General features: G+C 63.2%; 115 protein-coding genes and 3 tRNA genes (2 of these 118 only partly in view). 51 read left to right on the top strand and 67 right to left on the bottom strand.

The window, feature by feature from the left end; genetic code table 11:
* The 7 genes from BBD46_RS01145 to rpl7ae all read right to left on the bottom strand — a co-directional run.
* Positions 1–2,155, bottom strand: the 5' portion of a protein-coding gene (locus BBD46_RS01145) for an FAD-binding and (Fe-S)-binding domain-containing protein (protein ID WP_071399922.1). Its footprint begins 890 nt before the window's first position; the window shows 2,155 of its 3,045 coding nt (coding positions 1–2,155); its start codon is at positions 2,153–2,155; its stop codon lies off the left edge, out of view.
* A gap of 174 nt (positions 2,156–2,329) precedes the next feature.
* The gene (sod, locus tag BBD46_RS01140) at positions 2,330–2,932 is read right to left on the bottom strand and encodes a superoxide dismutase (protein WP_071399921.1); all 603 of its coding nucleotides are present in this window, start codon (positions 2,930–2,932) and stop codon (positions 2,330–2,332) included.
* Positions 2,933–3,263: 331 nt separating this feature from the next.
* Positions 3,264–3,716 carry a DUF7344 domain-containing protein gene (locus BBD46_RS01135; protein ID WP_071399920.1) on the bottom strand — a complete coding sequence of 151 codons (453 nt, stop codon included), beginning with the start codon at positions 3,714–3,716 and terminating at the stop codon, positions 3,264–3,266.
* Between the two features lie 285 nt (positions 3,717–4,001).
* On the bottom strand, positions 4,002–4,466 hold the full coding sequence (ndk, locus tag BBD46_RS01130) for a nucleoside-diphosphate kinase (protein ID WP_006651668.1): 465 nt from the start codon (positions 4,464–4,466) through the stop codon (positions 4,002–4,004).
* Entirely contained in the window at positions 4,466–4,879 is a 414-nt protein-coding gene (locus BBD46_RS01125; protein ID WP_071399919.1) for a 50S ribosomal protein L24e, read from the bottom strand. The genes ndk and BBD46_RS01125 overlap by 1 nt, the downstream gene beginning before the upstream one ends.
* Before the next feature lie 3 nt (positions 4,880–4,882).
* A complete protein-coding gene (locus tag BBD46_RS01120) occupies positions 4,883–5,107 on the bottom strand; it encodes a 30S ribosomal protein S28e (RefSeq protein ID WP_004214009.1) in 225 nt (74 codons plus the stop codon).
* Positions 5,108–5,118: 11 nt separating this feature from the next.
* Positions 5,119–5,481, bottom strand: a complete 363-nt coding sequence (gene rpl7ae / locus BBD46_RS01115) for a 50S ribosomal protein L7Ae (RefSeq protein WP_004213999.1) — start codon at positions 5,479–5,481, stop codon at positions 5,119–5,121.
* Between the two features lie 342 nt (positions 5,482–5,823).
* Here rpl7ae and tmcA point away from each other — a divergent pair, with 342 nt between their 5' ends.
* Complete coding sequence (tmcA, locus tag BBD46_RS01110) at positions 5,824–8,178, top strand: tRNA(Met) cytidine acetyltransferase TmcA (protein WP_071399918.1); 2,355 nt, start codon at positions 5,824–5,826, stop codon at positions 8,176–8,178.
* Positions 8,179–8,263: 85 nt separating this feature from the next.
* On the top strand, positions 8,264–8,419 hold the full coding sequence (locus tag BBD46_RS22465; RefSeq protein WP_171908129.1) for a hypothetical protein: 156 nt from the start codon (positions 8,264–8,266) through the stop codon (positions 8,417–8,419).
* Between the two features lie 10 nt (positions 8,420–8,429).
* On the opposite strand, the gene BBD46_RS01105 is transcribed toward BBD46_RS22465, so the two are convergent.
* Positions 8,430–9,203: an SDR family NAD(P)-dependent oxidoreductase gene (locus BBD46_RS01105; protein ID WP_071399917.1), complete on the bottom strand. Its 774-nt coding sequence runs from the start codon at positions 9,201–9,203 to the stop codon at positions 8,430–8,432.
* A 121-nt stretch (positions 9,204–9,324) separates the two neighbouring features.
* Here BBD46_RS01105 and BBD46_RS01100 point away from each other — a divergent pair, with 121 nt between their 5' ends.
* The 3 genes from BBD46_RS01100 to BBD46_RS01095 all read left to right on the top strand — a co-directional run bounded on the left by BBD46_RS01100 (position 9,325) and on the right by BBD46_RS01095 (position 10,841).
* Positions 9,325–9,810 (top strand): DUF456 domain-containing protein, encoded by a 486-nt coding sequence (locus BBD46_RS01100; RefSeq protein WP_071399916.1) that lies wholly within the window; start codon positions 9,325–9,327, stop codon positions 9,808–9,810.
* 70 nt (positions 9,811–9,880) lie between these two features.
* Complete coding sequence (locus tag BBD46_RS22460; RefSeq protein ID WP_171908128.1) at positions 9,881–10,045, top strand: hypothetical protein; 165 nt, start codon at positions 9,881–9,883, stop codon at positions 10,043–10,045.
* Positions 10,046–10,172: 127 nt separating this feature from the next.
* Positions 10,173–10,841 (top strand): twin-arginine translocation signal domain-containing protein, encoded by a 669-nt coding sequence (locus BBD46_RS01095; RefSeq protein ID WP_071399915.1) that lies wholly within the window; start codon positions 10,173–10,175, stop codon positions 10,839–10,841.
* Between the two features lie 129 nt (positions 10,842–10,970).
* Here BBD46_RS01095 and BBD46_RS01090 read toward each other — a convergent pair whose 3' ends face one another.
* Complete coding sequence (locus BBD46_RS01090) at positions 10,971–12,689, bottom strand: glutamate--tRNA ligase (protein WP_071399914.1); 1,719 nt, start codon at positions 12,687–12,689, stop codon at positions 10,971–10,973.
* 203 nt (positions 12,690–12,892) lie between these two features.
* On the opposite strand from BBD46_RS01090, the gene BBD46_RS01085 reads away from it, so the two are divergent.
* The gene (locus BBD46_RS01085) at positions 12,893–14,125 is read left to right on the top strand and encodes a mechanosensitive ion channel family protein (protein WP_071399913.1); all 1,233 of its coding nucleotides are present in this window, start codon (positions 12,893–12,895) and stop codon (positions 14,123–14,125) included.
* Between the two features lie 58 nt (positions 14,126–14,183).
* Here BBD46_RS01085 and idsA3 read toward each other — a convergent pair whose 3' ends face one another.
* Both idsA3 and BBD46_RS01075 read right to left on the bottom strand, forming a co-directional pair.
* The gene (idsA3, locus tag BBD46_RS01080; protein ID WP_071399912.1) at positions 14,184–15,233 is read right to left on the bottom strand and encodes a geranylfarnesyl diphosphate synthase; all 1,050 of its coding nucleotides are present in this window, start codon (positions 15,231–15,233) and stop codon (positions 14,184–14,186) included.
* A gap of 1 nt (position 15,234) precedes the next feature.
* Positions 15,235–16,587: a ribonuclease J gene (locus BBD46_RS01075; RefSeq protein WP_071399911.1), complete on the bottom strand. Its 1,353-nt coding sequence runs from the start codon at positions 16,585–16,587 to the stop codon at positions 15,235–15,237.
* Between the two features lie 406 nt (positions 16,588–16,993).
* Between BBD46_RS01075 and BBD46_RS01070 the strand changes: the two genes are divergently transcribed.
* A complete protein-coding gene (locus BBD46_RS01070; RefSeq protein WP_071399910.1) occupies positions 16,994–19,216 on the top strand; it encodes an amino acid permease in 2,223 nt (740 codons plus the stop codon).
* 18 nt (positions 19,217–19,234) lie between these two features.
* On the opposite strand, the gene BBD46_RS01065 is transcribed toward BBD46_RS01070, so the two are convergent.
* Both BBD46_RS01065 and mvk read right to left on the bottom strand, forming a co-directional pair.
* Positions 19,235–19,999 carry an isopentenyl phosphate kinase gene (locus BBD46_RS01065; protein WP_071399909.1) on the bottom strand — a complete coding sequence of 255 codons (765 nt, stop codon included), beginning with the start codon at positions 19,997–19,999 and terminating at the stop codon, positions 19,235–19,237.
* Positions 19,996–20,982, bottom strand: coding sequence for a mevalonate kinase (gene mvk, locus BBD46_RS01060; RefSeq protein ID WP_071399908.1), 987 nt, complete (start codon positions 20,980–20,982; stop codon positions 19,996–19,998). The genes BBD46_RS01065 and mvk overlap by 4 nt, the downstream gene beginning before the upstream one ends.
* Before the next feature lie 135 nt (positions 20,983–21,117).
* Between mvk and BBD46_RS01055 the strand changes: the two genes are divergently transcribed.
* The 7 genes from BBD46_RS01055 (at position 21,118) to BBD46_RS01025 (ending at position 28,765) form a co-directional block, all read left to right on the top strand.
* On the top strand, positions 21,118–22,065 hold the full coding sequence (locus BBD46_RS01055) for a phosphate/phosphite/phosphonate ABC transporter substrate-binding protein (protein ID WP_071399907.1): 948 nt from the start codon (positions 21,118–21,120) through the stop codon (positions 22,063–22,065).
* 134 nt (positions 22,066–22,199) lie between these two features.
* A complete protein-coding gene (locus BBD46_RS01050) occupies positions 22,200–22,901 on the top strand; it encodes a phosphonate ABC transporter ATP-binding protein (RefSeq protein WP_071399906.1) in 702 nt (233 codons plus the stop codon).
* Positions 22,894–23,841: a phosphonate ABC transporter, permease protein PhnE gene (gene phnE, locus BBD46_RS01045; protein ID WP_084777631.1), complete on the top strand. Its 948-nt coding sequence runs from the start codon at positions 22,894–22,896 to the stop codon at positions 23,839–23,841. Before BBD46_RS01050 ends, phnE begins: the two co-directional genes overlap by 8 nt.
* A gap of 84 nt (positions 23,842–23,925) precedes the next feature.
* Entirely contained in the window at positions 23,926–25,155 is a 1,230-nt protein-coding gene (locus BBD46_RS01040; protein WP_071399905.1) for a sensor histidine kinase, read from the top strand.
* 98 nt (positions 25,156–25,253) lie between these two features.
* The gene (locus BBD46_RS01035) at positions 25,254–26,183 is read left to right on the top strand and encodes a thiamine-phosphate synthase family protein (protein ID WP_071399998.1); all 930 of its coding nucleotides are present in this window, start codon (positions 25,254–25,256) and stop codon (positions 26,181–26,183) included.
* Positions 26,184–26,353: 170 nt separating this feature from the next.
* Positions 26,354–27,559, top strand: coding sequence for a DUF354 domain-containing protein (locus tag BBD46_RS01030; protein ID WP_071399904.1), 1,206 nt, complete (start codon positions 26,354–26,356; stop codon positions 27,557–27,559).
* 141 nt (positions 27,560–27,700) lie between these two features.
* The gene (locus BBD46_RS01025; protein WP_071399903.1) at positions 27,701–28,765 is read left to right on the top strand and encodes a glycosyltransferase family 4 protein; all 1,065 of its coding nucleotides are present in this window, start codon (positions 27,701–27,703) and stop codon (positions 28,763–28,765) included.
* Positions 28,766–28,794: 29 nt separating this feature from the next.
* Here the strand turns inward: BBD46_RS01025 and BBD46_RS23330 are convergent, their stop codons facing one another.
* From BBD46_RS23330 to BBD46_RS00960, 14 genes are all read right to left on the bottom strand, one after another.
* Positions 28,795–28,923, bottom strand: a complete 129-nt coding sequence (locus BBD46_RS23330) for a hypothetical protein (RefSeq protein ID WP_006651650.1) — start codon at positions 28,921–28,923, stop codon at positions 28,795–28,797.
* 199 nt (positions 28,924–29,122) lie between these two features.
* The gene (gene rpsB / locus BBD46_RS01020) at positions 29,123–29,914 is read right to left on the bottom strand and encodes a 30S ribosomal protein S2 (RefSeq protein WP_071399902.1); all 792 of its coding nucleotides are present in this window, start codon (positions 29,912–29,914) and stop codon (positions 29,123–29,125) included.
* Positions 29,911–31,122: a phosphopyruvate hydratase gene (eno, locus tag BBD46_RS01015; protein WP_071399901.1), complete on the bottom strand. Its 1,212-nt coding sequence runs from the start codon at positions 31,120–31,122 to the stop codon at positions 29,911–29,913. Before eno ends, rpsB begins: the two co-directional genes overlap by 4 nt.
* A gap of 3 nt (positions 31,123–31,125) precedes the next feature.
* Positions 31,126–31,302, bottom strand: a complete 177-nt coding sequence (locus BBD46_RS01010; RefSeq protein WP_004213963.1) for a DNA-directed RNA polymerase subunit K — start codon at positions 31,300–31,302, stop codon at positions 31,126–31,128.
* A gap of 20 nt (positions 31,303–31,322) precedes the next feature.
* Positions 31,323–31,517, bottom strand: a complete 195-nt coding sequence (locus BBD46_RS01005) for a DNA-directed RNA polymerase subunit N (protein ID WP_006167943.1) — start codon at positions 31,515–31,517, stop codon at positions 31,323–31,325.
* A 12-nt stretch (positions 31,518–31,529) separates the two neighbouring features.
* A complete protein-coding gene (locus BBD46_RS01000) occupies positions 31,530–31,928 on the bottom strand; it encodes a 30S ribosomal protein S9 (protein ID WP_006651648.1) in 399 nt (132 codons plus the stop codon).
* Entirely contained in the window at positions 31,922–32,377 is a 456-nt protein-coding gene (locus BBD46_RS00995) for a 50S ribosomal protein L13 (RefSeq protein ID WP_006651647.1), read from the bottom strand. Before BBD46_RS00995 ends, BBD46_RS01000 begins: the two co-directional genes overlap by 7 nt.
* A complete protein-coding gene (locus tag BBD46_RS00990) occupies positions 32,374–32,727 on the bottom strand; it encodes a 50S ribosomal protein L18e (RefSeq protein ID WP_004213957.1) in 354 nt (117 codons plus the stop codon). The genes BBD46_RS00995 and BBD46_RS00990 overlap by 4 nt, the downstream gene beginning before the upstream one ends.
* Before the next feature lie 113 nt (positions 32,728–32,840).
* Positions 32,841–32,925, bottom strand: a tRNA-Leu gene (locus BBD46_RS00985).
* Positions 32,926–33,082: 157 nt separating this feature from the next.
* The gene (locus tag BBD46_RS00980) at positions 33,083–33,832 is read right to left on the bottom strand and encodes a DNA-directed RNA polymerase subunit D (RefSeq protein ID WP_071399900.1); all 750 of its coding nucleotides are present in this window, start codon (positions 33,830–33,832) and stop codon (positions 33,083–33,085) included.
* Positions 33,833–33,835: 3 nt separating this feature from the next.
* The gene (locus BBD46_RS00975) at positions 33,836–34,225 is read right to left on the bottom strand and encodes a 30S ribosomal protein S11 (protein WP_004213955.1); all 390 of its coding nucleotides are present in this window, start codon (positions 34,223–34,225) and stop codon (positions 33,836–33,838) included.
* 1 nt (position 34,226) lies between these two features.
* Entirely contained in the window at positions 34,227–34,748 is a 522-nt protein-coding gene (locus tag BBD46_RS00970) for a 30S ribosomal protein S4 (RefSeq protein WP_006651646.1), read from the bottom strand.
* Positions 34,748–35,263, bottom strand: a complete 516-nt coding sequence (locus tag BBD46_RS00965) for a 30S ribosomal protein S13 (RefSeq protein ID WP_071399899.1) — start codon at positions 35,261–35,263, stop codon at positions 34,748–34,750. The genes BBD46_RS00970 and BBD46_RS00965 overlap by 1 nt, the downstream gene beginning before the upstream one ends.
* Before the next feature lie 73 nt (positions 35,264–35,336).
* A tRNA-Ser gene (locus tag BBD46_RS00960) sits at positions 35,337–35,419 on the bottom strand.
* Between the two features lie 189 nt (positions 35,420–35,608).
* Here BBD46_RS00960 and BBD46_RS00955 point away from each other — a divergent pair.
* Genes BBD46_RS00955 through BBD46_RS00945 form a run of 3 tightly spaced genes read left to right on the top strand, consistent with a single transcriptional unit; the run spans position 35,609 to position 39,434 of the window.
* Positions 35,609–36,595 carry a DUF4129 domain-containing protein gene (locus BBD46_RS00955; protein WP_071399898.1) on the top strand — a complete coding sequence of 329 codons (987 nt, stop codon included), beginning with the start codon at positions 35,609–35,611 and terminating at the stop codon, positions 36,593–36,595.
* A complete protein-coding gene (locus BBD46_RS00950) occupies positions 36,592–38,706 on the top strand; it encodes a DUF58 domain-containing protein (protein ID WP_071399897.1) in 2,115 nt (704 codons plus the stop codon). Before BBD46_RS00955 ends, BBD46_RS00950 begins: the two co-directional genes overlap by 4 nt.
* Positions 38,703–39,434, top strand: a complete 732-nt coding sequence (locus BBD46_RS00945) for a DUF7519 family protein (RefSeq protein WP_071399896.1) — start codon at positions 38,703–38,705, stop codon at positions 39,432–39,434. The genes BBD46_RS00950 and BBD46_RS00945 overlap by 4 nt, the downstream gene beginning before the upstream one ends.
* Positions 39,435–39,471: 37 nt before the next feature.
* Here BBD46_RS00945 and moaA read toward each other — a convergent pair whose 3' ends face one another.
* Positions 39,472–40,512: a GTP 3',8-cyclase MoaA gene (gene moaA, locus BBD46_RS00940; RefSeq protein WP_071399895.1), complete on the bottom strand. Its 1,041-nt coding sequence runs from the start codon at positions 40,510–40,512 to the stop codon at positions 39,472–39,474.
* A 167-nt stretch (positions 40,513–40,679) separates the two neighbouring features.
* Here moaA and BBD46_RS00935 point away from each other — a divergent pair, with 167 nt between their 5' ends.
* A complete protein-coding gene (locus BBD46_RS00935) occupies positions 40,680–40,910 on the top strand; it encodes a hypothetical protein (RefSeq protein WP_071399894.1) in 231 nt (76 codons plus the stop codon).
* A gap of 106 nt (positions 40,911–41,016) precedes the next feature.
* Here the strand turns inward: BBD46_RS00935 and BBD46_RS00930 are convergent, their stop codons facing one another.
* The 3 genes from BBD46_RS00930 to BBD46_RS00920 form a co-directional block, all read right to left on the bottom strand.
* Positions 41,017–42,483 carry an RtcB family protein gene (locus BBD46_RS00930; protein WP_071399893.1) on the bottom strand — a complete coding sequence of 489 codons (1,467 nt, stop codon included), beginning with the start codon at positions 42,481–42,483 and terminating at the stop codon, positions 41,017–41,019.
* Positions 42,484–42,587: 104 nt separating this feature from the next.
* Positions 42,588–43,706, bottom strand: coding sequence for a DoxX family protein (locus BBD46_RS00925; protein WP_071399997.1), 1,119 nt, complete (start codon positions 43,704–43,706; stop codon positions 42,588–42,590).
* A gap of 83 nt (positions 43,707–43,789) precedes the next feature.
* Positions 43,790–44,251: an archease gene (locus tag BBD46_RS00920; RefSeq protein WP_071399892.1), complete on the bottom strand. Its 462-nt coding sequence runs from the start codon at positions 44,249–44,251 to the stop codon at positions 43,790–43,792.
* A gap of 159 nt (positions 44,252–44,410) precedes the next feature.
* On the opposite strand from BBD46_RS00920, the gene BBD46_RS00915 reads away from it, so the two are divergent.
* From BBD46_RS00915 to BBD46_RS00890, 6 genes are all read left to right on the top strand, one after another.
* On the top strand, positions 44,411–44,887 hold the full coding sequence (locus BBD46_RS00915; RefSeq protein WP_071399891.1) for a GNAT family N-acetyltransferase: 477 nt from the start codon (positions 44,411–44,413) through the stop codon (positions 44,885–44,887).
* Positions 44,888–45,020: 133 nt separating this feature from the next.
* Positions 45,021–46,196 carry a DNA primase small subunit PriS gene (gene priS / locus BBD46_RS00910; protein ID WP_071399890.1) on the top strand — a complete coding sequence of 392 codons (1,176 nt, stop codon included), beginning with the start codon at positions 45,021–45,023 and terminating at the stop codon, positions 46,194–46,196.
* A complete protein-coding gene (locus BBD46_RS00905) occupies positions 46,193–47,242 on the top strand; it encodes a hypothetical protein (RefSeq protein WP_071399889.1) in 1,050 nt (349 codons plus the stop codon). Before priS ends, BBD46_RS00905 begins: the two co-directional genes overlap by 4 nt.
* A gap of 131 nt (positions 47,243–47,373) precedes the next feature.
* The gene (gene bcp / locus BBD46_RS00900) at positions 47,374–47,844 is read left to right on the top strand and encodes a thioredoxin-dependent thiol peroxidase (RefSeq protein WP_071399888.1); all 471 of its coding nucleotides are present in this window, start codon (positions 47,374–47,376) and stop codon (positions 47,842–47,844) included.
* Positions 47,845–47,923: 79 nt separating this feature from the next.
* Positions 47,924–48,610: a bacterio-opsin activator domain-containing protein gene (locus tag BBD46_RS00895; RefSeq protein WP_071399887.1), complete on the top strand. Its 687-nt coding sequence runs from the start codon at positions 47,924–47,926 to the stop codon at positions 48,608–48,610.
* A 58-nt stretch (positions 48,611–48,668) separates the two neighbouring features.
* Positions 48,669–49,016 carry a DUF7344 domain-containing protein gene (locus BBD46_RS00890; protein WP_071399886.1) on the top strand — a complete coding sequence of 116 codons (348 nt, stop codon included), beginning with the start codon at positions 48,669–48,671 and terminating at the stop codon, positions 49,014–49,016.
* A gap of 156 nt (positions 49,017–49,172) precedes the next feature.
* Here BBD46_RS00890 and BBD46_RS00885 read toward each other — a convergent pair whose 3' ends face one another.
* Positions 49,173–51,437: a CDC48 family AAA ATPase gene (locus BBD46_RS00885; RefSeq protein WP_071399885.1), complete on the bottom strand. Its 2,265-nt coding sequence runs from the start codon at positions 51,435–51,437 to the stop codon at positions 49,173–49,175.
* Positions 51,434–51,682, bottom strand: coding sequence for a DUF7127 family protein (locus BBD46_RS00880; RefSeq protein ID WP_071399884.1), 249 nt, complete (start codon positions 51,680–51,682; stop codon positions 51,434–51,436). Before BBD46_RS00880 ends, BBD46_RS00885 begins: the two co-directional genes overlap by 4 nt.
* 199 nt (positions 51,683–51,881) lie before the next feature.
* Here BBD46_RS00880 and BBD46_RS00875 point away from each other — a divergent pair, with 199 nt between their 5' ends.
* The 8 genes from BBD46_RS00875 to gcvPB all read left to right on the top strand — a co-directional run bounded on the left by BBD46_RS00875 (position 51,882) and on the right by gcvPB (position 63,287).
* Positions 51,882–52,754, top strand: coding sequence for a TatD family hydrolase (locus BBD46_RS00875; protein WP_071399883.1), 873 nt, complete (start codon positions 51,882–51,884; stop codon positions 52,752–52,754).
* Between the two features lie 73 nt (positions 52,755–52,827).
* Complete coding sequence (locus BBD46_RS00870) at positions 52,828–53,406, top strand: DUF2150 family protein (protein WP_071399882.1); 579 nt, start codon at positions 52,828–52,830, stop codon at positions 53,404–53,406.
* A 207-nt stretch (positions 53,407–53,613) separates the two neighbouring features.
* Positions 53,614–54,951 carry a hydroxymethylglutaryl-CoA synthase gene (gene hmgB, locus BBD46_RS00865; RefSeq protein WP_071399881.1) on the top strand — a complete coding sequence of 446 codons (1,338 nt, stop codon included), beginning with the start codon at positions 53,614–53,616 and terminating at the stop codon, positions 54,949–54,951.
* 274 nt (positions 54,952–55,225) lie between these two features.
* The gene (locus BBD46_RS00860) at positions 55,226–56,107 is read left to right on the top strand and encodes a sulfite exporter TauE/SafE family protein (RefSeq protein WP_071399880.1); all 882 of its coding nucleotides are present in this window, start codon (positions 55,226–55,228) and stop codon (positions 56,105–56,107) included.
* Positions 56,108–56,144: 37 nt separating this feature from the next.
* On the top strand, positions 56,145–58,760 hold the full coding sequence (locus tag BBD46_RS00855; protein ID WP_071399879.1) for a heavy metal translocating P-type ATPase: 2,616 nt from the start codon (positions 56,145–56,147) through the stop codon (positions 58,758–58,760).
* Positions 58,761–58,870: 110 nt separating this feature from the next.
* Positions 58,871–60,184 (top strand): AI-2E family transporter, encoded by a 1,314-nt coding sequence (locus BBD46_RS00850; RefSeq protein WP_071399878.1) that lies wholly within the window; start codon positions 58,871–58,873, stop codon positions 60,182–60,184.
* A gap of 242 nt (positions 60,185–60,426) precedes the next feature.
* Positions 60,427–61,770, top strand: a complete 1,344-nt coding sequence (gcvPA, locus tag BBD46_RS00845; protein WP_071399877.1) for an aminomethyl-transferring glycine dehydrogenase subunit GcvPA — start codon at positions 60,427–60,429, stop codon at positions 61,768–61,770.
* Entirely contained in the window at positions 61,767–63,287 is a 1,521-nt protein-coding gene (gene gcvPB / locus BBD46_RS00840) for an aminomethyl-transferring glycine dehydrogenase subunit GcvPB (protein WP_071399876.1), read from the top strand. Before gcvPA ends, gcvPB begins: the two co-directional genes overlap by 4 nt.
* Before the next feature lie 207 nt (positions 63,288–63,494).
* On the opposite strand, the gene BBD46_RS00835 is transcribed toward gcvPB, so the two are convergent.
* The 6 genes from BBD46_RS00835 to BBD46_RS00810 all read right to left on the bottom strand — a co-directional run bounded on the left by BBD46_RS00835 (position 63,495) and on the right by BBD46_RS00810 (position 69,546).
* Positions 63,495–64,718, bottom strand: coding sequence for a hypothetical protein (locus BBD46_RS00835; RefSeq protein ID WP_071399875.1), 1,224 nt, complete (start codon positions 64,716–64,718; stop codon positions 63,495–63,497).
* Positions 64,719–65,062: 344 nt separating this feature from the next.
* Positions 65,063–65,377 (bottom strand): hypothetical protein, encoded by a 315-nt coding sequence (locus BBD46_RS00830; RefSeq protein ID WP_139173451.1) that lies wholly within the window; start codon positions 65,375–65,377, stop codon positions 65,063–65,065.
* Positions 65,378–65,805: 428 nt separating this feature from the next.
* Positions 65,806–66,591 carry a helix-turn-helix transcriptional regulator gene (locus tag BBD46_RS00825; protein ID WP_071399873.1) on the bottom strand — a complete coding sequence of 262 codons (786 nt, stop codon included), beginning with the start codon at positions 66,589–66,591 and terminating at the stop codon, positions 65,806–65,808.
* 127 nt (positions 66,592–66,718) lie between these two features.
* Positions 66,719–67,315 carry a GNAT family N-acetyltransferase gene (locus BBD46_RS00820; RefSeq protein WP_071399872.1) on the bottom strand — a complete coding sequence of 199 codons (597 nt, stop codon included), beginning with the start codon at positions 67,313–67,315 and terminating at the stop codon, positions 66,719–66,721.
* Positions 67,316–67,482: 167 nt separating this feature from the next.
* Positions 67,483–69,276 carry an NAD(+)/NADH kinase gene (locus BBD46_RS00815; RefSeq protein ID WP_071399871.1) on the bottom strand — a complete coding sequence of 598 codons (1,794 nt, stop codon included), beginning with the start codon at positions 69,274–69,276 and terminating at the stop codon, positions 67,483–67,485.
* A gap of 90 nt (positions 69,277–69,366) precedes the next feature.
* The gene (locus BBD46_RS00810; RefSeq protein ID WP_071399870.1) at positions 69,367–69,546 is read right to left on the bottom strand and encodes a hypothetical protein; all 180 of its coding nucleotides are present in this window, start codon (positions 69,544–69,546) and stop codon (positions 69,367–69,369) included.
* A 123-nt stretch (positions 69,547–69,669) separates the two neighbouring features.
* On the opposite strand from BBD46_RS00810, the gene BBD46_RS00805 reads away from it, so the two are divergent.
* The 3 genes from BBD46_RS00805 to BBD46_RS00795 all read left to right on the top strand — a co-directional run bounded on the left by BBD46_RS00805 (position 69,670) and on the right by BBD46_RS00795 (position 71,112).
* The gene (locus BBD46_RS00805) at positions 69,670–70,203 is read left to right on the top strand and encodes a cob(I)yrinic acid a,c-diamide adenosyltransferase (RefSeq protein ID WP_071399869.1); all 534 of its coding nucleotides are present in this window, start codon (positions 69,670–69,672) and stop codon (positions 70,201–70,203) included.
* Between the two features lie 220 nt (positions 70,204–70,423).
* Positions 70,424–70,498: transfer RNA gene (locus BBD46_RS00800), tRNA-Val, on the top strand.
* 320 nt (positions 70,499–70,818) lie between these two features.
* Positions 70,819–71,112 carry a GYD domain-containing protein gene (locus BBD46_RS00795; RefSeq protein WP_071399868.1) on the top strand — a complete coding sequence of 98 codons (294 nt, stop codon included), beginning with the start codon at positions 70,819–70,821 and terminating at the stop codon, positions 71,110–71,112.
* 303 nt (positions 71,113–71,415) lie between these two features.
* Here the strand turns inward: BBD46_RS00795 and BBD46_RS00790 are convergent, their stop codons facing one another.
* On the bottom strand, positions 71,416–71,853 hold the full coding sequence (locus BBD46_RS00790) for an ester cyclase (RefSeq protein ID WP_071399867.1): 438 nt from the start codon (positions 71,851–71,853) through the stop codon (positions 71,416–71,418).
* 266 nt (positions 71,854–72,119) lie between these two features.
* Here BBD46_RS00790 and BBD46_RS22455 point away from each other — a divergent pair, with 266 nt between their 5' ends.
* The 3 genes from BBD46_RS22455 to BBD46_RS00780 all read left to right on the top strand — a co-directional run bounded on the left by BBD46_RS22455 (position 72,120) and on the right by BBD46_RS00780 (position 73,801).
* Positions 72,120–72,260 carry a hypothetical protein gene (locus tag BBD46_RS22455; RefSeq protein ID WP_171908127.1) on the top strand — a complete coding sequence of 47 codons (141 nt, stop codon included), beginning with the start codon at positions 72,120–72,122 and terminating at the stop codon, positions 72,258–72,260.
* Between the two features lie 94 nt (positions 72,261–72,354).
* A complete protein-coding gene (locus BBD46_RS00785) occupies positions 72,355–73,254 on the top strand; it encodes a polysaccharide deacetylase family protein (protein ID WP_071399866.1) in 900 nt (299 codons plus the stop codon).
* Positions 73,255–73,342: 88 nt separating this feature from the next.
* A complete protein-coding gene (locus BBD46_RS00780) occupies positions 73,343–73,801 on the top strand; it encodes a MaoC family dehydratase (protein ID WP_071399865.1) in 459 nt (152 codons plus the stop codon).
* A 48-nt stretch (positions 73,802–73,849) separates the two neighbouring features.
* Here BBD46_RS00780 and BBD46_RS00775 read toward each other — a convergent pair whose 3' ends face one another.
* From BBD46_RS00775 to msrA, 3 genes are all read right to left on the bottom strand, one after another.
* Positions 73,850–74,251 carry a hypothetical protein gene (locus BBD46_RS00775; protein WP_071399864.1) on the bottom strand — a complete coding sequence of 134 codons (402 nt, stop codon included), beginning with the start codon at positions 74,249–74,251 and terminating at the stop codon, positions 73,850–73,852.
* Positions 74,252–74,255: 4 nt separating this feature from the next.
* Entirely contained in the window at positions 74,256–74,423 is a 168-nt protein-coding gene (locus BBD46_RS22450) for a hypothetical protein (RefSeq protein ID WP_171908117.1), read from the bottom strand.
* 70 nt (positions 74,424–74,493) lie between these two features.
* Complete coding sequence (msrA, locus tag BBD46_RS00770) at positions 74,494–75,105, bottom strand: peptide-methionine (S)-S-oxide reductase MsrA (RefSeq protein ID WP_071399996.1); 612 nt, start codon at positions 75,103–75,105, stop codon at positions 74,494–74,496.
* Between the two features lie 152 nt (positions 75,106–75,257).
* Between msrA and BBD46_RS00765 the strand changes: the two genes are divergently transcribed.
* From BBD46_RS00765 to BBD46_RS00755, 3 genes are all read left to right on the top strand, one after another.
* Positions 75,258–76,319 carry a zinc-dependent alcohol dehydrogenase family protein gene (locus BBD46_RS00765; RefSeq protein WP_071399863.1) on the top strand — a complete coding sequence of 354 codons (1,062 nt, stop codon included), beginning with the start codon at positions 75,258–75,260 and terminating at the stop codon, positions 76,317–76,319.
* Between the two features lie 686 nt (positions 76,320–77,005).
* Positions 77,006–78,130, top strand: coding sequence for a Gfo/Idh/MocA family protein (locus BBD46_RS00760; RefSeq protein WP_071399862.1), 1,125 nt, complete (start codon positions 77,006–77,008; stop codon positions 78,128–78,130).
* A gap of 300 nt (positions 78,131–78,430) precedes the next feature.
* Complete coding sequence (locus tag BBD46_RS00755; protein WP_071399861.1) at positions 78,431–78,646, top strand: hypothetical protein; 216 nt, start codon at positions 78,431–78,433, stop codon at positions 78,644–78,646.
* A gap of 52 nt (positions 78,647–78,698) precedes the next feature.
* Here BBD46_RS00755 and gvpM read toward each other — a convergent pair whose 3' ends face one another.
* The 8 genes from gvpM to BBD46_RS00715 form a co-directional block, all read right to left on the bottom strand.
* Positions 78,699–79,079 (bottom strand): gas vesicle protein GvpM, encoded by a 381-nt coding sequence (gene gvpM, locus BBD46_RS00750; RefSeq protein ID WP_071399860.1) that lies wholly within the window; start codon positions 79,077–79,079, stop codon positions 78,699–78,701.
* 6 nt (positions 79,080–79,085) lie between these two features.
* Positions 79,086–80,093 carry a gas vesicle protein GvpL gene (gene gvpL, locus BBD46_RS00745; RefSeq protein WP_071399859.1) on the bottom strand — a complete coding sequence of 336 codons (1,008 nt, stop codon included), beginning with the start codon at positions 80,091–80,093 and terminating at the stop codon, positions 79,086–79,088.
* On the bottom strand, positions 80,090–80,434 hold the full coding sequence (locus BBD46_RS00740) for a gas vesicle protein K (RefSeq protein WP_071399858.1): 345 nt from the start codon (positions 80,432–80,434) through the stop codon (positions 80,090–80,092). Before BBD46_RS00740 ends, gvpL begins: the two co-directional genes overlap by 4 nt.
* Entirely contained in the window at positions 80,431–80,907 is a 477-nt protein-coding gene (gvpJ, locus tag BBD46_RS00735) for a gas vesicle protein GvpJ (protein ID WP_071399857.1), read from the bottom strand. Before gvpJ ends, BBD46_RS00740 begins: the two co-directional genes overlap by 4 nt.
* Positions 80,908–81,147: 240 nt before the next feature.
* Positions 81,148–82,179 carry a hypothetical protein gene (locus BBD46_RS00730; RefSeq protein WP_071399856.1) on the bottom strand — a complete coding sequence of 344 codons (1,032 nt, stop codon included), beginning with the start codon at positions 82,177–82,179 and terminating at the stop codon, positions 81,148–81,150.
* Complete coding sequence (locus BBD46_RS00725) at positions 82,176–83,162, bottom strand: hypothetical protein (RefSeq protein WP_253184455.1); 987 nt, start codon at positions 83,160–83,162, stop codon at positions 82,176–82,178. The genes BBD46_RS00730 and BBD46_RS00725 overlap by 4 nt, the downstream gene beginning before the upstream one ends.
* A complete protein-coding gene (gene gvpF / locus BBD46_RS00720) occupies positions 83,159–83,413 on the bottom strand; it encodes a gas vesicle protein GvpF (RefSeq protein WP_006168084.1) in 255 nt (84 codons plus the stop codon). Before gvpF ends, BBD46_RS00725 begins: the two co-directional genes overlap by 4 nt.
* Positions 83,414–83,418: 5 nt before the next feature.
* Positions 83,419–84,054: a GvpL/GvpF family gas vesicle protein gene (locus BBD46_RS00715; RefSeq protein WP_071399854.1), complete on the bottom strand. Its 636-nt coding sequence runs from the start codon at positions 84,052–84,054 to the stop codon at positions 83,419–83,421.
* Between the two features lie 478 nt (positions 84,055–84,532).
* Here BBD46_RS00715 and gvpA point away from each other — a divergent pair, with 478 nt between their 5' ends.
* The 5 genes from gvpA (at position 84,533) to mutS (ending at position 89,931) form a co-directional block, all read left to right on the top strand.
* The gene (gene gvpA, locus BBD46_RS00710; protein ID WP_006168082.1) at positions 84,533–84,820 is read left to right on the top strand and encodes a gas vesicle protein GvpA; all 288 of its coding nucleotides are present in this window, start codon (positions 84,533–84,535) and stop codon (positions 84,818–84,820) included.
* Between the two features lie 6 nt (positions 84,821–84,826).
* Positions 84,827–85,948, top strand: coding sequence for a gas vesicle protein GvpN (gene gvpN / locus BBD46_RS00705; RefSeq protein WP_071399853.1), 1,122 nt, complete (start codon positions 84,827–84,829; stop codon positions 85,946–85,948).
* A gap of 4 nt (positions 85,949–85,952) precedes the next feature.
* Positions 85,953–86,576 carry a gas vesicle protein GvpO, halophile-type gene (gvpO, locus tag BBD46_RS00700; RefSeq protein WP_071399852.1) on the top strand — a complete coding sequence of 208 codons (624 nt, stop codon included), beginning with the start codon at positions 85,953–85,955 and terminating at the stop codon, positions 86,574–86,576.
* Between the two features lie 92 nt (positions 86,577–86,668).
* A complete protein-coding gene (locus tag BBD46_RS00695; protein WP_071399851.1) occupies positions 86,669–87,001 on the top strand; it encodes a CHY zinc finger protein in 333 nt (110 codons plus the stop codon).
* Between the two features lie 197 nt (positions 87,002–87,198).
* Positions 87,199–89,931 (top strand): DNA mismatch repair protein MutS, encoded by a 2,733-nt coding sequence (gene mutS / locus BBD46_RS00690; protein WP_071399850.1) that lies wholly within the window; start codon positions 87,199–87,201, stop codon positions 89,929–89,931.
* A 19-nt stretch (positions 89,932–89,950) separates the two neighbouring features.
* On the opposite strand, the gene BBD46_RS00685 is transcribed toward mutS, so the two are convergent.
* Together BBD46_RS00685 and nucS are read right to left on the bottom strand one after the other, a co-directional pair.
* Positions 89,951–90,433: a DoxX family membrane protein gene (locus BBD46_RS00685; RefSeq protein ID WP_071399849.1), complete on the bottom strand. Its 483-nt coding sequence runs from the start codon at positions 90,431–90,433 to the stop codon at positions 89,951–89,953.
* Between the two features lie 94 nt (positions 90,434–90,527).
* Positions 90,528–91,409: an endonuclease NucS gene (gene nucS / locus BBD46_RS00680; protein WP_171908126.1), complete on the bottom strand. Its 882-nt coding sequence runs from the start codon at positions 91,407–91,409 to the stop codon at positions 90,528–90,530.
* A 200-nt stretch (positions 91,410–91,609) separates the two neighbouring features.
* On the opposite strand from nucS, the gene BBD46_RS00675 reads away from it, so the two are divergent.
* Positions 91,610–92,308 (top strand): hypothetical protein, encoded by a 699-nt coding sequence (locus BBD46_RS00675; RefSeq protein ID WP_071399848.1) that lies wholly within the window; start codon positions 91,610–91,612, stop codon positions 92,306–92,308.
* 58 nt (positions 92,309–92,366) lie between these two features.
* Here the strand turns inward: BBD46_RS00675 and BBD46_RS00670 are convergent, their stop codons facing one another.
* Entirely contained in the window at positions 92,367–93,671 is a 1,305-nt protein-coding gene (locus BBD46_RS00670; RefSeq protein ID WP_071399847.1) for an RNA-guided endonuclease TnpB family protein, read from the bottom strand.
* Positions 93,672–93,715: 44 nt separating this feature from the next.
* Between BBD46_RS00670 and tnpA the strand changes: the two genes are divergently transcribed.
* Complete coding sequence (tnpA, locus tag BBD46_RS00665) at positions 93,716–94,123, top strand: IS200/IS605 family transposase (RefSeq protein ID WP_071399846.1); 408 nt, start codon at positions 93,716–93,718, stop codon at positions 94,121–94,123.
* Between the two features lie 129 nt (positions 94,124–94,252).
* On the opposite strand, the gene BBD46_RS00660 is transcribed toward tnpA, so the two are convergent.
* The 3 genes from BBD46_RS00660 to BBD46_RS00650 form a co-directional block, all read right to left on the bottom strand.
* Positions 94,253–95,596 carry an MFS transporter gene (locus BBD46_RS00660; RefSeq protein ID WP_071399845.1) on the bottom strand — a complete coding sequence of 448 codons (1,344 nt, stop codon included), beginning with the start codon at positions 95,594–95,596 and terminating at the stop codon, positions 94,253–94,255.
* 138 nt (positions 95,597–95,734) lie between these two features.
* Positions 95,735–96,625, bottom strand: a complete 891-nt coding sequence (locus BBD46_RS00655) for a DUF7351 domain-containing protein (RefSeq protein WP_071399844.1) — start codon at positions 96,623–96,625, stop codon at positions 95,735–95,737.
* Between the two features lie 108 nt (positions 96,626–96,733).
* Positions 96,734–97,237, bottom strand: coding sequence for a hypothetical protein (locus BBD46_RS00650; protein WP_071399843.1), 504 nt, complete (start codon positions 97,235–97,237; stop codon positions 96,734–96,736).
* 396 nt (positions 97,238–97,633) lie between these two features.
* Here BBD46_RS00650 and BBD46_RS00645 point away from each other — a divergent pair, with 396 nt between their 5' ends.
* From BBD46_RS00645 to BBD46_RS00635, 3 genes are all read left to right on the top strand, one after another.
* The gene (locus BBD46_RS00645) at positions 97,634–99,568 is read left to right on the top strand and encodes a beta-CASP ribonuclease aCPSF1 (protein WP_071399842.1); all 1,935 of its coding nucleotides are present in this window, start codon (positions 97,634–97,636) and stop codon (positions 99,566–99,568) included.
* 299 nt (positions 99,569–99,867) lie between these two features.
* Positions 99,868–100,854, top strand: coding sequence for an EamA family transporter (locus BBD46_RS00640; protein WP_071399841.1), 987 nt, complete (start codon positions 99,868–99,870; stop codon positions 100,852–100,854).
* Between the two features lie 98 nt (positions 100,855–100,952).
* Positions 100,953–103,373: a PAS domain-containing sensor histidine kinase gene (locus tag BBD46_RS00635; RefSeq protein WP_171908125.1), complete on the top strand. Its 2,421-nt coding sequence runs from the start codon at positions 100,953–100,955 to the stop codon at positions 103,371–103,373.
* A gap of 160 nt (positions 103,374–103,533) precedes the next feature.
* Here BBD46_RS00635 and BBD46_RS00630 read toward each other — a convergent pair whose 3' ends face one another.
* The 10 genes from BBD46_RS00630 to BBD46_RS00585 form a co-directional block, all read right to left on the bottom strand.
* Entirely contained in the window at positions 103,534–104,340 is an 807-nt protein-coding gene (locus BBD46_RS00630; protein ID WP_071399994.1) for an ABC transporter permease, read from the bottom strand.
* Positions 104,333–105,268: an ABC transporter permease gene (locus tag BBD46_RS00625; RefSeq protein WP_071399839.1), complete on the bottom strand. Its 936-nt coding sequence runs from the start codon at positions 105,266–105,268 to the stop codon at positions 104,333–104,335. Before BBD46_RS00625 ends, BBD46_RS00630 begins: the two co-directional genes overlap by 8 nt.
* A 2-nt stretch (positions 105,269–105,270) precedes the next feature.
* The gene (locus BBD46_RS00620) at positions 105,271–106,419 is read right to left on the bottom strand and encodes an ABC transporter ATP-binding protein (RefSeq protein ID WP_071399838.1); all 1,149 of its coding nucleotides are present in this window, start codon (positions 106,417–106,419) and stop codon (positions 105,271–105,273) included.
* 70 nt (positions 106,420–106,489) lie between these two features.
* Positions 106,490–107,632, bottom strand: coding sequence for an ABC transporter substrate-binding protein (locus BBD46_RS00615; RefSeq protein WP_071399837.1), 1,143 nt, complete (start codon positions 107,630–107,632; stop codon positions 106,490–106,492).
* Between the two features lie 235 nt (positions 107,633–107,867).
* The gene (locus tag BBD46_RS00610) at positions 107,868–108,374 is read right to left on the bottom strand and encodes a methyltransferase family protein (protein ID WP_071399836.1); all 507 of its coding nucleotides are present in this window, start codon (positions 108,372–108,374) and stop codon (positions 107,868–107,870) included.
* A gap of 135 nt (positions 108,375–108,509) precedes the next feature.
* Positions 108,510–109,334 carry an endonuclease III domain-containing protein gene (locus BBD46_RS00605; protein ID WP_071399835.1) on the bottom strand — a complete coding sequence of 275 codons (825 nt, stop codon included), beginning with the start codon at positions 109,332–109,334 and terminating at the stop codon, positions 108,510–108,512.
* A gap of 62 nt (positions 109,335–109,396) precedes the next feature.
* A complete protein-coding gene (locus BBD46_RS23010) occupies positions 109,397–109,576 on the bottom strand; it encodes a hypothetical protein (RefSeq protein ID WP_071399834.1) in 180 nt (59 codons plus the stop codon).
* A 72-nt stretch (positions 109,577–109,648) separates the two neighbouring features.
* Positions 109,649–110,062 (bottom strand): DUF371 domain-containing protein, encoded by a 414-nt coding sequence (locus BBD46_RS00595; RefSeq protein ID WP_071399833.1) that lies wholly within the window; start codon positions 110,060–110,062, stop codon positions 109,649–109,651.
* Positions 110,063–110,124: 62 nt separating this feature from the next.
* Positions 110,125–110,820, bottom strand: coding sequence for a DUF6498-containing protein (locus BBD46_RS00590; protein WP_256374947.1), 696 nt, complete (start codon positions 110,818–110,820; stop codon positions 110,125–110,127).
* 216 nt (positions 110,821–111,036) lie between these two features.
* Positions 111,037–111,991, bottom strand: the 3' portion of a protein-coding gene (locus BBD46_RS00585) for an alkaline phosphatase family protein (RefSeq protein ID WP_071399831.1). The gene runs 389 nt beyond the window's last position; 955 of the gene's 1,344 nt are visible here — the last part of the coding sequence; its start codon lies off the right edge, out of view; its stop codon occupies positions 111,037–111,039.

Raw genomic sequence — 111,991 nt, 5'->3', positions numbered from 1 at the left:
CGCTTCCGAGCGCGGCGAGGCGGTCGATGTTCGCGAACAGGCGCTCGCGCAGGCCGACGCCCTCGCGGTCGTGATACTGGTGTTTCACCTCGGCTTTGAGCTTCGCCAGGTCGACGCCGGTCGGGCAGTCGCTCTGACAGCCCTTGCAGCCGATGCAGAGATCCAGCACCTCGGACTGGAACCGGTCGTCGTAGAGTTCCTCGGGGTCGAGTTCGCCGCTAATCGCCGCCCGGAGCAGATTAGCCCGGCCGCGTGTCGTCGCGATTTCCTCGCCGGTCGCCCGGTAGGTCGGACACATCACGTCGCCGTCGGTCTGACGACAGGTCCCACAGCCGTTACAGAGTTCGACCAGGTGGGAGAAGCCGCCTTCGGGTTCGAACTCGAGTGCAGTTTGGGGCTCGAGCGTTGCATAATCGGCTCCGTAGCGAAGATTGTCGCGGATGTCGGTCGGCTCCTCATCGCGGTAGACGACCTTCCCCGGATTCATGCGCCAGTCGGGATCGAACGCGGACTTGACCTCCTTGAACGCGTCCCAGAGATCAGGACCGTACAGTTTTGGGTTGAATTCGGTCCGGGCGAGGCCGTCGCCGTGCTCCCCGGAGAACGAGCCGCCGTGTTCGAGTGCGAGCGAGGTCACGTCCTCGGCGATCGAGCGCATGGTCTCGACGCCGTCCTCCGCTTTGAGGTTCAGCACGGGGCGGATGTGCAGCGTCCCCGCGCCCGCGTGGGCGAAGTACGACGCCCGCGTCCCGTGCTCGTCGAGGATGTCCTCGAAACCGGCGACGTACTCGGCGAGTTCCGCAGGCGGAACCGAGGCGTCCTCGACGAACGGGTACGGCTTCGGATCCCCTTCCATGCTCATCAACAGCGGAATCGCAGCCTTTCGGAGCTTCCAGAGACGATCCTGCTCGTCGGCGTCGAACGCCCGGAGTGAGTCGACTGCAGCCCCCGATCCGACGAGTTCCGCACGGGCGCGTTCGACCGCGCCCGGCAAGTCGTCGACCACCTCCGAGTCGAACTCCAACATGAGCGCTGCCACAGTCCCGTCCGGAATCGGTTCAGCGAACTCGGCGTACTCCGACGATTCTGCGGCGAGTCGAAACACGTCCTCGTCCATGAGTTCGACCGCGCTGGCGTTGGACTCGAGTGCCCGGGGCACAGCGGCGAGCGACTCGATGAGATTGTCGTAACAGCAGACGAGGAGCGCGGTCTCCTCGGGGCGGGTGACGAGCGAGAGGTCGGCTTCGACGACGACGCCGAGGGTTCCTTCCGCGCCGACGATGAGCTTCGAGAGGTTGATCACCCGTTCGCCCTGTTCTGTGGTCCTGATTACCTTCTGGAGGTTGTAGCCGCTGACGCTGCGCTTGAGGTTTGGATAGCGCGTCTCGATCTCGGCGGCATTGTTCTCGACGACGGCCCGAATGGTTTGATAAATTGCGGCCTCGCGATCATCTTTCGAGACGATCTGGTCCCACTCAGGGCTGTCCAACACGATGTCCCGCGTCCGGATCTGCGAGCCATCCGCGAGAACGACCTCGCACGCCTCGACGTAGGCGTCCGTGATCCCGTACCGAACAGAGTGTGCGCCCGTCGAGTTGTTCCCGATGCCGCCACCGATCGTCGCACGGTTCGAGGAGGCTGGATCCGGCGCGAACTTGAGCCCGTGCGGTTCAAGCGCGGCGTCGAGATCATCCTGCACGACGCCGGGCTGGACAGTAGCGCGTCGCCGCTCCGGATCGATGGCTCGAATCTCGTCCATGTGCCGCGACAGATCGAGGACGACGCAGCCGGGGCCGACTGCCTGTCCAGCGAGCGACGAACCCGCACCGCGTGGCAGGACCGACACGTCGTGTTCGGCTGCGACGCGAACTGCCGCCTGTACGTCGGCCGCGTCTCGCGGCACGACGACACCCGCCGGCTGTGCCTGATAGATGCTGCCGTCGGTGGCGTAGAGGATGCGGGTGTACTCGTCAAAGCGCACGTCGCCACGACAGGCGGACTCGAGTGCACGCTCGAGTAACCTCGTCTGTGAGGTTCCTGTATCCGTGGGTGGCTCGGTGGATGTAGGTGGTACAGCGTCGGGGTCGGGGACGACCGTAGACTTGGAATTGGGTTCGGATTCGGACGGAGACTCGGGTCGCTCCTCGGCGGCCATATACGGACCGCGTCATCGTCCGGCAAGATAAACTGTGGTGCTTGTTCACAACTTGCTTGATTTAGTGAGGGGTGGCGAGCAGTGTCGATAGCAGTCGCTCACACGTTGGTGATGCAAAAAACACGAGATTGGACCGCACAGCCCGCTGGCTTCAGCTACTCGTCTCGGTGCGACTTACTCGAAGTGGTCGAGGCACTTCTGGTACTCGTCCTCGACCGAGTCCCAGTTGATCACGTCGAAGAAGCCCTCGATGAAGCTGCCGCGGTCTGGACCGTAGTCGTAGTAGTAGGAGTGCTCCCAGACGTCGAGTGCGAGGATCGGGTGGGAGCCCCAGAGTGCGCCCTGGTCGTGCTTGTCGACCGCGACGTTGCGAAGCTGCTTCGCAACTGGGTCGTATACCAGCAGCGCCCAGCCGCCGGCGGCGCCGGCAGCGGCCTCGAATTCGCCCTTCCAGCCCTCGTAGGAGCCGAAGTCCTCCTCGATACGGTCTGCGATGTCGCCCTCCGGCTCGCCGCCACCGTTTGGCGACATGTTCTCCCAGAACAGCGTGTGGAGGTAGTGTCCACTGCCGTTGTGGGTGACGTTCGAGAGCGCACCGGGCGTCGAGTCGAACTCGCCGCTCTCGCGGTTTTCGGCGAGGGTTTCCTCAGCCGAGTTCAGCCCGTTGACGTAGCCCTGATGGTGCGTGTCGTGGTGCCAGGTGACGACCTGTTCGGAGATCGACGGTTCCAGTGCGTCGTAATCGTATGGAAGTGGTGGAAGTTCGTGGTCAGTCATGGGTAAACACCTAGTGAGTGGTTAGGTTTCTCTCCTGTTAAGTGTTCAGGAGTGAAATGATACCATACCACACTATCGCGTTCGGGAACCGGTTGTCCCCGACTCCACCTGAGTGGTCAGCAGGCGACGTGTTAAACCTTTCAGCGGTGGCTCGTCACACAGTGTCACAGAGTGACCGGGTGGAGCACCCGACCTATCGCTCACCACACAGTCGTCGGTCTCCCCAGAACCCATGAGCCGGCGTCGGCACCACCCTATTCGCCCGACTCCTGACCAACCGTACCGTACTCTTGTCCTTCCGTCCACCCACCTTCCCGTCCTCGCCGGCCAGTTAGTGATCGGTTCGTGCGCGTCGTTCCTTGTGGTGGGCGTGTTCGAGCCACTCCTCAAGCGACGGTTGGGACCAGTACCGAACCGTCTGACTGCGACGGTCGTGTTCGATCACACCCACCTCTTCCAGTTTCGGTAGGTGAACGTGTTGGAGTTCGGTCTCGACGATCTGGTGTTGGTCTTCGCCAGCGACTTGGCTATCGGCGTGGCTCGAGTGCTGGCGGTGTATCGCCGTCGACGGCGACTCTGCGCTCGATGCTGACTCGGCGTATCGCCGTTCGAACGAGACGATCGAGTCGGTCAACTCCTCGACCGTCGCAACACCGTCTGATTGCTCGTAGAGCGTATACAACGCGTATCGCCGTCGTTGATTCGACAGGAGTTCGAAGATGAGATCGAGTGACGGCGTCGCCTCGACCGCATGTTGTGTTGACTCCCGTCCTGTTTTACACATCCACAGACCACCTACCATATATTACCATTCGAAACCACCACGGCTCTCTACAGCAGCCGTCACATTAGATGTTACGTCTACCTGTCTCACTATCTGGCGTAAATTTCTGTCAGGTGGTAATGAAACGAGGGTGGTTGTATAACAGAACCGGTCGTGGCAAGATGTGCGGCACAACGTTGGAGCGCCACAGCGAACCAACGTGCAACGTGCAGCGCAACAGCTCACGGTCAGTGAAGCAGGAGAACAGTCAGTGACTGTTATGTCTGCAGTGAGAGCTGTCGAGCGTTACTCGTAGAGCCACTCGCCGTCGTGTTGCTCGTAGTCCGTCAGCTCGTCTTCGTCGAAGTGGATTGCGATTTCGCGCTCGTTTGCGCCCTCGTCCTCGTGGTCTGCCGCGTGAACGACGTTCCGACCGAGGTCGAGTGCGTAATCGCCGCGGATCGTGCCTGGTTCGGCCTCGAGTGGGTCCGTCTCGCCGATCATCTGGCGGACCTGACGCGTTGCGTCCTGTCCTTCCCAGACCATCGGGACGACGGGGCCGGAGGTGATGAAGTCAACGAGGTCGTCGTAGAACGGCTTGTCCTCGTGTTCACCGTAGTGTTCCTCGGCACGTTCGCGAGGCATCGTTTCGACCTTGATGCCGACGAGCTTGAGTCCGCGCTCTTCGAGTCGGGAGATGACCTCGCCCACGAGCCCACGCGCGAAGGCGTCGGGCTTGACCATCACGAAGGTGCGTTCGTGCTCGCTCATTAGGCCTCACTCTCCTCGTCGGCTGCCTCGGCGTCGGCGTCTGCTTCTGCGTCGGCCTCAGCGTCGGCATCCGATTCCGATTCGGTCTCGTCGACCGTCTCGTCCCCGGCAGGAACGTCGTCCTCGTCGTCGGCGACGTCTTCTTCGGTTGCGAGGTCCTCATCTTCGTCTGCGTCGACGACCTCGTCCTGGTCGGCTTCCTCGTCGGCGGTCGTGTCGGCCTGGGCTGGGCCCTTGCCGGCACGTCCTTCCTCGGTCCACTCGAGATCGCGCGGTTCGCGACCGAGCTTGTAGTTCTTCTCCGCTTTCGAGTCGACGAAGTGAAGCACGGTACCGTCGTTGCGGACGTACATGATGCCCGTGCCGGGTTCGATCTCTTCGCCCGTGTAGTCGCAGGTGCGTTTCTCGACCATTGGTTACTGTCCTCCGATGGAGTCCGCCTCGCGGGCGGTCTCACGAAGCTGGAGTACGTCCCCTTCGCGGACCGGTCCGAGGCAGTTACGGGTGATGATTCGTCCCTGATTCTCGCCCTCTTGAATCCGGCACTTGACCTGCATGGCCTCTCCGTGCATGCCGGTTTTGCCGACGATCTCGATGACCTCGGCGGGCGTGGAGCCGCTTTCTTCCTCTTCAGCACTCATCTCTGATCACCTCAGTCGAGGTCCTCGACCTTGCCGGCGATGTCTTCGACGTCGCCTTCGGCCTCTCCGGTGTCGACGATAGCTGCGGCGGCCGAGCCGACCTCGAGGCCCGCAGCGTGGCCGACGTCGTCCTGGGTCTCGATAAAGACGACAGGAATACCCTTCTCGTCGGCGAGTTCTGGGAGGTGCATGACGATCTCCTCAGGGGAGACGTCTTCAGCGACGAAAACGAGCTCGGCGTTGCCGCGCTCGATCGCCTTCGTGGTTTCGTTCGTTCCTTTCTTTACTCGGCCGGTGTCTCGTGCGACCTCGAGCGCCTCAAGGGCGTCATCTGCGAGATCGGCTGGGATGTCGGTTGTGACGTAGACTGACATTGGTTGTTCACCTCTCCTACACGTGGGCTCGCGCTCCCCTGCCCTCGAGGGTTCGGCCTGTGTTCCGTTCCCAGAATCGAATTCGGTGTGAATTCGGCATCGACTCCGGCTCCGGAAACCGAACCCCAGGCCGGGCTGTGCCCGGCGGCGGTCCTGTAAGGCTAGGAGCATCATCAACCCCGCGTAGGGTGTACTACGTCAGTAGCGTTGCCCCCCTTAAAAGCGTGTTCAAAACGCTGGACGAGTGTGACCTGGACGCACAGTCCTCGATGGCTAGCAGTTGATCGGTGACAGCGGACCGATGATCACACAGTATTACGGCCCCGCGTCCGAACACCGACTATGAACGTTGGCTCCCTCGCGACCGACCTCTACCGCGAGGCCCAGGACACCACCGAACGGCGCGCCCTCGTCCTCAGCGGCGACCGCGAACGCGGCTACGCCTGTCTCGAGTCCATCCTCTCGACACTGCCGGTCGCTATCACCGACACGACGCTCGTCGGCCCCGACGACCGCCTTCGCTGCGAACAGCTCTCACAGGTACACACGGCAGAATTGCTCGGCACCACCCGCCAGCTACTCGTTCTCGACGCACACGCAGACCTCCAGCCGAACGCGCTCGGCCGCATCGTCGGCACCATCGACGGCGGCGGCCTCCTGATCGTACTCGCACCCGAACTCGAGTACTGGCCCGATCAGATCACGACGTTCGACGAGTCGCTCGCGGTGCCGCCGTTTGCGACGGCGGACGTGACGGGCCGCTTCAGGTCCCGACTGATCGAAACGCTTCGTGAACACCGTGGGATTGGGATCGTCGAGTTCGACGGAACGGATTCGACCGGTGCTCCGGACGACCCGACCGAACTCGTTGCGCACGAAATTACCGACACGGGACTCACGCATCCGGCACCGGTCTGGCAGCCAGCCGACGACGGCGGTCGCAGTAACAATAGCGGTACCGACAACGGTAACAGAAGCACCACTCCGTCGGACGCAGCGTTCCCCCACGCCGCCTACGACGCCTGTCTTACCGGAGATCAACGCGAGGCGCTCACTACGTTCGAAGCGCTCTCGGACTCCGAGCAGGCTGTCGTCTTAGAGGCAGACCGCGGCCGGGGGAAGTCGAGCGCCGCGGGACTGGCTGCTGGGGGGTTCGCGCTCGACGGCAACTCGGTTCTCGTCACTGCACCGGCGTTCCGGAACACGACGGAACTGTTCGCCCGCGCCGGCGAACTCGTCACCAGCTGTGATTCCGATGCTGACGTTCGGACAGATCAACAGGGAACCCCTCGCGAGATCACGACGAGCGCGGGCGGTCGCGTCTGGTTTCGTGACCCAGACGAGGCGGTCTCGGAACTCGGCTCCGCCGACATCGTGATCGTTGACGAAGCCGCCGCGCTCCCGGTGTCGCGACTCGAGTCGTTCCTCGCCGCCGACCGGGTCGCGTTCACGACGACGGTCCACGGCTACGAAGGAGCCGGCCGCGGATTCTCGGTCCGGTTTCGGGATCGACTCACGGACAGCGCCCACGAGGTCAGCGACTACACACTCTCTGAGCCGATCCGGTACGCAGCAGGCGACCCGCTCGAGGTGTGGGCCTTTCGTGCGCTCTTGCTCGACGCACGGCCGCCAGTCACCTCGCTCGTTGCCGACGCCACACCCGAGAGTGTCGACTATCGCGCGCTCGAACCCGACGACCTGCTCGCGGACGACCAACTCCTTCGCGAAGCCTTTGGCCTGCTCGTGCTCGCCCACTACCGGACCGAGCCGAACGACCTCGCCCGGTTGCTCGACGCGCCGAACCTCGAGGCACGCGCGCTGGTCCAAGACGGCCACGTCGTCAGCGTTGCCCTGCTCGCTCGCGAGGGGAATCTGGACGCCGACACACGGGCGATGATGTACGACGGCGGCCGCGTCCGCGGGAACATGCTCCCCGACGTGCTCACGAGCCAGCTCCGCGACGAATCCGCGAGTAAGCCGGCCGGGATCCGCATCGTTCGCATCGCGACCCACCACGAGGTTCGGGCGCGGGGGCTTGGCTCGCGGCTACTCGAGTCCATCCGTGACGAGTTCGCCCCGACGGTGGACTGGCTCGGTACCGGCTTCGGCGCGACGCCGGGGCTACTCGAGTTCTGGCGGGCGAACGGCTTCCGAGCAGTGCACGTTTCGACGACGCGTAACAACGCGAGCGGGGAGTACTCGGCGCTCATGCTGGCCCCGACGAGCGAGGCTGGGCAGGAGTTACACGAGCGCCACGCAGCGTGGTTCGCCCGCCGCTTCGCGGCGCTGTGTTCGGACGCACTCGCGGATCTGGATCCCGACGTTGCCCGGGCAATCCTGCGGGCGACCGCGAGCGAGGCCGCACCGCCGTTGACGCTCGGCGAGCACGACTGGCGCGTCGTTGCCGGCGCGGCCTACGGCCCCGGCCTATTCGACGTAGATCCAGGCCCGTTCCGCGAGCTGGTGATTCGGTACTTCCTTGAGGAACCGGCAAGCGTGGCCCTCTCCGCACGCGAGGAACGGCTCCTCGTCTTGCGTGCGTTGCAAGGTCGGGAGTGGTCCGCTGTGGCGGACCGACTCGAGTACCCCTCGGCCGGACAGTGTATGCGCGCGCTCGGGGAGGCGTTCCAGCCGCTGGTCGACGAGTACGGCGACGAGGTGGCGATGGACGTCCGGGACCGGTTTGCCGACGGGTGAAGAGAAGGGGTAGATGCGGTAGAAGATGTGTGTCGAGTATCACGAAATAGTAACAATCATCTCTGGTACGGACCGATCAACGAGTATGTTAGGTGTGAGGCTCGGGCTGCTTGGCATTACATTCGTGTTGCTCGCAATATTTCTCGGAGAAGGTGCCTGGAGAGTGGCGTATCTCGGAGTCTTTGTCTCCATAGCCGGCGTGTTCGTCGGCTCCGGCACCGCGTCCTCTGCGGCAGACTAATCGACAGCGGTCAGGCGAACAGCCGTCGAACCGCCGACTCGGGAAGTGCCTTCAACACCCACGCGACCAGCCGCCAGCGGCGGGTGACGTAGGCGTGGTCACGCTCCTCGCGGATCGCGTCGGCGATCTGGCTCGCAGCGGTCTCGGGTGAGCACTCCCAGAACGACCCGTACGAGAGATCGGTGTCGACGAACCCCGGTTCGATGGTCGTGATCGTCACGTTCGCGTCGTTGCCGGCCTGCCGACTCCGTAGCCCCTCGAGATAGCGCGAGACGTACGCCTTCGAGGCGTTGTAGGCCTGCGTGCCGCCGTTGCCGAAGTGGGCTGCGACCGAGGACAGTCCGACGAGATGTCCGTGTGGATCCGAACTGTCGTCCGTTCGAGACTCGAAATACTCCATCGCCGCCGTCGCAATCGCCGTAAAGCCGCGCACGTTGACGTCGACCGTCTGGCGCTCGGACTCCCACTCGAGTGCGTAGTTCGCGTCGCCGACACCGGCGCTGATGACGACGAGGTCGACGGACGGCATTGCGTCGGCGAGTTCGAAGAAGTGCTCGCGAGCGGTGTCGGTGTCGGTGACGTCCATGGTGGCGACGTAGGCTTTCGTCGGGAGTTCGCCGCCGACGGCTTTCAGTTGCTCCGTTCGACGGGCTGTGAGGCCGACCTCGTAGCCGTCTGCGGCGAGTTCGTGGGCGAGTGCCGCGCCGATGCCCGACGAGGCACCGACGATGATGGCGCCTCGCGGCTGTTCCGAGTGGTCCGTGGCTGCTGGCGCTGTTGTCATGTCACCTGCTGGTCACCCAGTGTACGTAACTGTACTGGAGGAAAACGGATGGTGGCACCCAGCGGCGCTGTTGGCGTTGGGAGGCGGTACGGCTTTCACGCGGGCGGGTGTCGAGTGGTGTATGGTGGACGTGGTCTTGCTGGTCGCGGTTGCGCTGCTCGCCGCCGGCGTCCTCGGAACGGTCGTCCCACTCGTTCCCGGCGGCTTACTCTCGCTATCCGGCCTGTACTTCTACTGGTGGCAGTCCGGCTTCGCAGAGCCGGGAACGGGGACGATGATCGTGTTGACGATACTCGGCCTCGTGACGCTGTTCGTCGAGTTCTTCGCGGGGTCGATCGCAGCGCGAGCGGGCGGTGCCTCCTGGACTACAACCGGTCTCGCCGCCGTCGTCGGCATCCTGTTGATGCTCGTCACCGGCCCGCTCGGTCTGCTCGTCGGCCTGTTCGGAACCGTCTTCGTCGTCGAGTTCGTCCGGGTTGGCGATGTCAACCGGAGCACCCGGTCGGCGATCTACGCGACGCTCGGTATTCTGGCCTCGACGGCAGTGCAGGCGCTCCTGACAGTGTCGATCCTGTTCGGGTTCCTCATCGGCGTCTTCGTCTTTTAATCCCGTTTTGTTCAATTCCAATCCGCGAAAGCCGCGAAAAGACTGAGTCACTCGCCGTCGTGTCTCCGCTATGGAATGTGCCGAATCGGACTGTGAGCGGGCCGCCACGGTCGAGTTACACATCCCCTGGGCCGACAACCGCCTCGTCTGTGCTGCACACGCCCGGGTGCTCGGTCGACAAGACGGTGTGGTCGCCGACCCCAGTCCAGACAGCGCGGACGAGTTACTCGAGTAGCCCTCGAGGACAGTCGTCGTATACTGAACGTATGTTGTAAAAGTAAACCAGAAATGGACTCAAAAACTGAGAATATCATCAGTTTGCCGGATTTGATTTAACATCTCTCGGCGACGTAGAGGCAGGTATGGCAGAAAACAATTCCAAGACTCGGCGAACAATCCTCAAGGTGGCGGGTGCTGTCGGTGCAACAGCGTTCCTCGCAGGCTGTGCAGACGATAACGGGAACGGCGAGGAGAACGGCAACGGCGACGAGCCAGCGCCGGATGAGAACGGCGACGAGAACGGCAACGACGAGCCGGATGACGAGAACGGAGAGGCGATTGAGCCTGACACCGTCATCGAACTCGACGCGCAGACGGCAGGCTGGGTCGGTATCGAACCAGAAGAGATCGCAGACGAGGAGAACCCGACACTCACGCTTGAGGATGGTGCACAGTACGAAATTGGATGGGAAGAAGGCGACGGGAGTACCCACAACATCGAACTCGTCGACGAAGACGACGAGGTCGTCGATGACTACGAGACCGACGAAGCAGACGAAGGTGGCGACGATCAGTTCATCGAGTTCGAAGCGACCGACGATATCGCGGAGTACGTCTGCCGACCGCACGAGGGGACGATGCGCGGCACGATCGAAATCGTAGAGGCAGAGAACGGCGAAGCGGACGAGGACGCTGAAGACGAAGAAAACGGTGAGGAAGAAAATGGCGAGGAGGATAACGGAAACGGTGACGAAGAGAACGGCAACGGCAACGACAACGGTGATGAGGAGAACGGCAACGACGACAACTAACGCCACACCCGCGACCAGGTAGCCCACAGCAACGCCGACACACCACCGCTCGCTACCTGCTTTGTGCCGCCACCGTCTCAATTTTCACTGCCGAAATACACAGCACATCGCGCTCACGCAGGTGAGCGTCTAGCTGTGCGTATAGTATGCGACCGTCTCGTCGTCCTCGTGGCGGTCGATCCGAGCGAAGCCAACACGCTCGAACTGCACCAGCTCGTCCGACTCGAGTGCACCCACCTCGGGTTCTGCCTGTCCGGAGACGTCACCCGTCATCGTCCGCAGCCGGACGGGGACGCTCTCGGCTGCCGGCACCCAGTGGATAACGTCGACGTCACCCTCGCGAACCACGTCGATATCCTCGCCGGTGTACTGGAGCGTATCGCGGGTGTACTGGAAGCAGCCAAGCCCCTTGAGCCAGATGCGCTCCTCGCGGGCCGGCAGGTCGTCGGACTCGAGTAGCACGGCGTCGCCGACGGGAATCTCCCGGACGCCGCGTTCCTCGTGGTTGGGGTGTAGCGGCGGGTTGGCCTCTGCTGGCGGACTGCCGCCGAGCGGGAGTTCGACGCCGTCGCGGACGAGGAACCGTCGGTCGGTCTCGTCGTCGATCAGGTCGCGGTTGTTCGCGTAGACGGAACTCATCGCGAGGTCGACGTCGCTGGTCGAGGTGCCGAGTTCCACCATCGCGTCGACGATTGCCTGACCGCGGATGCCGCGCCGGCGGAGGCTCTTGAGCGTCGGTGCGCGTGGGTCGTCCCAGCCGTCGAGTTCGCCCTCTTCAATGAGTGCCGAAATCGTGGAGGTGCTCACCTTCACGTCGTAGGCGTCGACCTGGACGTGACCCCAGTGGACGACTTCGGGGTACTCCCAGCCGAAGTAGTCGTAGACGAACTGCTGGCGCTTGGCGGAGTCCTGCAGGTCGATGCCGCGAATGATGTGGGTGATGCCGATGAGGTGATCGTCGACGCCGGACTGGAAGTCGAGCATCGGCCAGCAGCGGTACTCGCTTGCCTCCTCGCGCGGGTGGGGCGTGTCGATCATCCGGAAGGCGACCCAGTCACGCAGCGCGGGGTTCTTGTGCTCGATGTCGGTCTTCACACGGAGGACCATCTCGCCGCTCTCGTACTCGCCGGCGACCATGTCCTCGAACTCCTCGCGAACCGTCTCAACGTCTTTGTCGCGGTGGGGACACGGCTCGCCCGAGTTCTTCAGTTCCGAGAACTCCTCGCCCGAGCAAGAGCAGGTGTAGGCCCCGCCCAGATCGATCAGTTCGCGGGCGTGCTCGTAGTACGTCTCGAGTCGATCGCTCGCGCGGAAGATCTCGTCCGGCTCGAAGCCGAGGTAGTCGAGATCCTCGAGGATCGCGTCGTAGGCCTCGAGATCAGGCCGTTTCGTCTCGGGGTCGGTGTCGTCGAAGCGCACGCAGAACCAGCCGTCGTAGCGCTCGCGGTAGGTGCCGATGACGGCGGGCATGCGGGCGTGGCCGACGTGCCACGGGCCGTTCGGGTTCGGCGCACATCGCATGCGGATCTCGTCGTACTCCGCAGCATTGGGGAGCGACGGCAGGTCGTGTTCGTCTTCCTCGTCTTCGGCTTCGATTTCGGCGAGTTCCTCGGGTGCGAGGTCCTCGAGTCGCTCGCGCTTTTCGTCGTAAGAAAGGTCGTTGACTCGGCCGATGACGCCGCCGATGACGCCCGGAATCTCGTCGCCGTGCTCGCGGAAATCGGGGTTCTCGCCCATCAGCGGCCCCATGATGGCACCGACGTTGGCGTCGCTTTCGTGTTTGACGGCGTTCAACAGCGCGTGTTTCTCGGCTTCGCGCTCGATCCGTTCGCGGAGATCGTCGTTCATTACTGGGGGGTATTCATGCACGGACCAAAACCTCCGCGGTGTCGGGTCGCGTGACTCGGGTTGGGTTCAGTTCGTTCGGGTTGGTTCGGGTCTGTTCAGGACGGATCGTGCAGGGAGAGGCCGCCGCACACTGGCTCTAACACAGTACCGTCGCACGCAAGTAACACCCTTAGAACGGCAGGGCAACGAGCGCCATATCCGAAATGACGTTCTCCCTCTACCGCGACTGGATACAGGATGTACTCTACGGCTCTCCGCCACTACAACTGCTGACCAGCATCGCCGTTATCGTCGCACTCGTCGCCCTGTTCGCACTGATTCGAAGCCTCCGGAGTCTGCTCGGTGACCGCTATACACGAAACGCCGCCGAGGCGATCGAAATGGCCGTCCTCGCTGGCAGCGTGGTCGTCGCAGCCTACGTCCTCGCCGATATCTGGGCGCTCTCGTTCGTCTTCGGCGAGGTCCTCGACGCCGTGTTCGTCGACCGCTTCACCGGCATCCGTGGCGCGGTGTCGATCGCGATTCTCGTCGCCAGTTACCTCCTCGTTCGGATGGTCAACCGCTCGTTCGACCGACTCTACCGGGAGGAACTCATCACGAACCACCAGAAAGAGGTCGCCTACCACACCGCCGACGCCGGCATCTTCGCCGTTGCAGGCCTCGTGATCATGTCGATCTGGGGACTCGAACTGACGAATCTCATCCTCAGCGCGGGCGTCGTCAGCGCCATCTTCGGACTGGCCGCCCAGAAGACCGTCGCCGCGTTCGTCGCCGGCTTCCTCCTCCTCTTTACGCGCCCCTTCCGGGCCGGCGACTGGATCGAGGTCGCAAACCAGAACGAACGCAAAACCGCCGGCATCGTCCAGGACATCACCATCTCACACACGAAGATCCGGACGTTCAACGACGAACACGTCCTCGTCCCGAACGACGAACTCACCTCGAACGAACTTATCAACTACTCGCGAAGCAACCGCCTCCGCGTCGACATCGAACTCGGCGTCGACTACGACACCGACCTGCACCGCGCCCGAACCGTCATTCGCGACGCCGTCAGCGACATCGACATCATCAGCCCGCTCAAAGAGCCCCAGGTCGTCTCCAAACGCTTCGGCGACTCCGCGGTCGTACTCGAGTTACAGTTCTGGATCGAGGACCCGAAGCGCCGACGCGTCTGGCAGGCCCAGACGACCGTCATCGACGCGATCAAGGACGCGTTCGAGCGGGAAGCGATTACGATTCCGTACCCCCAGCGAACGCATCAGGCGCGCGGGGATCGTGGGTTTCGGGTGGCGTCGACGGCGTCGATGGAGTCGATGCAGTCGATGGACGGAGACGATGAACTCGAGTCCGACGTGAGAGAGTCGCAGACGGAGCGGACGGAGAGGGGGAAGCGGACGGAGTCAGAGACAGACCAGGAGGTCACGAACAGGTAGCACACAGCAGAACCGAAAGCGGTGGTGTGGTTGTGGCTGGCCGATGCGAGCCGGCGAATCAGTAGCCGCGTTCGATCAGGTAATCCGCGATCTCACACAGCAACTCGCGCGCTTCGTTGTCCGGTAGGACGCTGAGGCGGTTTTTCCCCTGTTCGACCAGGTCGCGAGCCGTCTCGTTGGCGTAGCTGATCGAACCAGCGTTCTCGAGTTCGGCGAGCGCGTCGTCGATTTCGGCCTCGGTGACGGCGTCGACGTCTTCGGTATCGACGAGCCCCTCGATGTCGACACCCTGTTCGCGGGCGTGAACGGTGATGAGGGTCTGTTTCTCCTCGACGAGGTCGCTGCCGCGCTGTTTACCGAGTTTGTCGCTCGGAACGGTCAGATCGAGCACGTCGTCCTGAATCTGGAACGCGCGGCCGATGTCGAGGCCGTAGCCGTACAGCGCGTCGATCGTCTCCTGGTCGGCACCCTGCAAGATTGTGGGGAGGCAAGCCGACGCCGCATAGAGGACGGCGGTCTTCTGTTCGACCATTTCGAGGTACTCCTCGGGCGCGACGTTGTCGCGCTTCTCGAAGGTAACGTCGAGTGCCTGGCCCTCACAGATCTTCGTACAGGTCGTCGCGAGCACGCCGAGTGCGTCGACCGTTCGGGACGGTTCCGCGCCCGTCTCGAGCATGATCTCGAACGCCTTCGAGTAGAGCGTGTCGCCGGCCAGGATGGCCGTTTCGAGGTCGTACTCGCGGTGAACAGCGGGAACGCCGCGTCGGAGGTCGTCGTCGTCCATGATGTCGTCGTGGATCAGCGTGAACGACTGGATGACCTCGACGCTGACCGCGGCGTCCATCATATCGATTTGCTCGCCGTTCAGTGTCGGGAACGACCGGTACTCAGTCGACAGTGGCTCGACGTCTGCGAGTGCTTCCGCCGCCGCAAGCAGGACGGCCGGACGCAGTCGTTTGCCGCCCGCATCGAGCAGGTACCGCGAGGCTTCATAGAGCCGTTCGGGCTCCTGGATCGGTAGCTCGTCGGGAATCGCCTCGTTGACGAGTTCCCGTCGCGCTCGGACCGCCTCGAGTACCGTCTCTTCTCGTGCCTTGGAAGTCGTCATATCACTCGACAAGCTGAATGAGGTTGCCGTTGCGCGAGACGTGGATGTCCCGTCCCATCTGGTACCCCTCGCTCTCACAGAGCTTGACGTAGCCCGACAGTCCCTTCAGGTCCTGGTGGGCCGGAATGATGTTCTGGGGCTGCAGTGCGTCGAGCATCTCGTAGTGGCCTTCCTGGTTGAGGTGGCCGGAAACGTGGATGTCGTCGTAGACGCGAGCGCCCTGCATGCCGAGCAGCTTTTCGGCCTGGTAGCGCTGGCCCTCGTTCGTCGGCTCCGGGATCACGCGAGCGGAGAAGACGACCTTGTCGCCGTCGTCCAGTTCGTACGGCGTCTCGCCGCGGGCCATACGGGTGAGCATCGCGCGTGGCTCGCCCTGGTGGCCCGTCACGACGGGCAGGTAGTTCTCCTTGCCCTCGTTCATGATCCGCTTGAACGTGCGGTCGACGGACTTGCGGTGGCCGAACATGCCGAGGTCGTCCGGGAAGTCGACGAAGTCGAGTCGTTCTGCGGTACCGGAATACTTCTCCATCGAGCGCCCGAGGAGGACCGGCTGTCGGCCGATGTCCTTCGCGAACTCGACGAGGCTCGTAACACGCGAGATGTGACTCGAGAACGTCGTGGCGACGATGCCGCCGTCGTAGTCCTCCATGCTGTAGAGGACGTCCTTGAGGTGTTCGCGGGCGACGCTCTCGGAGGGTGTCCGGCCCTTCTTGTTCGCGTTGGTACAGTCCTCGATGTAACAGAGGACGCCTTCACCTTCGCGACCGATCTCCCGGAAGCGCTCCATGTCGATCGGGTCGCCGAGCACCGGCGAGTGGTCCATGCGCTTGTCCAGTCCGTAGACGACCGCACCCTCTGGGGTGTGCAGGACTGGGTTGATTGCGTCGATAATCGAGTGGGTGACGTTAACGAATTCGAGGTCGACCTTACCGGAGTCGCCGATCGACATCGTTTCGCCGGCGTCCATCTTGACGAGGTCGTTCTCGACGCCGAACTTCTGTTCGCCCTCGATCTGTTGCTTGACCAGTTCGATCGTAAAGGGCGTCGCGACGATGGGTGCGTCGTAGCGGTGGGCCAGCTTGGAGATGGCACCGATGTGGTCCAGGTGGCCGTGTGTCGGCACGATGGCCTGCACGTCACCTTCGAGGTCGCTCATGATCCGGTCGTCCGGAATTGCGCCCATGTCGATCAGGTCGAGACTGTGCATCCGCTCGGTTTCGACGTTGTCGTGGATGAGAACCTGCGAGAGGTTCAGCCCCATGTCGAAGATAACGACGTCGTCACCGGCGCGGACAGCAGTCATCTGCCGTCCAACTTCTTCGTAGCCGCCGATTGTTGCGATTTCGATTTCCATAGTTCGTAGCACTGAAAGCCGCGTATTGACTCTCACCGAAACAGTCCGCGGACTCCTGCTCGTACGGCCCCGGCGTCTTACAGCGCGTCGGCCATCCCGCTATGCGTTCGGCATAGTGGCGGTGTGACGACGCCGTTCGTCGCCAGTACCGCCCCGAGACGCACTTGCCCGCGGGTTTCGCTACTGCCATCTACACGCCCGGGTGTTAAAAACGCAGTGGGTTGGAACCCCACCCGTACTCGGCACGATGCCAGTAGTTGCTCCCCGGGAGGGAACTGCACTGAAACTGAACGGCTGTCACGCGAGTGGCTATTTTCACGGCAATATTTCCGTTCTCGTTCGGAATATCGCCCACTCGGTTCCGAGATGCGAAGGTTTCTAACCTTCCGTTCAGAATACGTGAGTAATGGCGAAGGATCTCGAACGTGATCTCGGTCTGTTCTCCGTTATCGCAATCAGTATGGGCGCGATGATCGGTAGCGGCATCTTCATCCTGCCTGGCATTGCGATGGCCGAGGCCGGGCCGGCGGTTATCCTCTCGTTCGTGATCGCTGCGATTCTCGTCGTGCCGGCCGCACTGAGCATCGCCGAACTCGGAACGGCGATGCCCGAGGCCGGCGGCGACTACGTTTTCATTGAACGCGGGATGGGGCCTGCTGTGGGAACTATCGCCGGCCTCGGCACCTGGCTCATGTTGATGCTAAAGGGCGCACTCGCACTCGTCGGCGGCATGTTCTACCTCGAAGCCGTGATCGCCCTCCCGAGTATCGAGGCAGTCGCGGTGACGTTCGCGCTCATTTTGATCGCGGTCAACCTGATCGGCGTCAAACAGACCGGCGGCCTGCAGCTGATTATGGTCATCGTCATGCTTCTCATCCTCTCTGTCTTCGTTGCCGGTTCGATCATCCGCGTCGACGGTACGAACTACGATCCGTTCTTTACCGAGGGACTGGGCGGCGTCTTCACCGCGACTGCAACTGTGCTCGTCTCCTACGCCGGTGTCACGAAGGTCGCCGCCGTTGCTGAGGAGATCGAGAACCCCGGCCGTAACCTCCCGCTCGGGCTGCTCGCCTCACTCGTCGCGACCTCGATCCTCTACGCGCTGCTCGTCTTCGTCCTCGTCGGCGTCATCGAGGGCGAAACCCTCGCCGGTGAGGAAGCACCGATGGCCGAAGCTGTGGACGTCCTCTTCGGTGAGCTGTTCCTGTTCGCGATCGTCCTCGCCGCACTGCTCGCACTCGTCAGTACCGCGAACGCCGGTATTCTGACCGCCTCACGCTACCCGCTCGCCCTGAGCCGCGACAACCTCTTCCTCGACGTTTTCGAGTACATCCACCCGCGCTTTGCGACGCCGATCGTCGCCATCGTCACCACGGGCGCGTTCATGATCTTCGCGATTCTCACGCTCGACGTCGAACAGATCGCGAAGTCCGCCGGCGCGTTCCAGATTCTCGTCTACATCCTCGTCTGTGGCGCACTGATCGCGTTCCGCGAGCGCGATCTCGAGTGGTACGACCCCGACTTCTACACGCCGGGCTATCCGTGGGTCCAGCTCTTCGGTATCGTCTCCGGGGTGTTCATCATCGGCTGGATGGATCTGCTGCCGATCGCGGGCTCGATCGGGATCGTCATCTTCGGCTACGTCTGGTACAAATGGTACGCCGAATCACGCGTCGAACGCGAGGGCGTTGCCAAGGGCCTCGCACGCCGACAGGCCGGCCGACAGTTCGTCCGGGACACCGAAGAACAGCTCGCGGACGACGACCGGTACGAGGTCCTCATTCCGATTCGCCGTGACGTGACCAGAGAGCAAGAAGACGCGCTGATCCAGCTCGCCGCACCGATCGTCCGCCAACAGGGCGGCCGAATCCGCGTGATCCGCTTCGACGAAGTCCCCGACCAGGTTCCCCTCGACACCGCCGCCGAGGAGCTCACCCCCGAGGACGCCGAGTTCGAAGAGCGAACCGACGACCTCGTGCGCTACCTCGAGGTCCCCGTCGAAGTCGGCGAAATCGTCAGCCACGACACCCGCCACGCGGTCGTCAACTTCGCCGACCGCACCGGTGCCGACCTCGTGCTCGCCCGGCAAAAACCGACGAGTCGACTCGACACGCTCTTCGGCCGCGATACCGACTGGATCATGGAACACGCCCCCTGTGACGTGGTCTTCGTCCAGCACGAACAGCCAATCGAACTAGAGGAGATCGCAATCGTCACCGATCGCAGTCCGTTCAACGACCCCCTCAAAGTCGAACTCGCCAACGCGATGGCCGATGTCCTCGACGCCCGCATCCGGTTCGTCTTTACCGTCTCCGAGGACGCCCCCGAGGAACTCGAGGAGACGATCGAAGAGTACCACGCCGAACTCGACGACCTCTGCACCGTCCCCGTCGCGTCGTCGATCCTCAGAACGAACAATTCGATCGGCGATCTGACGACTGAACTCGAGTCGGCCCAGCTCGTCATGCTGAGTACGATGACCCACCGGCGGCTCCCCGACCTCCTCGTCGAGCAACGTTCGGACCGGATCGCAGCCTCAGTTGAAGGGCCGGTGTTGCTGGTTCACTCGAAGAAAACGCGCCGTGGGTCGTTCCTGCGGCCGATTCTGGATCGGGTGCTGTTCGACTGAGGTCGAACTTCTCAGTCCTCACCGAACTGTCGTTCCAGGCTCGTCGCCCGCCAGGAACGGCTCGATGTCGGTGAGGCCGAAAATAGACGCCTCCGACTCGAGTGCGAGCAGCGCCTGTACCTTCGCGGCCATCCCGCCCGTTACGTCGGTCGCCTCGCTCTCACCGAGAAGATCTGCAACGGCATCGAACGACGTGATTTCGGGCACCACCGCCTCGGCATCGTCGAGAACGCCGGGAACCGTCGAACACAGGCCGATACGGTCCGCGTCGAGGCTCCGCGCGAGGTCGACGACCAGTTCGTCGCCGCTGACAACGGTAACGCCCTCGCCGGCGTGTGCGACGAGATCACCGTGAAGGACGGGGACGAATCCCTCCTCGACCAGCGTGGCAACCTGCTGGCTCGGCAGTGTGAGATTACCGTCTGCATCGCGGTGTGCGGTGGAAAAGGGGTGGACCGGCACTGCCGGGACATCGTACTCGAGTAGGCGGCTCAGGACGAACTCGTTGAGCGTCGTCATCGCGCCGTGGATGTCGTGGACGGCTGCGGGGTCGTGGCTTCCAACGGTTGTCGTCACGCCGTGTTCGCTTGCGTTGTGGTGGCCGAAGCTGCCGCCGCCGTGGACGATGACGAGGTCCTCGATAGCGTCGCCGTCGCTGTCCCCCTGTCCATGTCCGAACGCACTCGAAACGGCCGCCGCTGCCGTCGCAAGCGACTTCCCATCGAGGGTTTCCGGGCGGTCTTTCTCCGTGATCGCACTCCCGCCGAGTTTCAGGACGATCATTCGATTCGTCGCACCCCCTCTTCGGCGAGTTCGGCACGGAACGCGTCCTCACAGCCCGGCGTGAACGAGAGGGCCGTCTCGGCTTCATCTGTCGGGTCCAGCGCGACGATACAGCCGCCGCCACCGGCTCCCGTAAGTTTCGCGCCGTAGGCTCCGGCGTCGCGGGCCGCCCACACCATCGTATCGAGCGAGCGCGAGGAGACGCCGAGCGCCGAAAGCAGGCCGTGGTTGAAGTTCATGAGGCGGCCGAGCTCTTCGATGTCGCCGGCAGCGAGCGCTTGCTCGCCGTTTCTAACGACGTCTCCAACCGCTCCAACGGTGTCCGCGGCGAATTCGTACTCGTCGCGCAAGTCGCGTACGCCCGCGACGAGTTCGCCGGTTTCACCCGCGCCGCCATCGAAGCCGATCACGATCGGCAGGTCAGGTGCGTCGAGCGAGCGACAGTCGTCGCCCTCGACGCGGACCGCCCCGCCCGTCGCGGAGCAGAAGGTGTCCGCACGCGAGGCCTGGCCGTCCTGTACGTCGTGTTCTGTCCGATAGGCTCGTTCGGCGAGTTCTGCGGGTTCCAGCGTGGTTCCGAGTGCACGAGTGCCGGCGTCAATCGCGGCGACGACTACCGCTGCGGAGGAACCGAGCCCGGCCCCCAGTGGAATATCGCTCTCGATCGTGACGTCGAAGCCGACGTCCTCCTCGCCGGTCACGTCGCGGACCTGTTCGATCGCGCTGTCGACGTACTGCGTCGCGGCGACGAGCAGCGACTCGGAGACGTCGATATCGGGACGTCCACCGGCGTCGCCGCCGTACTCGACCGTGAAGCCGTCCAAACTGAGGTCGTCCGCGTGGACGCGAAGTTTGCTGTCGTCGCGTCGTTCGACGCCGACGCGTGCCCGTACCTCGATCGCACACGGGACGGCCGGTTCGCCGTAGACCACCGCGTGCTCCCCGAAGAGATAGACTTTGCCGGGGGCGCTCGAGACTGTCATAGCCGGCCGTTCGTCCGACGATGATTAATACCTATTCACTCGTTTCGATCGAAACTGTTCGTCTCCTCGTTCGATTCTATTGACACGCACAGCACTATTCGTGACTGTTATCCCTGGGTGGTCCCGAGCGACGGTATGAAACGGAGAACCTATCTCGGCGCAGTCGCGGGCGGACTCGCAGCGACCAGTGCGGGCTGTCTCGACGACTTCGGCGACTCGGATATCGACGACGCAGAACACCCTGTCGGCGCGTGGGCAGACGGCTCGATCGAGTTCGGACTGCCACCGTTCCAGGACGCAGAAGAACTGCGGACGCAGTACGGCGGCACCTTCGAGTGGCTCGCGGACGGGTTCGACGGCGTCGATTCCGTCGAGGGAACGCCGACGACGGACTACAACAGCGTCGTCGAGAGCGTCGTCTACGGCCACACGGAACTGGCGAACCTCTCGCCAATCATCTTCGTCCTCGCGCAGGAAGATGGCATCAACCCACTCGGTATCAACTGGTCTCACGGCTCCGACTCCTACCACACGTACATTGCAACCAGAGCCGAGACTGACATCGACTCGATCCACGACCTGGAGGGCAAAACGATCGCGATGGTCGACCCGATGTCCGCGAGCGGCGGCATGTTCCCACGATACACGCTCAGCGAAGCCGGTCTCCACGCAGGCGACCTCGAAACCGAGCCCGAAGACTTCGATATCGAGTGGTCGTTCGGCCACGACGCCGCACTCACCGCACTCGAGAACGGACACGTCGACGCCGCGGCGTACGGTGACTTCCAGCACCCTGAGAGCGACGAGATCGTCAAGATTGCAGAGAGCGACCCGATTCCGTTCGACGTCGTCGTCGCCAAACCCGAGACGCCGGAGGATGTGCGCGACGAGCTCGCAGCGCGACTGGTCGCGACGCCGGAGGAGGCACTCGAGGACCACCGGGTCGACGAGTACGGTGAGTTCGATCCCGACCTGTACGACGGGGTTCGCGACGTTGCCGAAGAGATGGGTGTAGATATCGAGACGCTGGATGCGGCGGAGACGGAAGAAGGAGACGAGGACGAGGACGAAGACGAATCGTAGACAGACGAAACGGAAACGAACTGTAGCGCTACCAGACGAGGACCAGAATCACTGGCCTACAGCGCGCTTCCGACCACAACCACCACAGCCATCACAGCTACCACGGTCACCCAATCACCACACCACCAACCACCATGCTCACCGTCATCGGTCTCGAAAAACGCTACGACAGCGCCACGGCACTCGAGAACGTCTCCTTCGAGCTGTCGCCTGGTGAGCTCGCCATCCTCGTCGGACGGTCAGGTGCCGGCAAGACGACCTTGTTGCGATGTCTGAACGGGCTCGAACGCCCCAGCACAGGCACGATTCGGCTCGGGGACGAGCCGCCGGAGCCGACCGATATCGCGCTCGTCTTTCAGGAAGGTGCGCTCCTCGACAGCAAGTCCGCCCTCGAGAACGTCCTCGATGGCGGACTCGGGCGGGAATCGGTCTGGCGAGAGGTGTTCGGATGGCACGCGCCGGCGGAGAAGCGAGCTGCAGTCGAGCGACTTCATGCGGTCGGATTGGCTGGTGACGCGGATCGACGCGTCGGCGACCTCTCGGGCGGTGAGCGCCAGCGCGTCGGTATCGCTCGTGCAGTCCATCAGGAACCGCAGGTGATTCTGGCAGACGAACCGGTCGCATCGCTCGATCCAGCGACAGCTCGCAACGTGCTCGACCAGCTAGCGGCGCTCGTTCGCCGGGAACAGGTCGTCGGACTCGTCAGTCTCCATCAGCCACGGCTCGCCCAGGAGGTCGCGGATCGCTACCTCGCACTCGAGTCCGGTCGGCTCACGCTCGATGCGCCAGCGGCCGAGGTTGATCCGGAACAAATCGCAGAGGTGTACGATGGGTGAGTCCGGTTCAGACGGTCGTTCGGAGTCCGCTGTCGACCCGGTCGACCGGAAACCAGGTTCAGGGCTGCGGTCAGATGCGGACGCCGCCCGCGAGGAGGCAATCACCGTTGACGGCGAGTTCGACCGAATTCAGCGTCGCTGGCGGCGGCGACTGCTCGGCCGGGTCGCAGTGGTCGTCTCGCTTCTCGCCGTCGTTCTCGCGACCGCGCGGTGGATGGGATTCGATCTCGCCTATCTTTACGCCCATCGCGACAATCTGCGCGATGTCCTCGTCGAAGAGATGCTCGCGCCGGCACAGCTCTGGGCGCAACTTCAGGGTGATGCCCCGACGCTCGTCCCGGCGACACTCGAGACGCTCGCAATTGCGGGCGTCGGCACGGCGATCGGGTTGCCGTTTGCCGTCTGTTTCGGACTGCTCGCAGCGAGTAACGTGACGCCGCGGGTGGTACACGCACCGGTACGACTGTTCCTGGGCGGGGTTCGTGCGGTGCCGAGCATGGTGTATGCACTCCTGTTCGTGATTCTGGCCGGGCTCGGACCAGTTGCCGGGGCACTGGCGATCGCGATGGGAACGATCGGCGATTTGGGGCGGCTGTTCGCCGACGAGATGGAAGAGATCGATGCGACGCCGGTCGAGGCAGTCGCCTCAAGCGGTGGCGGGTTGGTTGCGACGACAGCCGCGGCTCGAGTGCCACAGGTAGCAACCGCGTACGTCGCCTGGGTGTTGTTCTACCTCGAGATCAACGCGCGAAAGAGCGCCGTGCTTGGGATCGTCGGCGCTGGCGGGATCGGGTATCCGCTGATCATGGCGTTCAACGCACGAAACTACACGCGAGTGATGGCAGCGATCGTCGCGATTCTCGTTCTCGTCGTGAGCGTCGAACTCGTCGCGAACCGCGTTAGAGACGCCCTCGACGCGGACCGGCGGTCGACGCAGTAGCCCGGACGGGATACGGTAGTCCGTGCGGTCACGAGATCACACTGACCGCGCGCCTCAAATACAATCGTCGCCTACTCGAACGGCATGATCCGCCAGTCCCGGTACATCTACCTGTTGGGTGTTCTCTTCCTTCTTATCGCGGCTGGGCAGTCACTCCTCAAAGTCGTCAGCGGTGGTGCACCCCTCGAAGCAGCGATTGATTTCGCCCTGATCGGATTCGCGGGCGTGTTGTTTCTCTCACTCGGCAGGTGGCTCTCGCGGTCGGAGTTCGATCCGGAAGACTATCCGCGAATCGTCGGCTGGTGTCTCGCCGGCATCGCCATCATGTTCGTCTTTCTCGTTCTCCGGGCAGTGCATCCTGGTGTCGCTGGCTCGTTCACATTCGGCGAGCGGGCGCTCGCGCTCGCACTTGGCTCGATTGCCGGCCTCGGAATCGGCATCCACGATGCGCAGGCACGCACCCGTCAGCGCGAGGTACAACGGCGCAACGACGAACTCCACACGATACAGCAGGAACTCAAAGAGCGAAACGAAGCGCTGGTCGAAACCCGTGAAGAACTTCGCCGAACCGTCCGCCAACTCGAGACGTCGAACGAGCAACTTGACCACTTCGCGTCGACCGTCTCGCACGACCTGCAGGAACCGCTTCGGATGATCTCGCGCTATCTCCAGTTGCTCGACGAGCGGTACGCCGACGAGCTCGACGAGGACGCCACCGAATTCATCGACTTCGCCGTCGACGGTGCAGACCGAATGCAGGCGATGGTTACCGGGTTACTCGAGTACTCGAAGATCGACACGCAGGCGAACGGCGGACAGTTCGAGCGGATCGATGTCGAGCAGACGGTGCGGGACGTGCGGACGGATCTGCAGGTTCGGATCGACGAGAGCGATGCGGAGATTACGACGGGATCGTTGCCAGAGGTCTACGGCGATGCGAGCCAGCTCCGCCAACTGTTCCAGAACCTGCTCAGTAACGCGATCGAGTACAGCGGTGACGAGCCGCCACGTATTCACGTGTCTGCGACGCCGCACGATGCAGGTTCCGAGTGGGAGGTGACGGTTCGCGACGAGGGGATCGGGATCGAGCCGGCGGCACAGGGCCGGATTTTCGAACTATTTCAGCGACTACATGCACTCGACGACCACAGTGGCTCGGGGATCGGCCTCGCACTTTGTCAGCGTATCGTCGAATACCACGGCGGCGAGCTCTGGGTGGAGTCCGAACCTGGTGTCGGCTCTGCGTTTTCGTTTACGCTGCCGGCATACCAGCCGGCAGCTGAGCACACACAGCGCGACCGCCTTCCGGAGTAGGGAGTAAGCAAGAGTAAGGACTTGGAACCGGGGACCGGAGTTCGGGCACCGGAAACCGTGGAGGCGAATTTAAGCCAGTGACGTTCGAACCCGGTGGTATGACTCTCGTCTTGCCGAGCGAACTCGTCGTCGACCGGTTTCTGCCGACGGTTCGTGCGATGCTCGCGACCCAACTCGCCGAACGCGGGATGACCCAGCAGGAAATCGCCGCCAATCTCGGCGTCACCCAGGCGGCAGTGAGTAAATACATCAGCGGCGAGAACGGCGGCGACGACCGCTTTCGTGACGATCCCGAGACGATCGCAACGGTCGATCGAATCGCCGACGGCCTCGCGAGCGGCGAGATGGACGGCTACGACGCACTCGCCGAACTGCTCTCGCTCGTGCGCACACTCGAGGACCGCGGCCCGATCTGTGAACTTCACGAGGAGGTGATGCCCGAACTCCAGGGGCTTGGCTGTGACCTCTGCGTTCGCGGGCTCGACCCCGACGTACGAACCGAACGGGACGTACTCGCTACCGTCCGCACGGCCGCCCGAACGCTCGCCGCGACGCCCGGTATGGCAGCGCTCGTCCCGAACGTCGGCACGAACATCGGCATGGCGCTTCCCGAAGCACGCGACGAAACCGACGTCGCCGCCATTCCCGGCCGTATCTACGCGATGAGCGGGCGCATCGAAATTCCCGCAAATCCAGAGTTCGGTGCATCGAAACACGTCGCAACAGCAGTTCTCGCTGCACAGGATACCGACCCCGACGTTCGCGGCGCGCTCAACATTGCGACGGACGACGACCTGCTCGCCGCTGCCGAGGCGCGTGGCTACGAGCCACTCGAGTTCGACGCGGAGTACGAAGACCGTGGCACACACCTCCGGGAGCGGTTCGCGGAGCGAGGCTCGGTTCCACGGGTGGCCTACCACTGCGGCGCGTTCGGAATCGAGCCGACGACGTTCGTGTTCGGCAACACGGCCGAGGATGCAGTCGCGTTGCTCGGTGAGTTGGTCGACGAAGCGGCGAACGGACAGTAGTGGCGTCGAGTCACGGCGACGGTGAGGTGGTACCCACACCGCAGTTCACCTCGTTTTGACACTGTTTCACGACTGTTTCACACTCCTGACAACCGTTTCAGTAGACGCGACTGTTCTATCGAGTGGCTAGTAATAGCCTCCGAGCGAGACGGCTGAACTGAGAACACACGATGGACATCGTGATCACGATACAGCACGCGGCGAACGTGCACTTCTTCAAGCACGTCGTGGGGGAACTCGAGTCGGCGGGCCACGACGTGTTCGTGTTCGCCCGCGAGAAGGGCGTGGTGGGGGAGCTACTCGACGCCTACGAGATCGACCACGAACTGCTCTGTGGGGAACCACGGGGATGGCTCGGTCTCGGGCTGACACAGCTCTGTTACGAGGCTCGTCTCCTCCGCCGAACGCGAGCGATCGACCCGGACTACATCCTGACCAGCCACGGTATCGCCGCAACCCACGTGGGGACACTGGTCGGTGCGGAGAGTCACGTCTACATCGACACCGAGACGGCAATCAACGGCGGGAATCGACTCACGATTCCGTTTACGGACGTGCTCTACACGCCCGATAGCTTCCGCGAGACGTACGACGCCGAGCACGTCAGGTATCCCGGCTACCACGAACTGGCGTACCTCCACCCCGACCGGTTCGACCCCGATCCGGATCGGCTACGCGCCCACGGCGTCGACCCCGACGAACGGTACGCCGTCCTCCGCCTTGGTGCGTGGAACGGCAACCACGATATCGGGAAACAAGGAATCTCGGCCGCCGGCCGACACGAAATCGTCGACGAACTTGCCACCGACGGCCGCGTCTTCGTCGCCGACGAGGGAGACGGCCCGCTACCGACCGGTGCGGAACCGCTCCCCGTCCCGCCGGCTGACTTCCATCACCTGCTCGCGTTCGCCGACCTCGTCGTCGGCGAGGTCGCGACGACGACACTCGAGGCCGGCCTCCTCGGCACGCCGACCGTTCGGATCAGCCCCTTCGCCGGCTCCTCGGAGATGGGGAAGTTCCGCGAACTCGCGGAGTACGGCCTCGTCCGCTCGTTCCATACGGATCACGAGACGACGGCGATCCGCGAACTGACGCGACTCTACCGCGATCCGAGCGCCGCGTCGAACTGGGCAGACAGACGCGAGGCGCTGCTCGCGACGAAAATCGACGTCACGCAGTATATTCTCAGCCAGATTCTCGCGGACGTACCTGAGCCGACGCCCGAGGACCGAGATTCAGGACCGACGCTGGCAGCGTCCGGTTCTGGACCCGACTCGGGAACCGATGCTGGTTCGGTGTCGGCACACCACCCTGGATCACACCCTGGCAAAGACGCTCCGCCGCGGCCCGACCGTCCGTCCGTGAACCGGCGGTAAACCTGCACTGCACTTCCCCCTGTCCCTGCACCCACCGACACTACTCACATATCACACGTATACCACTCACATACCACCTACACACCGCCCACACACCACCAACACATCACTCGCACACTACACACACGCCACTCCTACACCATGATACGCATCCTGAGCCTCACCACAACCGCCTGGCGAAGTTTCTATCAGTCACAGCTCACTGCACTCGAGTCCGCCGGCGTCTCGGTCACGACTCTCCCCGTCCCGGGCGAGCACCGCGCGGTCGACGACGAGGTCCGCCAGCGGACGGTGGCCGACTACGCCCGATACCTGCCGCAAGTGCTCCAGGAGGCTCGCGGCGAGTACGACCTGATTCACGCGAATTACGGGCTGACGATTCCCTTTGCGCTGGCCGCGTCGAGATGTGCGAGTATCGGTCGGACGGGACGAGCGAACGGACGACTCCCCGTCGTCTGCACACTCTGGGGTGGCGAGTACCGCTCGAATCCCTACGAGCCCCTGATCAGACGCGCCGTTGCGCACGCCGACCGCGTGATCGTTCCCTCGAACGCGATGGCCGAGCGTGTCGATCGTCCCTGTGACGTGGTCCCGTTCCCGGTCGACACCGAGATGTTCCGGCCAATTCCGAACGCCGAGGCTCGCGAGCGCGTCGGCTGGGACCAGGACACGCAAATCGTCCTCTTTCCCTACGCACCCTCGCGAGACGAGAAGAACTTCCCACTCGCCAGACGGGTGGTCGATGGCGTAGCGGGGGTACTCGAGTCCGAGTCCGACTCCGACGCCGACATCGCCCTCAAAACCGTCGCCAACCAGCCCTACGAGGAGATGCCATACTACCTGAACGCCGCGGACGCAGTCATCCTCACCTCGCGCTTCGAAAGCGGTCCGATGACCGTCAAGGAAGCCGCCGCGTGCAACACACCAGTTGTCGCGCGTGACGTCGGCTTTGCGCGGGACGTGCTTGGGGACGTGTCGAACTCACCAGTCACACTCGGCGAGGATAATCTGGTGCGTGACTTGGCGAAGGTACTCGAGTCCGGCGAGCCCTCGGACGGCCGGGAGAAACTAGCTTCGTATACGGCGGAGACGATGGGAGAGCGACTTCGGACGGTGTACGAACAGTGTCTTGCGGGTGAGGGCGGACGGTGGAACAGTCAGTCACCACAGCAGGCGGAAGTGTCCCCGTTTTCGGACGGAGACTGATCCGTACGATACTGGCCCGTGGCGGCACACTAGAACAGCGCGAACGCCACACCGCGGTAGAGCAGACCGAGCACGAAGACGGCGATCAGCGCACCGGTCGCGAGGATGACTGCGGGCGGAAGTCGTTCCTTCTCGAAGGAGAACAGCAGGTCGTACATCTGATATGCGTATTCGGTGTGGACCCTACCTAATTCCTTCGCTCGTCAGTTGCGACCGAACGCCGTTAGTCGCTGGTGGCTTGCGCTGTGTGGATACGACATCACAGCGGCTACGCGGCGCACAACCGCCAGCACACGGACTGGAACGGCGAAGAAAACGGCCAGCAACACGCTGGAACGAGAAACTCTCGAAACTACGTTAGACGCCGCTCTCGAAGTCCTCGAGCGAGTAGGACGGCTCTGCGCCGCGGCGGTCGAGGACCTCGTTTGCGAGTAGCCAGTAGACGACCGAGAGGGCCTTGCGACCCTTGTTGTTCGTCGGGACGACGAGGTCGACGTTACTGACCTGGTTGTTCGAGTCACACATCGCGATAACTGGGATTCCGACCGTGATCGCCTCTTTGACTGCCTGGGCGTCACCGATCGGGTCGGTGACGACGACGACATCGGGTTCGATGTAGCCGTCGTACTTGGGGTTGGTCAGCGTTCCGGGGATGAAGCGGCCGGTGCGGGCGCGAGCGCCCACAGCCTCGGCGAACTTCTCTGCCGGGAAGCGACCGTACTGGCGCGAAGACGTGACCAGAATCTGTTCTGGATCGTAGTTCGAGAGGAAGTCCGCGGCCGTGCGGATACGGCCGTCGGTCTTCGAAACGTCGAGGACGTAGAGACCGTCAGTGCGGACGCGGTGAATGAACCGCTCCATGTCGTTGGTCTTCTGCTGGGTACCGATGTGAACACCGGCACCGAGGTAGTCCTCGACGGGGATGAGCAGGTCGGCCTCCTCGTCGGACATTACGTCGTCGTCGAGGGTTGGACCGGCGTCTTCCTCCGTAGCTGGTTCTGCCTCGGCGTCAGCCTCAGCGGACTGTTCGTCAACTGGCTCGACGTCTTCCTCGGGATCGGCGGCGGGGCCAGCACCTTCTGCTGGCTCCTCGTCGATCTCCTCTTCGGCAGCGTCGAGCCCTTCCTGGGTTGCGTTGTCGTCTGTCATGTCGCGTCGTCTGCGATTCTGATGAGCTCGTTGAGCTTGGCAGTTCGCTCGCCGCCGACGGCACCCGTCTTGATGAACGGTGCGTCGGTCGCGACGGCGAGGTGTGCGATCGTCGTATCCTCCGTTTCGCCCGAGCGGTGTGAGACAACCGAGTCGTACCCGTTCTCGGTCGCGAGTTCAATCGCGTCGAAGGCGTCGGTCAGCGTGCCGATCTGGTTCGGCTTGATCAGAATGCTGTTTGCCGCACCCTGGTCGATGCCGTCGGCGAGTCGGTCCGTGTTCGTCACGAACAGGTCGTCACCGCAGATCAGCGTCCGGTCACCAACGGTGTCGGTGAGCTCGGCAAACGCCTCGTAGTCGTTCTCGTCGAGCGGATCCTCGACGTAGACCAGATCGTACTCGTCGACGAGGTCGGCGATGTACTCGATCTGCTCGTCCGTGTCGCGGCTGATGCCTGCCGCCTCGTACTCGTACGTTTCCGAGTCGGCGTCGTACATCTCGGCCGCAGCAACGTCGAGTCCGAATCGGATCTCGAAACCAACGTCGTCTTCGACCTGTGAAACCGCCTCGTCGACGATTTCGAAGGCCGCCTCGTCGTCGATCGACGGTGCCCACGCACCCTCGTCGCCCTTGCCCGACGGAACGTCACGCTCCTCGAGTAGGTCTGCGACAGCGCCGTGGACGGCGGCGTTCGCGAAGACGGCGTCAGCGACACTTGGTGCGCCGACGGGTGCTGCGAGGAACTCCTGAATGTCCGTCGCGTCTGCGGCGTGTTCGCCGCCGCCGATGACGTTGCCGAGTGGAATCGGGAAGTTCTCGCCGCGGAAGGCACCACCCAAGTGCTGGAACAGCGGTGCACCGAGCACGTCGGCACCGGCCTTCGCGGCGGCCATCGAGATGGCGACGGCGCTGTTTGCACCGATTTTCGAGAAGTCGTCCGTGCCGTCTGCGGCGTGGAGAATCGAGTCGACCTCGCGCTGGTTGCCAGCGTAGGCCTCACCGACGAGTCGCGGAACGGCGTGTTCGCGGGCCGCGGCGATCGCCTCGGACGGCGGCCGCTCGACGGCTTCGTACTCGCCGGTGCTGGCACCGCTCGGTGCCGCGGCGCGGCCAAAGCCACCGCTCTCGGTGAGCACGTCGGCTTCGACCGTCGGGTTCCCACGCGAGTCGAGTACACGTCGGAGTCGAACGTCGGTGATGAGCGTCATCGCTTACTCGCCTCGCTTGACCGTAAACGGCAACACGCCGGCGTCGTACTCCTCGGCGGCGATCAGGATCGGCTCGGTCTGATCGGACTCGGTTAGCACCGGTGCGCCGTAGGAGACCTGCAGCGCTCGTGCGCCGAGGATACGGGCTTTCTCGTAGCGGTTGTGGCGTTGTTGTTGCATTGTTACAGTTGCTGTTGCTGTTACTGGTACGGGGAGACGACATCGACCAGGTCAGTGTGACTGACGAGCATGCGTCGACAGCAGTAGCGGTCGACACCGAGTTCGTCGAGGACCTCCTGTGGGTCCTCGTCGCCCTCGTTCGCTCGCTCGTCGAACTCTTCCCAGTGTTCGCCGACGACCGTGCCACAGGTGAAACACCGAACCGGTACCATCATTGTTGAATCACCTTAGCGGTAGGACTTCTGGTAGCGGGCCCGAGCGCCGGGACCGCCCCACTTCTTTGGTTCGGACTGGCGAACGTCGTTGACCAGCAGCGAACGGTCGAACTCCATGAACGCGTCGCGGAGTTCGGCGTCGTTCGAGTGCTGGACGATGCCGCGTGCGATAGCGGTGCGGACGGCGTCTGCCTGACCGCTGATACCGCCACCTTCGACGCGGACGTCGATGTCCACACCGTCGCGCAGCTCGTCGCCTGCGATGCGGAACGGCTCGAGCATCTTGAGCCGGGACATCTCGGGTTCGACCAGTTCGACTGGCTTCGAGTTGATACGGACACGACCCTCGCCCTCGCTTACGGTTGCGCGGGCAACGGCCGTCTTCTTCTTGCCACTCGTGTTGGTTACCATGTAACGTTAGCACCGAGTTGGTCGGAGACTTCGCCCAGGTGGACGAAGCGGATGTTCGAAAGTCGGTCCAGCGACGTATCGTCGAGGATCTCGGCCTCGCGGTCGTCGTCGTCCTCGTACGGGTTGCCGACGTAGACACGAACGTTGTCGAGCGCTTCGCGACCGCGTGGCTTCTTGTACGGCAGCATGCCACGGACGGAGCGCTTGAAGATCGTGTCCGGTCGCTTCGGGTAGTACGGACCTCTGTCGGACCCCAGTTGGAGTCGCTTGCGGTAGGTGCCGAAGATGTCTTCCTTGTCGCCGGTGATGACGGCGTCTTCAGCGTTGACGATTGCGACGCGCTCGCCATCCAGGGCGCGCTGGGCGACCTGGCTGGCGACGCGACCGAGAATACAGTCGCCGGCGTCGACGACGATGTCTGCGTCGAACTCTGCGATGCTTGCGCTCATCGAATCACCCGTACGTTTGCCCCATCTGGGTTCTCTTCGAGCACGTGCTCGAGCGGTACTGTTTCGCCGACCTGGTCGATCTTCGTCTCTGCGGACGAGGAGAAATCGACGGCGGCGACGGTAACGTTCTTCTGTAGTGCGCCGGAGCCCAGCACCTTGCCGGGAACGACGACAGTCTCTTCCTCGCGTGCGTATCGTTCGATACGGCCCAGGTTTACCTCAGCGTGGGTGCGCCGGGGCTTTTCGAGACGATCCGCAATATCCTGCCAGACGTCGGCGTCCGTTTCGCGGGACGTCGACTTCAGCTCGGCGATAAGATCGTTGAGCCTCGGATTGGTCTTGCTACTCATTGGTTTCCTCCAAATCTGCGTGATCGACACGAGAGTCGTGTCGAGTGGAATCGATGATCGCTACTCGACGGTGTGTCGAACGCGATGACCGATACGCTGCTGACGAGAAGTGATGCAGGGAGCAGGATTTGAACCTGCGGACTCCTACGAGACAGCGCCCTGAACGCTGCGCCGTTGGCCTGACTTGGCTATCCCTGCTCGCACTCCCGTCTACCCGTCGCCCCTTCAAACCCCTTTCGATTCCAGCTTCTCCGCGTCCGCGAGTGCCAGCAGCGGCCTCGTCGCTCACGGCACCACCGCTGAACGCAAACTCGCGGTCGTATCGGTTGGATCGGGGGCGTGGGTTCATCTGTCGTTACAGCTGTACTGCGTTTTCGAGTTCAGTCGCGCGCGATTCGATCGTGTCGGCGGCGCGTGTGACCAGCTCCTCGACCGAGAACGAGCCGTCCGTCTCCACGTGGAAGACGAACGAGTTCGGCACGTCCTCGAGTGTTACTTCCTTTCCGGGATACCGGTTCGAGAGGTCGTGGTCGAACTCGCTCGTCGGAACGAGTTCGCCGTCCTCTTCGATGACGCCACGAACGATGCGGCGGTCAGGCTCCTCGAATTCAGGAAGGTCCTCGACGGCGGCGACACGCTGTAGGTGGCGGTAGCCGACTGCGACACCGCCCTGGTGTTTCGCGTGATCCTTGCCGCGGTCGAGTACGGCGTCCGCCTCGGCCTCGAGACGCTGTCCGTCTTTGAGGTCGATGATCGGGACGTTCTCGTCTGCGGGCTGCACGAGGTCGTCGCTCGAGACGAGGTCGCCCGAGTAGGCGGTTGCTGGCCCTTCGACGTCGATCGAGAGCGTCACGGTGTCGTCCTCGACGAACTCGCCTACAGGCGGGGTCGTCAGCGGAACGAGCCCGAGTCGAAGCGCGAGCTGCTCGTCGAACATGACCGACGAGTTCTCGACGAATCGAACGGTGTCGATCGCCATCGTCGGCACGTCTGCAAGCATCGCGCGTCGAATCCCGTTGGCGAACGCGGGCGTGATGCCCTGGACGAGGAATCGTGCGTCACGATCCTCGCGTTCGACGAACTCGACGTCGTACTCTGCACTCATGGTCTAGTAGCCGCCCTTTCCTTTGGGTGCGCGCGATCCGTCGTGTGGGATCGGCGTGACGTCCTCGATGCGGCCGATCTCGATGCCCGAGCGGGCGAGTGCGCGGATCGTTGCCTGCGCGCCTGGACCGGGGGACTTCTGAAGGTTACCGCCGGGGCCACGCACGCGAACGTGCAGACCCGTGATGCCGGCAGCCTTGACCTCTTCGGCGACGGACTCCGCCATCTGCATTGCAGCGTATGGCGACGCCTCGTCGCGGTTCTGCTTGACGGCAGTTCCGCCGGAGGACTTCGTGATCGTCTCCGAGCCCGTGAGGTCCGTCACGGTCATGATGGTGTTGTTAAACGATGCGTGCACGTGGGCTACGCCCCACTTTTCGTCGTCCTGACTCATGTTACTGACCCTCCGCTCGCTCTGGGTGGAGGTCGTCCGCGAGTGGGCTGGTCTCGTCGAACGCGACGAGGTCTTCCTCGTCGACGTCGACGACGTACGATGGAACACGGTGGCGCTGCTCACCAACGACCACGTGGCCGTGGATGATGAACTGACGCGCCTGCTGTGGCGTGTTCGCGAGGCCCTTGCGGTAGACGACCGTCTGGAGGCGGCGTTCGAGGACGTCCTCGACTTCGAGCGACAGAATGTCGCCGAGTTCGTCCGCCTCATCGAGGATGCCGACGCGCTTTAGGCGTCCGAGGAACTCCTCGGAGCGGCGCTGGACTACCTCGTCATCCTGTGGCTGGCCGAGCAGGTCACGTGCCTCGCGCCGGTAGGAGCGAAGCTGGGACTGTGCTCGCCAGAGCTCTTCTTTGTTCGACAGGCCGTAGCGGTCGAGCAGGGAGTGCTCGGTCGAGATCCGTTCACCCTGGTATGGGTGGTTCGGCGTCTCGTACTGCTTGGTATCGGTTCCAAGCGGCATTATTCGTCACCCTCCTCTTCGCCGGCCTCAGCCTGCTCTTCGCGGATTTCTTCGACGTTGACTCCGATAGTCCCTTCCGTACGACCGGTGGACTTGGTACGCTGTCCGCGGACCTTCTGGCCGCGCTTGTGGCGAGTACCTTTGTAGGAGTCGATCATCTTCATCCGGTTGATGTCGTGCTGACGGCTCAGCTGGAGATCGTTGCCGATCTCGTGGGTTGTTTCGCCGCTGTAGAAGTCGTTCTGGCGGTTGTTGAGCCAGTCCGGAACTTCCTCGGCGTAGTTCTCTACGAGTGTAACGACCTCGTCGATGACGTCCTCGTCGAGTCGGCCGAACGTTGCCGTTCGGTCGACACCCGCTTTCTCGGCGATGAGTCGGGCGGTCCGGCGACCGATCCCGTTCATCTCCGACAGCGAGCGCTCGACGGACTTCGTCCCGTCAAGGTCGGTTTGACCGATGCGGACGAAGTACTGCAGGTCTTCGTCCTCTTGCTCTTGGGGTTCTTCCGCGCTCATATGTCGTGTATCAGTGTCTGGTCTGCGGCGGTGCAATCGACTGGCAAAGGTCGCCAGTCTCGGGTATATCCGACGTCGTGGCGGGGATTCGAACCCCGGAGGCTTGACGCCACATGGTTAGCAACCATGCGCCTTGGGCCGCTTGGCTACCACGACACCGTGTCTCTATCATCGCCCTCTCGGACTCGGGGACTGCGTCCCCTACACGTATCGCACTCGTTGGTACCCCCGTCGGGTACTTAAGCGCAACGAAAGGTGGCGACGAACCGCTTCCCTCGCGGGATATTCCCATACACGGGCCATGAACTCACTTATTACCGAGGCGACACAAGAACCGCACAATCGGTGTCTAGAAACAACCTCCTCGTCCGAGTGCTCGCCGCCATCGGCGGCATCGTCGCAGTCGCCCTCGTCGCTGCGACGATCGATTCGCCGTTCGAAACCGGCGGCTCGGGCGGCTCCGCACCCGGCAGTGGCAACGGCGACGGCGGCGGTGATCCCATCGAGCAGCCGCCACCTCCAGACGACCCCGCAACCGCCCCTGAAATCCCGGCGTTCCTCGAGTACCTCATCTATGCAATCGTCATCATCGGCGTGATTGCAGCGGTCTGGTACCTGCTCGCGAACCGCCGCGAAGCGGTGAAGCTGATCGCTATCGGGCTCGTGATGGCGCTCATCGGAATGGCACTCGTCTACCTGTTCCTCGGAGCCGGTGATCCATCCCTCCCCGATGAGATGATCCCAGGCGACCAGAATGGCGAACCCGCAGCTCCCGGCAGCGGCGACGGCGAGCGAACCGATCTCGTCCCGCCGAACGCACTGGTCGCCGTCCTCGCGATTATCACAGCCATCTTCGTCGCCGGTGTATTTCTCACGCGCGGCACGGGCGAGGATCGCGACCCAGGCGAGGAACCACCAGTTGCCGAGGACAGCCAGCAACAGACCGCAGACGCCCTCGCCGTCGGCTCCGCCGCCGGCCGGGCCGCAGACCGGATCGGCGACACGGACGATGTCGACAACGAAATCTACCGCGCCTGGCGCGAGATGACCCAACCGCTCGATGTCGACCGACCCGAGTCGAGTACCCCCGGTGAGTTCGCCACCGCCGCCACCGACGCCGGACTCAACCGACAGCACGTCGACGAGCTCACGCGCCTGTTCGAGGACGTTCGCTACGGGACCACCGAAACGACGCCCGAACTCGAGAGCCGGGCCGTCTCGATCCTCCGCGAAATCGAATCCGCCTACGGCGACGACAGCCCCAGTTCGGCGGCTGCCGGCCACCAGACGGGGACGACCGGCCCACGCTCCGACGGAGGGACCGACGAATGAACAGGCGTCGAACGGTACTCCTGCTCGGCCTCCTCGCACTTGCGGTCGGGATTGCAGTCTCAGTCGGGGTACTCGAGTTCTCCCTCACGGAGACCGCGATTATGGGCGTGGGGTTGCTTGCAGTGCTGATCGGGCTCCGGGCGCTCGGATTGCGCCGGGGACTCGAGCGCTCGCCTGGCTCTGCGAGGGCCGAGCCTGAACGGCGGGCGGCAGTTCTGGCGCCGGGCGAGTCGTTTTCTCAGTCGCTCGCTGCCTTCCAGCGGGTGACGGACGGCTACGCGGTCCAGGGTCGACGGACGGTCGACGGCCTCCGGGCTGCGGTCGTCGCAGTCTGTACGCGGTTTCGCGGTGATTCGGTGGCGGAGGCGACCGACCGAATCGAGCGCGGGAACTGGACGGACGACCGGATTGCCGCTGCCTTCCTCTCGGACTCGGTCGAGGTACCGTCGCGGTCGATACTGGATCGGGTCCGAACGGCCGTCGATCGGGAACCGAGCTTTCAGCGCAGTGTTCGACACACCGTCGCCGCGATTGCGGCGGTCGGATACGATGGAACGAGCGCCGCCGCTTCTGCCAGTGCCGAGAGCGGACGCGGAGACGAAGGCGACGCCGAGCGTACTCGTGGTGCCGACAGCAGTTCCGATTCGAGCGCCAATACCGCAGCGAACACCGACGGGAACACTCCAGAACGATCGCTGCCGGCGTACGTCTATCAGCCCCGTTCGGCCACCAGCACCGACAGCGACGGCCCGCCACGCCGAACCACAGACAACACCATCGACGGCATCTCGACGCTCCGGACCCGACAGACGGGCTACTGGACCGGCATCGGTGCCGTCGCCCTGCTTGCCGTCGGAATCGGGACGCTCGCGGAAGCACCCGGCGTCATCCTCGCCGGCGTCGTCGGCATCGGCTACGCCGGCTTCGCTCGCGCCTTCGAGCCACCCGAACCCGACCTCGCCATCGAACGCACTCTGAGCAACGAGGAACCCGACCCCGGCGACGAGGTCGAAGTCCGCGTCACGATCACGAACACGAGTTCACGCTTCGTCCCCGACCTCCGCTTCGTCGACGGCGTCCCGCCTGGCCTCGCCGTCACCGACGGCTCGAGTCGCCTCGGCACCGCGCTTCGGCCCGGCGAGTCGGTTGGACTCGAGTACACCGTCACTGTCCAGCGGGGGAAACACGAGTTCGATCCCGCGCTCGCGCTCGTGCGAGACCTCTCGCGGTCGACAGAGCACGAGTACGTCGTTGGGTCGGAGACAACGGTCGTCTGTGAGCCGGAACTCCGGCCGGTTGCCGCGCCGGTGCCGCTCCGGACGACGGCAGCCTCGTTCGCGGGTCGGTTGACGACCACCGAGGGCGGGACCGGGACGACGTTCCACTCCGTGCGGGAGTATCGGCCGAACGACCCGCTCTCGCGTATCGACTGGAATCGGCGAGCGAAGTCCGGCGAGCTTGCAACGCTCTCGTTCCACGAGGAGCGGGCGGCTCGCGTCGTCGTTCTCGTCGACGCACGGGAGCGGTCGTTTCTCGCGCCCGAACCCGACGCAGCCCACGCCGTCGATCGCTCGGTTGCCGCAGCCGGCCGCATCGCCGCTTCGCTGCTTGCCGAGGGCGACACCGTCGGGCTGGCGGGAATTGGCCCTGTCGGCCGCGACGGAACTACGTCGGCTGCCTCGATGTCGGAGCCGTGCTGGCTCGCTCCGGCATCGGGTCGAGACCACGAGATTCGGTTTCAGGAGTTGCTCGCGACACACCCGCAGTTCGAGACGATGCCCCCCGCGGCGGAGAGCCGGTGGCTCTCGCAGTTGCGGACGATTCGCCGCCGGCTCTCGGCGGAGACCCAGATCGTGTTTCTCTCGCCGCTCTGTGACTCGATGGCGCCGACGATCGCCCGCCGACTCGACGCACGCGGTCACGCCGTGACGGTTGTGAGTCCGGATCCGACGACCGATCGGACGATCGGCCACCAGCTCGCAGCGACCGCTCGCCGCGTTCGCCGGTTCGACCTCCAACAGGCGGGAATTCCGGTCATCGACTGGCAATCGACGGACTCGATCGACGAAGTGTTCGCTCGCCACGCGGCGGGGCGTGGTGGTCGCCGATGACGTCGACGCCACAGACGGAGACGGAGACGCACACGGGAGACCAGTCCGCACCCGCGACAGCGACTGATGACGGCGAGACATCGTCCGGTGAGAACCCACCAGCGGACGACCGGACGGGAACTGGGTCTGGAGCCGGCACCGATGACGACGCCGGCCCCGTCTCACTCACCCGCAAACCGACGGTCTTCTCGAGTGGCTGTGCGTTCGGGGCTGCGTTCGTCGCCGCTGCAACGACGCTCTTCGTTCCGGGGACTGATGCGGCGGTGTTCGGCGTCGCCGTCCTCGGTACACTCACGCTCGGCGTGGGCCTCCTGCGAGGACGACCGCAGGTTATCGATATCGGCGCGCTAGTGATCTTCGCGACGCTCATCCTCGCTGGCATCGAAACGCCCACGGTTGAGCCGCTGATCGCCGGCACCGTCGCGACGGTCCTCGCCTGGGACCTCGGCCACAGCGGCCTCGATCTCGGTGCCCAACTCGGTCGGGAGGCGCAAACGATCCGACTCGAGATCGTCCAACTCGGCTCGAGTCTGCTGGTCGGCCTCCTTGCGGGAACGATCGGCTACGGCGTCTACGTCTTCGGAGCGAGCGGCCAGCCGACCGCTGCGGTCGCGTTGCTGTTGCTCGCGGCTGCGCTCATCACGGTTGGACTGGGCGCAAATCGATCGCGCAGTTCGGGTCGGCGAGGACGTGGTGGGCGCGCCGGGACACGAAATCGGCGGCCGTAGTGTAAATCGGGCTGTGTGGAAATGACGCCCAGCGAACTCAGCTCTGGGCGTAGCCTTCGATATACTCGTCGTTGACTTCCCACTCACCGTCGCCGTTGCGGATCATGTACTCACCGTAGTACGGAACGCGGTTCGCGACGACCTCGCGGAACGCCTCACGGATCTCGGGTTTGGTCATCTCACCCATCGGTTTGAGGTCGTCGTTCCGGTTGAGACAGCCCTTCAGGTAGCCCTCGTGGGTGACCCGAACCCGGTGGCAGTTCGCACAGAACGTCGGGTTCTCGACGGGGTCGACGATTTCGACCATGCCGCGGCCACTGCTGTTCTCGTCACCGTCTTCCTCCTCGGCGTCGTCGCCGGTGGCGTCGACGCCATCGTTGCTCTCGATCCAGTACCGTTTCCGGTCGTGCATCTCGCGGTGCTCGACCTCGGCGGCCTGCTCGGCCAGCCAATCGTGCACGCGCTGGATATCGATGTTCCACTCCGGCCGACCCGTCAGCTCGGGCATGTACTCGATTAACTGGAGCTGGAGGCCATCGTTCTCGGCGACGTGGTCGACCATCTCCGGCACGTAGCCCGCCGTGTGCTCGAAGACGACCATGTTGAGCTTGACCGGATCCAGTCCCGCCTCGAGGGCGGCGTCGACGCCCTCCAGCACCTTCTCGTACGCGCCGCTTTTCGTGACGGCGGCGAAGTCCTCGGGGTCGAGTGCGTCCTGGGAGACGTTGACACGGTCGAGGCCGGCGCTGACCAGTTCCTCGGCACGGCCAGGGAGAAACGTGCCGTTCGTCGTCAGCGAGACTTCCATCTGGTCGGGGGTGCGCTCGATGATTTCCGTCAGGTCCTGGCGGAGCATCGGCTCGCCGCCGGTGAACTTGACGGCGTCGACGTCGAACTCGGCAGCGACCTCGAGAAATCGGACGACATCGTCGGTTTCCATCTCGTCGTCCTGTGGATCCATCGGTCCGCGAGTGTCGCCGAGGCCCTCGTTGTGGCAGTAGACGCAGTCAAAGTTACACCGATCGGTGAGCGAGACGCGAACCCCGGTCACCTCGCGCCCGAACTCGTCGGTGAGCATACCACCCCGTTTCGGTCGAAACCGCTTAAGCGCGCCGGGTATTCCCACTCGTCGTAACTCATTTCGGTTACGTATTTCTCGGCCGGTAGACAAAATCGACAGCAAAACCGATCGAGGGCCGACATTGCCGACAGAAGAACTACACCGAAGATCCGCGTACGTCGCCTATGGACGATGCGATGCTCTCCGACCAGCGCGAACTCGTCGAACGAATCGAAGCCGCCGGCTGGGACGTGACTGACCTCGAACTCTCGGCCTACGACAGCCCGTGGTCCGACGAGGATGCCCCCGAGGCCACGGTGACGATCACCGCCCGCAAACCCTACGAGAGCGACGGAGCAGACAGCGACGATGAAAGCGAAGATGAAACGGACAACAATCCGTTCCGCCTCAAGTGAAACTGAAAGTGACGCAGTTGTAGTCGGGAATCTGACGGTGTACAATCGCGGGTCTGACAGTATACAGTCAGGGATCTGACGGCGCTAGAACGCCAGCCAGCGACCGTTATCCCTTGATGTTACAGACCGGGAACGTCCGCGCAACCTTGTCGCCGATACCCAACTCGTCTGAGACACGAACGACCTCGTCGACATCCTTGTAGACGCCCGGCGCTTCCTCGGCCACCGTCGCACCCGACTGTGCCTTCACGTAGATCTGCTCCTGCTCCTCGAGTTCGTCCTGGACGTCGCCGCCCCAGAACTCGTTTTTCGCCTGGGTGCGGCTCATTAGCCGCCCCGCACCGTGGGCGGTGGAGCCGAACGTGAGGTCCATGGAGTTCTCGCCGCCGCGGAGGACGTAGCTGCCCGTCCCCATGCTACCGGGGATGATGACCGGCTGGCCGACGTCGCGGTACGCTTTCGGGACTTCGGGGTGACCGGCGGGGAACGCGCGCGTTGCACCCTTGCGGTGGACGTAGAGTTCGCGTTCCTCGCCCTCGACCGTGTGCATCTCTTTCTTCGCGATGTTGTGCGCCACGTCGTACAGCAGGTGCATGTCCATCGACTCCCACGAGCGGTCGAACACGCGCTCGAACACCTGCCGCGTGCGGTGCATGATCAGCTGGCGGTTGACCCACGCGAAGTTGATTGCGGCGTTCATCGCGCCGTAGTAGTCCTCGGCGAGCTGTGAGCCCGCGGGCGCTGCAGCCAGTTCCTTGTCCGGCAACTGGTCCAGTAGACCCTGATGCTGTTGCTCGATCTTGCGCAGGTAGTCGTTACACGTCTGGTGGCCCAGCCCGCGCGAGCCGCAGTGAATCAGGACGACGATCTGGTCCTCCTCGAGTCCGAACGCCTCGCCGACCTCGTCGTCGAAGACGTCCGTCACGCGCTGGACCTCGAGGAAGTGGTTTCCGGAGCCAAGCGAACCGATCTGGTTCTTCCCGCGATCCTTGGCCTTCTGGCTCACTTTCTCCGGATCTGCACCCTCGCGCATCCCCTCGTCCTCACAGTGCAGCAGATCCTCTTCGACTGCGTGGCCGTTCTCGAGTGCCCAGTCGACGCCGCGGGCCAGAATCTCGTCGACGGTGTCGACGCCAACTTCGACGACACCGCCGCCGCCGAGCCCCGACGGGATGTTGGCGAAGAGGGCGTCGACGAGTTCCGCTTCTTGGCCCTTCAGTTCGTCGTACGTCAGATTCGTCCGCATCATGCGGACGCCGCAATTGATGTCGTAGCCGACCGCTCCCGGCGAAAGACAGCCGTGCTCGGCGTCGAGTGCGCCGACCCCGCCAACCGGGAAGCCGTAGCCCTGGTGACCGTCGGGCATACAGATCGCGTTGGTGGTGATCCCCGGCAGGTGGGTCGTGTTTGTGATCTGTTCGAGTGTCTTGTCCTCCTTGATTTCCTCCAGTAGGGCCTCACTGGCGAGCACTCGTGCGGGGACGCGCATGTCGCCTTCCTGCGGAATCTCCCAGACGTACTCACGCACCTGCTCGAGCGTGATGCCGTCGGCGTCGAACGTGACGTTGCTCATACCCGAATTCCGGTCCCGACGATCAAAGATGTTCGTCTCTTTGGTCGCCCTCGATTGTCCCTCGTGCGGTCGCACGGTCGACGCGATCGCGGCTTCGATCAGACCTAGGACTGCGTCGCCTCTGTCGGCGTTGCATCCGCAACCTCGGTTTCAGCATCGGCTTCGAGCCGTTCGAGTCGACTGTCGAGCGCGTACGGCCCGCCGCCGGTGATGAGCAGCACAGAGGCCATCCCGAACAGGGCGACGTGGGCGAGCACCGGATCATCCGGGAGCGCAAACAGCGTCAGCGAGAACATCGCGAGCGCAGCAGCAGCACTCGCGCGTGTAAAAAGGCCCAGAATAATCGCGATACCGAGCCCCGCTTCCGCTAGTCCGGCCCCCATCACCCACAGTTCCGGACTCGCCGGAATAACTGCCGTGAGATCGTACCGATCGACAACCGCGAGCGCGAGTCCCGGCTGGAGGAGTTTCTGGGTCACACCCAGATAGATGAACGTCGCTCCAAGCCCGGCCCGAACGACCGTCGGCAGGTAGCGCTCGTAGGGATCGATCCGCGCCTGAAACGACCGTGCGCGTTCGTGTACCGGATCGAATCGTCTGTAGACCGTCCCCGGTGAGCCAGCAACCCGCTGGAGAACGTGATCCGCGCTCGGCCGTCCGCTTCCGAGCAACGCAATGGCCGCCAGTCCGCCAACGAACTCGAGTTGCAGTAGCAGCGTCGGCCAGATCACCACGCCGACGAGGTAGGTCGCGAGGCCGACGAGGGCGACGACGCGGGTCGCGAGACCGAAGAGGAGGAAAAAGCCCAGGGCAATCTGGAGGAGACGGAGGTCGACCTCGAGTGCGGGGCTGATGAAGTAGCCACTGAAGCCGGCACCGATCAGGGGGATACCGAGCGAGATGCGCAAGAGCCAGGGGACGTACTCGACGTACTCTCGCATGGCGTACCGAAACGCTGCGAGGTCTCGCTGGAACGGACGAACGAGGAGGTAGCTACCGACGAGGAGTGCGACGACGAGCGCGCCGGCGACCAGCGGCCCGACCACGAACGGGTCGGAGAGTGACTCTGAGAAGAACTCACCGAGAGCGATGTCTTCCTCGTCGTCGACGACGTACTCCTCGTGTGCGCCGACGCGGCCGGTTGTCAGAATGAGGAGGGCGAAGACGCTTGCGAGGCGTATCCAGCGACGGTGACGGCGGCGATGGCGGTGGCGATGCTCCATTTCCATTGGCAGTACGTACGCCATCCACGTCCACGGTGAAATACACAGGGCCGCAATGAGCCAGTGAACCGGGAGGTGCAGCGCTAGACGTCGAAGACGACGTACGCTTCCCACTGCTCGTCGACGTACTCGAGTTGCATCTCGGAGTAGGTAACTGCCTTCACTTCGCGAGCGTCGATTTCGGTGAGCGGGATGCCGCGGGCAGTTGCGGTGAGCGACCACTGTTCTGTGGCGGGGTTTGCCGAGACGTCGGTGGCGGCGTCGGCGTCAGCGTCGACTCCGTCAATCGTCTCGACGTGGTGGTCGACCGGCAGTTCAGCGCGCACATCCCGAAGGTAGATCAGTTCGTCGAGGTAGTCGAACAGCAGTGCCTCACGATTCTCGGCGGTGACCGACAGCGAGAAGCGTTCACCGGTATCTGCCGGAATATCTTCACAGGAAGCCGCCGCGAGGCCGTCCGCGAGCGACGCGAATACGTCCGCGAGCGACTCGCCCGTCGCCTCGACCGCGATGTCGGCGGTGTGGTCCCGAAGTTCGAATCCCATAGTCGTCTCTTGGCTCCCGTACGATGACCGCCGTCGTATGCCCGTCGCTTTCGCTCGATGCGTGCATGGTCGTGGCCGATTGTCAGCAGACTATGTATATCGCCATCGGCAGGCCCGTTGCCGGTGGAATTATATTGGCGACGATGTAAGGCAGTGGTAGTGAGCGTCAATATCGACAGGCGCGTCGTTACGCCGGGGAACGATGAGTTCGTCGAGCAGGCCTGGCAGCTCAAAGAGGAGATTAACCGCGAAGAGGACGTCCTCAAGCAACGACGCGACTTTTTCACCGACGCCTATCGCCGGTCGACGGTCCACTGTTATGTCCTTGACGGCGACCTCATCGGCTTCGCTGCGGTTCGACGCGATGGCTACATTCTCTTTCTCGCAGTCTCGCCGGAGTTTCGTGGTGAAGGAATCGGCAAACGGCTCGTCGCTCGCGTCGCCGACGACCACCAGACGATTACGTGTCACGCGCGCACGAGCAACGAAAACGCACTCCAGTTCTACGAACACCTGGGTTTCGAGATCAAGCGCCGGATCGACAACTACTACGAGGACGGCGGCGACGCCTACTACCTGAAACTCGGTTCCGGCGACGGGATCACGGACCGGCTCTCGGACCTCATGGGTCGCTAGTCTTCCAGTCTGCAACACCGCCGGTATCACTACCAAAACCACTACCGACAGCACCAGCGCCAGCGTCGGTCGCCCAGCCGGACAGTCCAAGACAATACAATTATACCCGCGCCACGACGAGTAGCGCAAGCGCATGGAGGAGCGAACGAGGGCCTATCTTCGGGGGAGATTTCGGGATTACTACCGACGGACGGAGCTAACACCGCCGCCCGCCGCGAACGAGCGCGAGTGGGGATTCATCCCCTGGACGGAGGGGCCTGGGACGACGATGGTCCGTCACCGGTCACTGCTCGAGCTTGGCGACCTCTCGGAGTTTCTCGTCCGCAAGCGCCCGCGACACGTCTACTTCTCGGCGGGCCGCTTTCGGGATCCGAGCGCGAGTTCGATGAAGGCGAAAGACTGGCAGTCTGCCGACCTCGTCTTCGACCTCGACGCGGATCACCTGCCCAGCGTCACGCTCGGCGAGGACTCCTACGCCGAGATGCTCGCCAAGTGTAAGGACGCCCTCTTTCGACTGCTTGATTTCCTCGAGAACGACTTCGGCTTCGAAGAACTCGAAATCGTCTTCTCGGGCGGACGAGGCTATCACGTCCACGTCCGCGACGACAACGTTCGCCACCTCGACAGAGAACACCGTCGCGAAATCGTCGACTACGTCCGCGGCATCGGTCTCGATTTCGACACCCTGATCGAAACCGAAACCGTCGCTGGACTCGGCCGAAAGACGCCGACCGAGCGCCGCACCCTCCGCATCGAAGGCGGCTGGGGGAAACGAACCCACGAACACTTCATGGCCTTCGTCGACGACCTGCTCGCACTCGAGGACGAGGCCGCACTCGAGTCCCTCCAGGAGTTCGATGGGATCGGCGAGGGGAAGGCAAAGGCGACGCTGAACGCCGCGCGGAACAACCGCGAACAGCTCGAAGCGGGGAACGTCACGGTCCACACCGCGGTCGCACAGCTCGCAGAGCGATTCGCGTCGACGGCCGTTGAGGAGGACAACGCCCCCATCGACGAACCGGTGACGACGGACACGAACCGGCTGATCCGCCTGCCGGGAACGCTCCACGGCGGCAGCGGACTGAAGACGGTCCGCCTCGAACGCGACGAACTCGAAGAGTTCGATCCGCTGGTCGATGCCGTCCCCGAGACGTTCGAGGGCCAGGAGATCGCGGTCGACGTGACCGACGGCGGCGAGGTCGAACTCGGAGGAGATAGCTTTACGGTCTCGGAGGGTGACCAGTCATTACCAGAGTACGTTGCCGTCTTTCTGATGGCACGCGGGCGCGCTGAGAAGGAGAAAGAATGAATCTGAACGAACTCCGCTCGGTCCAGAGCAAGGAGCGAAAGAAGGACAGCCTCCAGAATCTTCGCCCCTCGTTCTACCAGGAGGTCGGCGAGTATATCGCCGAACTCGAGGACGAGCGAGAACGTGCGGCCGACCGCGCAGACGACCCCTTCTCCTCGCCCGAAGTGGGGCGGTTGACGGACGAGATCGAGACCGCCAAGGACGTCGTCGAGGCGATTTACGAGCGCCGAATGGGCAAACTCGTCAAGCAGGCGAGTCTCGCCGCCGCGGGGATGGCGGCCAACGACGAGGGGTTGACCGCCGAGGAGGCGGACCTGTTCGACGACCTCGTCGAGCGCATCGGGTCGAACAAGAGCCGCGTGCTCGATGTGCTCGAAGGTGTCGAGGGCGATGCGGACGAGCGATCGAGGATCGACACCTCGTCGGACGATCCCACCTCCGACTCGCTGACAGCGTCCGCCGCCGACCAGAATCCACGTTCCGATTCCAGGAGACAGGCCGGAGACGAAACACCACCGCACGAAACCGATCCTGCGCCGGAGCCGCCGTCACCCGAACCTGGGGCTTCGGCCGAACCCGAACCCGAACCGCCGACACCACCGGTAGAATCGCCGTCTGAGGCGGCTGAAGCGGACGGGGTGGAGGCTGACGCGACAGAGACAGACAGCGTCTCTCCTGCAGACGTGATGGGCGGCGCAGACTCGTTGAGCAACGCAGATTCGCTCGGCGACGACGACGGCGACGCTCCGTCCGCAGGTGCGCCCGCAGACCCACCCGAGCCGCCAGCCGACTCGAGTACCCCGCCGGCTCTCGGCTCGGAAGCGACTGACGAGGGAGCCGGAGCCGAGACGGGCGGTTCCGACCCCGACGGGAACACGGAGACACCCGCCGTCGACCGCGTCACCGTCAAAATCACCGAAGACGTCGGCAATATCCTCGGTGTCGACGACCGCGAATACACCCTCGCCAGCGACGATGTCGTGACGTTGCCCGAGGCCAATGCGACACCGCTCGTCGAGCGCGAGGCGGCAGAGCAACTCGAGTAGCAGTCTGTTCTGTTCGCAACTCTATCGGTCTGTTTTGTGGGGAGCGGTTGCTGTGAGCCGCACACTGGACTTCGCGGCCGCCACGCTCCCGGAACCACAACACTGACGACCGCAGTCACGAACTCACACCCATGCTCGACGTTGGCGACGATGCACCCGCGTTCGAACTGTCGAATCAACACGGCGACACCGTTCGACTGTCCGATTTCGACGGCCAACAGCTCGTAATCTACTTCTATCCGCGGGCGAACACAGATGGCTGTACGACCGAAGCCTGCCAGTTCGACGACGCGCTGGCGGCGTTCGAGGACGCCAACACGGCAGTCGTCGGGATCAGCGACGACCCGGTGTCGGACCTCGACTCCTTCGCGGCCGAGTACGACCTCTCGTTCGACCTGCTCTCGGACGAGGACGGCGCGATCGCGACGCAATACGACTCCTACGGCGAAAAACAGATGTTCGGCAACACCTTCGACGGCGTCTTCCGCAACACGTACGTCGTCGGTCCCGACGGAACCATCAAGGCCGTCTACGAGAACGTCAGCCCGGACGGGCACGCCGAGCGTGTACTCGAGTCACTCGAGGGCGAGGAGTCGGCCTGACAGGTCGGTTGTCGGACCGGTAGCCGGTTGTGAAGATCCAGCCACAACCTTATCGACGCTGAGAACCCAGATCCCAGGCATGAGCGTGATGGGAGAGTTCACAATCAACTCTGCGGACTTTGCGTTACACGAGACGTTGTCGGCCGCGCCGGAGATGGTAGTCGAGATCGAACGCCTCGTCGCGACGACCCAGGAGCGATTGATGCCGTACTTCTGGGTGACGGGCGACGATCAGGAGGCGTTCGAGGAAGCGTTCACGACGGATCCGTCGATAACAAACGCGACGCGGGTGAGTGAGATCGACGACACCGTCCTCTACAGGGCCGAGTGGACGGACAACATCGAGGCGATCATCTACGCGTACGTCGAAATCGGTGCGACGATTCTCGAGGCGACGGGAACCAACGAGCACTGGAGTCTGAAGATGCGCTTCGATGACGAGGAAACCGTCGCCGAATTCCACGAGTTCTGTCTCGAGCGCGATGTCGAGTTCGAACTCGACCGACTCTACGAGCAGTCCCAGCCGATGGCGAGTTCGCAGTACGGACTCACACCGACTCAGCGAGAGACGCTGGTGACGGCCTACGAGGAGGGACTGTTCGACGTACCACAGCAGATCACGATGACCGAACTCGCGAGGTCGCTGGGGATCACCCAGCAGGCGCTCTCGGAGCGCCTGCATCACGCACACAAGAACCTCATCGGACACGTACTGACGGTCGGACAGGTCGGCGAGGGTGACGAGGCCGACTCGTTTAGCACATAAGCAGCCGATATATACAACCAAGTCGCTCTTTTTGACAGCTCAAGTACTAGCCGCTGTCATGGGCGAGCAACGAACAGATCACGTGGACGCCGATCAGGTCTTCGGAGCACTCGCAGACCAGCGGTGTCGACACGTGCTCCGGTGTCTCGACGAGCACGAGACGCCGATCGAACTCGCCGAACTCGCCGACGCCGTCGCCAGCCGAACGTACGACGATCCCGTCGCAGAAATCCCAGACCGTGCCGTCGAACAGACCTACATCGCGCTCTATCACAACCACGTCCCGAAATTAGCAGATTCCGGACTCATCACCTACGATCGGGGTCGGGAACTGGTCGACACGTCAGTCCCGTTCGAGCCAGTCGCTGAATCGGTACTCGAGGAGACGGCGTCGGAACTCGAGTAGCCAGTCACACGTCGATTCTGACGTGGGTTGTGCTGTGCCCACGGCTCGACACCGTTTTGTGGCGTATTCCTCCCTAGAGCGTCCTAACAGCCGTCGAAACGGCCATATCGACACCGGAAAACGGGACGCAAAAGAATCAACCCGCAGAGAACGCGCTTACTGGAACGTCCGACCGAGCTGGTCTTGTTCCTGTCCCGGCTCTGCCTGCCGGAACTGCTGTTCGATCTCTTCGTAGCGCTCGCGCGTCTCCGGGGTCACGCTCGGCTGGACCTCCTCGAGTGCGTGCTCGAAGTGCTCCTTGCCGATGCGGACGTTGCCGATCGTATCGTCGATATCGTCCGGATCGACCGAGTTGATGAACTCGCGGCTGGCTGCCATCGACGCCTCGCGACAGACCGCTTCGATATCGGCACCGACGTAGCCCTCCGTCTGTTCGGCGAGCCACTCGAGTTCGATCGCATCGGCCAGCGGCTTGTCGCGGGTGTGGACCTCGAAGATGCGCTCGCGCGCTTCCTCGTCCGGCACCGGCACGTGGACGTGGCGGTCCAGTCGACCCGGACGCAGGAGTGCCGAGTCGATCAGGTCCGGGCGGTTGGTCGTCGCGATGACGACGACGTCCTCGAGTTCCTCGAGGCCGTCGAGTTCGGTCAGCAGTTGGGAGACGACGCGTTCGCCGACGCCGGAGTCACCCTGGCGCTGGCCGCGTTCGCCCGCGATGGAGTCGATTTCGTCGAAGAAGATCACGGTCGGTGCGTTCGACCGTGCCTTCTCGAAGATTTCGCGGACGCCCTTCTCGGACTCGCCGACGTACTTGTTCAGCAGTTCGGGGCCCTTGATCGAGATGAAGTTCGACTGGGCCTCGTTGGCGACGGCCTTGGCGAGCAGCGTCTTGCCGGTACCGGGTGGGCCGTACATCAGCACACCCTTCGCGGCCTGCATGTCCATCTGCTCGAAGACCTCGGGGTAGTCGAGCGGCCACTGGATGGTCTCGCGCAGGCGCTCTTTGGTGTCGCCGAGGCCGCCGACGTCGTTCCAGGTGACGTCTGGAACTTCGACGAAGACCTCGCGCATCGCCGAGGGTTGGATTCCCTTGAGCGCCTCCTTGAGGTCACTCTCCGTGACCTGCAGCGTCTCCAAGACTTCGGCGTCGATCTCCTCGGATTCCAAGTCGAGGTCGGGACGGATGCGCCGCAGGGCGTTCATCGCGCCCTCACGGGCAAGCGATTCCAGGTCGGCGCCGACGAAGCCGTGGGTGTTCTCGGCGTAGCGGTCGAGGTCGATGTCCTCCTCGAGGGGCATCCCGCGGGTGTGGACCTGCAGGATCTCCTTGCGGCCGTCCTTGTCCGGGACGCCGATCTCGATCTCGCGGTCGAAGCGGCCGCCGCGGCGGAGTGCGGGGTCGATGTCGTCGACCCGATTCGTCGCGGCGATGACGGTGACGCGGCCGCGCTCCTCGAGACCGTCCATCAGGGAGAGCAGCTGTGCGACGACGCGTCGTTCGACGTCGCCGCCGGCTTCCTCGCGTTTGGCGGCGATTGAGTCGAGTTCGTCGATGAAGACGATGGCGGGTGCGTTCTCCTCTGCCTCCTCGAAGACCTCGCGGAGTTGTTCTTCGGACTCGCCGTAGTACTTCGACATGATCTCCGGCCCGGAGATGGTCTGGAAGTCGGCGTCGATCTCGTTGGCGACCGCTTTCGCCATCAGCGTCTTGCCGGTGCCCGGCGGGCCGTGTAGCAGGACGCCCTTCGGCGGCTCAATCCCGAGCTGCTGGAACAGCTCTGGGTGGCGCATCGGCAGTTCGATCATCTCGCGGACCTGGTCGAGTTCGTCGTCCAGACCGCCGATGTCCTCGTAGGTGACGTTCGGGACGCCCTCGGCACTCGGCTCGCCGCCGGCACCGACCTGTTCGGCCGGCGTCTCCGAGATGTTGATGTCGGTCGAATCGGTGATGACGACCGTTCCAGACGGCGAGGTGCTCGCAATCTTCAGGGGGACCGACTGGCCGGAGCTGGCCATCGGCCCGAACGAGAGCGAGAACGGGACTGTCTGCCCCTCAGTGACGGCCTGTCCGGACAGTTTGTCGCGAACGAGTGGCCCGATATCACCTCGGATACGGAGGTTCTGCGGGAGCGCGACGGTGACCGAGGTCGCGGGGCTGACGTCCGCGGGCTCGACCGAGACCCGGTCGTCGATTCCGACGTCTGCCTCCTGGCGGAGACGGCCGTCGATACGGACGATTCCCCGGCCCTCGTCCTCGGGGTAGCCAGGCCAGACGCGGGCGACGGCCTGGCTGTCGTCGCTTCCCTCGATCAGGATGTAATCGCCGTTTTCGAGGTCCAGTTCGCGCATCGACACGCGGTCGATGGCGGCCAGTCCGCGGCCTGCGTCCTTCTGTTTGAGTGGTTTGACGGTAAGCTTCATCGGTCGCCCTCCACTTCGATAGTGAGCACCCCGTTTTTGATAAACGTATGCGCGTCGTCTGCACCGTCGGGCAGTTCAATTTCGTACTGCGTCCCGTCGAGAACGGCGATAACCGTTTCGTCGACGACGTCGACCGCACTATCGGCGATGGCAGCGCCGAAGTCGACGACGAGGACGAGTTTGTCGCCGTACTCGTACCGACGGGCAACCTGCTCTTCGTCGTTGGTGAATTGCTCGAGAGTCATTCGTAACTAACCCAACGTAATCGCCACTACTATAAAAATCTTTCTCCAGATAATCCGGGTACGGGGTGCCGATACGACGAAAGACCGTTGTTCGTAGTTCACATTAATTCCAGCACGAACATGTGATGTAGATTACTCGGCCCGCGGAGCGCGACCAGGAGTCGGTGACTTTTCCCGAATCGCGCACCCACCAGCGACTATGATCGACGACGAGACGCCGGTTCTCGACAACCACCTGCACCTCGATCCGGACGCCCACCGCGGACTCGACGCGGTCCGCGATTTCGCGCGCGTCGGTGGCACGCACCTACTCGTGGTGAACAAGCCCTCCTGGCATCTAGGCGTCGAGGCCGACACCGGCGAGGACTTTCGCCCCGTCTTCGAGCGCACCATCGAAATCGTCGCCGACGCGTCGGCCGAACTGCCGGGCCGCGCCTGGCCCGTTCTCGGTGTCCATCCTGGACTCATCTCTCGACTCGTCGACGACCGAGGCTACAGCCCTGACGAGGCGCGCGAGATCATGCAGGGCGGGATCGACGTCGCCGCCGAGTTCGTCGAACGCGGGGAGGCGCTCGCGCTCAAATCCGGTCGTCCCCACTACGACGTATCCGAGGCCGTCTGGGAGGCCTCGAACGCCGTCATGTGCCACGCCTTCGACCACGGCGGGAGCCTCGACTGTGCAGTCCAGCTTCACACCGAAGCGAGCGAGGACCTGACCGAGGTCGCCGAGTGGGCCGAAGACCGCGGCCTTCCTGCGCACAAGGTCGTCAAACACTACGCCGCGGGCCGGCTCGAGGGGCCGACGCCCAGCGTCATGAGCGACAAGGACCGTCTCGAGCGCGCGGCCGACCGCGCCGTCGAGCACGACGCCCCGTTCCTGATGGAAACCGACTACGTCGACGACCCCGACCGGCCGGGAGCCGTGCTGGGACCGAAAACGGTCCCCCGCCGCGTTCGATGGCTACTCGAGAACGATCGTGCCGACGCGGTCCGAACGGCCCACGTTGAAACCCCCGAGCTCGTCTACGGAATCGACACCGAAGGGACGCTCGAGGGCGCTCCCGGCCAGTAAGGCGGCTTTTGGTTCTGTCGTGACGGCGTACAAGTAGAGAAAGGCATTTCAAGCGGCCGGTGTAGGTGTCTGTATGAGCAATCCCCCGACCGAGTACTACTCGGAGGAACGATGGCAGAACTGGATCGATCGCATCAAAGACGAAGAGATCGATCCCGAAGACGAATCGTCGGCCCGTCTCCTGTTGAACCTGCAGGACGACACGGCGATCGCCATCGCGAAAATCGTTGCCGCCTACGACGACGGGGACATCGACGACGAGACCGCACTCGAGGAGATCGCAGACGTGCGCGAGATCGTCCTCGGTGAGGTCGACATCGAAGACGAGGAGAAGCTGATTCTGGTCGACGGCGTCCAGACGAGCCTCGTCTGCGTCTTCTTCGCCGCGGAGGAGTACATCGCGAACGGGCCCGCCGAGGACGGCACAGTTGGTGACTACCTGAGCGCCGCCGCAGACGCAGAAGCCGAGGAGGATCTCGACGCCGCGCTCGGCTACGCCGCACAGGCTGGGACGCTCATCATCGACGAGGACGAACTCGATATGACCGTCGCGGAGGATCTCGAGTACGGTCTGGTCACGGAGTGGATCAACGGTCTCGACAGCCTCCAGAGTGCGATGAGCGATCCGGAAGTCGTCGAAGAAGACGGATAACGACGATATCGACGAGCGGACTGTTTTAACGCCAGACCTCGAACGGATACTGGCGAGTACAGTTTGTCTGGCTTGCCGAGTGTGGCTGTCGTGATGTGATGACTGGCTATGAACCCACGGATCGACGTCAGAAACGTCGTCGAATATTCGTCGACTGTCGAAACCTCGAACGACAATACCATATAGGTCGCTGCATAGTATTCCGGTATGACAGCAGTCGGTATCGACGCCATCGAGATCTGGACCGGGAACCTCAAACTCGACCTTCCCGGGACGTTCGCGCCGCAGAAGGGCGAAGACCCCGAAAAGTACACGAAAGGGCTCGGTCTCAACGCGAGTTCGTTCCCCGACAGCTACGAGGACATCGTCACGATGGGCGCGAACGCGGCCCACCGCCTGATGGAGCGCAAGGGCCTCGAACCCGACGATATCGGCCGTATCGACGTCGCAACCGAGAGCTCCTTCGACAACTCGAAGCCGGTTTCGACGTACGTCGCTGGCTGCCTCGAATCGGTGTACGACGGCGACTTCCACCACGCGAACAAGGGCGAGCGCAAGTTCGCCTGTATCGCAGGCACGCAGAGCCTGGACGACGCGTACAACTGGATCCGTGCAGGTCGCAACCGCGGTCGCGGCGCACTCGTCATCGCGACCGACACCGCACTCTACGCCCGCGGCGACGCCGGCGAGGCGACCCAGGGCGCGGGCGCAGTCGCGATGTACATCGACGAGGATCCCGACCTGATCGAACTCTCCGCCAAGCAGGGCTACGGTTCGGCCGACGAAACCGACTTCCTCAAGCCCAACCAGCAGTTCCCATCCGTCGACGGCAAGCGCTCCGTGCAGGTCTACCTCGCACGCATGCGCGAAGCCCTGGAGGACTACGAGAGCGTCGCGGGCGACGTTCATCCCGACGATTTCGTGTTCGCGCCGTTCCACACCCCGTTCCCGGGCATGGTCCGCAAGGCAGCGATGCTCGCGTATCGCCACGTCACGCGTGATACGGCGGTCGAAGAGGAACTCGCCGAGGAGATCGGACCCCAGCCCCGCAGAGAGGCGTTCGACGACGAGGACGCGTTCCGCGATGCCGTTCGCGAGTACATGGACGCGCTCAAGACAACCGACCGGTACCAGGAGTGGTACGCCCAGACGGTTGACCCTACGCTGGCGCTCTCGCGCGAGGTCGGCAACTGGTACACCGGCTCGGTCCACATCGCCCGCGCAAGCGCGCTCAAGTCCGCACTCGAGTCCGGTCGCGATCTGACCGGCGAAACACTGCTGGTCGGCTCCTACGGCAGCGGTGCACAGGCGGAAATTCACGCCGAGACGGTTCAGGACGGCTGGGAAGCAGAGATCGAGGCGCTGAACGTCGACGAGCAACTCGAGGCGCGCTACGATATGGACTGGGCGGACTACGAGGAGATTCACGACGCTCACAACCACGAGATGGACGTCGACATCGAGGAGTTCACGACGCCCGACGAAGAGTTCGTTTTCGACGGCTGGGGCCGGATGGGCGAGCGCAAGTACCGATACGTCGAGTAGTCGGAGCCAAGCGCTGGTTTTCGTTGCGGTGTTTCACGGGTCCCTCTCGTTGCTGGTCGGCGCGAGACGAGTAGGGTGTTCATTGCACTCGAGTTATTTCTCCAGCGACGCCCACCGAGTCAGTGACACCGTCCAGTACCTGACTGGTCTATCCGTCGAATTCCGAACTCGTTCGGCCTGTATCCGGCACGAGAGCCGCGTTGAGCGCATCGAAGGCGAAACGCACTACCCGGTGGGGTGACTAGGGGCAGCCAACGACTGCGCACTGATCCGCATGGACCCACTCTCGCTCCTCGGCATCGACGTCGTCCTGTTCTTCGTCATCGGTCTGTTAGCTGGTGCCCACTGCATCGGGATGTGTGGGCCGCTCGTGACGATTTACGCGAGCCGGATGACCGGCGACAGTGACACCGGGACCAACGGAAACGGAAACGGCGGTTCCGACCCCGTCCGAACCGACGGCAGCGGTGCCACAGCAACCACACGCTCTCGGTCCGGTCACCTCACCACCTACGAAGTCCGCCAGCACGCACTGTTCAACCTCGGGCGCACCGCCAGCTACACCCTCCTCGGCGCAGCCTTCGGCACACTCGGCGGCCTCCTGTTCGTCACCGCCGAGCAACTGACGCCGGCACTCGAGTTCACCCGCGGAACGCTCGGGTTGCTCATCGGTGCATTCGTCATGGTGACGGGTGTCTACTACGTGCTCGGGAAGACGGCAAGCGGTGGGATTCACCTGCCGGGACTCGAGCGCGTGACGGGCTGGTTGACGACGTACGTCGATCGGCTCGCGAACGGACCGGGTATCGTCGGACTCGGCGCGTTGCACGGCCTCTTACCCTGCCCGATTCTCTATCCGGCATTTCTGTACGCCTTTGCAACCGGGTCCCCGACCGGCGGGGCGCTCGCGCTCGTCGCACTCGGGCTCGGGACGGTACCGGCGGTCTTTGCGTACGGGACGATCATCGATTCCATCGACGTAGCACACCGCCGTCGGGTGCACCAGCTACTCGGGGTTGCGTTCGTCGTCCTTGGCTACGTCCTGTTCGCCCACGGGCTGATGAGCCTGGGGATTCACGTTCCACACCCCGAACTACCGTTCTACGACGGGATCGACGCACCTGGTGTCGAGTCGGGTGGCCACGGACAGCACTGAGCACCGCACACTGAGCGCTGACCACGATCACTGACCAATGACAGAGACAAACGACGGAAACGCAGACCCGAACCGCATGGCGGACAGCGAGGGCGGCTGTACGCTCTGTGAGCTGCCGGTCGAGGGCAGCGGCGTCGTCGACGACGGCAACGCGTTCTGCTGTGTCGGCTGTCGAGATGTCTACGACGCGCTCGGTGACGTCGAGGATGTCGACGCGGCAGATGTCCGCGACGCGCGGACGGCGTCCGACGCGACACAACCGAGCGAGGACACCCGAGAGGTCCCGTCAGGCCACGAAACCACCTTCCTCGAGGTCGACGGCATGTACTGTGCGACCTGCGAGGCGTTCATCGAGTCCGTCGCCTCGAACACCGAGGGGGTCAGCCACGCCAGCTCGAGTTACGTGACGGATACGGCCCGCATCGACCACGATCCGGAGACGGTGTCGGTCGAGACGCTCAAGGAGGAGATCAGCAAGCTCGGCTACAGCGCCTACGACCGCGAGGACGCCATCAGTCGCCGCCGCGCCGACAACTGGGAGATGGGCCGCGTGGCCGTCGGCGTCATGATGGGGATGATGGTGATGTTGCAGTACATCGTCATCATCTATCCGACCTACTTCGGCGGGTTGTTCTACGACGAGCGGACGACTGAGTTTCTCACCGAGGCACTCGCAAGCGAACTCGCGACACCGTTTTACATCGGCATCGCTGCGCTGACGACGATCATCCTGCTGATCACCGGGAAGCCGATCCTGCAGGGTGCCTACGTGGCGATCAAGACCCGGTCACCGAATATGGACCTCCTCGTCTCGATCGCAGCTATCAGTGCCTACCTCTACAGTACGCTCTCGATCATTGTCGGTGATCCAGAACTGTACTACGACGTGACCGTCGCCATCATCGTCATCGTCACCGTCGGCGGCTACTACGAGTCGACGCTCAAACGCAAGGCGATGGACCGCCTCTCCGATCTGACTGCGGTGCAGGTCGACGAGGCCCGCCGGGTCTACACCAGTGGAGACAGCGATACGAGCACTGCCAGCGACAGTGGCACCGCCAGCGACAGCAGCACCGTCACCAACGGCGAAAACACTGACACCACCAGCAACGGCGAGACGACCGTCCCCGTCGACGAACTCGAGACCGGTGATCACGTCCTCGTCCGGACTGGCGAACGGATCCCCATCGACGGCACCGTCGTCGGCGGCCAGGCCGCAGTCGACGAAGCCGTCGTCACCGGCGAATCCCTGCCCGTGACGAAAGAGTCGGGTGACGAGGTCGTTGGCGGCTCCATCGTCTCCGACGGCTCCCTCACCGTTGCGGTCGGCGAGGACGCCACGAGCACCCTCGACCGGATCAGCGAACTCGTCTGGGACCTCCAGAGTGGTACCCACGGCATCCAGAAGCTTGCCGACAAACTGGCGACGATTTTCGTCCCGCTCGTGCTTGTACTCGCACTCGTTGTGACCAGCATCTACCTCCTCCTCGGTGCCAGCATCGCCGACGCCCTGCTCGTCGGCCTCACCGTCCTGATCGTCTCCTGCCCGTGCGCGCTCGGCCTCGCAACCCCCCTCGCCGTCGCCGCCGGCATTCGGGACGCACTCGAGCGCTCCATCGTCGTCTTCGATGACAGCGTCTTCGAGCGCATTCGGAACGCCGATACCGTCGTCTTCGACAAGACCGGCACGCTGACCACCGGCGACATGACCGTCGTCGACACCGACCTCGATGACGAGTTACTCGAGCAGGCGGCGGTACTCGAGAGTCGGTCTGCACATCCGGTCGGGGAGGCGATTGCGGCGGCGACGCCCGTGTCGAGGGTAGCGGACGGCGGAACGGTTGCATCGTCGGATGACGAACTGGCTGTAGCCGACGGAGAGGCGACCGAAGAGGGTCGCGAAACTGGAGACGACCAAATCGACTCGTTCGAGTCCCACCGAAACGGCGTCTCTGGCGTCGTCGACGGCGACGAACTCATCGTCGGACACCCGGATCTGTTCCGTGACCGGGGCTGGACTGTGCCCGACGAACTCGACGAGCGAATTACGGACGCGCGCGAAACCGGGCGCGTTCCGGTCGCCGTCGGCCGCAACGGCGCTGCGGACGGCCTGATCGTCGTCGGCGACGACCTCCGAGAGGGCTGGGACGAGACGCTCACGGCGATTTCGGAATCCGGGACGGATATCGTCGTTCTGACCGGTGACGACCGCCGCGCGGCCGCGCAGTTCCGCGAGCACGACGCCGTCAATCAGGTGTTCGCCGGCGTCCCACCCGAGGGGAAAGCCGAAACCGTCGACCGGCTGAAGCGGACCGGCCGAACGGTGATGATCGGCGACGGGACGAACGACGCGCCGGCGCTTGCCAGTGCGGATCTCGGCGTCGCGCTCGGGGGCGGAACGGCGATGGCCGCCGACGCGGCCGATGTGGCGCTCGTCGACGACGACCTCTCGTCGGTCGACACCGTCTTCGAACTCGCGCGGGCGACGGACCGCCGCGTGAAGGGGAATATCGGCTGGGCGTTCTGTTACAACGCGATCGCGATCCCGCTCGCGGTGACGGGACTCCTGAACCCGCTGTTCGCCGCCATCGCGATGGGGGCAAGCAGCCTGCTCGTCGTTACGAACTCCTCGCGACCGTTGCTCTCCGAGTGAATTGCAGCGATCGGCGGCCGTCGATCGAAGTTGCCTCCCGTTTCTTGCGTCACGGGTCGCACGTCATATCACCAAAATAATGAATCATGAGCGCAAAGGGAGTCAATACCATGGCCGATCGTCTTCCGACCGGCGGCTGGTATGCAAAACGGCCCGGACTGACCGTTCTCGCTGCCGTCGCCACGTTACTCGGACTCCTCATCGTCTTGCCGTATCTCCAGTACGTGCTGCTCGGCGTCGTTCTCGCGTACATTCTGCGTCCTGTACAGCGGTGGCTCGAGCGCTACACTGGCTCGCTCGTCGCCGCGCTCACGCTCGTCGCCGTCGCGATTCTCGCGATCCTGCTCCCGCTCACCTACGTTCTCATCGTCGCGTTCCGCGAGGCGCTCCAAGTCATCACCGCCATCCAGAACGGTCAACTCGATATCGAAGCGATCGAGTCCCAGATCGAGGCAACGGGCTACTCGGTCGACGTCGTCGAGTTCTACCAGACCTACCAGGAACCGATCGCAACGGGGCTGCAGGGGCTCGCAATGAGCGCCCTCGAGATCGCCGGCGGAATTCCCGGCATCTTGATCGGCCTGACGGTGACGTTGTTCGTCCTGTTCGCACTGTTGCGAGATGGGGGCGAGTTCGTCGAATGGCTCATGCGCGTGTTGCCGGTCGAGGACGAACTGGTGTCGGAACTCGTCACGGAACTCGACCAACTCATGTGGGCGTCGGTCGTCGGGAACGTCGCCGTCGCCGCGATTCAGGCGGTTCTGCTCGGTATCGGCCTCGCCCTGCTCGGGGTTCCCACCGTCGTGTTGCTCTCGGTCGTGACGTTCATCTTCGCGCTGTTGCCGCTGATCGGTGCGTTCGGCGTCTGGGTGCCGGTCTCGCTGTACCTGCTCGCCACGGGACAGTTCGTCACGGCAGGCATCCTCGTCGTCTACGGCTCGATCGTCAGCGCTTCGGACACCTACATCCGACCCGCGCTCATCGGCCGAACGAGCGCGTTCAACTCCGCGATCATCGTCGTCGGTATCTTCGGCGGACTGGTCGTCTTCGGCGCGGTCGGGCTGTTCATCGGCCCGGTCGTCCTCGGCGGCGCGAAGATCACGCTCGACCTGTTCGCCCGCGAGCGCGCGGCAGGGGTGGAGCCGGTCACCGGTGCCGGACGGCCGGGCAAGGACGAGGCAGTGCAGACGGTCGGTGCCGGCGTCGGAACCGATAGACACGGCGGCGGCGATAACAGAGACGGTCCTGAGAGCGACGGCGACCACGAGACTCGGGATACAGATGAGAGCGACGCCAACACGGACGAAACGAGCGACACGGACCAAACGGGCGACGCAAGCGAACCGAACGAAGCGAGGGAACCGAACAACACCCAAACAGACGGCAGCGCCGCCGATGACGACTCGGACTCGAGTCCCCAGTAACGCCACCGTCCAACTCGACACCAAATGACGGTTGCGCTCACCGGAACGGGTGCGTTCATTATCCCCTAGCTGCAACAGACAGCTATCGTGTCTCGAACGGCAGTTCGCGGTTCCGAGAGCGGGACGAGGTGGGCGCTGGGTCACACCGGCCACACGGGCGAATCCGGATACCAGGACAGTACCAGTACCAGCAGCCAGTACCAACAGTACAACCACCCAGTACAATCACGCAGTGAGGCGGTATGAACGAGTCTGATACACACACGACGGGGAGTCCCTACGCTCCCCACACGGACGATGGACGCACAGCAATGCTCGATGCGATCGGGGTCGACTCCGTCGACGAACTCTTTGACATTCCCGAGGACGTTCGGTTCACCGACGAGTTCGGGATCGACGCACGGTCCGAGCGCGAGACGCGCCGGCTCGTGCGCTCGGTGCTCGACCGGAACGCGGATCTGACGGAACTGCTCGGGCGAGGCCACTACGGCTACTACATCCCCTCGCTCGTCGACCACCTCGCGGATCGGTCCGAATTTCTTACGTCCTACACGCAGTACCAGCCCGAAGTCTCCCAGGGCTTCCTGCAGGCGCTGTTCGAGTACCAGTCGCTGCTGGTCGAACTAACTGGCCTCGAGATTGCCAACTGTTCGATGTACGACGCCGCGACGGCACTCGGCGAAGCCGCGACCCTTGCAGAGCGCGTCCGTTCGACGAGCGGCCACCGCGTGCTCGTCCCCGACCTCCTGCGCGAGGGGCGACGAAGCACGCTCGAAAACTACGTCGCCGGCACCGACCTCACCGTCGAGTCGTACTCGACCGACGACGGCACCGTCGACGTGGACGCACTCGAGTCCACGGTCGACGACGACGTGGTCATGGTCTACGCGGAGAACCCGACCGTCCGCGGGACGATCGAGGAGCAACTCGAGTCGATCGGCGAGGTCGCAGACGGTGCCGACGCGCTGTTCGTCCTCGGTTCGGACCCGGTCGCACTCTCGCTGCTCCAGCGACCCGCAGACGTGGGTGCGGACGTCGTCATCGGCGACGCGAGCGTGCTCGGTCTGCCGACGAGCTACGGGATGGGGCTCGGCCTCTTTGCTTGTAGCGAAGAATTCTTGCGCCAAGTGCCCGGCCGACTGGTCGGCGTGAGCGAGGACGCGACCGACCGGCGGGCGTTCACCCTCACGCTGCAGACCCGCGAACAGCACATTCGCCGCGAGCGCGCGACGAGTAACATCTGTACGAATCAGGCCTGGGTTGCGCTTCGAACCGCGATGCACGCGGCCTCTCTCGGACCGAACGGGATGGTCGACCTCGCAAAGCGCGGCGTCACCCGCGCCGAGGAACTCGCAAAGCGACTCGACGACCTCGTCGGCGTGCAGGCACCGGTCCACGACCGTCATCACATCCGCGAGTTCGTCGCACACGTCGACCAGCCCGCGCCGGCGATCGCCGAAGATCTCGAGAAGCGCGGCTTCGCGGTCCACGTCGTCGGCGAGCACGAGATTCAGGTCTGTGTTGCCGGCGTCCCCGACGACGACCTCGACGACTTCGTTGCGGCGATGACGGAGGTGGTTCGATGAGCGACGATCAGACACCGACCGACCCAACGACGGACGCCAGCCAGGTCCGCTACGACCAGGCTCGCTACGTCAACGACGGCCAGTACGAACCGCTGCTCTCCGAGAAGGACCAGACCAATGTCGACATCAGTGGCGACAACAACGATGACGGCGACGGTGACAGCGGCTCGCCACTCCCTGACAACCTCACGCGAGACGAACTCGAGTTGCCCGAACTCTCAGAACCCGAACTCGCCCGCCACTACACGCGCCTCTCGCAGATGATCTACGGGATCGACAGCGGTCCCTACCCGCTTGGCTCGTGTACGATGAAGTACAACCCCAAGTTCACCGAGGACGTGGCAGCGCTGCCCTCGGCTGCGGTCCACCCCGACCGCTCGGAGGAGTCGCTCCAGGGGACACTCGAGTTGCTGTACCGGCTGCAGGACTACCTCGGCCGAATCGGTGGCATGGACGCCGTTACGCTCCAGCCCCCCGCAGGCGCAGCAGGTGAGTTCGTCGGCATCCGCGTCGCCGCGGCCTACCACGAGCACAACGGCGAAGGCCACCGCGACGAGGTCATCATCCCCGAGAGCGCCCACGGGACGAACTTCGCGACCGCCGCACTCGGCGGCTACGACGTCGTCTCCCTGCCGAGCGACGAAGACGGGCGCGTCGACCTCGAGGCACTCGAGGCCGCCCTCTCCGAGAACACGGCAGCGCTGATGCTCACGAACCCCAACACGCTCGGCCTGTTCGAGCGCGATATCGAGAAAATCGCCGACATGGTCCACGACGTCGGCGGCCTCCTCTACTACGACGGCGCGAACCTGAACGCGCTGCTCGGCCGTGCGCGACCGGGCGATATGGGCTTCGACGTAATGCACTACAACGTCCACAAGACGTTCGCGACGCCACACGGCGGCGGCGGTCCCGGCGCGGGACCCGTCGGTGTCGTAGATAAACTCGAGCCGTTCCTGCCTGCGCCTCGCGTTCGTGAGGCCGCTGCGGAGACGAATTCCGGGGAGCCCACCTACGAACTGTTCGACCCCGACCACACCATCGGCAAGGTCCACGGCTTCCAGGGCAACTGGCTCGTCCTCGTGAAGGCGTTCGCCTACATCGCCCGCCTCGGCGACGCCGGGCTGTCGGACGCGAGCGCCAAGGCCGTGCTCAACGCGAACTACCTCGCGAGTCAGATCGAGTACGACGTTCCCTACGGGCCGTTCCACCACGAATTCGTCGCCAGCGCGGGCGAGCAGGACGCAGCCGACGTCGCAAAGCGGATGCTCGATTACGGCGTCCACCCGCCGACGACGAAGTGGCCCGAAATCGTCCCCGAGGCGCTGATGACCGAGCCAACGGAGATCGAGAGCAAGGATACGCTCGATCGTCTCGCGGCGGCGTTCAACGCCGTTGCCGAGGAAAATGACGAGCTACTCGAGGACGCCCCCGAGCGGACGACGGCGCGTCGGATCGACCAGACCAGCGCGGCGCGGAATCCGCGGCTATCCTGGCACGAAATCGACGAGTCGTAGGGACGTGTGAGCGTTTCGGCGGGAACGATCGCTACCACAGCGGGATGAGACGCGAGCGGGCGAGCGAGCCGATTCCGAAATCGATCTCGCAGTCGGGGTTGGAGATGTCGGCCACCGGCGGTCCTGTCGTATCTGCGCCGGCGAAAAACGAGTCCCGGGAAAGACCGGGTGAAAACGGGTGTCAGCGGACAGTTCCGAAACGAGCGATCAGTACCCAACAGTTGTGATCATGTAGGTGTCGAGGTAGTCGCCGACCTCGAGCGTTCGCGTTCCGCCCCACGTATTGTGCGTATCGAGGTAGAGATTCGTCCCGATGATCTGTGAATCCTCTTCATACGCGACGATCGTTTCTGTGTGTCCGATCGGTTCGTCCCAATCGTGTGGTTGGACACCCTCTTGGCCGTCTTCTTTGTCACCCATCGTACTCACGAGCGGCGGGTTGTCGCTGTCGACAGCAGCGGTCGCGACCGTCGGCCGATGGATGTAGTGATTTTCTGCAGGCATCCCGCTGTGAGCCGTGATGCCCGACGGAATAAATTGTGGCATCGTGAGCCCGTCCGAATCAGTCATCATTTCGTCGTTCAGCCCGTCGATGAGATCGGTTCGGTTGGGACTGGTCAGGTGATACCCGACCGCCATCGCTGCGGCGATCGGCGAACAGCCGGGCCAGTCGCTGTAGCCGGTGTCAGTCCAGTTGGGAACAGACCCGGAAACGCTCCCGCTATCTTCGGGTGCGGGTTCGAGAGACCCGACGTCGCTACTCGAGGGAGACTCGCCGAGATCGTCCCATCCGTCGGCATAGGCGTTATCAGGATCCGCCTCTATCCGGGGCGTTGCTGCGAGATCCTGGGCGAACCCGCGCTCGAGGTCGACGAATTTCGCGTCACTCTCTCTGTCCCCATCTCGCGTGGAGGCCTCGATACCAAACGAGAGAGGGCCCTGGAACAGCAACGTGTCTTCGAACGACAGCGAACTCGGTGCGGACGACGTGATCGTGTCCAGATGAACGTGGGGGGCCGGTTCCGTTCCGTACTCCACGACCGGGGGCATCCACTCCTGGGCCCCGATCGTGATGTGTCCGACGTGCGTTCCATCGGTCGTAACCGGGAACACGTACACGGTTGGGAGAACCGCTTCGTCCGTGTCGTCGCCAGTGAGCGAGTAGTACAACTCGGGGGATTGGACCGTACCGGTACTGAACTCCTCGTACGCTTCTCGAGCGCTACTCGTCTCCACTTTCGCCCTCGCAATGCGGGTTGCTTCACGAGCCGAGATGTCCGGTTCGTCTTTGACAGAACTGGCGACGACAGAGCCGGATGCGAGGCCACTACCGGCTGCTGCAACGAGAGCGCCGCCGATACTCTTCAGGGTTCCGCGCCGGTTCAGCGTCACTGTGCGTTTTTCGTCAGTATTTCGGGTATTGCGTTCCATCGTGAAACGTAACCAAAAGACATTGCCAACAGTATTATCTTATGTGCTGACGTGAATACCAGCGCGTGAAGTGTACCGAATTGGGTGAGCGAGCGATCACTCACTGCAGCCTTTCGCACAGCGTGACAGCGGTAGGGATACGGTGACGTTCGAAGCTCGGACCGATAACCCAAGAGCTGTTGGGCTGTCGATTCCACTGAGACTCGCTTCGGTCGCTCGGACAGGCCTCGATCACCGGACTGGAGACGATCACGAACGCAGACGAACGCAGGTTCTGTCTGAATCGGTCCGCCGTCTATCCGGTCAATCGCGCGACGCACAGAACAGCGGGACTCGAAACGGGATCAGTTAGCGAGCGAGACTTCCGAGTCGAACTCGCGATCTTCTGTAACAATGATTCGCACCTCCGCGTCATCACTTCCCTGGCAGCTCATTCCGTCCAGTCGATCGATGATTTCGGCGTGGTCGAGTGTAAACTCCGTCTCGTCCAGTTCGACGTGGACCGTGTACTCTCCCGAACTCGAGATCCACGGGCCGTTCATCGGTTTCTCGTCGTCATCCTGTTCGCTTCCTGAAGCCGCGAAGTCGTACGTCTGATCGTGAACGTGATCGTCGTCCTCGGTGACCGTCACGTGGAGCGTCGCCGGTTCGTCGGACAAGTTGGTTCCGCGAAGCCGTCGAAAACGAAGGTGGTTCCGGGTCGAGTGCAACCGCGAGTACTCTAGCCAGTTCACTGTACTAACTCCAAGTGCGCCGGTACCGAGGGCACCGACGAGACCGGTGAAGAACGACCGACGACTAATATTGGGGACCATTCATAACGATACAACATATACAGATCCTTAATAGTATGCAACACACCGATGGTGAAATGGCACGGTGAAACCAGACATCCGACAGTGTGCTCCGGGCGGCGCGGACGCCCGCCGGCCACTGCGCCGTCCACCCACAGGGGACGGATGAGGGAAGGGAGGAAAGGAGTGGAAAAGAGAGAAGAGGAGAGAATAGCGGTGAAACGGGAGAGGAAAGCCATCACGGTTCGAACCGTTCTACTCGAGCTGTCGGCAGGAAGGTAAGAGCCAGTGAGTTACTGACGGGCCTGTGGCTCAGCGGTGGACGGCGCGTCGTCCGTTAGGTGCTCGTACTGTATGGTTGCCCACTCGACCGCGGCGTCCGTATCGTTGACGAGCACACCGCCTACGCCTCGCTCGGTGAAGACGATGATTCCGGCTTCCATCGAATCGGCGATCCAGAGACCGAACGTAAAGGGGACGGACGACCGGGAGAGTGTCACGTTCGAGTCGTTCCGCAGTTTGTCCGTAAGCGCCGGGAACGAGAGCTGCAACCGTTCGAACAGCGTCGCCGGAACGAAGATTTCGACGTCGCCCTCCGTGCCAGTGGTCACGCTTTCACAAACCGGTTCGACGAACCCGGTGACGATGGTTGGGATCGCGATCCGCGCGGTTGTTGCCTGTTCGAGCGAGTCGATGAAGGTCTGCATAACCGCATCAGGCATCGACGAATCCGATTCGTAGACGTCGGCCCCGTCGATGAATTCATACGTGATCGGGCACTCGTTCGAAAGCGGTTCGAGAATTGACGATGCGCTGGTGAGCGTGCGTAACTGGTCGTGGTACGCCGTCCGAGCGCGATAGCAGTACTGTCCGAACAACGTCGCCTGCCAGACGCCATCCGTGTATTCGATGAACGAAGCAGCAGCGAGTTCTCGGATTGCACGGTCCAACGTCGACCGCGAAAAATCGAATTCCTGTTCTAACCGATCCTTCGGCCGGGGCTGTTCGACAATCGCTTCGAGGACGGCAGACCGAGTATCGAGCACCGTACTGGTCTCTTCGCTAAGTGGACAGGTCATACAACAACATTAAAATAGATTACCTTAACTCGTTTCCAAAATTACACCGACACTTATTGATAGAAAATTTCATCGCCGAATTCAAGTGTGGGAAAGCACGGTTTCCTGCCTGTCTTCCGTCAGGGGCTCAGTTACGGTGTTGTTCCCACTCCTCGCGCGAGATACTGTACTGGACAACATCTCGCGGCTCGTCGTCGATGACGATCTCGTTGCGGAGCCGACCCTCCTTGTGGCCGCCGAAGCGGTCGACGTACTTCTCGATAGCCCGCCGGGAGTTTTCGTTTTCCGGGTCGTGTGCGACGGCGACCAGTTCGAGATCCAGCCGGTCGAAGGCGAGTTCGAGCATCCGAGCGGCGCGCTCGCCGGAGTAGCCACGGCCCCAGAACGGTTTCCGGAACCACGTGCCGAAGATCGCTCGTCGACGATCCCAGTCCGCGAAGAGGCCCGCGGTACCGGCCAGTTCGCCGGCCCGCTCGCCCTCGGTCGGACGAACGAGGTAGTTCACGGCCTCGCCGTCGTCGAACTTTTCACCGGCCTGTTCGACCCAGTCGAACGATTCCTTCGGGTGGGCGTGTGGATCCCACGTCATGTACTTCGTCAGTTCGTCGACGTGTGGGGCGCCAGCCTGGACGTGCTCGTAGAGTTCGTACGCGTCGAACTCCTCCGGGTGCACTCGCTCGTACCGGAGGCGTTCGCTCTCCATCTCGGTCGGGAAGAGTGACATGTTCCTACACCTACGACGAACAGCGGTGACGATAAGCGTATTCGAGGGATGAAACCGGTGGTCACACCACCGAAACAGCTTTGTGTCGTTTCGACGCGTACGATGCAAACCGGCAACCGACCCTGGAAAACGGCCACAGTGGAGGAGCCAGAGCCAGCAGTTTCGGACTACCGATCTCCGCTTCGGTCCGGCAGTCCCGTCTCGAGATGCTCGAGTAGCGCCGGATGTAGCGGTCCGTTCGAGCCGAGCAGCGCCGTCCGCTCGTCAGTCTCGAGGTCGAAGACGAACGGCTCGCCGCGCTCGTCGGTGATCGTCGCACCCGCGGCGCGGGCGATGACGAGGCCGCCGGCAATGTCCCACGGATAGGTGTCGTGCTCCCAGGTCGCGTCGGCGCTGCCGCTCGCGAGATAACAGAGGTTGAGCGCGGCCGATCCCAGTCGGCGGACGCCGCGTGACTCCTGGTAGAAGTGTGAGAGGAACGTGCCGTCCGGGTCGTAGCCCGAGATGAGCATACTCTCGTCGAGCCGGTCGCGATCCGTCGTCTCGATCGGATCGCCGTCTCGCCACGCGCCGACACTCGCGATCGCGCTGAACAACTCGTCTGTCTCAGGAACGTAGACGACACCCATCGCTGGCGTGCCGTTCTCGAGGAGAGCGATCGAAATCGAGTAGTTGGGATTTCCGTGAGCGAAGTTCCCGGTTCCGTCGAGGGGATCGACGACCCACGTATAGCCGTTCTTGCCGTTCCTGCGGGGTTGTTCCTCGGAGACGATGCCATGGTCGGGGAACTCGTTGTCGATAACGGTCGTGATGATCCGGTTGGCTTGATGGTCCGCCTCGGTGACGATATCCGATTTGTTGCTCTTGACGGCGACGGTCTCGACCTGCCCGTGCAGTTCGCGCAGCGGTTCGCCGGCAGCCTCGGCGGCTTCCGTCGCGATCGTGTGGGCGTGCTCGAGTACCGCCGCGGAGTCGTCGTCAGTCACGGCGGCGGAGCCGACAGACGGGTCCCGAGCACGGTCGTGGCTGGGATTGAGGCCGACCGATTCGGCTGAGAGGCTCGTCGTGCGCTCGCGTCCCGCCGTGGCGGACTGTCGCTGGGGTTCGTCCACGTCGCGGATCCCCCAGCCGAGTTTCTTCGAAATCGCCGTGAAGAAATGGTCGTCGTAGCTCGTCCGGACGACGTGTGCCAGTCGCTCGGCACCCGTAATCAGGACCTCTTCGCCGGTCTCGAGCGTGGCGTTTGCTCGGCCGCCGTCGACTAGCAGCGTTGCCGGCCCCTGAGTCACGAACCGAAGCTCCGTCGAGGGCGAGACCACGATTGGCCGGACACCGAGCTGGTGGGTGTGCAGCGGGACGAGTTGGAGTGTATGGTTGTCGACCGGATAGTGAATCGGTCCGTTGGCAGATAACGAGATGCCGGTCGAACCCGTCGGCGTCGAGACTGCCAGACCGGTTCCCTCAAACTCGCCGATGTACTCGTTGTCGGCGTAGACGTCGAGCTGGGTGATCTTGCGGTCAATCGGGTTTTCGGGCGGCACGTGCTCGACCATCACGTCGTTGATCCCCGTCGCGTCGATGCCCTCCCCGCGAACCGCGACCTGCTGGCGGCTGTCGACCTTGGCGCGGCCGTGGATGACCTCGTCGAGCGCCGCCTCCAGATCCTCGGGTTCGACGCGTGCGAGGAAAGCGAGCGTCCCGGTGTTGACGCCGATTTGCGGGACGTTCCGGGGCGCGAAAGTCTTGATTCCCTCGAGGAAGGTGCCGTCGCCGCCGATCGTGATGCCGAGTGTCGCTCGATTCTCGTTGTAGACGTGGCCGATGTCCTCACCAACGGCCACCGTTGACAGCGAGATGTCGCGCTCGGCCGTCCAGGACTCGAGTCGGGAAACGACGTCGTCGCTGTCGGGACTGACGATCGCGACGATCTCCTCCGTCGTCGCGAGTCTGCGTCCTTGCATTACGTCATCCGTAGAACTGACTAACTATGGGTGTTGGTGTTCTCGATGTCTCCAGCGACCAGTTCCTGAAGACGGCGAGAAGAATGGAACTTACGCGTCCGCACTCGAGTCGACCGTGGTTCCGTTGTCGCTGATCTGGACGAAGCCGTAGTCACAATCGGGGCAGTGCCACTTGACCTTCTCGCCGAGGTGCATGGTCGTGCTCGCCGCACGGTAGAACGTCCGTTCCTCGCCGCAGTCGGGACAGTCGTGATCGAGTTCCATCGCCATACGAGGCGCTTGCGCGCGGAGCGAATTGAACGTACTGGTTCCGGATGCTGGTGGGTGGGAGTGCAAAGCGACGAGACGGTCGAGCGGCCAGCAATTAAGTAACCGCCCTCCGTCGGTTCGGCCATGTCGATCTACACCGGCCGCGGCGACGATGGCCAGACGGACCTGCGGGATATGACCCGCGTCTCGAAGACGAGCGCCCGCATCGAGGCCTACGGCACCGTCGACGAACTCAACGCGCTGCTCGGGACGATCCGACCGACCGGCCACGACGACGTGGACGAGTGCCTGCGACGCGTGCAAAACCACCTCCACGTCGTGCAAGCCGACTTCGCGAACCCCGATCCCGACGAGGACGACCCCGCGATCACCGCGGCGCACGTCGACACCGTCGAGGACTGGATCGACGAGTTCGACGAGGAACTCGAGCCGCTGACCTCGTTTATCCTCCCCTCGGGCAGCGACACGGGCGCGCGACTGCACCATGCGCGAACGGTCTGTCGGCGCGCCGAACGCCGCGCCGTCGGCCTCGCACAGGAAGAGGAGATCAACGAACAGGCCGTCCAGTACCTGAACCGACTGTCGGACGGGCTGTTCACCTTCGGCCGCGTCGTCAACGCGCGGGAGGGTGAGCCGGAGGAAGCGCCAGAGTACTGAGGGACGTGTTGGGCTGGCGAGGAGGCGGGAACTGGGATTTGGGTGAGAAGTGAGGTGGACTCGAGTACCACCTCGCGCTAGACCGAAATTCTCGGCAGCAGTTTGTTGTGAGCGGAGTAGTGGGGTCGGTGATGAGAAGGGCCGGGTGGGCCTGCGTCGACGGGTCACACTGCCGACTGAAAGGAAGTCTTAAGTCGAAAGCGCGGATAGCACCGGGTGCGGGTTGGTGATCTAGTCCGGTTATGATACCTCCTTCACACGGAGGAAGTCGGCAGTTCAAATCTGCCCCAACCCACTACTTCTGTCGCGAGCAACTCCGCGAGCGACAGCATCGTGACGGTGGGGCAGTTTGAACCAGACGAGTCGCAGCGCTCGAGCACCGCGAGAGCGACCGTCTCGGCGTGGTTCAAATCTGCCCGCTTGTTCACCGTCGAGACCGCCTGTTGGGCACTGCACTCGAGTACCCCTCGTCTCATATCCCACCAATTTCTAACACTGACTCCAACACCGATCTCCAGTCCAGCAACCGCTCCAACACACAGCAACACCTCGCTCGCACACAGAACTCGATCACCTGTGAAATTTATCACATCAGCCGGTGGCGATTGCGCTGCCATGCCACCGTACATCACCCTGTGGCAGTTCACAGAGCAAGGCGCGGCATCGATTCGGGACAGCCCTGACCGCATCGACCGTATCGAAGAGCAGTTCGAGGAACTCGGGGGTGAACTCGAGTCCTTTTACATGCTGATGGGCCAGTACGATACTATCACGATCAGCGAGTTCCCGGACGACGAAACGGCTGCACAGGCCGTCCTTTCCGTCACCGAAGCCGGAAACGTGAACTCGGAAACCCTCCGGGCGTTCGACCGGGACGCGACGCGGGCGGTACTCGAGTCGATGCCCTGAGGCCGACCCGGAGTGGGACCGAAGACAGACCGCCCGATTTGTCGATCACGCTGAAAGAAAACGACGGACTCCGAAGGCGATCAGATCGGCAGTGGGTGGACGCGCTGCTGGCTGGCGAGCCGGTCGACGACCGGGCTATGCACGGTTGAACAGGCGGCTAGCTTGGCGTCCAGTTGCGGGTGAGTAACCAAGGACGAACTGCAGTGGAAAGTGTCGCGAGAACGTGACCAACCGAAACACGGGTTGCGTTGCGGTCGTTGTTTCGAAAAAGTCGTGATTGTGAGCGGCGCGTGCAACAGCCGATCAGAACGGCTGACGGTCGACGACGCCCAGTTGTCGGAGGAGTCCGAACGCGTCGTCGTTGACCCGGCGCTCGACGAGTTTGCCGTCCTCGATGCGGTCGAACAGCATTCCGGTGATGTCGATCTCGGCACCGGTCGGTTCGATGTCGAGCAGTGGCCGTTCCTGCGTTCCCATTGCACGGAATCGGGTCGCGACGATCTCGCCGTCGCTGATCATCTCTTCGACCCTCATCTCGTAGTCCGGGACGGCACCGCGGAAGTTCTCGACGAGCGTGCGGTAGTCCGCGGGGCCGCGGATCGGCTCGTCGATCATCGGGTTGTGGTAGGCGAACTCGTCTGCAACGAGGTCGTCGATCATATCGAGGTCGTCGTCGTTCCAGACGGTCTCGATTTCTCGACGGACGACCGCGCTCGGCGCTGTGGATGCGTCAACTGCCATGGGAATCACCGGTACTAGAGACGCTCGAGACGTGAATAACACTTTTTCAGGGCGAACGACCGATTTGCGGGCCGTACAGACGGATTGGCCGGAGTGTCGCGCTGGCTGTCAGCGACGGCTACGAACAATGGGCAGCGAGCGGACAGCCCCCGTCAGTCGCCACAGGAGCCGGTACTGTGGTTCGAGAGTAGCTTCCTGTGGCTTGGGCTCGACACCCGGATACTGCCCGACGAACGCTTAAGGGGAGTCATGGTGTACGATATTCTATGGCATACCAGGTCCGCTGTGACAGCTGTGATCTCGACCAGGAGCTCGCCGACTGGGTCGAAGCCAGCAGCGCCGCACGAGAGCACGAAGCGGAGTACGGCAGCCACTGGGTGAGCATCCACGACCTGCAGGCGGTCTGAGCGGTTCCAGCGAGACCGACCAGTCGGGTCGTGACACAGTCACCCGGTCGGGGAAACACTTCTTTGTCGGTCGACGGTGCCCGTCCCAGTGACTATGGGAGATATTGACGTTGCCATCGGCGTCGACGCGGACTGCGTCGCCGGCTGGCTCGGTTCCTACGGCGGCGAAGACTCACCGGCAGACCTCTCGCGCGGCCTCTCGGCCGGCAGCGAGGGCATACCGCGAATGCTAACGCTGTTCGAGGAGATGGACGTCCGAACCTCGTGGTACGTGCCGGGACACACCATCGACACGTTCCGGGACGAAATCGAGGCCGTCGCAGCCGCTGACCACGAGATCGGCGTGCACGGCTACTCACACGAGAACCCGACCGACCTCACACGGGAACAAGAAGACGAGATTCTCGAGGTCTCGATCGACCTCATCGAGGACGTTACCGGTTCCGAGCCGACCGGCCACCGGGCGAGTTGGTGGGAGTTCAGCGAGAACACGCCCGACCTCGTCGAGAAGCACGGCTTCGACTACGACAGCAGTCTGATGGAACGGCAGTTCGAGCCGGGCTGGATGCGCAAAGGCGACAGCTGGGAGAAGATCGACTACGACAAGAGCGCGGACAGCTGGATGGAGCCCTACCAGTACGGCGAGGAGACCGACATCGTCGAAATTCCGATCAGCTGGTACCGGGACGATATCCCGCCGATGCTATTTATCAAACAGCCGATCTACCACGCGGGGTACAAGGACCCCGAGATGATGTACGAGCAGTACTACAAACGCCAGTTCGACTTCCTCTACAACCGCCGCGGCGCGGGCGTCTACACGTTCACGATCCACCCCGATATCCACGGCCTCCCCCACATGATCCCGCTGTTCGAGGAGTTCATCCGCTACGTCAAGTCCCACGAGCGCGCGGAGTTCGTCGCACTCGAGACGGTCGCCGAAAAGTTCAGGAACGATCCGTCGGTGTACGAAAGCGAAGGCGAGTACATCTGAGGACAGAACCGATTCGGTAGACACCCATTCAGTTCGGTTTGTTCCGCATCCCGTACGCTCTTTGTCGTCTACGAACCAGTAGCAGGAGATGAAGTACTACGAGGACATCGAGATCGGCGACACGATGGAGTTCGGCGAGTACGACGTGACGGAAGCAGAGATCGTCGACTTCGCCGAGTCCTACGATCCGCAGCCGTTCCACATCGACACGGAAGCGGCGACGGAGTCTGCGTTCGGCGAACTCGTCGCCTCGGGCTGGCACACGGCGTCGATGTGTATGCGACTCCTCGTCGACGGACCGATCGACGACCGGGCGAGTATGGGTGCCCGCGGCGTCGACGAACTGCGCTGGAAGCGGCCGGTCAAACCGGGCGATACGCTCTCGATTCGAACGGAAGTGATCGACAAGCGAGTCTCCGAAAGTGACCCCGAGCGCGGGTACGTCGACAGCAGACTGGAGGGGCTCAACCAGGACGACGAGGTCGTCATCTCCTGGGTCGGACTGGGGATGATCGAGCGACGGAATCCGGGCGAGGACCCCGAGTAGAGACTGAAGCTATCGTCAGAGCTTGTTCACCGGTTGCTCACAGCTTGCTCACGGATCTGTGTCGAAGTGGGCAGCCAGAATCGCCGTGTGGACTTCCCGCTGGTCCGTCTCCTGAATCGTCGCGGCGGCCTGGAACCGCTCGCGGGCGTTCGCAACTGTCTGCGGTGGCGCGGCCAGATGCGTGAGAACGAACGAGTTCGGATCGACGTCGCCGGCTGCATCGAACGCCGCGTCGTCGTAAAGCGGTGCAAAATTCTCGACGATGTCCGTCACCAGAGTGGCGGTCACGTCGCCACCGGGGTCACCCTCCGGAACGGAATCAGCGGTCGAATCGAAGTAGGTCTCGAGATCCACGACGCCAGCCTCCTCGTGGAGGTGGGTTTCGAGCGCCTCGAACACCGTCTGTGAGACGTAGACGCCGAACAGTTTGTATCGGGGTGGCGCAGACATTGGCTCAGACGACGGCCTCGACCCACTCGGCAGTAACGAATCTGTACCGACACCCCTCACAGAGTGCCACCTCGACGACCTCGTCCGTCGAGAGATAGACGTGACACCACTGCACTGGCAGACTATCGTCATCGCAGTTCGCACAGATCGTGGACATGGGCCTGATCGTCATCTCCCTACACCAGGGCGTCGTATAATTGCTCGCCCGACAGCGTGGCGACGAGACGGTTCCGCTCAACCGGTCAGAACCGCCGCCGAAGTTCGGCGACGACCGTCGCCGGAACGTCCAGTGCTGCGAGCACACGACGGCGCTGTTCTTCGGTCCCATGACCAGCGACGAACCCGTTGAGTCGGGCCACGACAGTCGAGTCGACGAACTCGTCACCGTACAGCGCCGCGAGTTCGTCGCCAGCGACGGGCGTCGACCGAAGTTCGTACTTCTGGTGATAGTCCTCCGCGAGCGTGATGGACTCGAGTACCTCGATCTCCGTCTCGACGGTCGCCCCAGTGCGCTCGGCGAGATCGTCTTTCGTGCGCTGGGCAGTCTCGTACTGCTCGTCATTGTGTGCGAGGACGACGCCGCGGTACTGGCGCTTTCGAGACGGGGTTTGCCAGCTGTGGTTCGACCAGAAGACCTCGAGTAGGTCCTCGTACGAGAGCGTTTCTGGATCGTACTCGAGTTGGACGACTTCGGTGTGGTCACCCAGCGAGTAGTAGCTCGGATTCGGGTCGGTGCCGCCGGCGTAGCCGACCCGCGTTCGGACGACGCCCTCCGTCGCGCCGAATCTGGCGTCGGGGCCCCAGAAACAGCCCATCCCGAACGTTGCCGTCCGCGTCGCCGATGGGGAGTGCAGGCCACCCCCCGTAGCCGAGGAGTGGCGTGTGAACTCTTCGTCCGAGTGCGTCACAGGTCCCGTTCGGACCGAAGTCGGATGTGTGTATCGACGGACGTGACACCTGCGACCAACTATCATATTTTTATATGTTGGTCGGGAACCGGTAGGATATGCGAGCAGCAGTACTCGAGGAACACGGTGAACCGCTCGCGGTCAAAGAGGTCGACTACCCCGAACCGGAGCCCGATCAGGTGATCGTCGAGACCGAAGCCTGCGGGATCTGCCGAAGCGACTGGCACGCCTGGCAGGGCGACTGGAGCTGGATCGGCGCCTCGGTGCCGGAGGGTCAGATTCTCGGCCACGAACCCGCGGGCGTCGTCTCCGCGGTCGGCGAGGACATCGAGACGCTGCAGGAGGGGGACCGCGTTGCGGTGCCGTTCCACCTCGGCGACGGCACCTGCTCACACTGTCGCGAGGGTCGCGCGAACAACTGCGAAACGGTGATTCCGCTCGGACTGTCGGGAATCGCACCGGGCGCGTTCGCCGAGGCGTTTCCGGTCCGCGAGGCCGACTACAACTGCGTGAAGCTCCCCGACGATGTCGACTTCACCGAGATGGCCGGTCTCGGCTGCCGGTTCATGACCGCCTACCACGCGCTGGCGGACCGCGCAGACCTTCGACCCGGCGACTGGGTCGCCGTCCACGGCTGTGGCGGCGTCGGGCTCTCGGCGATCCACATCGCCGACGCGCTGGGCGCGCATCCGATCGCGGTCGACGTTCGCGAGGACAAACTCGAGCGCGCCCGAGAACTCGGCGCGTCCGCAACGGTCAACGCGGCCGAGGCGGACAACACGGCACAGGAGGTCAAGGCGCTCGCCGGCGGCGGCGCAGACGTTTCGATCGACGCGCTCGGCATCGCAGAGACCTGCCAGAACTCGATCGGCAGTCTCGGAACCCGTGGTACGCACGTCCAGGTCGGCCTCACAACCGGTGAGGAAGAAGGACAGATCGAGGTCCCCGTCGACGTGATGACGATGCAGGAACTCGACTTCCACGGCTCGTTCGGCATGCCGCTCGTCCGTTACGAGGAACTGTTCAAGCTGATCGGCGAGGGCACGCTCGAGCCGAGCAAGATTATCGGCGAGACGCTATCACTCGAGGAGGCTCCCGAGACGCTGTCCTCGATGGATAGCTACGAGACGGTCGGGATTCCGGTTATTACGGAGTTCTGAGCCGCCAGCCGCTCTTTTGAGGCAGTTCTGACTTGATCTGGTTGTTCGGTTCAGTAGCTCCAGAGGGTGTATAACTGTGCTGAGAACCGAACGGCGTGGCTGGGACGGTATACTGCGACAGAACTGGCGTGACGGAACACTGCGACACTACTTGCGTGAAAGCCGCCGCCAGCGCCGCCGTCGGAACGGCGGGCGGCGACCGACAGACAGCACGTATACCCGAACGGGGGCGGGAGCCCGCCCGGGCGTGAGAGACATGAGCTAACTCGAAGCGGGGGCGAGTCCACTTCCGAGCGATCCGGGCACGAACGCACGCAATCGGCTGTCAGCGCGTCGTGTCTGGGCCAAGCGCGTACCCGGCGGGGCGTGTTATCCCCGCACGTGATCCAGAGGACGGTGTTCCCCTTTGTTATGGACAGAGTTGGCGGATCGTAGTGTGTTCAAACCATCGACAGGATCGGAATACGACACGCGTATCGCCTCACTACGGTGGAATTCGCCGCCAGCGCTCCACACGCCCCCACGAGATTCGCACTGCCTGAGACGAGTCCAAAACCGAACACAGAGCAGTCTTCGGGGATCACCTAGCGGTACGGCCCGCCTGCTTCACGGATTCCACTGCCTACCGCGCGATACGCGCCGACATCCCCGCCAGACCGATAGCCGTGGACCGCGTGTCCCGGTCTATGTCCGCCAGCCCATCTCAAACCGCGTCGCCCTCGACACCGATCCGCGTCGGCATCGTCGGCCTCGGCTACATCGGCACCACGGTCGGCGGGCAACTCCATCGCCACGACGACGCCACCATCGCAGCCGTCTGTGATCTCGATCCTGACCAACTCGAGTCCGTCGGCGACGAGTTCGGTGTTCCGCCCGCACGACGGTACACTGAGTACGACTCGATGCTCGCCGATGCGAACGGCAACGGCAGTTCGGGTTCGGGTTCGGCCTCGAACTCGAACTCAGATGCTGGCCCTGTCCCAGACCAAGATCCAAGCCTCGATGCCGTCCTCATCGGCACACCCCACACGCTCCACTACGAGCAGGTCGTCGCCGCACTCGAGTCCGGCCTGCACGTCTACTGCGATAAGCCGCTGACGACGGAGCTCGAGCACGCTCGTGAGCTTGCCGAGCGGGCAGCGCGCACCGACCTGACCCTGATGGTCGGCTACCAGCGCCACCTCCAGACCGCGTTTCAGGTGGCCCGAGACCGCTTCGAGTCGGAACCCCCACGGTGGGTAACGGCCTCGATCACGCAGGACTGGATCGCGGACTCGCGGGGGACGTGGCGGCTCGACCCAGACCTGTCTGGCGGTGGCTTCCTCTATGATACAGGGAGTCACGTCCTCGACGGCATTCTCTGGACGACCGGACTCGAGCCGGCCTCCGTCGCCGCAAGTATGGACTTTCACGACGACGAGCAGCGGGTCGACAGCCGTGCGCACCTGGACATCGAATTCGAGAACGGCGCGACGGCAACCGTCTCGCTCCACGGCGACCTTCCCTCGACCCGCGAACACATCCACTGCTGGGACGACGACGGGGCACTCTACATCGAGGGGACCCAGTGGGGTTCGCGCACTGTCTTCGAAATAGCGACCGACGCGAGCGAACGCGTCCCCTACATCGATCACCGGCGAGAACAGACTCGCGCCGACGCCTTCGTCGAGAGTATTCGCGGCGGGTCCGAGCACGAACCGCCGGCGACCGCCCGCGATGCACTCGGAGTGACCGCCCTGACCGAGGCTGCCTACGAGGCTGCTCGAACCGGTGAGCGAGTCTCGGTTGGACTCGAGTCGGACTCGAGATGAGACGCCGTAAACTGGTCTCGGAGCGGCGGGGAGAAGGCGGCGAATAACGGTTCGGTACGTGGCGACAACGCTTCGTTTTCCGGTGGCTACGTCGACCGGTGACTGGCTGACGCATGGCGGTTCAGTCGTGCGGTTATGACGTGTTTACGTGGCGGGTATCGCTACTGGGTAAACGCGCCCCACGAGTGTCGATAGCACGGTCTGATTCGATCGTGTTCCAGCCGGTAAGACTGCGATAGTGTGTCGTTCGATTCGGTTACAAGCCGGATAACTACAACCGGTGCAAGCGACCCGTCGGATATGATCACCTGTACAAACTGTGAGACCCCACAGTTCCTGCAGATCACCCAGAGCCGCGTCTACTTCGAAGATGGTGAGGTTATCAACGAACTCTCAGAGAGCTACGAGTGTACCCTCTGTGGGTCGACCGGTCAGTACGTCTACGACGAGGACCGCGACGAGGAGACGGTCTCTGGCGACGTCGAGTTGACGACTGAGCGGCCGAAATTCGCTTGACAGCTTCGACCAGTGGTCCGGAGCAGCACTGGTCAACCTGATGAGTGTCCCATTACCGATCAGGGTCGTGTCTACTCCCGGTTTTCCTGCCGCCTGTCGGACTCGACGTGCCGATGCGGCCATCTAACTCGCCGCTCGGTCGTGGGCCGGGAACGGCCGTCCGCTGTGTCTTCCCTGCCTTCGTCCCCGATCCCGTCGTCTGCTCGAGTTCCCCGTGTTTCTCCGCGCCGTTGAGTCTGTGTCTCGCGTCCCACTCCTCGAAGAGGCCGTACTCGGTCATCGTCTCCATGCCGGCGAGTGCGGCCGTGAGTTTGAGGCCGACGAGCGGAATCTCGGCGACGGAGATGATGACGTCGGCCCGGAGGATCACGCCGTCCCGGAGGATCACGTCGAGCAGGTCGACCAGCGCGTCGTCGTCTTTGCGCGGTTCCACAGTCGGTCACCCCCCGATGCGGGCTGGGCCACCCGCGTTTCCGCCATCGCCATCGTTCTCGTCGTCGCCACCGATCGCCGGCGCGAACGTGTACGGTGGCCACGGACCCGTGAAGCGGACTTCGATCCCGTCTTCGGCCGCCACGTCGTCGAGAATCGAACCGATCTCGCCCTCGCTGTCTTCGTGTGCGAGGAGTGTGAGCCGGCAGATAGTCTCCGAGTCGGACGTGGTTGCGTTCTTCTCGGCCTCGTTGTCGCCGTCACCGCCGGGGCTATCGCTATCACCACCGCCATCGCCATCGCCATCACCATCACTCCTCCTACTGCTCCCACCACGATCGCGACCTGCAACCTTCGAAATCTCCGACGCCGGCGAGCGCTCGAGTGTGTGCACCTCGCGTGCCGCCTCGGCCAACTCGTCCTCCAGTTCAGCCGTCATCGTCTCGCGACGAGCGGCCCGAAGCTCTGTCAGGCGCTGCTCGAACTGCTTTTCGAGCAAGAACGCCTGTCCCTCGCTCGCCTCCTCGATCTGCGCGTCGAGTTCGGAGAGGCGTTCGTCCTGTTCGACGAGCGTCTCGTCGTCCGGCGAATCGTACTCGACGACCTCGACGCGGTACTCCCAGTGGCCTGCGAGTTCCGAGAGCACCGGCTGTAGCGTGTCCGTCTCCTCGCGAAGCCACTCGCGAAGACCGGCCTCACCGCCGCGAAGGATCGTATCGAACTGGAACGGAACCGGCGTCCCGAACGCCTCCCCGGCCGCGTCGACTACCGTCTGGTGGCGAATCAGCCAGCGCTGAATCTGTCCGAGGTCGTCCGTATCGTAGAGTCCGTCGCAGGCGTGGACGACGGCACCGATCCCGTTCTCCGCGACCACCGAGACTGACTCGCCGTCGATTCCGGTCGTCTCGAGTTGGGCGTCGGATTCTGCCTGGACAACGCAGTAGAGGTAGCGCCCGTCGTTAATCTCCGGAATGTCCGCTGCGTCTGCGTCGGGGGTCGCCTCGTCCGTCGTCACTGTTCCTCACCTCCGAACACAGAGTAGCCGGGTTTACGGTGAGACGGTGCGTCGGCGTTGAACTGTTCGATCGCGTCCGAGACCAGCCCATCCAGGTCGCCTCGCAGGTCGTCGACGCCGTCTTCGATCCCCTCGTCTGCTTTGAGTTGCTCGATTTCGGCCTCGATCGTGGCGAGCTGGCGGCCGAGGCGGTCGATCTCCTCATCTGAGAGGTTGCCAGACTCCATGCGTCGGACAGCCTCGCGCTCGAGTGCATCGATGAGGAGTTCGACGACGGTAATGACGAGGGTGATCAGTCCCTGGCGGGCGTCGTCGCCGTCGCCGACATCGATCGTGGTCATTCGTTGCCCTCCGTGTCGTCCCCGGTCTCGTCATCGGTGTCGGCCTGTGCTGTCTCTTCGTCGCTCGCATTATCGTCGCTATCACCGCTGCCCTCGCCACCGCCGTCATTACCGTCTGCCTCGCCAGTGTCGCCATCATCACTACCGTCCTCTTCATCGTCATCATCAGCCGCCGTCACGTTCACCCCTCGCGTCGGATCGATCGCCGGCTTCGGCCGCTCCATCTCGGCGAGTTCTGGATCACCTGCCGCTTCAGCGACTCGCTGCATGTCCGTCCCCTCGGGGAACTCGAGTCCGTACTTCGCCGCCGTCTCGAAGGAAGCGATGGCGGCCCGAAGCTGAATCCCGAGCAACTGCGTGTCCCCGATCGAGACAGCGATGTCCGCATTGATGACGATGCCCTTGTCCAGCAGCATCTCGACGATATCCGCGAGATCGCTCTGCTGGCGGCTCGGCTGGAAGCTATCGGGCATTTGGCTCACCTCGGAGTGGGTTCGCGTTCGGCATCGACAGCGGAGTGGGGCTCGAGTTGGACGGCGTACTCGAGTCCCTGTTCCGTCGTCGCTGTGTCGCTGGTGTCTGGCAGGCGGTTCGACTGCGACGGGACATCGACGCTAATTCAGGACTGGTGTGGCTCATGCTAGATACTGGTACTGGAGTGACAGCGGTGACACGGTTCGTCCAGAAGACCAACGGTTGGGCTCGAACAGCCATCAGTTCGCACCCCCGTCGGTGGTTTCGACATCGTCGCTCGCACGCTGGTCTTCCGGCTGTTCGGTCGCCCGTTCGTCTTCGGTTTCGTCGGGAGCGGCATCGTTGCGGCGTTTCTTCCGCTCGCGCTCGAACCGCTTGCCGTAGATTCGCTTCCGACTCGGGGCCGTCGAGAGCTTGACCTGCTGTGGCACCGTCGAGTGCTTGACGCCGCTCGCGACGTCCGCTCGCTCCGTCGGCATCGTCGAGGCCGCCGTCGGATTGCGCGAATTGGCGCTCGTATCCTGGCGGCGCATCTTCTCCCGATTGAACTCGTGAACCCGGGAGAATTTGGCGTGGGTCTCGAGGAGCGCCTCGCGAAAGCTGTCGATCCCCGCCATCGCGGTCTGCTGGATTGCGACCTGATAGGCCTCTGGATCGTCCATCACGTCGATGTCACCGAGCAGTTCGGTGGGATCGGCGTCGGTCTCGAGCATGTCGCCGTCGAGGTCCGTCTCGAGGAGTTCGTCGTCACCCTCGCTGTCGTCATCGCCGACGAGACCGTCTGTGATCCCGTCCCCATCCCCGTCTCCGTCTCCGTCTCCAGCGTCACCCGTCAACTCCGCCGTCGTCTCCTCGATATCGCGTTTCGCCTCCCAGAGGCTGCCGAGGTCGGTTGCATCCCAGGCGTCGAGCAGATCGATCGCTCGAAAGAGGTGCCCGAAATCGACCACGTCGGACGCACCGACATCGTCGTCGGCCAGCGCGGAGGGGATCTCGCCCGCGTTGACCGCTTCGACCAGTTCGTCTGCGTCGACTGCCTCCGGAAGGTCCGATAGGTCGAGCGTCTCGAAGACGGACTCGAGTTCGGTCGCCAGTTCGGCGAGGGTGTCGAGATTCTGTGAGAGGTCGGTGAGGGTGTCGTCCTCGAGGCTGTCGAGGTCGAAGTCGTCCTGCTCGCTGAACGTCTCGAGCGACTCGAGTGCGTCCTCTGCATCCGTGACGAGGTCACCGAGGTCGGCGTCAACTGACTCGGCTGTTGAACCGTCGCTCATGGCTCACCTCCCGACTCTGTCTCCGTCCCGGTGTTCGAATTCGAACTTCTCGACTCATCGTCAGCAGTGTCCGACTGATCGGGGCGAACCTGGACGGTCAAGACACCGTTGTTAATCGCCGCCTGACCGGTTCGATTGGGCCAGGGAACGTCGACGCGCTCGAGTTCGGTGTCGCTGACCACGACGACCAGTTCGCTGTCGCTGAAGCCGACTATGACGTCCTCGTGGGCGACGCCGGAGACGTCGGCGATGACGAGGAGTTCGTCCTCGTGGGCTCGTGTGGTGACGCGGTGGTCAGGTCCGAAGTCCCGTCCTGAGGACGGTGATGACGGTCCAGTGGACGGAGCGCCCTCGCGGGCGCGCGAGGATCGGTCCGACGATGAGCGCGGTGAGTGTCGACGCGACGACCAAGATTTGGACGGCGTGTCTCGTCTTCGGCGTCGTTCGGCGTCTTCGTCACCCGTCCCGTCTCGCTTGCGGAACCGGTCGAGCCAGTCGTCGGCGACTCGATCGCCGAACCGGGAGTCAGCGAGCAAATCATCGCCCGTTCGGACCGAAATGTTGTAATCGAATAGTGACCGGTCACGACTTCGTCGGCCACGGTTCGAGAGGGTGTTGGACGTCGAATCGCCCTCCAGTCGGTCGAGCAGGGCTCGGACCGTGGCGAGCCAGCCGGTGTCCGAGTCGCGGGAGGCACGGGGATCGCCCGAATCGCGTAAGTTGCGCTTTCGCCGCTCGTCCCAGTCGTCCCAATCGTCTCGTTTATCCTGCTCATCCCGCTCATCACGTCCATTGTGTCCGTCCCGTCGATCACGGCCACTGTCGTCGTTGCCGTCACGGTCGTCAGTCCTATCAGCACCGGGACCGGCACCGGCACCAGCACCACTACCGCTTCCGCCACCCTCGCTACCGTTGTCACCGCCACTGCTGCCACCGCCATCGCCACCACCACCGCCTGCACCACCGCCATCAGGAACCATCATCGCTTCACCTCGACACGCCCACTCCCGAACTGCTCGTGGACCTCACGAGCGATTTCGAGTTCCTCCTCGATCACTTCCTTTCGCTCCAGATACTCCTCCTCCGATCGCTCGCCGAGTTCGTACAGTAACTGGTTTTCCTTGCGCTCGTCCTCGAGTGCATCCACGTCGTAGAGTTCCTCGAGTGCGAGCGAGTGCAGCGCGTCGATGATGCCCACGAACGGCCGAAACAGGAGGTCGTCGAGAACGAACATAGTAGTCACCGAGATTGGGCCCCGATTTCGACATCGACGAAGCTGTACGGCGCGAAGGGGCCGGTGTACTGAACCAACAGGTCGTCGCCGTAGGTGTCCTCGATGCGGGCGACACCGTCGTCGAACGCCGCGCGGTCGTCCTCGTCGACGAGGTAAGACTTGTTCAGGACGAGGCGGTCACTGAACTGGTCGTTCGTAACCGTCTGTGCGGCGAGCGGGCCGAGTTCGTCTTCGACGGCGGCCTCGATTTCCTCGGGGTCGACCGAGGCGTCTTCCTGCGTGACGAGTTTGAGGCCGAGTTCGATGCGGCCCTCGATATCGTTCATGGCGCGGCGGAAGGCGGGCCGTGCGCCGCGGAGAACGTTCTTGAGGGTGCGATCGCTTTCGAATGCCATGCCGAACTGCATCGGGACGATGGTTCGGCCGCCGTCGTAGTCCATAATCTCGCGTAGGACGTCGTCGTGGCGTTTGGCGTCCTCGTCGGTCTCCTCGGGGTCGGTGGTATCAATGTTCGAGACGACGGCACCGAGCCGACGGTGAGAGACGGTGTAGACGCGGTCTGCACCGGCGACGGCGTCGGTTTCGAACTCGATGTCGCCGCTGTCGACGATACCGTAGACGTATCGGTTACTGTTGCTCATTTGAGAGTCACTCCGTAGTGGACGGGGGTGGGACGAACGGGGGAGTCTGTGTGTGATGTAGCTGCGGTTGACTGTGGGGGCGGCTGTGGCTCTGAGTGTGGTCTTGCACGTAGTCGACGGTCTTCTCGACCACCACTGCGAGCACGGATCGCGTGTGACGGCAGGGTCGTATGTCGATCATGAGTTGTGTATCGGACCAGGGATACGGTTGCACACCAGTTTGACCCGTCAGCGTGGGGACCGTTGGCGTCGGTGGCGGTGACGATGACGGTGACGGTGACAGTGACGTGGCAGTGATCCCGTCCCCACAGTCGTGAAACGCAATCGTCAGGAAGTGTTCCACAGCCCCGTGCGTTATCGTACTGCTTGCAGTCGCAGCCCAGCTAGCAATACCGATTTGGAGAGGGTCGCCGCCGGCAACTGGCTTGCAGTCGCAACGAAAGTCGTGTTACGAAACCGTGGTGAATCGCGACTCGCAATGGCACAACCACAACGACGGCCCGATTCCTCGAGTCTCGCGGAGGTACTGGACCGCGTACTCGACAAGGGTGTCGTCATCGACGTTTGGGCGCGCGTCTCGGTCGTCGGGATTGAACTGCTCACCATCGAGGCCCGCGTCGTCGTCGCCTCCGTCGACACGTTCCTGCACTACGCGGAGGAGATCGCAAAAATTGAGCAAGCGACCGCGGAGGGCGACCTCGAGGACCTAGAAGAGCTCGAGGTCGAGCCGCGGCCCGAATCCTCGCCGAAATCGGCCACCGAATAACCCACGATGGCCGAGGACACCCCGCGCAAGCGCAAAGTCCGTGGCAGAAAGATTCGCGGTGATCGGGAGGCGAAGCAGCGGCGCAAGGCCCGAAAGAAGCTGGCCCGGTCGGCCTCGAAGACGAAGACAGGGAGCGAAACGGCCGGCAAATCAGGGGGCTCTCACACTGCAACCGAGAGCGGAGATGACCACCTCACAGACCCCGCCAACGCCGCGCCGGAGCCGTTCATCGAAACCGACGCCGTCGCGGCCGTTCGCGACCGGATTACCGGCTGGCTCGCCGCCGATCAGCCGGTTCACCTGATCGGACCGACCGGCGCTGGCAAGACGGCACTCGCACTGTCAGCGGCTGCAGCGCGCGGCCGACCAGTCGTCCTCTGCAACGGCGACGAGGCAGTCGATACCAGCGCGCTCGTCGGCGGCTACAGCGGCGGCGAACGCTACGAGGAGCGCGACGAGTACGTCAGCGGCGTCAGCAAGAAGACACAGATCGTCCGCGACCGCTGGGTCGACAACCCACTCTCCGTCGCGGTCCGGGAGGGCGCAACGCTCGTCTACAACGAGTTCTCCCGGAGCGACCCCGCCGCCCACAACGTCTTGCTCTCCGTCCTCGAGGAAGGTGTACTCGAGCGGCCGGGCAAGCACGGATCCGGTAGATCGATCGACGTGCATCCGGAGTTCCGCGTGATCTTCACGTCGAACGACGTGGAGTACGCGGGGGTTCACCAGCAACAGGATGCGCTGCTCGACCGGATGGTCGGCGTGCACGTCGACTACTACGACGCGGAGACCGAGCGCGAAATCGTTCGGTCACACGCGAGCGTCTCTGATGAAGCGATCGAGACGGTGGTCGACGCGACCCGGACGCTGCGCGAGGAGTTACCGATCGTCGTCGGGACACGAGCGGCGATTACGGCTGCGAAGGGGATCTCGGTGTTCGACGACGTGGACAGCGGCGAGGCTGCAGCAGGACGGACAGACGGAGGACGAGTGCAGGTCGACGACGATGATGAGTTGCTTACAGACGTGTTGACGGACGTACTCGGCCCGAAAGTCGCCGGCTCAGAGACGGAGATTGATGGGATGACTGCCCTGCGAAGTCAGATTAGCGAGGTACTTCGAGACTGAGAGCATGGCAAACGCAGAGACAGCGGACGCGACGACGCAGTGTAAGGCGCTCACCGCCGACGGCGAGCGCTGCTCGCGGCCGGCCCAGGAGGACGGCTTTTGCTTTCAACACGACGAGGATGATCCGACAGTGAGTGAGTCCGACGACGAGACGGAGGAATCGAGTGACGAATCGGAGGAGCAGAACGCTGAACAGGAAAGTGGAGACGGCGAGGAGCAAGACCAAGAACAGTCAGACACCGACCAATCAGAGACCAACCAGACAGACGAAGAAACCCATATGGCAAGCAACGAAACGACAGACCCCGGCGACGTCGACACTGACGACTTCGATATCGAGGTCGAGTCCGACATTGATTCCGACCAGATCGAAGGCGTGCTCGCAATTCGCCGAACCGTCGTCTCGACGGCCGGCGAACTCATCGGCCACGAGTTCGATGGCGTCAGCGAAATCTCGCCGACCGACGAGGGCTGGTGTGCCGTCGTCGAGGTCGTCGAGCGCTCATCGATCCCGGACACGCAGGACGTGCTCGGCCGGTACGAGATTGACCTCGACACGGACGGCGTTGTCCAGGGGTACCGACGGCTCGACAGGTATCGCCGCGGAGATACGACCGCATTCGAGTAGCTCGGATCCAGAGAATAGAACCCTGCGAGCAGAACCCGGAATCCACGATCCGAAATCTCGAAGTAGGACTCGCCCATCCACTCGGTAGAGCCGTGTCTCTCCTCCCCATCCGCGGCGTCGATGTCGGCCCCGACACGCGGTGTGACCACTACGACAGCGAACTGGACGTCGTCGCGTTCCGCTTTGCCTGCTGTGATGCCTACTACCCCTGTTTTCAGTGCCACAACGCCGTGACGGATCACGAGGCAGTCCCCTGGCCCGAATACCGGTTCGACGAACCGTCCGTCCGCTGTGGCGTCTGTGATGCCACGTTCACGGTTCCTGACTACCTCGACTGTGCGTACGAGTGTCCGAACTGCGACGCGCCGTTCAATCCGGGCTGTGCGGCACACGCGGAGCTCTACTTCGAGACTGGCGACAAGTAAGGGTCTCCTCTCACGCCAGCCCATTCCACCTTCTCCCCATCACCTCACTGTCTCCTTTCCACACTCTCCCCACCCTCTCACCATCCCCTCTCCATTCTATCCCATCCCTCACCACTACCCATCTTTCCTAGCCTACCCCTCATCACCGTCGCCCCGTCCAGCAAGCTATTTCAGCGTCCGGCGGCCGACCACACTGTATGGACCCGGCGCTTGGCCCGCCCGACGCGATGGCCGAGAAACGCGACGAACTGACGCCGATGATGCGTCAGTACCACGACCTCTGTGCCCGCTACGACGACGCGATCGTCCTCTTTCAGGTCGGTGACTTCTACGAGACCTTCTGCGGTGCCGCCGAGCGCAGCGCCCGCCTCCTCGAGATCGCCCTGACTAGCCGCGAGGACAGCACCGGCGAGTATCCGATGGCCGGTATCCCGATCGACAACGCCGAATCGTACATCGAGGACCTGCTGGAAGCCGGCTACCGCGTCGCCGTCGCGGACCAGGTCGAAGAGCCCGGCGAAACCTCGGGCGTCGTCGAACGCGCCGTCACTCGCGTCATCACACCCGGCACGCTCACCGAGGACGAACTCCTCGCGAGCGACGACAACAACTTCGTCGCGGCCGTTGCCCGCGGCCGCGGCGTCGACACGCGACCCGCAGACGACGAACTTGCCCTCGCCCTTCTCGACGTCTCGACGGGCGACTTCCTCGCAACGAGTTCCGCCGCCACCGAGGCGATCGCGGACGAGGTGAGTCGCTTCGCACCCGCCGAAGCCGTCGTCGGCCCGAACGCGCCCGCCGACGTGCTCCCCGACGACTGCATGGTGACGCCGTTCGACGAGCACGTTTTCGACCGCGAACGCGCCGCGGCGATCCTTTCCGAGTACTTCGGTGAACCGGACGCGCTGCTCGCGAGCGACGCCGAAATTCGAGCCTGCGGCGCGTTGCTCGCCTACGCCGAGTACGCTCGCGGCGGCGAGCACGAGGGCGAGACGGGAGATGGCGAACGTAACGGCGACGACGAAACAGAGGAGAACGCTCGCGGAATCGGTGACTCGGACCGACTCGAGTACCTCACACATCTCACCCGGTACGACCCCCGGGAGTACCTCCTGCTCGACGCCGTCGCCCTGCGCAGCCTCGAACTGTTCGAGCCCCGCGCCGTCAACGGCCGCGACGACGCGACGCTCGTCGGCGTGCTCGACGAAACCGCCTGCGCCCTCGGCGGGCGGACGCTTCGCGACTGGCTCCGCCGGCCGCTACTCGAGTCCCACCGAATCGAGGCGCGCCTCGACGCGGTGGAAGAGCTCACGGGCTCGGTCCAGACGCGCGAACACTGTCACGAGTTGCTGCGAGACGTGTACGATCTGGAGCGTCTGATCGGGCGCATCTCCCGCGAGCGGGCGAACGCGCGGGACTTGCGCTCGCTGCGGGACACGCTCGCTGTCGTGCCCGAGATACGATCCCAACTGGCTGACGCGGACTGCGACCGCCTGCGTGACCTCCACGAGAATCTCGATCCACTCGCCAACGTTCGAGAGCTAATCGACGACGCCGTCGTCTCCGATCCGCCGATCGAGATCACCGAGGGCGGTATCATCGCCGAAGGGTACGATTCCGATCTGGACGAACTCCGCGGGACTGCACGGGATGGCAAGCAGTGGATCGACGACCTAGAAGCCCGAGAGCGCGAGCGGACCGGCATCGACTCGCTGAAGGTCGGCTACAACTCCGTCCACGGCTACTACATCGAGGTGACGAACCCGAATCTCGACGCCGTACCGGAGAACTACCAGCGCCGCCAGACGCTGAAGAACTCGGAGCGGTTCGTCACGCCCGAGCTCAAAGAGCGCGAAGACGAGATCGTCGGCGCGGAAGAGCGCGCGGACGAACGCGAGTACGAACTCTTCTGTGCGGTTCGTAGCGACATCGGCGGTGAGGTCGAACGGGTGCAAGGGCTGGCCGACGCGCTCGCGACGCTCGACGCGCTGGTCTCGCTTGCGACGGTCGCAGCACAGTACGACTACTGCCGGCCCGAAATTCTCGACCCCGAATCAGAGCAAACCAACAGCGGGGTAGAGATCGACATCACGGGCGGCCGCCATCCCGTCGTCGAGCGCACCCAGGAATCGTTCGTCCCGAACGGTGCACAGTTCGATTCGGAGCAACGCCTGGCGGTTATCACGGGACCCAACATGTCCGGCAAGTCGACCTACATGCGCCAGGTCGCCCAGATCGTCCTGCTCGCACAGGTCGGCAGCTTCGTCCCCGCGGAGTCGGCGCGGTTGACGCCCGTCGAGCGCATCTTTACCCGCGTCGGCGCGAGCGACGATATCGCCGGCGGGCGCTCGACGTTCATGGTCGAGATGGACGAACTCGCGACGATCCTCCGGGACGCCGACGAGCGCTCGCTCGTCCTGCTGGATGAAGTGGGGCGGGGGACCTCGACCGCGGACGGCCTCGCCATCGCGCAGGCCATCACCGAACACCTCCACGACGTGGTCGACGCGACGACACTCTTTGCGACCCACCACCATCCGCTGACCGAACTGGCCGACGACCTCCCGGAGGCGTTCACGCTCCACTTCGAGGTGGAACAGACGGACGGCGAGGTCGTCTTCCAACACGAGATCGAACCCGGCGCGGCCACCGGCTCCTACGGTGTCGAGGTCGCGACCGCAGCGGGCGTTCCCGAGGACGTCGTCGACCGGTCGCGAGAACTGGTCGACGCCAACGCTGCCGCGGAGACCACAGCCGAGACGGAGCCGACAGCCGACGGCGGCACCAGTGAACTCGAGTCGACAGAAACTGCTCCGGTCCCCGATAGCGTCGCCGCCGAACTCCGCGACCTCAACGTCGGACACATGACGCCAGTCGAAGCGCTCACCGAACTCGACCGACTGCAGCGGCTACTCGAGGAGGAATCGTAGCAGTGCCCGAAGCGGCTGGCTACTCGGAGCGCCGTCGGCCGAACTTCAGGAACGCGAGCGCCGCCCCGAACAGCGCCGTGTTCTTCAGAAAGTGGATGACTTGCTGTTGTTTCTCCTCCGGATCCTCGACGTTCCAGAAGTCGTGCATCACCGGCGTGACGCTGACGAGGAAGCCAGCGATCAGCGCCGCCGCGGCGGAGGGGCGACGCCACAGCGCGACACCGATGCCGCCGAGCAGCAGACCGCCGCTCGTCATCGGGACCGTGAACTCGGGAACCGGCGTGTTCTTGGCCTCCGCGTAGGCGATTCGCTCGTCCAGGTTCCAGAGGTTGTCGAGTGCGTTGAACGCGAGAATGCCGCCGAACAGGGCGCGACCGAGCCGGAAGAGCCAGCTCGACGATCCTGTCGCGTCGGCCGGCTCTGCTTCAGTGCTCGGGAGTTGGTCATCCATCTCTTCACCCTCATCTTCGCCACCGAACCGCGTCCACGATTGCAACGCCATATCTCGAACCGAGCGCTGCGAACGGGAAGTGTTCGACGTGGCAGTAGCAGGCACCCACAACGCTGTCTCACCGAGCGCTACCATCGACTACGCGTCAGTCCGAGTCAGTCGGCTCCAGCGAGACGAACTCGAGTCCGTGCTCTCCCAGCAGCCGCTGCGCGCGTTCGGTCACCGATGGGGCGACGAGAATCCCGCGCAGGGTCGTGTCCGCGTGCAGGTCGCGCTCGAGTGCATCGACGTAGCGCCGGAGCTGGCTGACCGCGTCGGGGCCGACGCGGCGGCGTTTGAGTTCGACGATGACGGTGCGGCCGGCGTCGTCCTCGCCGTAGATGTCGATCGCACCGGCTGGCGTGTCGCGCTCGGTGGCCAGTGGGGTGAAGCCGGATTCCAGAAGGTCGGGGTTCTCGAGGATGCGATCACGGAGGTCGGCCTCGGTGCCCGAAAGGGTGAGTTCCCCCTCGTCGGTGCCGGCGAACGTCGAGACCTGCAGAACGTTCTGAAACCGGACGAGGAGGCGTTCTTCGGGGGTGGATCGGGTGCTTTCGAGGACGAGTGTCGCGGTGTCTGTGTCTGTGTCTGAATCGGAGACATCGTCACTGCTACTGGCACTGTCATTTCCATTCCCACTGTTACTTCCACTTCCGCTTCCGTCTGCTTCAGGCTCGTCAGATTCGTCCTCGCCAGCTACTGGCTCGCAGAACACGTCGTGCGCACAGCCCGGCGGCTGCCAGTTCACCGGCTGCTGGCCCTCGTCGGTGTGGACGAGTGCCGCACCGTCGGGTTTGAGCATCACGTGGCGGTCGCCGGCGGCGAGTTGACTCGAGGCGCGGCCGTCGTAGTCGACGGTACAGCGGCCGAAGACGGTAACGAGTGCCTCGCGCTCGAGGCCGTCTGCGATCGCATCGCGAGCCGCTGTGGGAGTGGGCCGCTCGAGTGTCACGGCGCGAACGGACTGCGTACTGCGACTGGTGGTCACTGTCGAGTGATACCGACGCGGTGGATAAAAGGACCGCGACCGCCGTCGGGACGGGTGGGGTTCCGTCCCGACTTCACAGAAGCGACGACCCTGTATACGGCTGCACGCGGACTGCCTCGTCGTATCCGACAACGCGCCGAACGTGTTTGCGCGCCGAGAACGAGGGTTTATTCCTGCCGGTCGCCGACAGCAAATGCGTAATGACTGATTTCCCCACTCGGCGCCGCGTCCTCCAGTTGACCGGTGTCGGTGCGACAGCGTCGCTCGCCGGCTGTACCCAGTTCGACATCCCTGGCATCGGCTCGGACGACAGCCCGCCCGAACTCGAGACGGACGAGGAGCCAGGAATCGATCCTGCCGACGGTATCACAGCGTCTGTCCAGCCGAGCCAGCAAGAACAGGCCCAGATCCAGCAGGAGGTCATGGCCGAAGCCGGCGAGGACGCGAGTCAGGAGGAGCTAATGGCGGAAATCGAGCAGCGAACGACGGAACTGTTCCGAGCGGAAGCGGTCGAATTCGAATCTGCAATGCTCGGGGAGGACGAAATCTCACTCGAAGGCGCTATCGCCGAGCAGGGTGCGTTCCTGCTCGATGGGCCGGACGAGCGACTGGTTGACCTTCTTCGAAACGGAGAGGTCGCAGCGCTGTTGCCGGGCGAGGATTACGAACTCGTATTGGAGCAGATGCAGGGACAGGAACCTGCGCCGGGGTCCGAGCCTGAGCCAGAGCCGGAACCGGAAGACGAGCAAGAAGCGGATGAGGACGACGACGATGGCGGCGACGCCGACAGCGACGATAGTGAAGCTACTGATGAGGACGAGACGGCCGATAGCGACGAAGAGGGGGCAGACGACGATGGTGCCGACTCTGACTCTGACGCGGACAACGAGAGTAACTGACTGTTTTCTTCGGTGTAAACAACCTCGGGCGCGGTGGCCCGAGGCTTTTGTAGTTCCCTCAACCGTGCGCTAGCACTCCCTGCTCGGCAAGCGAGCGGGATGAGGTTGGGCGGCTTACACGCCCCGACCCGGACAAACGCACCAACCGAACCTGCGGTTGGGTTTTGTGAGTCCGGTAATTCGATTCGTTACCGTCAAGCTTCGCCTTCTCACGCCACGCGATGTTCACTGACGCATTCCGGTCAGCGTGGTCTTGCACCACGTCACACCCATCATTCGTACAGCGGAGCCGCCGTCCCTGTCGATATCCACGCTCACCACAGCACGAACACGTCTTCGAGTTGTAGTACGCGTCTACCGTATCCGTAGGAATCTCTCGCCACGTCGCCTTATACGAGACGAACTTCTCGAACTTGTGGAACGGCAGTTTGTGCAACCGGCGGTTCATATATGTCCCGTACTTGATTTCGTCGCGGATGCCGCTCATATCCTCGAACACGATGACCGGGTTCGAGAACTGCTCTGCGAACTCCACAACAGCACGGGAGAGCCGATGCAACACCCACTCGGTGAACCGCTCTTCCTTGTCACCGAGTTTTCGGTGGATGCTCGTCTTTCCGTGTTCCTGACAGCGAATGGTTATGGTGTGGTAGCGTTGGCGTTCCTGCTTCACTCGTCCGTAGTCGAGGACGAGTGTGCCCTTCGTTCGCATCGTCTCGCGGTCGAGGGCGGTGAGTGCGACGTTACGCTCGTTGATGTCCACGCCAACCACTGTCTCGGCGGTGTCGGGTTCGGGGACGTCGAACTCGCGTGTGACCGTGGCGTGTAGGTAGTACACGCCATCGCGGTACAGGAGTTCGGCCTGCCCCACATCCACCTCATCCGACGTGATGGCGTCTCGAAGTTCGTCCATCGCGTCTGGCTCACCGCACAGGTGGCCTTTCACCTTCTTGTACGGTTTCGGACTGATTCGGAACTGGACGCGATTCGTGTCGTCGTCCACGGTGAGGCGGTAGCCTTCCGTGTGCGCCATCACGAGTGGGTATGCACCTGATTTGTCCGTACTCGGTGGCGTTGGTTTTCCTCCATTAGGGTCGTCTTGGTTCTCCCACCAGTCAAGGAGTGACTGGTAGGAGTCCCATGTTTGGAGGGCTTTGCCGACGACCGCGCACTTGTTGTTCCGCAAGAAGTCGTCGCGGTCAACCTCCTTCTGAATCTCGGTGCGATTGTACCCTTGTTGTTTGAGGCGGATGGTTTGGTTGAAGATCTCGCGTGAGGCGAGACGGGCGTCGTGAAGCCACGATCGTTCACCAGACGCTATGTGGAGGCGCGTCTGGATCGTCTTCGTGGCTTCTTCACCCATGCTTTGATAATCATTCCAGACTGTCATAAATGTAGGGATTAGGGATGGAGGAGTACCGAAGTCATGCACATTCGGTTAGTTCCTGTAAGTATCATTTTGTCTGGTGTCCCAAGTACCGACACCCGGTTCTCAACGTGGTTGAAGACGATGTACGAGAGTTGTTTGATGAGACTTCCGACTACTTCGGGCACAAAATTCTGGCGTTGGAGATTGCAGACGACCACGTACACCTGTTCATCCGGTGCGACCCAAAACACAGTCCAGCCGACCTTGCCCGGCAGTTCAAGTCGTACTCGGGTAAGCACTTGCTGGAGCGGTATCCCGAGATTCGGGAGTCGTATTTCTGGGGTGGCGGATTCTGGAAGGTTGGGTACTACGTGGGAACGACAGGTGCGGTGTCGGAGGAAGTGGTTGAACGGTATATCGAAGAGGCGGAACACGCGCCGGAGTGACGCGCTTCAACCCCGCCCACGGTGTTGACGCAAATCAAAGGTTTGCGAAAGCCGAAAACCTGCGGTTTTCGGAAGGGCGGGGAACTCGCGCTGCTTTTCGTTTAGACCGTCGGCGAGAGAGTCGTTCACTCACGTCGTGGTGAGCCCGTAGCGTTCTGGATCGAGACGGTCAACCGCGGGAAGCGTTCGAAGTTGTGGGTGGACGTACCAGTACCCGGCCAGTCCGACGAACGCAACCCCGACAGTTCCCATAACGGCCGTCGCGCCGAATACGTCGCCGGCAAGCCCACCGAGCAGCGAGCCAAGCGGCAGCGCACCAACGGAGATACTGAAACTAATCGAGGAGATGCGTCCAAGGAGCGCATCAGGGACATACGACTGCTTGAGTGACGCGGAAATGACGTTGTAGCTGCCGGTGATGATCCAGGCTGCGCCGATACCAACGGCCGTAATGAGGGCCGAGTCGACACTGAGGGCAATCGTCCAGGACAGCGTGCTGGCGAGAAACCCGATGCCGAAGAGCCGTCCCATCCCAATATGGTCGACTTTGCTCGCCGAGAGCGCACCGAGGAGAACGCCACAGGAGATTGCCGCGAGGAGCGCACCGTACAGCGACGGCCCTCCGGCCTGCGCAGCGAATACCGGGAGAACGGCCATCATCGCACCGGTTGCAAAGTTCAACACGAACGTACCGACGAGCATCGGGACGATGATGGAGCCACGGACGTAGCGAAGCCCTTCCCGGAGTTCGGCGAGGTAGGTCTGGGTGGCAGTGGTCTCTTCGGCCCGAGTGACGGCAGTTGATGCATCGCCGTCGTCAGCATCGAGCATAGCGGCACTGTCGCTGTCGCCGTCAGCGACGATACCGGTTGAGTCGCCTTCTGAACCCGTTCGTCCGCCTGCCGATGGAATCGAGAGCAGAACGAAACAGACCGCTGCAACCCCGAGCGCGACCGAGTCGACGACGAACAACGCGGTCGCCCCGATCAGCCCGACGAGCACTCCGCCAACGGCCATGAAAACGAGGTTCGTTCCCTGATAGGCGACTGAGAGTGCGGAGTTCGCCGAAACTAGTTCCTCGCGGGTCACAAGCCGCGGCACGGCGGCCTTCTGTGCTGGCTCGAGGAACTGGCCGGCGAGCGCAACGAACGGCATCACGAGGAGCACCGTCCAGACGGTCAACTGGCCAGTCACTGCCGCGACCGGAATCACGAGCAACAGAAGCGCCTGCACCGTCGTCGCACTGACGAGAATCCGCCCGAGTGGATAGCGGTCGACGAGCGGACCGACGAGCAACTGCAGCACCATCGGAAACCGTGCCAGGAAGCCAGCCAGCCCCGTGTAGAACGCCGACCCGCCGAGTTCGAAGACGAGCCACATCGCTGCGACGTAGTAGAGACTATCCCCCGCGTTCGCGATGAGCCGGCCGAAAAACAGCCGCCGAAACTGTGTGTGCCGAAGCACGTCGCGCATAACGCTATTCGCCCGTATCACGGGATAACCGTTCGCAGAAGCGCGTTTCTGTTCATACTCTGACACTCTACTATTAGCGCGTCGGCTTCGTCTAATCAGTGACGACGATACGATAGAACTCGTGTTCACTTACCCACGTTACTCGACCACGTCAACATCCAACGCTGAATCCACGCGTAGCCGGAGGCGATCGCCGTCGCGTTCGAACTCGGCGAGCAACTCGAGTGGGGCCGTCGAAACTCGCTGTACCGTCGGCGTCAGGACGAACTTGAGGTTCCAGATGTCGATTGCGCGGGGATCGATGCCGTGTTCGTGGAGGAACGCGACCACTGGCGGCTGAAACAGCAGATAGAGACTCAGGGTGAACGAGACCCGATTCGGACAGCGCTCGCAGTCGAACGCAAGGCGGAGTTCGTCGTCGTCGTACATCGCGGAGTCCGTCTGGATGCGGCCGGTCGTCCGTCCCGTACAGTTGACGCAGATGCCGTCCGCGTGGAACCGGAGGGTATCGGTGAACCACCGGTCGAGGACAGTCGTGAGCGAGTCGGCGTGTGCGTTCCAGCCGCCTGGCGGGAAGCCAAACTGCGACCGCAACTCCGCGCAGTCGGGACAGCGAATCGAGACGCGCTCGGCCGCAGGATCGTAGGTCGCGACCTGTGTCGTGTCACAGCGCGGGCAGGGGGACTCGAGTGTGGTGGTTTCCGATGTCGGCTGCGTTGAGTCAGCCGCCGGTCCCGACGCTGCCCCCGCTGGGAACTCCGCCGCGACGATCGCGCCGACGACGCGACAGCCAGCACTCGAGAGCGCGTACTCACCAGCGTCGGTTCGGCGGACGAAGGTGCCGGTTAGCTTGCCGAGGTGGTAGTTGAAGCGTCCGGAGTCGGGGTTACCGACGCGTTCGCGGAGCACGGAAAAGGAGAGCGAGGAGATGTCGGCCGTGCCGAGCGTGCGGATGATCTCGAGTCGCAACTCGTCCGCGAGGAGGGCGAACGGCTCGCGGTCGTCGGTCGTGTCGTCGCGGACGGGCATAGCGGGTCGTACGGAGGGGGATGGTATAGGTGTGGGCGGTCGATTTCGAGTCAGCGGTGGCGTCGCGGGTGCACGCCACTGACGCCTGTGAGGTCGGCTCGGAGGTGGCTACGAATCGGTGTCCTCCACGGGAGGGACGCTGAACGGACTCTCGCGTTCGGTCCAGTCCCAACCCGGGATTCGTTCCTGAAACCCGGCGGCGAGGGCGGCCTCGAGGTCGTCGACGCCGGCGTTCTCGTCTTCGTCGCCGTGGACGTGGATATCCGTGTAGTGGAACGTTGCCTCGCCGAGCGTTCGGAGCGGCTGCGTCCCGGCGATCGTGGCGGCGAGTTCGCGCCCGAGGAGCTCGTCGACGACGAAGCCAGGGTAGTCACCGTCGACGTCTAATTCGCGGAGGAGTCCGACCATTGCGGCGACGTTAACGGCGAGATCGCCGTCTGCGAAGACAGCGTCTACCTCCTCGCGGTACTGCTGTTCGGTGACAGAGTCGACATCGGTCTCGAACCGTTCGCCAAGGTCGTCGCGAACGTCGTTGATCAGCGGAACGATGGTATCGGCGCGCTCACGAACCCAGTCTCGCTCGTCGGCGACGCGGGCCGGTGTGAGGTCCATAGGACGGCTTCGCGGGCCACCATCCTGGATTTTGCGAAGGCTTTTATACCACGCAAAGAATAGCCTCGGGTAAGCGGGTTCTCCCTGGAATCTTCCCGCAGTGACCAGGATAACCGACCTGGGAGTATGTTCGTATGGGACGGTGTCACACAGAATGATCCGAGATACGACGCAGTCTGCGTTGTTTCAGGCGGATCGTTGTAGCAACGTTCCGGTGATTGCCCCGACGAGGCGGCGATCACTGGTACCGAACTACGACGGACCGTATCACGGCAGGCCGTTCTGTCGGGACCGCCCTCGGCATCGAAATCGACCACAGCGTCGACGTCTCTCTCGCGATAGCGTCCCGGGACGTACTCTCCGGCGGCGAGTTCACGCAAGCCACATCTGGCGATTATGAGCACTGTAGAGCAGCAACTCGACGATTTGCAAGCAGAGATCACGAGCGAGTTACCGAGTGATATCTCGGTCTCCTCGGTGAAATACGAAGGACCAGAGCTGGTCGTCTACACGCGCGATCCGAAGGAGTTCGCCCAGCAGGGCGATCTCATCCGGAAGCTCGCGAGCAAGCTTCGAAAGCGCATCACCGTTCGGCCGGATCCGAGCGTCCTCTCCCGACCGAACGAGGCTCGCGAGGAGATCATGAACGTCATCCCCGACGAGGCCGGCGTCACGGACCTCGACTTCCACGCCGACACCGGCGAGGTCGTCATCGAGGCCGAAAAGCCGGGTATGGTCATCGGTCGCCACGGCTCGACGCTTCGTGACATCACGAAGAGCGTCGGCTGGACGCCCGAAGTCGTCCGCACCCCGCCGATCGAGTCCTCGACCGTCTCGAACGTCCGGAGCTTCCTCAAACAGGAACGCGACGAACGGCGAGACATTCTGGAGAAGGTCGGCCGACAGATCCACCGCGAGGAGATGTCCGACGACGAGTACGTCCGCATTTCGACACTCGGCTGCTGTCGCGAAGTCGGACGTGCCTCCTTTATCCTCTCGACACCGGAGACGCGGATTCTCGTCGACTGTGGTGACAAGCCCGGCGCAGAGGGCGAAGTGCCGTATCTCCACGCCCCCGAGGCGTTCGGTGCCGGTCCGGAAACGATCGACGCCGTCGTCCTCACCCACGCCCACCTCGACCACTCCGCGTTCATCCCGCTGCTGTTCAAGTACGGCTACGACGGCCCGATCTACTGTACCGAACCCACGCGGGACCTGATGGGCCTGCTCACCCTCGACTACCTCGATGTCGCCGCCAAGGAGGGACGCACCCCACCGTACGACTCCGAGATGGTCCGCGAGGCGATCAAACACTGCATCCCACTCGAGTACGGCGACGTGACGGACATCGCGCCGGACGTGAAGCTCACCTTCCACAACGCGGGCCACATTCTCGGCTCGGCCGTCTCGCACTTCCACATCGGCGACGGCCTCTACAACGTTTGTTTCTCCGGGGACATTCACTACGACGACACGCGCCTGTTCAACGGCGCGGTCAACGACTTCCCGCGCGTCGAGACGCTCGTCCTCGAGTCCACCTACGGTGGTCGCAACGACTACCAGACGGACCAGGAAGACTCCGAGGAGAAGCTCAAGGAGGTCATCAACGAGACCTACGAGAAGGGCGGGAAGGTCGTCATCCCGGCGTTCGCCGTCGGTCGCTCCCAGGAGATCATGCTCGTCATCGAGGAGGCGATGCGCAACGGCGACATTCCGGAGATGCCGGTCCACCTGGACGGCATGATCTGGGAGGCGACGGCGATCCACACGACGTATCCGGAGTATCTGCGTGACGAACTCCGCGACCGCATCTTCCACGAGGACGAGAATCCGTTCCTCGCCGAGGAGTTCAACCACATCGACGGCGGCGAGGAGGAACGCCAGGATGTCGCCGACGGCGATCAGTGTATCATCCTCTCGACATCGGGGATGGTCACCGGCGGTCCGATTATGTCCTGGCTCGGCCACATCGGTCCGGATCCAGAGTCGACGATGGTGTTCGTCGGCTACCAGGCGCAGGGTACCCTCGGCCGCCGGATCCAGAACGGCTGGGACGAGATCCCGACGAGCGAAGTCGGCGCGATGGGCAGTGGCAACGGCCGCGGCACCCTCGCGTTGAATCTGGACGTCGAAACCGTCGACGGCTTCTCCGGCCACGCCGACCGCGCGGGACTCGAGAACTTCGTGAAGACGATGAACCCGCGCCCCGAGAAGGTGCTCTGTGTCCACGGCGACGAGCGCTCGACGCAGGACCTCTCGAGTGCGCTCTATCACGACTACAACATGCGCACGTTCGCGCCGAAGAACCTGGAGACGTTCCGGTTCCTGTAGTCGGCAGGGCAGACGGAGACGTTGTCACGCTGTCCCTGCAGTGCTCGCCGGCGCGTGCCGGCTCTCGCCTGCTTCTTCATCGTGATCGTGATCGTGATCGTGATTGTTGTTGGAATTGTGATTGTGACTCCGATTGGGTTCTGTAACGCAGCCGGCGACCGAGTTTTCCGCCTGGATCAACAGCTAGAGACTGTGCACAATCGTCGGCCGCCCCTGGCGACGAACAGCGCTCCTCGACGGCGGAACGCCGTGCAAACAGTCGCTGCTACCATCGATGAACGGGGGCGAGCACTACGCCGATGATCTCAGTCTGGTTTGCCTACGCCCTTCTCACTGCCGTCGTCTACGCAGCCATCGCGCTGCTCGCAAAGGTCGTCAGCGGCGCGTCGATCGACGACCCGGTCACGCTCGCAGTTTACTCCTGCGTGCCGTTCTACGCCGTGTACATCGTCGCCGGCGTGGTACTCGAGTGGGCGGCGATCAGCGAGGCCAGTCTCGCATCGGGCACCGCGAGCGGGGCTGGTGGAGGAACGGAAGCGATCGCCCTCGCACTCGCCTTCGGCGTCATTTCGACGGCTGCCTACGGCGTCTACTACTGGGGGCTCGTCAACGGCGACGTCTCCCGGTTCGTTCCGACGCTCTCGCTCGAGACGGTGTTCGTGCTCGGCCTCGGCTTTCTCATCCTGGGCGAGGCGTTTCCTGCGGACGTCTACGCCGGCGTCGGGCTGGTCGTCCTCGGCGCGCTGGCGATTTCCTACGAGCGAGAGACTGGCTCGCTGCGCTCGAGTCTGCGCTTCTCGACGGTCGGCGTCGCCATCATCGCCGCGTTCGCGTTCGCCGTGTTCAACACCGGGATGAAGGTGCTGACGGAGAGCTTCGGCACCGTCGAGCTACTGTTCTGGATCAGCCTCGGCGGCCTCCTGTCGGTGCTCGCGATCGCCCCGTTTCGTGCCGGGGCGCGATTCGGCGCTGCACTCGACCCTAGGCAGGCCATCCAGCATCCGGACCAGCTCGCGACCGGCACCCGCCTGCTGCTCGTCGGCGGCCTGCTCAACGCCGTCGGCCTCTTCACGTTCATCCGGGCACTCGAGTTCGGTCCGGTTTCACTCGCGACGGCGGTGACAAAACTGGATGTGTTGCTGGTGTTCGTCGGTGCGCTCTCGCTGTCGAAGCTGGTGCCGGCGGTACTCGAAGAGGAGTTCGATCCGTTTACGCTGGTCCAGAAGGGGACGGCGTCGATGCTGGTGGTGGCTGGCTGTGTGTTGATACAGGTCGGATATGCGTGAGCGAGAATAGACGGGGCGTTGCTGAAGTTCGGTTTCATAGCGAATACAGCGAGCGGTCTGGCAGGGAACTTATCTGAGTCGGCGGTCTCAACATGTATATGAGTGAACGGGATGGGTTGTCTGAAATGACGTTCTGGGGAGATGCGGACGACACCGAAGCCCTCCAACACTATCGTACTCTCATCGATACGATCGACGACGGGATCTACCGACTCGACGCCGACGGCCGCCTCGTTGCAGTCAACGACGCTATCGTGGAGATAACCGGGTACACGCGTGATGAACTGCTCGGCGAGCACCTGTCTGTGCTCTTTGGCGGCGACAGCGCGATGATCGAACGTGAAATCGACCGTCACCGAGCGAACGCCGCCGACCGAAGCGAGGTACTCGATCTCACCCTGGAGACCGCCGAGAGCGACCAGGTTCGCTGTGAAGTGCGGGTGAACGTGCTCGACGCGGGTGGTACCGTGCAGGGAACAGTCGGAACCGTTCGCGAAATTGGCGAGCGCAAACAGGCGGAAACAGAAACGGAAGCCACCGAAGCGACCTTTCGTCGACTGTTCGAGAACGTGCCCGGCAACTATCTCATCGTCCAGCCCGGGGATTACGAAATCGTGGCCGTAAGCGATGCATATCTGGACGCGACGATGACCGACCGGTCGGAGATCCTGGGGAAGACGTTGTTCGAAATCTTTCCGAACAACCCAGACGATCCGGCCGAGGGTGCCGGAAACCTACGTGAATCGCTCGAGACGGTCGAGGCGACCGGGGAGCCGGACACCATGCCGGTGACGCACTATCCGATCCCCGACCGCGAGTCCGAGAGTAACGAATTCGAGGAGCGCTGGTGGAGTCCGATCAATTCGCCGGTGTTCGACACAGCCGGCGAACTCGACTACATTATCCACAGCGTCGAGGACGTCACCCCGATCGTCCAGGAGCTTCAGGCACAGGGCGAGCAGGAGCTACTGCAGGGTCGAGAGGCGGCGGATTCGGAGCTCGCATCGGACGTCGTGTTGCGCGGACAGGAGTTACTCCAGCAGGCAAAGCGAGAAGCGTACGAACAACTTCGCGAGAGCGAAGAACGCTTTCGCGCGTTGGTCACCACCACGTCAGACGTGGTGTTCAGTACGAACGCAGACTGGAGCGAACTGAACAGTTTAGAGGGCGAAGAGTTCTTCGCCGACACCGACGAGCAAAGGCTGTCGTGGATCGAAGAGCATGTTCCACCTGAAGACCAGCCGCGCGTGCAGGACGCTATCGCCGAAGCCATTCGGACGAAACGCAGCGTCGAGTTGGAACACCGGATCGTTCGTGAGGACGGCTCAGTCGCCTGGGTCGTCTCACGTGCCACACCGCTCCTGGATGAGAACGGCGAAATCACTCAGTGGTTGGGCGTGGCGAACGATATAACCGACCGGGTCGAGCGCGAACGCTATCTCGAGGATGCAAAAGAACGGCTGGAAGCGGCGACAGCAGCCGGTGCTATCGGGACCTGGGAGTGGCATATTCCCGAGGATCGGATGGTTACAGGTGTGTCCTTCGCCACAAAGTTCGGGATCGATCCCGACGCAGCCACCGAAGGTGTCTCGCTCGACCAGTTCGTCTCAGCCATCCACGACGACGATCGCGAGCGGGTCAAACGGGGTATCGAAGACGCCATCGAATCGGGAGAAAAATACGAAGAAGAGTACCGCGTCTGGAACGACGACGGCAACCTCCGATGGGTCGTTGCACGCGGTCACGTCGAGTACGACGACGACGGGAATCCAGTAACGTTCCCCGGCGCACTGGCCGATATCACCGAACGAAAGCAGTTCGAGCAGCAACTGGAGGAATCCAACAAACGCCTCGAGCAGTTCGCCTACGCCGCCTCACACGACCTGCAAGAGCCACTCCGAATGGTCACGAGCTATCTCCAGTTGCTCGAACGCCGCTACGCCGACGACCTCGACGAGGACGCCGAGGAGTTCATCGAGTTCGCCATCGATGGTGCCGACCGAATGCGTGCCATGATCGAGGGGTTACTCGAGTACTCGCGGATCGAAACGCGCGGCGATCCGTTCGAGCCGATCGAGTTGGACGCCGTTCTCACAGATGTGCGTCAGGATCTCCAGATGAGCATCGAAGAGGCTGATGCCGAGATTACGGCCGAGTCGTTACCCCGCGTCGAGGGGGACCCAGGGCAGTTGCGGCAGGTGTTTCAGAACCTGCTGTCGAACGCGATCGAGTACAGCGACGACCCGCCACAGGTGGAGATTTCGGCTGTGCGGAGCGGTTCGGAGGTGGTCGTCTCAGTCGCCGACGAGGGAGTCGGCATTGCCCCGGATGACAAGGAGCGCGTCTTCGAGGTGTTCCAGAGCCTGCACGCTCAGGACGAGTCGGGGACGGGAATCGGCCTCGCGCTCTGTAAGCGCATCGTCGAGCGCCACGGTGGCGATATCTGGGTCGAGTCTGAACCGGGCGAGGGTGCGATGTTCTCCTTTACGCTTCCTGCTGCAAGCGGTGACGAGACGTGAGTTACTGACCCTCTCTATCTGCAGCAGACAGGTTGAGCCATACACAGCATATCGTAGCTCCTTCGGCTGCCTGTCCCGCTTTTCCTCTTCTGCCAACCAACCTCCGCACGAAGGGGAGCAGAGACGGAAACCGGAGAACCCCTGCCTCGGCGACGGCGAGTCAGGAAAGCTGTTTCGACACCCACTCGAGATTGGTCGCGATCGCGGCGACGATGATCGCGCCGACCGAGATCAGGATGAGGAACGTCGAGACGACGCTCACCATCGGGTCGAGCGCCTGCCGGATTTCCGTCCAGGCGAGCACCGGAATCGTCTCGGTCCCCGGCGTCGAGAGGAACAGCGCCATCACGAACTCCTGCAGACTGATGATGAACGCCAGCAGCGCGCCCACGAAGATGCCGTGTTTCACGTTCGGCAGGACGACGTGGACGAACGAGCGTACTGGCCCCGCACCGAGGTCGTGGGCCGCATCGAGCTGTTGCCAGTCGAACCGGCTGAACACCGAGCGCATCACGAAGTAGACGAGCGGCGTCGCCCACAGCGTGTGTGCCAGGATGATGCTCGCGTAGGATCCTCGTAGTCCGACCTCGTTGAAGTATAGCAACAGCGTGATGCCGAGGATCACCGGCGGGATCAACAGCGGGATCAAGACGACCGGTGCGACGACCGAGCCGACCACGCTGTCAGTTTCGAGTTCCTGTCCGAATGCACCCAGCACGCCGAGCAGCGTCGCGAGCAGCGCCGTTCCGACTCCGATGACGATGCTGTTCGTGAAGGCGTCCAACCACTGTGTGCTGTCGAAGAAGTCGACGTACCAGACGAACGAGAAGCTGTCTGGTGGGAACGCGACCCGCCCCGACGCCGAGAACGAGGTCACGACGACGACGAGCAGCGGCAACAGCATGAACACCAGTAACGCACCGTAGCCGGCGCGGAACGCGGCGTTCTCGAGTGTCTCTCTATGCAAGGTCGAAGTCACCTCCGAATCGGTTGAGGACAGCGAACATGATAGAAATCGCGGCGAGCATCAGGACGAGCATGATGACCGACAGTGCAGCGGCGGTCGGATAGCGCAGGTCGGTGAGCAGCAACTCCTCGACGTGGAGTGCAAACGTGATGTTCTCCGAGAGTAGCCCCGGCGCGGCGTATGCGCCGACGCTCCAGGCGAAGGAGATGACTGCCGCGACGATGATGCCGGGCATCGCCTGCGGGACGACCACTTCCGCAACAGAGCGCGGCCGACTCGCACCGAGGTCGCGCGCCGCCTCCACGACGTGCCAGTCCATCGTCGCCAGCACGCTGTAGATCGCCAATATCGCGTACGGCAGGACGATGTAGACCTGCCCGATCACGGCACCGACCGTGTTTGGGACGAACTGGATCGGCTCCGAGAGGAGACCGACCGAGAGCAAGAGCTCGTTGAACGTCCCTGTCGGCGACAGCAGCGGCCTGAACGCGTACGTTCGAATCACTAGCGTCGTGAGCAGTGGTAAGACGACCGAGAACAGCAAGAGTGTCTTGACGAGCCCGGTCGAACGCCAGATGGCATACGCGTAGAACAGTGCGAGCACGACCGTCACGATGGTCACGACAACCCCCAACAGGAACGAGTAGCTGATGACACTCCACAGCAACTCGAGTGCCAGGATATTGTCGATAACGGCGGCGTAGGCCTCGACCGACCACGAACCTGGTTCGTAGATCAGATCGCTCGAGGGTTCTGCGAAGCTGATCCGTAGCAAGATCAGGAACGGAATCACGAACACCAGCAGTTCGAACGCGATCAGCGGGGCCATCAACAGCAGCGCCCGCGTCGAACTCGACTGCCCGGCGAACGACTCTCGCAGCGAGGCGAGCGAGGTCGGAATCTGCGGCAGGGATGTCGTCTCAGACATTCTTAGAGGGAGACCCGCGTTCCATCCTCGCGGAAGGCCAGTACGTCTGCACCGTTCCACTCGAGTCGAATCTGTTCGCCAGCCGAGAGCGTCCCGGTGGTCGCGTCAGTTCGCTCGGCGAACATGGACGTGCCGTCGATGTCGGCGGAGTAGCGAACGGTCGAGCCGCGGTAGATGACGTTCTCGACGGTGCCGGTGACGGCGGTTCGCGAACTGCCGTCGGTGGCGAGCTGTTGTTCGCTGGCGTCATCAGCGGCCGTGCCGCCGTCCGCAGACGGCTGGTCGATCGAGAGAATTTCGGGGCGTAACGAGAGCGTGAGCGCCGTCCCCTCGTCGACGGCCGGTTCGGTGTCCGTCGGTAACACGAGTTCGGTGCCGAGGTCGGTGTCAACGTAGACGGCGTCGTCTGTCGTTCGCGTGACGCGGGCGTCGACGAAGTTGGTGTCGCCGAGGAACGACTCGATGAACTGGTTCTTCGGGTTCTCGTAGACTTCGTCGGGATCGCCGACCTGGACGAGTTGTCCCTGATCCATGATGCCGATGCGATCGGCGAGGGTGAACGCCTCGTCCTGATCGTGGGTGACGTGGACGAAGGTTTCGTCCAGATCCTCGTGGATCTCGCGCAGTTCAATCTGCATGTCCTCGCGCAGCCGCTTGTCGAGGTTCGACAGCGGTTCGTCGAGCAAGAGGACGTCGGGGTTGACCGCGAGCGAGCGGGCGAGTGCGACGCGCTGTTTCTGGCCGCCGCTCAGGTTCGTCGGATCGTCCTCGCCGTAGCCCGTCATCTGGACGCGTTCCAGCATCGACTCGGCCCGTTGCTCGCGCTCGTCGGCCGGGACGCCGCGCATCTTGAGGCCGAATTCGACGTTCTCGCGGACGGTCTTGTGCGGGAACAGCGCCCAGTCCTGGAACACCGTCGAGGTGGTTCGTTCGTACGCCGGATCGTCGGTGACGTCGTCGCCGTTGATCGAGATTTCGCCGCTCGTTGGCGTCTCGAGACCGGCGATCATCCGCAGGGTCGTCGACTTGCCGCTGCCGCTCGGGCCGAGCAGACAGAGCAACTCGCCGTCTTCGATCTCGACGGAGACGTCTTCGACGGCGGTCGTCTCGCCGTATTGCTTTTCGAGTTCGTGCAGTGTGATTTCTGACATTGGTATGGAGTGCTCTCAGTGACAGGTGGCTGAAATCGTGGAGTGAGTGATGTGGTGTCGTCGTCGCTGCTCAGGACTGCTGTTGGATCGTCGAGAACTGGTCGGACAGGTGGTCGTCGTGGCTCGCGAGGTACTCCCAGTCCGGGAACGCGATGTCCTGTGCCTCCTCGGTCGTCGTCGGGAGGTCGTCCTCGAGTCCCTCGGCGTATTCGATGTCTTCGTTGCTGAACACCATCGGCGCGTGTTCGGACCACTCGGACTGCACGTCGGCGTCGAGCAGGAAGTTGATGAACTCCTCTGCCTCGTCGCGCTTGTCGGTGCCGCGGACGACACACCAGTTGTTAAGCCAGCCAGTCGTCTCTTCTGGCATCGTGTGGGTCAGTCCGTCGTAGTCGTCGATATCGTAAGCCGTCTGGTCGTAGTACCACTGGGCGACGTCGATAACCTCGTTCTCGAAGGCTTGCCAGATGTCCTCGCCGGAGCTCGCCCAGCTCTGGACGTTCCACTCCTCGACCTGGTCGAGCACGTCGTCGTGGTAGGCCTCGTCGTGCATCTCGCCAGCACCGTCTTCCTCGTCCATGCCGATCGCGGCGGCGTAGAGCGGGTACCACCAGAAGCCGGTGTCGACGCCGATGCCTGTGCTATCGGCGACGGCCGACGAGGAGAGGTCGCCCCACTGTTCGGGGTCGACATCTGCGTCCTCGCGGTGGATGATGGTACACGGCGCGCCGTCGACGGGAAGCCCGTACTCTGTGTCGCGCATCTCGCTGTAGAAGTCGATGATGCCGTCAGTGTTCGGGATGTTCTCTTCGCGAATCGGCTCGAAGAGCTCCTGCTGACGGCCGTAGTAGTAGAAGTTCCCTTCGGCAACGGTGACGTCGAACGGCGGGTTATCTTCGGGTGCCGACTGGATGTCAGCCAGAATCTCGTCCCACCCGCGGTGGATCTCGATCTCGGTGTCGTGGTCGGCCTCGTACCGTTCGACGACACCCTCCTCGAAGCGATCTGCGTAATTGCCGCTCCAGATACTCACGCGCAGCGGGTCCTCGCTGCCGAGGAGTTCGGCACAGCCAGCGAGAGCGGTCACGGAACCGACCGCCGTCGCGGAGAGTAACCGCCGTCTCGAGGTCGTTCCGGTGGACGCGGTAGTTGAAGCATCGATCGCGGATTTCGTCTCGTCAACCTCTGCATCCCGTTCTGGGCCTGCAGCCATTGGTGCCCCGGTTCTACCCTGATTGCGACATAAAACCGTTGTGATGTTCGAACTACATCTTGTGACTCGTAACCACACACTCCACAGGAAGCGACACTCGCTTACTACTGGCCGTCAGTGCTGCTGCCGACTCATCTATCCCATCGTCCTCACCCTTCCAGATCAGATGAGAAATCGAACTGTCATATTAATTGATAGGGGGTGCCACGGACAAGCAATACAGGACCAACGGTTCTTAGTCGACGACTCGGCGAAGAACCCGCGGCAGGGGAAGCCAGCGCGGGACACGATCTGTATACGCATCGAACGTCTCACCGTGTTCGGCCGCCAGATGGGGCTCCTCGTAGCTCACGACGCGTCTGTGAAAGCCGAGCAGACAGCCGACCGCCCACCAGCCGACGAGCGCCGACCGGTACCGGACCGCCTGTCCAACGACAACCAGTACGACCCCGATATACATCGGATTCCGGCTGTAGGCGTAGACACCGTCCGTGACGAGTTCGTCCGGTTCGTCACTCGGTGAGGGCGTCCCGTCACTGTCCGCAAACTGGAACGCAGTGTGCAGGTACAGGAGGACACCACTGAGCAGGGAGAGCTGGCCGAGGCGCTGGACCGCCGGCGACTCGAGTACGTCGTACTCGAGATCGGTCCGCCCGAGCAGCCAGGGGATCAATCCGGCGACGGTGCCGGGAACGAGGACGGTAAAGACGGCGGTCTTCAGGAGTGCCAATGGTTGTGCCATAGGGAGTGTGGTACTCGAGTACAAAAATACCCCTGTGGCAACGACACTGCTGGAGACAGCGACAGTGATCGCACAGCAGTCGTGAGACCAACTCTGCAGTGGTTGGCAGTGACCGCGACAGATCCGGAGACCGGGTTACGTTGGCGCTTCAGCGGGGTCGACAACCTCGCCCGTCTCTGGGTAGACACCGACCTGCTCGCAGATATCGGCCATCGGGCACGCCTCCGGGTCCTCGAGGCAGGCCGGCTGTCGCGCGGTACAGAACTCGCGGCCGAACTGGATCGTGGCCGTGTGTCCGAAACCGCACTTCGCGGCTGGCACCTCGGCTTCGAGAACTTCGCGGACCGCTTCGTGGTCCGCCTCGGGTGGTGCAATACCCATGCGTCGGTAGATCCGGTGGACGTGCGTATCGACGGGAAAGACGCCACCGCGGCCGCCCGCAAAGAGGAGGACACAGTCTGCCGTCTTTGGACCGACTCCGCGCACGCCGAGGAGCGTCTCGCGCACAGTGTCGGGAGCTTCGTCCGTGACGAATCGGTCGAACTCGGCCGCGGAACCAAACTCGTCACAGACCCACTCGGCAGTATCGATGAGTATCTCCGATTTCTGGTTGTAGAGTCCCGCGGAACTGATGGTCTCTGCGAGTTGTGACTGCTCGGCGTGTGCGAGTGCGTCGGCGAGGTCCGCACCCGAACTCGAGTGCCCGTAGCGTTCGATCAGCGCATCGTGTGCCGGCTGGCTTGCTTTGTCACTCGTGTTCTGGCTCAGAATCGTTCGGACGAGACACGTGAAGGCGTCCTGTCCGCCGTAGGTCTTCTGCCAGTAGCGCTCCCCGAGGCGGTCGACGACTTCTTCCGCGCGGGTATCCGCTGTTTCGGGGTCGAACTCGGCTTCGATACCGCCACCCGAGACACCGCCACTGATGTTAACGGCAGGCTCCGGATCCGAGTCGTCGCTCATACACTCGTTTCCGGGCGGCGTAACTATCGGTCTTTCTCTCCGAGACAGCATCAAAACAGCACTCAGTGACTGAGCGGGTCTTCGACTTTGCAGGCGAATTTCTCCTCGCACTCGGCGCACGTCGCCGACCGGTCGTATCCGTCCCGGATCGAACCGGTTTTCTTCCGTGTTCTGAGCACCTTTCGATCGATGTCAATCGACACTTTCGTCGAGCAGTGCGGACAAATAACGCGCTGTGACATACTGATCGATTGCTGCTCTCCCCTATTGGTGTTCTGGCCGTATGACCGATTCGGGGTGTCCTTACGAGCCCGCTATTCGACCGTCAGCGTCACCGTCACGTCAGCACCCGCCGCGAGCGCCTCGACGAGATCGCGGTCGAACCCCTCCGCGGCGAACTCAGCCCCTACCATAATCGTCCGGTCGTCGACGTACTCACTGGTCCGGCCGACCGCACTTCGCTCGTTGGTGTACTCGAGTGCCGGATCGCCACGACCGGTCACCGTCTCGGTGTGGCCGTCGGCCTCGATGGTAACGGAGATGGAGGCGTCGGCGTCCTGGCAGGCGTCGATAAAGTTGGGGTCAAAGTCTGCGGGTGCCCGATCGGCGTCGATAGCAAGGATGCAGTCGCCTGCGGGTGTGAGATAGTCGTCGGTGGTTACTTCGAACGTGCTCGCGTGCTCGGCGCTGACGTTCTCGTGGCCCTGGGCGTGGATGACTTCTTGCATGTGGTCTCTGGTAGGCGGTACGTCGCCGGGCGGAAAACGGGTGCGAATTGGGTCGGTCCGATTCAGCCAGTCGAAGACGCTGGCGTCGAGCGCTGTGCCCGTTCGTGTTCTCGTCGGTGTGCCTCGAAATCGAAGTACAGTTTCAGGCCGACCAGCAGGGCGACGCCACCGATTGGAGAGCCGGCGAGTTCGATCGGGATTCCGGCGAGCAGGATCGTTATATGAAGCACGACCACACGGTGGAGCGGTTCGCTCATCACCGTCACCGGACCGTTGTGTTCGTACTCGTGCATTCCGAGATAGTTGATCCGGTAGGAAAGTGCGTGTGAGATGGTAAAGCCGACCGCTGCGACGGCGACGACGTGGATAGACGCGACCTCCATACTGGGGTTCTCTGCGGGGAAGCCGTATAGCACGACCACGCCGTGAAAGAGCCAGAACACGGCGTAGAACCGGACGAAGTGCGAGGCGATTTCTCGATTTGGCATGCCGACGAACTCATCGAGTGACTGTGCTTTCGAGCGCCCGAAGCCGCTGAACTCCCAGTCGGGGAGCGTCTCGGGGTTGTCCGCTCCCTCAGCACGGCGAATTTTTGCGACGTAGGCTGCGCCAAGGACGCCGCTTTCGAGCCAGTAGATCACCAGCAGTGAGTGAAGCGTCCAGCCGAAGCTCACGACGCCCACGAACGGCACGAGATTCGCGATGAGCAGGCCTGCAACGGCCATCGGAGAGCTAGACGACAGCGAGCGCACGGTCATCCTTTCGTTTCGTCGAAGATGACTTATCTGCTCTGTTGAGCAACGCTGGCGTGTTGAAGGCACGAGACGGTCCTCGAGACGCCGCTCTGTGGGTGTCTTTTGTTACGGTAGCGACGAGAATCGACGGCACAACGACTCGCAGGCGTTCGTGGCGGACAAATCGGGACAGGAAGGAAGATCGGGTTCGGTCCGGGAGTGAGGTACAGCTACCTGCGATCAGACCAGGCTCGCGCCGTCGAACTCGCCGCGGCTGTACTCGATGTCTAGCAAGTCGAGAATCGTCGGTGTAATGTCGAAGAGGTCGGCGTCGCCGATCGAGGCACTCTGCTCGTCGATGTACAGCGAGGTGTCGTCGAAACTGTGCATCCCGTTTCGCGGACCGGTCGTGAAGATTTCGGAGTCGGCCTTGAAACCGGACTTGAGATCGAAGCCCTTGTTCGGAATCGCAACCAGATCGGGCGCGATGTCGTCGTGATCGCCACGGAACGCGTCCTCCTTTTCCACCACGCGTTCGACCACCTTGTTTCCGTCCGGGCCCTCGAGTGCCTCGAGATCTGCCTTGAGTTCGTCCCGGACATCGTCGTACTCCTCTTCTGGGACGGAGCCGCGGGGTTCGCGGCCCTCGAGGTTGATGTAGAAGCGACCGGGGATGAACGAGTAGGCCTTCGACTCCGTTGCGATGTCGCCCAGTTCTTCGGGACTGTCGTCCTGGAAGGAGAGCCAGCCCTCCTCGCGGAGCCACTCGTTGAAGTGGACCTCGTAGTCCAGACTGGTAAAGCCGTGGTCGGAGGCGACGATCATGGTCACGTCGTCGGGGAGTGCCTCGCGCAGGCGGCCGATGTAATCGTCGACCTTCTGGTAGAACTCGAGGAACTCGTCCTTGTACTCGCCGTCCTGTTCGTAGTCCTTGAACAGGAAGTGGTTAACCCGGTCGGTCGTCATGAAGACGCCGAAGAAGAGGTCCCAGTCGTCCTCCTCGATGTAGTGTTCGAACGCCTCGAATCGGGCGTCGATGGTCTCGTGGGCGTCCTCGATGAACTCATCCTTGTTCTTCTCGTGACCCAGTTTCGGATTGACGTCGATCCGGTAGTCGAGCGTCTCGAGATAGTCACGAACGTCGTCGGGATAGGCGGCCTTCTCGAGACCCGGCGAGAGGAAGCCCGAGACCATC

It is taken from the genome of Natrialba sp. SSL1, from assembly GCF_001861355.1.
Classification (GTDB): Archaea; Halobacteriota; Halobacteria; order Halobacteriales; family Natrialbaceae; genus Natrialba.
The sequence above is the reverse complement of the archived record's forward strand: the minus strand, read 5'-3'. Positions and strand labels throughout refer to the sequence as shown.

Excerpts from the sequence above, each read along its gene's own strand:
- sod (WP_071399921.1), bottom strand. The coding sequence starts at position 2,932 with ATGACTGACCACGAACTTCCACCACTTCCATACGATTACGACGCACTG.
- BBD46_RS01135 (WP_071399920.1), bottom strand. The coding sequence starts at position 3,716 with ATGTGTAAAACAGGACGGGAGTCAACACAACATGCGGTCGAGGCGACG.
- ndk (WP_006651668.1), bottom strand. The coding sequence starts at position 4,466 with ATGAGCGAGCACGAACGCACCTTCGTGATGGTCAAGCCCGACGCCTTC.
- BBD46_RS01125 (WP_071399919.1), bottom strand. The coding sequence starts at position 4,879 with ATGGTCGAGAAACGCACCTGCGACTACACGGGCGAAGAGATCGAACCC.
- BBD46_RS01120 (WP_004214009.1), bottom strand. The coding sequence starts at position 5,107 with ATGAGTGCTGAAGAGGAAGAAAGCGGCTCCACGCCCGCCGAGGTCATC.
- rpl7ae (WP_004213999.1), bottom strand. The coding sequence starts at position 5,481 with ATGTCAGTCTACGTCACAACCGACATCCCAGCCGATCTCGCAGATGAC.
- tmcA (WP_071399918.1), top strand. The coding sequence starts at position 5,824 with ATGAACGTTGGCTCCCTCGCGACCGACCTCTACCGCGAGGCCCAGGAC.
- BBD46_RS22465 (WP_171908129.1), top strand. The coding sequence starts at position 8,264 with ATGTTAGGTGTGAGGCTCGGGCTGCTTGGCATTACATTCGTGTTGCTC.
- BBD46_RS01105 (WP_071399917.1), bottom strand. The coding sequence starts at position 9,203 with ATGACAACAGCGCCAGCAGCCACGGACCACTCGGAACAGCCGCGAGGC.
- BBD46_RS01100 (WP_071399916.1), top strand. The coding sequence starts at position 9,325 with ATGGTGGACGTGGTCTTGCTGGTCGCGGTTGCGCTGCTCGCCGCCGGC.
- BBD46_RS22460 (WP_171908128.1), top strand. The coding sequence starts at position 9,881 with ATGGAATGTGCCGAATCGGACTGTGAGCGGGCCGCCACGGTCGAGTTA.
- BBD46_RS01095 (WP_071399915.1), top strand. The coding sequence starts at position 10,173 with ATGGCAGAAAACAATTCCAAGACTCGGCGAACAATCCTCAAGGTGGCG.
- BBD46_RS01090 (WP_071399914.1), bottom strand. The coding sequence starts at position 12,689 with ATGAACGACGATCTCCGCGAACGGATCGAGCGCGAAGCCGAGAAACAC.
- BBD46_RS01085 (WP_071399913.1), top strand. The coding sequence starts at position 12,893 with ATGACGTTCTCCCTCTACCGCGACTGGATACAGGATGTACTCTACGGC.
- idsA3 (WP_071399912.1), bottom strand. The coding sequence starts at position 15,233 with ATGACGACTTCCAAGGCACGAGAAGAGACGGTACTCGAGGCGGTCCGA.
- BBD46_RS01075 (WP_071399911.1), bottom strand. The coding sequence starts at position 16,587 with ATGGAAATCGAAATCGCAACAATCGGCGGCTACGAAGAAGTTGGACGG.
- BBD46_RS01070 (WP_071399910.1), top strand. The coding sequence starts at position 16,994 with ATGGCGAAGGATCTCGAACGTGATCTCGGTCTGTTCTCCGTTATCGCA.
- BBD46_RS01065 (WP_071399909.1), bottom strand. The coding sequence starts at position 19,999 with ATGATCGTCCTGAAACTCGGCGGGAGTGCGATCACGGAGAAAGACCGC.
- mvk (WP_071399908.1), bottom strand. The coding sequence starts at position 20,982 with ATGACAGTCTCGAGCGCCCCCGGCAAAGTCTATCTCTTCGGGGAGCAC.
- BBD46_RS01055 (WP_071399907.1), top strand. The coding sequence starts at position 21,118 with ATGAAACGGAGAACCTATCTCGGCGCAGTCGCGGGCGGACTCGCAGCG.
- BBD46_RS01050 (WP_071399906.1), top strand. The coding sequence starts at position 22,200 with ATGCTCACCGTCATCGGTCTCGAAAAACGCTACGACAGCGCCACGGCA.
- phnE (WP_084777631.1), top strand. The coding sequence starts at position 22,894 with ATGGGTGAGTCCGGTTCAGACGGTCGTTCGGAGTCCGCTGTCGACCCG.
- BBD46_RS01040 (WP_071399905.1), top strand. The coding sequence starts at position 23,926 with ATGATCCGCCAGTCCCGGTACATCTACCTGTTGGGTGTTCTCTTCCTT.
- BBD46_RS01035 (WP_071399998.1), top strand. The coding sequence starts at position 25,254 with ATGACTCTCGTCTTGCCGAGCGAACTCGTCGTCGACCGGTTTCTGCCG.
- BBD46_RS01030 (WP_071399904.1), top strand. The coding sequence starts at position 26,354 with ATGGACATCGTGATCACGATACAGCACGCGGCGAACGTGCACTTCTTC.
- BBD46_RS01025 (WP_071399903.1), top strand. The coding sequence starts at position 27,701 with ATGATACGCATCCTGAGCCTCACCACAACCGCCTGGCGAAGTTTCTAT.
- BBD46_RS23330 (WP_006651650.1), bottom strand. The coding sequence starts at position 28,923 with ATGTACGACCTGCTGTTCTCCTTCGAGAAGGAACGACTTCCGCCCGCA.
- rpsB (WP_071399902.1), bottom strand. The coding sequence starts at position 29,914 with ATGACAGACGACAACGCAACCCAGGAAGGGCTCGACGCTGCCGAAGAG.
- eno (WP_071399901.1), bottom strand. The coding sequence starts at position 31,122 with ATGACGCTCATCACCGACGTTCGACTCCGACGTGTACTCGACTCGCGT.
- BBD46_RS01010 (WP_004213963.1), bottom strand. The coding sequence starts at position 31,302 with ATGCAACAACAACGCCACAACCGCTACGAGAAAGCCCGTATCCTCGGC.
- BBD46_RS01005 (WP_006167943.1), bottom strand. The coding sequence starts at position 31,517 with ATGATGGTACCGGTTCGGTGTTTCACCTGTGGCACGGTCGTCGGCGAA.
- BBD46_RS01000 (WP_006651648.1), bottom strand. The coding sequence starts at position 31,928 with ATGGTAACCAACACGAGTGGCAAGAAGAAGACGGCCGTTGCCCGCGCA.
- BBD46_RS00995 (WP_006651647.1), bottom strand. The coding sequence starts at position 32,377 with ATGAGCGCAAGCATCGCAGAGTTCGACGCAGACATCGTCGTCGACGCC.
- BBD46_RS00990 (WP_004213957.1), bottom strand. The coding sequence starts at position 32,727 with ATGAGTAGCAAGACCAATCCGAGGCTCAACGATCTTATCGCCGAGCTG.
- BBD46_RS00980 (WP_071399900.1), bottom strand. The coding sequence starts at position 33,832 with ATGAGTGCAGAGTACGACGTCGAGTTCGTCGAACGCGAGGATCGTGAC.
- BBD46_RS00975 (WP_004213955.1), bottom strand. The coding sequence starts at position 34,225 with ATGAGTCAGGACGACGAAAAGTGGGGCGTAGCCCACGTGCACGCATCG.
- BBD46_RS00970 (WP_006651646.1), bottom strand. The coding sequence starts at position 34,748 with ATGCCGCTTGGAACCGATACCAAGCAGTACGAGACGCCGAACCACCCA.
- BBD46_RS00965 (WP_071399899.1), bottom strand. The coding sequence starts at position 35,263 with ATGAGCGCGGAAGAACCCCAAGAGCAAGAGGACGAAGACCTGCAGTAC.
- BBD46_RS00950 (WP_071399897.1), top strand. The coding sequence starts at position 36,592 with ATGAACAGGCGTCGAACGGTACTCCTGCTCGGCCTCCTCGCACTTGCG.
- BBD46_RS00945 (WP_071399896.1), top strand. The coding sequence starts at position 38,703 with ATGACGTCGACGCCACAGACGGAGACGGAGACGCACACGGGAGACCAG.
- moaA (WP_071399895.1), bottom strand. The coding sequence starts at position 40,512 with ATGCTCACCGACGAGTTCGGGCGCGAGGTGACCGGGGTTCGCGTCTCG.
- BBD46_RS00935 (WP_071399894.1), top strand. The coding sequence starts at position 40,680 with ATGGACGATGCGATGCTCTCCGACCAGCGCGAACTCGTCGAACGAATC.
- BBD46_RS00930 (WP_071399893.1), bottom strand. The coding sequence starts at position 42,483 with ATGAGCAACGTCACGTTCGACGCCGACGGCATCACGCTCGAGCAGGTG.
- BBD46_RS00925 (WP_071399997.1), bottom strand. The coding sequence starts at position 43,706 with ATGGAGCATCGCCACCGCCATCGCCGCCGTCACCGTCGCTGGATACGC.
- BBD46_RS00920 (WP_071399892.1), bottom strand. The coding sequence starts at position 44,251 with ATGGGATTCGAACTTCGGGACCACACCGCCGACATCGCGGTCGAGGCG.
- priS (WP_071399890.1), top strand. The coding sequence starts at position 45,021 with ATGGAGGAGCGAACGAGGGCCTATCTTCGGGGGAGATTTCGGGATTAC.
- BBD46_RS00905 (WP_071399889.1), top strand. The coding sequence starts at position 46,193 with ATGAATCTGAACGAACTCCGCTCGGTCCAGAGCAAGGAGCGAAAGAAG.
- bcp (WP_071399888.1), top strand. The coding sequence starts at position 47,374 with ATGCTCGACGTTGGCGACGATGCACCCGCGTTCGAACTGTCGAATCAA.
- BBD46_RS00895 (WP_071399887.1), top strand. The coding sequence starts at position 47,924 with ATGAGCGTGATGGGAGAGTTCACAATCAACTCTGCGGACTTTGCGTTA.
- BBD46_RS00890 (WP_071399886.1), top strand. The coding sequence starts at position 48,669 with ATGGGCGAGCAACGAACAGATCACGTGGACGCCGATCAGGTCTTCGGA.
- BBD46_RS00885 (WP_071399885.1), bottom strand. The coding sequence starts at position 51,437 with ATGAAGCTTACCGTCAAACCACTCAAACAGAAGGACGCAGGCCGCGGA.
- BBD46_RS00880 (WP_071399884.1), bottom strand. The coding sequence starts at position 51,682 with ATGACTCTCGAGCAATTCACCAACGACGAAGAGCAGGTTGCCCGTCGG.
- BBD46_RS00875 (WP_071399883.1), top strand. The coding sequence starts at position 51,882 with ATGATCGACGACGAGACGCCGGTTCTCGACAACCACCTGCACCTCGAT.
- BBD46_RS00870 (WP_071399882.1), top strand. The coding sequence starts at position 52,828 with ATGAGCAATCCCCCGACCGAGTACTACTCGGAGGAACGATGGCAGAAC.
- hmgB (WP_071399881.1), top strand. The coding sequence starts at position 53,614 with ATGACAGCAGTCGGTATCGACGCCATCGAGATCTGGACCGGGAACCTC.
- BBD46_RS00860 (WP_071399880.1), top strand. The coding sequence starts at position 55,226 with ATGGACCCACTCTCGCTCCTCGGCATCGACGTCGTCCTGTTCTTCGTC.
- BBD46_RS00855 (WP_071399879.1), top strand. The coding sequence starts at position 56,145 with ATGACAGAGACAAACGACGGAAACGCAGACCCGAACCGCATGGCGGAC.
- BBD46_RS00850 (WP_071399878.1), top strand. The coding sequence starts at position 58,871 with ATGGCCGATCGTCTTCCGACCGGCGGCTGGTATGCAAAACGGCCCGGA.
- gcvPA (WP_071399877.1), top strand. The coding sequence starts at position 60,427 with ATGAACGAGTCTGATACACACACGACGGGGAGTCCCTACGCTCCCCAC.
- gcvPB (WP_071399876.1), top strand. The coding sequence starts at position 61,767 with ATGAGCGACGATCAGACACCGACCGACCCAACGACGGACGCCAGCCAG.
- BBD46_RS00835 (WP_071399875.1), bottom strand. The coding sequence starts at position 64,718 with ATGGAACGCAATACCCGAAATACTGACGAAAAACGCACAGTGACGCTG.
- BBD46_RS00825 (WP_071399873.1), bottom strand. The coding sequence starts at position 66,591 with ATGACCTGTCCACTTAGCGAAGAGACCAGTACGGTGCTCGATACTCGG.
- BBD46_RS00820 (WP_071399872.1), bottom strand. The coding sequence starts at position 67,315 with ATGTCACTCTTCCCGACCGAGATGGAGAGCGAACGCCTCCGGTACGAG.
- BBD46_RS00815 (WP_071399871.1), bottom strand. The coding sequence starts at position 69,276 with ATGCAAGGACGCAGACTCGCGACGACGGAGGAGATCGTCGCGATCGTC.
- BBD46_RS00810 (WP_071399870.1), bottom strand. The coding sequence starts at position 69,546 with ATGGCGATGGAACTCGATCACGACTGTCCCGACTGCGGCGAGGAACGG.
- BBD46_RS00805 (WP_071399869.1), top strand. The coding sequence starts at position 69,670 with ATGTCGATCTACACCGGCCGCGGCGACGATGGCCAGACGGACCTGCGG.
- BBD46_RS00795 (WP_071399868.1), top strand. The coding sequence starts at position 70,819 with ATGCCACCGTACATCACCCTGTGGCAGTTCACAGAGCAAGGCGCGGCA.
- BBD46_RS00790 (WP_071399867.1), bottom strand. The coding sequence starts at position 71,853 with ATGGCAGTTGACGCATCCACAGCGCCGAGCGCGGTCGTCCGTCGAGAA.
- BBD46_RS22455 (WP_171908127.1), top strand. The coding sequence starts at position 72,120 with ATGGCATACCAGGTCCGCTGTGACAGCTGTGATCTCGACCAGGAGCTC.
- BBD46_RS00785 (WP_071399866.1), top strand. The coding sequence starts at position 72,355 with ATGGGAGATATTGACGTTGCCATCGGCGTCGACGCGGACTGCGTCGCC.
- BBD46_RS00780 (WP_071399865.1), top strand. The coding sequence starts at position 73,343 with ATGAAGTACTACGAGGACATCGAGATCGGCGACACGATGGAGTTCGGC.
- BBD46_RS00775 (WP_071399864.1), bottom strand. The coding sequence starts at position 74,251 with ATGTCTGCGCCACCCCGATACAAACTGTTCGGCGTCTACGTCTCACAG.
- BBD46_RS22450 (WP_171908117.1), bottom strand. The coding sequence starts at position 74,423 with ATGACGATCAGGCCCATGTCCACGATCTGTGCGAACTGCGATGACGAT.
- BBD46_RS00765 (WP_071399863.1), top strand. The coding sequence starts at position 75,258 with ATGCGAGCAGCAGTACTCGAGGAACACGGTGAACCGCTCGCGGTCAAA.
- BBD46_RS00760 (WP_071399862.1), top strand. The coding sequence starts at position 77,006 with ATGTCCGCCAGCCCATCTCAAACCGCGTCGCCCTCGACACCGATCCGC.
- BBD46_RS00755 (WP_071399861.1), top strand. The coding sequence starts at position 78,431 with ATGATCACCTGTACAAACTGTGAGACCCCACAGTTCCTGCAGATCACC.
- BBD46_RS00740 (WP_071399858.1), bottom strand. The coding sequence starts at position 80,434 with ATGACCACGATCGATGTCGGCGACGGCGACGACGCCCGCCAGGGACTG.
- gvpJ (WP_071399857.1), bottom strand. The coding sequence starts at position 80,907 with ATGCCCGATAGCTTCCAGCCGAGCCGCCAGCAGAGCGATCTCGCGGAT.
- BBD46_RS00730 (WP_071399856.1), bottom strand. The coding sequence starts at position 82,179 with ATGAGCGACGGTTCAACAGCCGAGTCAGTTGACGCCGACCTCGGTGAC.
- BBD46_RS00725 (WP_253184455.1), bottom strand. The coding sequence starts at position 83,162 with ATGATGGTTCCTGATGGCGGTGGTGCAGGCGGTGGTGGTGGCGATGGC.
- gvpF (WP_006168084.1), bottom strand. The coding sequence starts at position 83,413 with ATGTTCGTTCTCGACGACCTCCTGTTTCGGCCGTTCGTGGGCATCATC.
- BBD46_RS00715 (WP_071399854.1), bottom strand. The coding sequence starts at position 84,054 with ATGAGCAACAGTAACCGATACGTCTACGGTATCGTCGACAGCGGCGAC.
- gvpA (WP_006168082.1), top strand. The coding sequence starts at position 84,533 with ATGGCACAACCACAACGACGGCCCGATTCCTCGAGTCTCGCGGAGGTA.
- gvpN (WP_071399853.1), top strand. The coding sequence starts at position 84,827 with ATGGCCGAGGACACCCCGCGCAAGCGCAAAGTCCGTGGCAGAAAGATT.
- gvpO (WP_071399852.1), top strand. The coding sequence starts at position 85,953 with ATGGCAAACGCAGAGACAGCGGACGCGACGACGCAGTGTAAGGCGCTC.
- mutS (WP_071399850.1), top strand. The coding sequence starts at position 87,199 with ATGGACCCGGCGCTTGGCCCGCCCGACGCGATGGCCGAGAAACGCGAC.
- BBD46_RS00685 (WP_071399849.1), bottom strand. The coding sequence starts at position 90,433 with ATGGCGTTGCAATCGTGGACGCGGTTCGGTGGCGAAGATGAGGGTGAA.
- BBD46_RS00675 (WP_071399848.1), top strand. The coding sequence starts at position 91,610 with ATGACTGATTTCCCCACTCGGCGCCGCGTCCTCCAGTTGACCGGTGTC.
- BBD46_RS00670 (WP_071399847.1), bottom strand. The coding sequence starts at position 93,671 with ATGGGTGAAGAAGCCACGAAGACGATCCAGACGCGCCTCCACATAGCG.
- tnpA (WP_071399846.1), top strand. The coding sequence starts at position 93,716 with ATGGAGGAGTACCGAAGTCATGCACATTCGGTTAGTTCCTGTAAGTAT.
- BBD46_RS00660 (WP_071399845.1), bottom strand. The coding sequence starts at position 95,596 with ATGCGCGACGTGCTTCGGCACACACAGTTTCGGCGGCTGTTTTTCGGC.
- BBD46_RS00655 (WP_071399844.1), bottom strand. The coding sequence starts at position 96,625 with ATGCCCGTCCGCGACGACACGACCGACGACCGCGAGCCGTTCGCCCTC.
- BBD46_RS00650 (WP_071399843.1), bottom strand. The coding sequence starts at position 97,237 with ATGGACCTCACACCGGCCCGCGTCGCCGACGAGCGAGACTGGGTTCGT.
- BBD46_RS00645 (WP_071399842.1), top strand. The coding sequence starts at position 97,634 with ATGAGCACTGTAGAGCAGCAACTCGACGATTTGCAAGCAGAGATCACG.
- BBD46_RS00640 (WP_071399841.1), top strand. The coding sequence starts at position 99,868 with ATGATCTCAGTCTGGTTTGCCTACGCCCTTCTCACTGCCGTCGTCTAC.
- BBD46_RS00635 (WP_171908125.1), top strand. The coding sequence starts at position 100,953 with ATGAGTGAACGGGATGGGTTGTCTGAAATGACGTTCTGGGGAGATGCG.
- BBD46_RS00625 (WP_071399839.1), bottom strand. The coding sequence starts at position 105,268 with ATGTCTGAGACGACATCCCTGCCGCAGATTCCGACCTCGCTCGCCTCG.
- BBD46_RS00620 (WP_071399838.1), bottom strand. The coding sequence starts at position 106,419 with ATGTCAGAAATCACACTGCACGAACTCGAAAAGCAATACGGCGAGACG.
- BBD46_RS00615 (WP_071399837.1), bottom strand. The coding sequence starts at position 107,632 with ATGGCTGCAGGCCCAGAACGGGATGCAGAGGTTGACGAGACGAAATCC.
- BBD46_RS00610 (WP_071399836.1), bottom strand. The coding sequence starts at position 108,374 with ATGGCACAACCATTGGCACTCCTGAAGACCGCCGTCTTTACCGTCCTC.
- BBD46_RS00605 (WP_071399835.1), bottom strand. The coding sequence starts at position 109,334 with ATGAGCGACGACTCGGATCCGGAGCCTGCCGTTAACATCAGTGGCGGT.
- BBD46_RS23010 (WP_071399834.1), bottom strand. The coding sequence starts at position 109,576 with ATGTCACAGCGCGTTATTTGTCCGCACTGCTCGACGAAAGTGTCGATT.
- BBD46_RS00595 (WP_071399833.1), bottom strand. The coding sequence starts at position 110,062 with ATGCAAGAAGTCATCCACGCCCAGGGCCACGAGAACGTCAGCGCCGAG.
- BBD46_RS00590 (WP_256374947.1), bottom strand. The coding sequence starts at position 110,820 with ATGACCGTGCGCTCGCTGTCGTCTAGCTCTCCGATGGCCGTTGCAGGC.